The 115,343-nt window shown below is 39.0% G+C and carries 115 protein-coding genes; 68 read left to right on the forward strand and 47 right to left on the reverse strand.

The features are described from left to right. From IQ13_RS20415 to IQ13_RS20435, 5 genes are all read right to left on the reverse strand, one after another. Positions 1-197 (reverse strand): hypothetical protein (locus IQ13_RS20415; RefSeq protein ID WP_144888602.1); only part of this gene is annotated, 197 nt, incomplete at its 3' end. A 680-nt stretch (positions 198-877) separates the two neighbouring features. Next, a complete protein-coding gene (locus IQ13_RS20420) occupies positions 878-1,516 on the reverse strand; it encodes a hypothetical protein (RefSeq protein ID WP_144888603.1) in 639 nt (212 codons plus the stop codon). A 128-nt stretch (positions 1,517-1,644) separates the two neighbouring features. Continuing rightward, positions 1,645-2,097 (reverse strand): DUF6326 family protein, encoded by a 453-nt coding sequence (locus tag IQ13_RS20425; RefSeq protein WP_144888604.1) that lies wholly within the window; start codon positions 2,095-2,097, stop codon positions 1,645-1,647. Positions 2,098-2,130: 33 nt separating this feature from the next. Further along, on the reverse strand, positions 2,131-2,709 hold the full coding sequence (locus tag IQ13_RS20430; RefSeq protein ID WP_199758327.1) for a hypothetical protein: 579 nt from the start codon (positions 2,707-2,709) through the stop codon (positions 2,131-2,133). A 101-nt stretch (positions 2,710-2,810) separates the two neighbouring features. Then, positions 2,811-3,389, reverse strand: a complete 579-nt coding sequence (locus IQ13_RS20435; protein WP_144888605.1) for a Crp/Fnr family transcriptional regulator — start codon at positions 3,387-3,389, stop codon at positions 2,811-2,813. A gap of 718 nt (positions 3,390-4,107) precedes the next feature. On the opposite strand from IQ13_RS20435, the gene IQ13_RS20440 reads away from it, so the two are divergent. The 11 genes from IQ13_RS20440 to IQ13_RS20490 all read left to right on the forward strand — a co-directional run bounded on the left by IQ13_RS20440 (position 4,108) and on the right by IQ13_RS20490 (position 11,811). Next, positions 4,108-4,710, forward strand: a complete 603-nt coding sequence (locus tag IQ13_RS20440) for a TetR/AcrR family transcriptional regulator (RefSeq protein ID WP_144888606.1) — start codon at positions 4,108-4,110, stop codon at positions 4,708-4,710. 49 nt (positions 4,711-4,759) lie between these two features. After that, on the forward strand, positions 4,760-5,482 hold the full coding sequence (locus IQ13_RS20445; RefSeq protein ID WP_144888607.1) for a hypothetical protein: 723 nt from the start codon (positions 4,760-4,762) through the stop codon (positions 5,480-5,482). Between the two features lie 29 nt (positions 5,483-5,511). After that, a complete protein-coding gene (locus IQ13_RS20450; RefSeq protein ID WP_158637450.1) occupies positions 5,512-6,006 on the forward strand; it encodes an acyl-CoA thioesterase in 495 nt (164 codons plus the stop codon). Continuing rightward, positions 6,003-6,542, forward strand: a complete 540-nt coding sequence (locus IQ13_RS20455; RefSeq protein ID WP_144888609.1) for a YbhB/YbcL family Raf kinase inhibitor-like protein — start codon at positions 6,003-6,005, stop codon at positions 6,540-6,542. The genes IQ13_RS20450 and IQ13_RS20455 overlap by 4 nt, the downstream gene beginning before the upstream one ends. A 109-nt stretch (positions 6,543-6,651) precedes the next feature. Continuing rightward, positions 6,652-7,224, forward strand: a complete 573-nt coding sequence (locus tag IQ13_RS20460) for a DUF1572 family protein (protein WP_144888610.1) — start codon at positions 6,652-6,654, stop codon at positions 7,222-7,224. After that, positions 7,221-7,580: a nuclear transport factor 2 family protein gene (locus IQ13_RS20465; RefSeq protein WP_144888611.1), complete on the forward strand. Its 360-nt coding sequence runs from the start codon at positions 7,221-7,223 to the stop codon at positions 7,578-7,580. The genes IQ13_RS20460 and IQ13_RS20465 overlap by 4 nt, the downstream gene beginning before the upstream one ends. A gap of 135 nt (positions 7,581-7,715) precedes the next feature. Continuing rightward, the gene (locus IQ13_RS20470) at positions 7,716-8,414 is read left to right on the forward strand and encodes an aspartate/glutamate racemase family protein (RefSeq protein WP_144888612.1); all 699 of its coding nucleotides are present in this window, start codon (positions 7,716-7,718) and stop codon (positions 8,412-8,414) included. 11 nt (positions 8,415-8,425) lie between these two features. Further along, a complete protein-coding gene (locus tag IQ13_RS20475; RefSeq protein WP_144888613.1) occupies positions 8,426-9,895 on the forward strand; it encodes an APC family permease in 1,470 nt (489 codons plus the stop codon). Between the two features lie 5 nt (positions 9,896-9,900). Then, on the forward strand, positions 9,901-10,416 hold the full coding sequence (locus IQ13_RS20480; RefSeq protein WP_144888614.1) for a GNAT family N-acetyltransferase: 516 nt from the start codon (positions 9,901-9,903) through the stop codon (positions 10,414-10,416). Between the two features lie 26 nt (positions 10,417-10,442). Next, positions 10,443-10,868, forward strand: a complete 426-nt coding sequence (locus IQ13_RS20485) for a restriction endonuclease subunit S domain-containing protein (protein WP_144888615.1) — start codon at positions 10,443-10,445, stop codon at positions 10,866-10,868. Between the two features lie 7 nt (positions 10,869-10,875). Beyond that, on the forward strand, positions 10,876-11,811 hold the full coding sequence (locus tag IQ13_RS20490) for a ketopantoate reductase family protein (RefSeq protein ID WP_144888616.1): 936 nt from the start codon (positions 10,876-10,878) through the stop codon (positions 11,809-11,811). Between the two features lie 1,501 nt (positions 11,812-13,312). On the opposite strand, the gene IQ13_RS20495 is transcribed toward IQ13_RS20490, so the two are convergent. The 5 genes from IQ13_RS20495 to IQ13_RS20515 form a co-directional block, all read right to left on the reverse strand. Next, positions 13,313-13,756, reverse strand: coding sequence for a hypothetical protein (locus IQ13_RS20495; RefSeq protein ID WP_144888617.1), 444 nt, complete (start codon positions 13,754-13,756; stop codon positions 13,313-13,315). 84 nt (positions 13,757-13,840) lie between these two features. Further along, on the reverse strand, positions 13,841-14,641 hold the full coding sequence (locus IQ13_RS20500; protein ID WP_144888618.1) for a DUF4249 family protein: 801 nt from the start codon (positions 14,639-14,641) through the stop codon (positions 13,841-13,843). 22 nt (positions 14,642-14,663) lie between these two features. Then, entirely contained in the window at positions 14,664-16,994 is a 2,331-nt protein-coding gene (locus IQ13_RS20505) for a TonB-dependent receptor (RefSeq protein ID WP_144888619.1), read from the reverse strand. A gap of 1,141 nt (positions 16,995-18,135) precedes the next feature. Beyond that, positions 18,136-19,167, reverse strand: a complete 1,032-nt coding sequence (locus IQ13_RS20510; RefSeq protein WP_144888620.1) for a WD40 repeat domain-containing protein — start codon at positions 19,165-19,167, stop codon at positions 18,136-18,138. Beyond that, complete coding sequence (locus IQ13_RS20515) at positions 19,157-19,657, reverse strand: hypothetical protein (protein WP_144888621.1); 501 nt, start codon at positions 19,655-19,657, stop codon at positions 19,157-19,159. The genes IQ13_RS20510 and IQ13_RS20515 overlap by 11 nt, the downstream gene beginning before the upstream one ends. A gap of 815 nt (positions 19,658-20,472) precedes the next feature. On the opposite strand from IQ13_RS20515, the gene IQ13_RS20520 reads away from it, so the two are divergent. Beyond that, positions 20,473-20,775 (forward strand): hypothetical protein, encoded by a 303-nt coding sequence (locus IQ13_RS20520; protein WP_144888622.1) that lies wholly within the window; start codon positions 20,473-20,475, stop codon positions 20,773-20,775. Positions 20,776-20,964: 189 nt separating this feature from the next. Here the strand turns inward: IQ13_RS20520 and IQ13_RS20525 are convergent, their stop codons facing one another. The 5 genes from IQ13_RS20525 to IQ13_RS20545 all read right to left on the reverse strand — a co-directional run bounded on the left by IQ13_RS20525 (position 20,965) and on the right by IQ13_RS20545 (position 25,309). Then, positions 20,965-21,144 (reverse strand): hypothetical protein, encoded by a 180-nt coding sequence (locus IQ13_RS20525; protein ID WP_144888623.1) that lies wholly within the window; start codon positions 21,142-21,144, stop codon positions 20,965-20,967. Next, positions 21,144-21,788 (reverse strand): hypothetical protein, encoded by a 645-nt coding sequence (locus tag IQ13_RS20530; protein WP_144888624.1) that lies wholly within the window; start codon positions 21,786-21,788, stop codon positions 21,144-21,146. The genes IQ13_RS20525 and IQ13_RS20530 overlap by 1 nt, the downstream gene beginning before the upstream one ends. Before the next feature lie 435 nt (positions 21,789-22,223). Continuing rightward, entirely contained in the window at positions 22,224-22,835 is a 612-nt protein-coding gene (locus tag IQ13_RS20535) for a hypothetical protein (RefSeq protein ID WP_144888625.1), read from the reverse strand. A gap of 122 nt (positions 22,836-22,957) precedes the next feature. After that, positions 22,958-24,922 (reverse strand): AAA family ATPase, encoded by a 1,965-nt coding sequence (locus IQ13_RS20540; RefSeq protein WP_144888626.1) that lies wholly within the window; start codon positions 24,920-24,922, stop codon positions 22,958-22,960. Positions 24,923-24,946: 24 nt separating this feature from the next. Further along, the gene (locus IQ13_RS20545; protein WP_144888627.1) at positions 24,947-25,309 is read right to left on the reverse strand and encodes a DNA-binding protein; all 363 of its coding nucleotides are present in this window, start codon (positions 25,307-25,309) and stop codon (positions 24,947-24,949) included. A 766-nt stretch (positions 25,310-26,075) separates the two neighbouring features. Here IQ13_RS20545 and IQ13_RS20550 point away from each other — a divergent pair. The 3 genes from IQ13_RS20550 to IQ13_RS20560 all read left to right on the forward strand — a co-directional run bounded on the left by IQ13_RS20550 (position 26,076) and on the right by IQ13_RS20560 (position 27,936). Then, the gene (locus IQ13_RS20550; protein ID WP_144888628.1) at positions 26,076-27,047 is read left to right on the forward strand and encodes a helix-turn-helix transcriptional regulator; all 972 of its coding nucleotides are present in this window, start codon (positions 26,076-26,078) and stop codon (positions 27,045-27,047) included. Between the two features lie 97 nt (positions 27,048-27,144). Further along, the gene (locus tag IQ13_RS20555) at positions 27,145-27,606 is read left to right on the forward strand and encodes a MauE/DoxX family redox-associated membrane protein (RefSeq protein WP_144888629.1); all 462 of its coding nucleotides are present in this window, start codon (positions 27,145-27,147) and stop codon (positions 27,604-27,606) included. A gap of 39 nt (positions 27,607-27,645) precedes the next feature. Further along, positions 27,646-27,936, forward strand: a complete 291-nt coding sequence (locus tag IQ13_RS20560) for a hypothetical protein (RefSeq protein ID WP_144888630.1) — start codon at positions 27,646-27,648, stop codon at positions 27,934-27,936. A 43-nt stretch (positions 27,937-27,979) separates the two neighbouring features. Here IQ13_RS20560 and IQ13_RS20565 read toward each other — a convergent pair whose 3' ends face one another. The 4 genes from IQ13_RS20565 to IQ13_RS20580 all read right to left on the reverse strand — a co-directional run bounded on the left by IQ13_RS20565 (position 27,980) and on the right by IQ13_RS20580 (position 35,359). Continuing rightward, complete coding sequence (locus IQ13_RS20565; protein WP_144888631.1) at positions 27,980-29,221, reverse strand: TlpA family protein disulfide reductase; 1,242 nt, start codon at positions 29,219-29,221, stop codon at positions 27,980-27,982. 36 nt (positions 29,222-29,257) lie between these two features. Further along, positions 29,258-30,607, reverse strand: coding sequence for a RagB/SusD family nutrient uptake outer membrane protein (locus IQ13_RS20570; protein ID WP_158637451.1), 1,350 nt, complete (start codon positions 30,605-30,607; stop codon positions 29,258-29,260). A 61-nt stretch (positions 30,608-30,668) separates the two neighbouring features. After that, on the reverse strand, positions 30,669-33,980 hold the full coding sequence (locus IQ13_RS20575; protein WP_158637452.1) for a SusC/RagA family TonB-linked outer membrane protein: 3,312 nt from the start codon (positions 33,978-33,980) through the stop codon (positions 30,669-30,671). Positions 33,981-34,159: 179 nt separating this feature from the next. Beyond that, positions 34,160-35,359, reverse strand: a complete 1,200-nt coding sequence (locus tag IQ13_RS20580) for a FecR family protein (RefSeq protein ID WP_144888634.1) — start codon at positions 35,357-35,359, stop codon at positions 34,160-34,162. Between the two features lie 126 nt (positions 35,360-35,485). On the opposite strand from IQ13_RS20580, the gene IQ13_RS20585 reads away from it, so the two are divergent. Beyond that, entirely contained in the window at positions 35,486-36,571 is a 1,086-nt protein-coding gene (locus IQ13_RS20585; protein ID WP_144888635.1) for a PDDEXK nuclease domain-containing protein, read from the forward strand. Positions 36,572-36,574: 3 nt separating this feature from the next. On the opposite strand, the gene IQ13_RS20590 is transcribed toward IQ13_RS20585, so the two are convergent. Continuing rightward, complete coding sequence (locus IQ13_RS20590) at positions 36,575-37,171, reverse strand: RNA polymerase sigma factor (protein ID WP_144888636.1); 597 nt, start codon at positions 37,169-37,171, stop codon at positions 36,575-36,577. A 103-nt stretch (positions 37,172-37,274) separates the two neighbouring features. Between IQ13_RS20590 and IQ13_RS20595 the strand changes: the two genes are divergently transcribed. The 9 genes from IQ13_RS20595 (at position 37,275) to IQ13_RS20635 (ending at position 45,549) form a co-directional block, all read left to right on the forward strand. Next, positions 37,275-37,676 (forward strand): helix-turn-helix domain-containing protein, encoded by a 402-nt coding sequence (locus tag IQ13_RS20595; protein WP_144888637.1) that lies wholly within the window; start codon positions 37,275-37,277, stop codon positions 37,674-37,676. A gap of 23 nt (positions 37,677-37,699) precedes the next feature. Then, entirely contained in the window at positions 37,700-38,101 is a 402-nt protein-coding gene (locus IQ13_RS20600) for a helix-turn-helix domain-containing protein (protein WP_144888638.1), read from the forward strand. Between the two features lie 121 nt (positions 38,102-38,222). After that, entirely contained in the window at positions 38,223-39,104 is an 882-nt protein-coding gene (locus tag IQ13_RS20605; RefSeq protein WP_158637453.1) for an AAA family ATPase, read from the forward strand. After that, on the forward strand, positions 39,104-39,643 hold the full coding sequence (locus tag IQ13_RS20610) for a hypothetical protein (RefSeq protein WP_199758328.1): 540 nt from the start codon (positions 39,104-39,106) through the stop codon (positions 39,641-39,643). Before IQ13_RS20605 ends, IQ13_RS20610 begins: the two co-directional genes overlap by 1 nt. 693 nt (positions 39,644-40,336) lie before the next feature. Then, complete coding sequence (locus IQ13_RS20615) at positions 40,337-41,023, forward strand: hypothetical protein (RefSeq protein ID WP_144888641.1); 687 nt, start codon at positions 40,337-40,339, stop codon at positions 41,021-41,023. Positions 41,024-41,230: 207 nt separating this feature from the next. After that, the gene (locus tag IQ13_RS20620; protein ID WP_144888642.1) at positions 41,231-41,749 is read left to right on the forward strand and encodes a hypothetical protein; all 519 of its coding nucleotides are present in this window, start codon (positions 41,231-41,233) and stop codon (positions 41,747-41,749) included. A 68-nt stretch (positions 41,750-41,817) separates the two neighbouring features. Then, complete coding sequence (locus IQ13_RS20625) at positions 41,818-42,462, forward strand: hypothetical protein (RefSeq protein ID WP_144888643.1); 645 nt, start codon at positions 41,818-41,820, stop codon at positions 42,460-42,462. A gap of 33 nt (positions 42,463-42,495) precedes the next feature. Continuing rightward, entirely contained in the window at positions 42,496-43,842 is a 1,347-nt protein-coding gene (locus IQ13_RS20630) for a hypothetical protein (RefSeq protein WP_144888644.1), read from the forward strand. 150 nt (positions 43,843-43,992) lie between these two features. After that, on the forward strand, positions 43,993-45,549 hold the full coding sequence (locus tag IQ13_RS20635; RefSeq protein WP_144888645.1) for an RNA-directed DNA polymerase: 1,557 nt from the start codon (positions 43,993-43,995) through the stop codon (positions 45,547-45,549). Positions 45,550-45,622: 73 nt separating this feature from the next. Here the strand turns inward: IQ13_RS20635 and IQ13_RS20640 are convergent, their stop codons facing one another. After that, positions 45,623-47,458 carry a DUF2779 domain-containing protein gene (locus tag IQ13_RS20640; RefSeq protein WP_144888646.1) on the reverse strand — a complete coding sequence of 612 codons (1,836 nt, stop codon included), beginning with the start codon at positions 47,456-47,458 and terminating at the stop codon, positions 45,623-45,625. Between the two features lie 9 nt (positions 47,459-47,467). After that, on the reverse strand, positions 47,468-48,478 hold the full coding sequence (locus IQ13_RS20645; RefSeq protein ID WP_144888647.1) for a helix-turn-helix transcriptional regulator: 1,011 nt from the start codon (positions 48,476-48,478) through the stop codon (positions 47,468-47,470). Positions 48,479-48,580: 102 nt separating this feature from the next. Here IQ13_RS20645 and IQ13_RS20650 point away from each other — a divergent pair, with 102 nt between their 5' ends. From IQ13_RS20650 to IQ13_RS20675, 6 genes are all read left to right on the forward strand, one after another. Further along, positions 48,581-48,907, forward strand: coding sequence for a DUF2604 domain-containing protein (locus IQ13_RS20650; protein ID WP_144888648.1), 327 nt, complete (start codon positions 48,581-48,583; stop codon positions 48,905-48,907). A gap of 5 nt (positions 48,908-48,912) precedes the next feature. Then, positions 48,913-49,587 (forward strand): putative metal-binding protein, encoded by a 675-nt coding sequence (locus tag IQ13_RS20655; RefSeq protein WP_144888649.1) that lies wholly within the window; start codon positions 48,913-48,915, stop codon positions 49,585-49,587. Continuing rightward, positions 49,584-50,132: an MPN domain-containing protein gene (locus IQ13_RS20660; protein WP_144888650.1), complete on the forward strand. Its 549-nt coding sequence runs from the start codon at positions 49,584-49,586 to the stop codon at positions 50,130-50,132. The genes IQ13_RS20655 and IQ13_RS20660 overlap by 4 nt, the downstream gene beginning before the upstream one ends. Continuing rightward, positions 50,123-51,637: an E2 ligase fold family C protein gene (locus tag IQ13_RS20665; protein ID WP_144888651.1), complete on the forward strand. Its 1,515-nt coding sequence runs from the start codon at positions 50,123-50,125 to the stop codon at positions 51,635-51,637. Before IQ13_RS20660 ends, IQ13_RS20665 begins: the two co-directional genes overlap by 10 nt. 365 nt (positions 51,638-52,002) lie before the next feature. Next, the gene (locus IQ13_RS20670; RefSeq protein ID WP_144888652.1) at positions 52,003-53,139 is read left to right on the forward strand and encodes a hypothetical protein; all 1,137 of its coding nucleotides are present in this window, start codon (positions 52,003-52,005) and stop codon (positions 53,137-53,139) included. A gap of 33 nt (positions 53,140-53,172) precedes the next feature. Next, positions 53,173-54,285, forward strand: coding sequence for an HNH endonuclease (locus tag IQ13_RS20675; RefSeq protein WP_144888653.1), 1,113 nt, complete (start codon positions 53,173-53,175; stop codon positions 54,283-54,285). A gap of 492 nt (positions 54,286-54,777) precedes the next feature. Here the strand turns inward: IQ13_RS20675 and IQ13_RS20680 are convergent, their stop codons facing one another. Beyond that, positions 54,778-55,206: a hypothetical protein gene (locus IQ13_RS20680; RefSeq protein WP_144888654.1), complete on the reverse strand. Its 429-nt coding sequence runs from the start codon at positions 55,204-55,206 to the stop codon at positions 54,778-54,780. A gap of 26 nt (positions 55,207-55,232) precedes the next feature. Continuing rightward, on the reverse strand, positions 55,233-56,000 hold the full coding sequence (locus IQ13_RS20685) for a hypothetical protein (RefSeq protein ID WP_144888655.1): 768 nt from the start codon (positions 55,998-56,000) through the stop codon (positions 55,233-55,235). 317 nt (positions 56,001-56,317) lie between these two features. On the opposite strand from IQ13_RS20685, the gene IQ13_RS20690 reads away from it, so the two are divergent. The 6 genes from IQ13_RS20690 to IQ13_RS20715 all read left to right on the forward strand — a co-directional run bounded on the left by IQ13_RS20690 (position 56,318) and on the right by IQ13_RS20715 (position 63,819). After that, positions 56,318-56,704 carry a hypothetical protein gene (locus IQ13_RS20690; protein WP_144888656.1) on the forward strand — a complete coding sequence of 129 codons (387 nt, stop codon included), beginning with the start codon at positions 56,318-56,320 and terminating at the stop codon, positions 56,702-56,704. A 537-nt stretch (positions 56,705-57,241) separates the two neighbouring features. Next, positions 57,242-57,874, forward strand: coding sequence for a DUF6088 family protein (locus tag IQ13_RS20695; protein WP_199758329.1), 633 nt, complete (start codon positions 57,242-57,244; stop codon positions 57,872-57,874). Further along, the gene (locus IQ13_RS20700) at positions 57,846-59,078 is read left to right on the forward strand and encodes a nucleotidyl transferase AbiEii/AbiGii toxin family protein (protein ID WP_144888657.1); all 1,233 of its coding nucleotides are present in this window, start codon (positions 57,846-57,848) and stop codon (positions 59,076-59,078) included. Before IQ13_RS20695 ends, IQ13_RS20700 begins: the two co-directional genes overlap by 29 nt. 354 nt (positions 59,079-59,432) lie before the next feature. Further along, positions 59,433-59,687, forward strand: a complete 255-nt coding sequence (locus IQ13_RS20705) for a hypothetical protein (RefSeq protein ID WP_144888658.1) — start codon at positions 59,433-59,435, stop codon at positions 59,685-59,687. Positions 59,688-59,793: 106 nt separating this feature from the next. Further along, the gene (locus tag IQ13_RS20710) at positions 59,794-60,492 is read left to right on the forward strand and encodes a hypothetical protein (RefSeq protein ID WP_144888659.1); all 699 of its coding nucleotides are present in this window, start codon (positions 59,794-59,796) and stop codon (positions 60,490-60,492) included. Between the two features lie 36 nt (positions 60,493-60,528). Continuing rightward, a complete protein-coding gene (locus IQ13_RS20715) occupies positions 60,529-63,819 on the forward strand; it encodes a hypothetical protein (RefSeq protein ID WP_144888660.1) in 3,291 nt (1,096 codons plus the stop codon). Between the two features lie 71 nt (positions 63,820-63,890). Here IQ13_RS20715 and IQ13_RS20720 read toward each other — a convergent pair whose 3' ends face one another. After that, positions 63,891-64,775, reverse strand: a complete 885-nt coding sequence (locus tag IQ13_RS20720) for a hypothetical protein (protein ID WP_144888661.1) — start codon at positions 64,773-64,775, stop codon at positions 63,891-63,893. Positions 64,776-64,976: 201 nt separating this feature from the next. Here IQ13_RS20720 and IQ13_RS20725 point away from each other — a divergent pair, with 201 nt between their 5' ends. Next, entirely contained in the window at positions 64,977-65,849 is an 873-nt protein-coding gene (locus tag IQ13_RS20725; protein ID WP_158637454.1) for an RteC domain-containing protein, read from the forward strand. Between the two features lie 97 nt (positions 65,850-65,946). On the opposite strand, the gene IQ13_RS20730 is transcribed toward IQ13_RS20725, so the two are convergent. Continuing rightward, positions 65,947-67,389 (reverse strand): LGFP repeat-containing protein, encoded by a 1,443-nt coding sequence (locus tag IQ13_RS20730; RefSeq protein ID WP_144888663.1) that lies wholly within the window; start codon positions 67,387-67,389, stop codon positions 65,947-65,949. Positions 67,390-67,513: 124 nt separating this feature from the next. After that, positions 67,514-68,005 carry a hypothetical protein gene (locus IQ13_RS20735; RefSeq protein WP_144888664.1) on the reverse strand — a complete coding sequence of 164 codons (492 nt, stop codon included), beginning with the start codon at positions 68,003-68,005 and terminating at the stop codon, positions 67,514-67,516. A 324-nt stretch (positions 68,006-68,329) separates the two neighbouring features. Here IQ13_RS20735 and IQ13_RS20740 point away from each other — a divergent pair, with 324 nt between their 5' ends. The 7 genes from IQ13_RS20740 (at position 68,330) to IQ13_RS20770 (ending at position 78,047) form a co-directional block, all read left to right on the forward strand. Then, positions 68,330-69,007 (forward strand): hypothetical protein, encoded by a 678-nt coding sequence (locus IQ13_RS20740; RefSeq protein WP_144888665.1) that lies wholly within the window; start codon positions 68,330-68,332, stop codon positions 69,005-69,007. Positions 69,008-69,019: 12 nt separating this feature from the next. Continuing rightward, positions 69,020-69,670 (forward strand): hypothetical protein, encoded by a 651-nt coding sequence (locus tag IQ13_RS20745; RefSeq protein ID WP_144888666.1) that lies wholly within the window; start codon positions 69,020-69,022, stop codon positions 69,668-69,670. Positions 69,671-69,687: 17 nt separating this feature from the next. After that, entirely contained in the window at positions 69,688-70,422 is a 735-nt protein-coding gene (locus IQ13_RS20750; protein ID WP_158637455.1) for a sensor histidine kinase, read from the forward strand. Next, complete coding sequence (locus IQ13_RS20755) at positions 70,422-71,069, forward strand: response regulator (RefSeq protein WP_144888668.1); 648 nt, start codon at positions 70,422-70,424, stop codon at positions 71,067-71,069. The genes IQ13_RS20750 and IQ13_RS20755 overlap by 1 nt, the downstream gene beginning before the upstream one ends. Before the next feature lie 853 nt (positions 71,070-71,922). Next, complete coding sequence (locus IQ13_RS20760; protein WP_144888669.1) at positions 71,923-74,058, forward strand: hypothetical protein; 2,136 nt, start codon at positions 71,923-71,925, stop codon at positions 74,056-74,058. Next, positions 74,058-75,032 carry an MSCRAMM family protein gene (locus IQ13_RS20765; RefSeq protein ID WP_144888670.1) on the forward strand — a complete coding sequence of 325 codons (975 nt, stop codon included), beginning with the start codon at positions 74,058-74,060 and terminating at the stop codon, positions 75,030-75,032. Before IQ13_RS20760 ends, IQ13_RS20765 begins: the two co-directional genes overlap by 1 nt. 1,335 nt (positions 75,033-76,367) lie before the next feature. Next, positions 76,368-78,047, forward strand: a complete 1,680-nt coding sequence (locus tag IQ13_RS20770) for a CocE/NonD family hydrolase (protein ID WP_144888671.1) — start codon at positions 76,368-76,370, stop codon at positions 78,045-78,047. Positions 78,048-78,331: 284 nt separating this feature from the next. Here the strand turns inward: IQ13_RS20770 and IQ13_RS20775 are convergent, their stop codons facing one another. The 12 genes from IQ13_RS20775 to IQ13_RS20830 all read right to left on the reverse strand — a co-directional run bounded on the left by IQ13_RS20775 (position 78,332) and on the right by IQ13_RS20830 (position 85,919). Then, positions 78,332-78,724 (reverse strand): hypothetical protein, encoded by a 393-nt coding sequence (locus IQ13_RS20775; RefSeq protein ID WP_144888672.1) that lies wholly within the window; start codon positions 78,722-78,724, stop codon positions 78,332-78,334. A 221-nt stretch (positions 78,725-78,945) separates the two neighbouring features. Continuing rightward, the gene (locus tag IQ13_RS20780) at positions 78,946-79,416 is read right to left on the reverse strand and encodes a hypothetical protein (RefSeq protein ID WP_144888673.1); all 471 of its coding nucleotides are present in this window, start codon (positions 79,414-79,416) and stop codon (positions 78,946-78,948) included. Positions 79,417-79,575: 159 nt separating this feature from the next. Then, a complete protein-coding gene (locus tag IQ13_RS20785; RefSeq protein WP_144888674.1) occupies positions 79,576-79,881 on the reverse strand; it encodes a hypothetical protein in 306 nt (101 codons plus the stop codon). Between the two features lie 6 nt (positions 79,882-79,887). Then, complete coding sequence (locus IQ13_RS20790) at positions 79,888-80,184, reverse strand: hypothetical protein (protein WP_144888675.1); 297 nt, start codon at positions 80,182-80,184, stop codon at positions 79,888-79,890. A 217-nt stretch (positions 80,185-80,401) separates the two neighbouring features. Next, entirely contained in the window at positions 80,402-80,857 is a 456-nt protein-coding gene (locus tag IQ13_RS20795; protein ID WP_144888676.1) for a DinB family protein, read from the reverse strand. Positions 80,858-80,859: 2 nt separating this feature from the next. Further along, positions 80,860-81,657, reverse strand: a complete 798-nt coding sequence (locus tag IQ13_RS20800) for a PhzF family protein (protein ID WP_144888677.1) — start codon at positions 81,655-81,657, stop codon at positions 80,860-80,862. Between the two features lie 305 nt (positions 81,658-81,962). Continuing rightward, a complete protein-coding gene (locus IQ13_RS20805) occupies positions 81,963-82,487 on the reverse strand; it encodes a hypothetical protein (protein ID WP_144888678.1) in 525 nt (174 codons plus the stop codon). Positions 82,488-82,780: 293 nt separating this feature from the next. Continuing rightward, a complete protein-coding gene (locus IQ13_RS20810; protein WP_144888679.1) occupies positions 82,781-83,212 on the reverse strand; it encodes an SMI1/KNR4 family protein in 432 nt (143 codons plus the stop codon). Positions 83,213-83,454: 242 nt separating this feature from the next. After that, the gene (locus IQ13_RS20815) at positions 83,455-84,231 is read right to left on the reverse strand and encodes a class I SAM-dependent methyltransferase (RefSeq protein WP_144888680.1); all 777 of its coding nucleotides are present in this window, start codon (positions 84,229-84,231) and stop codon (positions 83,455-83,457) included. A 243-nt stretch (positions 84,232-84,474) separates the two neighbouring features. Further along, positions 84,475-85,014, reverse strand: a complete 540-nt coding sequence (locus IQ13_RS20820; protein WP_144888681.1) for a hypothetical protein — start codon at positions 85,012-85,014, stop codon at positions 84,475-84,477. 289 nt (positions 85,015-85,303) lie between these two features. After that, positions 85,304-85,624: a hypothetical protein gene (locus IQ13_RS20825; RefSeq protein ID WP_144888682.1), complete on the reverse strand. Its 321-nt coding sequence runs from the start codon at positions 85,622-85,624 to the stop codon at positions 85,304-85,306. A gap of 52 nt (positions 85,625-85,676) precedes the next feature. Continuing rightward, the gene (locus IQ13_RS20830) at positions 85,677-85,919 is read right to left on the reverse strand and encodes a hypothetical protein (protein ID WP_144888683.1); all 243 of its coding nucleotides are present in this window, start codon (positions 85,917-85,919) and stop codon (positions 85,677-85,679) included. Positions 85,920-86,244: 325 nt separating this feature from the next. Between IQ13_RS20830 and IQ13_RS20835 the strand changes: the two genes are divergently transcribed. From IQ13_RS20835 to IQ13_RS20910, 16 genes are all read left to right on the forward strand, one after another. Continuing rightward, positions 86,245-86,706, forward strand: coding sequence for a hypothetical protein (locus tag IQ13_RS20835; protein WP_144888684.1), 462 nt, complete (start codon positions 86,245-86,247; stop codon positions 86,704-86,706). 93 nt (positions 86,707-86,799) lie between these two features. Beyond that, on the forward strand, positions 86,800-87,129 hold the full coding sequence (locus tag IQ13_RS20840) for a DUF4134 domain-containing protein (RefSeq protein WP_144888685.1): 330 nt from the start codon (positions 86,800-86,802) through the stop codon (positions 87,127-87,129). Continuing rightward, a complete protein-coding gene (locus tag IQ13_RS20845; protein WP_144888686.1) occupies positions 87,126-87,452 on the forward strand; it encodes a DUF4133 domain-containing protein in 327 nt (108 codons plus the stop codon). Before IQ13_RS20840 ends, IQ13_RS20845 begins: the two co-directional genes overlap by 4 nt. Continuing rightward, positions 87,445-89,883: a TraG family conjugative transposon ATPase gene (locus tag IQ13_RS20850; protein WP_144888687.1), complete on the forward strand. Its 2,439-nt coding sequence runs from the start codon at positions 87,445-87,447 to the stop codon at positions 89,881-89,883. Before IQ13_RS20845 ends, IQ13_RS20850 begins: the two co-directional genes overlap by 8 nt. Positions 89,884-89,894: 11 nt before the next feature. Further along, positions 89,895-90,275 carry a hypothetical protein gene (locus tag IQ13_RS20855; protein WP_144888688.1) on the forward strand — a complete coding sequence of 127 codons (381 nt, stop codon included), beginning with the start codon at positions 89,895-89,897 and terminating at the stop codon, positions 90,273-90,275. Positions 90,276-90,281: 6 nt separating this feature from the next. Next, entirely contained in the window at positions 90,282-90,965 is a 684-nt protein-coding gene (locus tag IQ13_RS20860) for a conjugal transfer protein TraI (protein ID WP_144888689.1), read from the forward strand. 29 nt (positions 90,966-90,994) lie between these two features. Further along, on the forward strand, positions 90,995-91,615 hold the full coding sequence (locus tag IQ13_RS20865; RefSeq protein WP_144888690.1) for a hypothetical protein: 621 nt from the start codon (positions 90,995-90,997) through the stop codon (positions 91,613-91,615). After that, complete coding sequence (locus tag IQ13_RS20870) at positions 91,612-92,229, forward strand: TerB family tellurite resistance protein (RefSeq protein ID WP_144888691.1); 618 nt, start codon at positions 91,612-91,614, stop codon at positions 92,227-92,229. Before IQ13_RS20865 ends, IQ13_RS20870 begins: the two co-directional genes overlap by 4 nt. Before the next feature lie 39 nt (positions 92,230-92,268). Next, positions 92,269-93,462, forward strand: coding sequence for a conjugative transposon protein TraJ (gene traJ, locus IQ13_RS20875; RefSeq protein WP_144888692.1), 1,194 nt, complete (start codon positions 92,269-92,271; stop codon positions 93,460-93,462). Positions 93,463-93,528: 66 nt separating this feature from the next. Then, entirely contained in the window at positions 93,529-94,146 is a 618-nt protein-coding gene (gene traK, locus IQ13_RS20880) for a conjugative transposon protein TraK (protein ID WP_144888693.1), read from the forward strand. A 2-nt stretch (positions 94,147-94,148) separates the two neighbouring features. Next, complete coding sequence (locus IQ13_RS20885; RefSeq protein ID WP_144888694.1) at positions 94,149-94,655, forward strand: hypothetical protein; 507 nt, start codon at positions 94,149-94,151, stop codon at positions 94,653-94,655. Next, positions 94,636-95,982, forward strand: a complete 1,347-nt coding sequence (traM, locus tag IQ13_RS20890; protein WP_144888695.1) for a conjugative transposon protein TraM — start codon at positions 94,636-94,638, stop codon at positions 95,980-95,982. Before IQ13_RS20885 ends, traM begins: the two co-directional genes overlap by 20 nt. Position 95,983: 1 nt before the next feature. After that, entirely contained in the window at positions 95,984-96,769 is a 786-nt protein-coding gene (gene traN / locus IQ13_RS20895; RefSeq protein ID WP_144888696.1) for a conjugative transposon protein TraN, read from the forward strand. A gap of 64 nt (positions 96,770-96,833) precedes the next feature. Next, positions 96,834-98,048, forward strand: coding sequence for a hypothetical protein (locus tag IQ13_RS20900; RefSeq protein ID WP_144888697.1), 1,215 nt, complete (start codon positions 96,834-96,836; stop codon positions 98,046-98,048). Positions 98,049-98,086: 38 nt separating this feature from the next. Beyond that, entirely contained in the window at positions 98,087-98,830 is a 744-nt protein-coding gene (locus IQ13_RS20905) for a hypothetical protein (protein WP_144888698.1), read from the forward strand. A 3-nt stretch (positions 98,831-98,833) separates the two neighbouring features. Next, the gene (locus IQ13_RS20910) at positions 98,834-99,127 is read left to right on the forward strand and encodes a hypothetical protein (protein ID WP_144888699.1); all 294 of its coding nucleotides are present in this window, start codon (positions 98,834-98,836) and stop codon (positions 99,125-99,127) included. Between the two features lie 67 nt (positions 99,128-99,194). Here the strand turns inward: IQ13_RS20910 and IQ13_RS20915 are convergent, their stop codons facing one another. Then, positions 99,195-100,712, reverse strand: a complete 1,518-nt coding sequence (locus tag IQ13_RS20915; protein ID WP_144888700.1) for a DNA recombination protein RmuC — start codon at positions 100,710-100,712, stop codon at positions 99,195-99,197. Between the two features lie 148 nt (positions 100,713-100,860). On the opposite strand from IQ13_RS20915, the gene IQ13_RS21430 reads away from it, so the two are divergent. From IQ13_RS21430 to IQ13_RS20945, 6 genes are all read left to right on the forward strand, one after another. After that, positions 100,861-101,118, forward strand: a complete 258-nt coding sequence (locus IQ13_RS21430; protein WP_158637456.1) for a hypothetical protein — start codon at positions 100,861-100,863, stop codon at positions 101,116-101,118. Between the two features lie 450 nt (positions 101,119-101,568). After that, positions 101,569-102,063 (forward strand): hypothetical protein, encoded by a 495-nt coding sequence (locus IQ13_RS20925; protein WP_144888702.1) that lies wholly within the window; start codon positions 101,569-101,571, stop codon positions 102,061-102,063. Positions 102,064-102,073: 10 nt separating this feature from the next. Then, positions 102,074-103,333 (forward strand): DUF4407 domain-containing protein, encoded by a 1,260-nt coding sequence (locus IQ13_RS20930; protein ID WP_144888703.1) that lies wholly within the window; start codon positions 102,074-102,076, stop codon positions 103,331-103,333. After that, positions 103,330-104,292: a DUF4407 domain-containing protein gene (locus IQ13_RS20935; protein ID WP_144888704.1), complete on the forward strand. Its 963-nt coding sequence runs from the start codon at positions 103,330-103,332 to the stop codon at positions 104,290-104,292. The genes IQ13_RS20930 and IQ13_RS20935 overlap by 4 nt, the downstream gene beginning before the upstream one ends. Positions 104,293-104,294: 2 nt before the next feature. Further along, positions 104,295-106,244 (forward strand): J domain-containing protein, encoded by a 1,950-nt coding sequence (locus IQ13_RS20940; RefSeq protein ID WP_144888705.1) that lies wholly within the window; start codon positions 104,295-104,297, stop codon positions 106,242-106,244. Between the two features lie 53 nt (positions 106,245-106,297). Further along, positions 106,298-106,747: a hypothetical protein gene (locus IQ13_RS20945; RefSeq protein ID WP_144888706.1), complete on the forward strand. Its 450-nt coding sequence runs from the start codon at positions 106,298-106,300 to the stop codon at positions 106,745-106,747. Between the two features lie 533 nt (positions 106,748-107,280). Here the strand turns inward: IQ13_RS20945 and IQ13_RS20955 are convergent. The 4 genes from IQ13_RS20955 to IQ13_RS20970 all read right to left on the reverse strand — a co-directional run bounded on the left by IQ13_RS20955 (position 107,281) and on the right by IQ13_RS20970 (position 110,772). After that, a complete protein-coding gene (locus IQ13_RS20955; RefSeq protein ID WP_144888708.1) occupies positions 107,281-108,054 on the reverse strand; it encodes a type I restriction enzyme HsdR N-terminal domain-containing protein in 774 nt (257 codons plus the stop codon). Between the two features lie 150 nt (positions 108,055-108,204). Then, positions 108,205-108,870, reverse strand: a complete 666-nt coding sequence (locus IQ13_RS20960) for a helix-turn-helix domain-containing protein (RefSeq protein ID WP_144888709.1) — start codon at positions 108,868-108,870, stop codon at positions 108,205-108,207. Next, the gene (locus IQ13_RS20965) at positions 108,867-110,528 is read right to left on the reverse strand and encodes a tetratricopeptide repeat-containing sensor histidine kinase (RefSeq protein WP_144888710.1); all 1,662 of its coding nucleotides are present in this window, start codon (positions 110,526-110,528) and stop codon (positions 108,867-108,869) included. Before IQ13_RS20965 ends, IQ13_RS20960 begins: the two co-directional genes overlap by 4 nt. Positions 110,529-110,592: 64 nt before the next feature. Beyond that, entirely contained in the window at positions 110,593-110,772 is a 180-nt protein-coding gene (locus IQ13_RS20970; protein ID WP_144888711.1) for a hypothetical protein, read from the reverse strand. A 377-nt stretch (positions 110,773-111,149) separates the two neighbouring features. Here IQ13_RS20970 and IQ13_RS20975 point away from each other — a divergent pair, with 377 nt between their 5' ends. Next, positions 111,150-112,202: a hypothetical protein gene (locus IQ13_RS20975; RefSeq protein ID WP_144888712.1), complete on the forward strand. Its 1,053-nt coding sequence runs from the start codon at positions 111,150-111,152 to the stop codon at positions 112,200-112,202. 386 nt (positions 112,203-112,588) lie between these two features. Here the strand turns inward: IQ13_RS20975 and IQ13_RS20980 are convergent, their stop codons facing one another. Genes IQ13_RS20980 through IQ13_RS20990 form a run of 3 tightly spaced genes read right to left on the reverse strand, consistent with a single transcriptional unit; the run spans position 112,589 to position 114,735 of the window. Beyond that, entirely contained in the window at positions 112,589-113,272 is a 684-nt protein-coding gene (locus tag IQ13_RS20980) for a hypothetical protein (RefSeq protein WP_144888713.1), read from the reverse strand. Between the two features lie 8 nt (positions 113,273-113,280). After that, positions 113,281-114,315, reverse strand: a complete 1,035-nt coding sequence (locus IQ13_RS20985; protein ID WP_144888714.1) for an alpha/beta fold hydrolase — start codon at positions 114,313-114,315, stop codon at positions 113,281-113,283. 42 nt (positions 114,316-114,357) lie between these two features. Then, a complete protein-coding gene (locus tag IQ13_RS20990) occupies positions 114,358-114,735 on the reverse strand; it encodes a hypothetical protein (RefSeq protein WP_144888715.1) in 378 nt (125 codons plus the stop codon). Between the last annotated feature and the right edge of the window lie 608 nt (positions 114,736-115,343).

The following is a 115,343-nucleotide window of genomic DNA, read 5'->3' on the forward strand; positions in this document are numbered from 1 at the left end:
GATGCAGCAGCAATGATCGCTGCCTGCAAATCTTTTTTCGCCGTTGCCCAGCTAGTCCCCACACCACTATTATCAGGCCTGCCCGCATCTACATAGCGGATCGTTTGAGCAGAGGAAGTTGTTAAACAGACAAACAGCAGGAAAGCTGTCAATAAAACAAAAGGGTTACAACGCGGTGTTATGCTTATTTTTTTCATGCATTCAGGTTTGGTCAATGAATGCGGCAAGTATAGTTTATTGTCGTGCAGGAAAAATTAACTTAAGTTAATTTACATACACCCTGCAGCAAACAACATCGACTCTTTACACAGTTATTCCTACAAAAACGATGCAGTTGATCAGCACAGTAGTAAACTGGTCCTCACAAACAAAAAAATTGATCTCGGGAACATCTCCAATTAACAGCAAAGCAGCTGTTCATAAGTTGTTGTTAACGCAAGCAGAAGCAGGAAACAAAAGAACCTGCCTACAGGTTACCTAGTTTACCGTGAAGCACCGGGTCGATGCAACTGCAGACAATGAAGACCGGTTGGTACATGCAGTTAAAACAAAACTGGTTTTATTTTTTTTGTGAACCTACAATTGATTGGCCATACAAATGCTGCCCGAAAATAAAGGTGTATACAAAATGCTTATTGCATTGATCAACTTTGTGTCATTATCGATTTTTGATTGACGCCGCCAATCAAACGCAAGTCTCAATGCGGTACTTTACCCAGCAAAATTCAGACAGCTTGCACGATGAAGGCGACGCCCTACATACAGAAGAGGATTTTATTACCGGAGAGCAGCATTTAGTAGCAAGCTTAAAAACACGACCCGCTGCAGTAATGAAATTTACCGGTCTATCAATTCACTGATTGCAATTCCGCATGAATCATTTTTTACCAATTGGTTTCATTTTGTATTGTTTGAGTAAAACAGGAAGTGGTTCTACATTGTACTTCTTTCTTTCTTCGTCACTGGTCAGCGTTGTGTCAATCGGTGCTAAAAGTGTTTCTCCTGTTTGATCGTCAAATACAAATTGTGTTCCGAACTTCTGGTATCCAAAAGTGAATAGTAAATACCTGTCATAATTCAATGCAACGATTCTAGGAATATACTGCTTTCTGATTAGTGCTGTATCATTGTTCTTTTCGAGCGTAGCCAATGCGCTTGAAGAAAGCGAATATGCCAGCAGAAAATTCTCCGGACTCAGACTGGTCAATTCACCATCGCAGATTCTGGCAACTGTATGTTGCAAAATCCAGGCGGCTCTTAATTTATCTTTTGGCGTCACTACTTTATTTTCAGAAAGTAAACGAAATATTTGTTCCCGGTGTTTTTTATCGTATTCCTCCAGATTAACGGTGTCTGTTTTAGCATCTAGCTCTCTTATCTCAATATCTTTTTTATACATCTGCTCTATTAAAGCATTGTCTTCTATTTTAATTTCCGTGTTATTCATTTCAAATGAACAACCGCCTAAAAAAAGAAAAAAAAGCAATGAAAAGAATATAGCTGCAACATTTCTCATAACCTAACTTCAATAAATTGTTATGTAATTTTTCTTTATCTATTTATGTTTAGCAATTGACATAAAAGCTGAATTGAATTTTGAATCTTTATCCTTTTACAGTAACCCTATCCCTATCTACATCAAGACTACAAAGGCTTTTCATTTTTTTCCTGATCAACATAATGCCATTTCCATGCATAAAGGATAATCAGGCAAAGCAGCAGAACCTGTACAACCGTACCAAACAGCATGTGTGTCCAGGCCTCTCCGGCCAGGTTAAACAAGATAAAGGGAATGTTCAACGCAGCAACTATGATATTGACCAGGCGATTGGCTTTTGCCGGAAGGGCAACAGAAAGAAAAATCATCAGTGCCGGAATTCCCACCAAGGCAAGTGCGATCAACAGAAACCCTTGCGTAATAGCAAAAACAATCACCTTCCCTGTCTGAATCTCTGCTATCTTGCCCGGCATATACAGGTGGAAATAATCAAGATAGAGAATGATGAACAGCAAACTTGTCCACAGCAAAGCAAGCTTTACTTTCAAACTCACGTTACTCTGTTCGTGTGAATTCGTTGCTGCTTGATTTGTATGCATAAACATTCCATTAAAAATTAAAGTCAAAATGCATTACCTGTTTTCTAAAAACCACTTTGCCCGTTTGTCGTCTAACTGCTTAAATCCATCAGCCAGTTTTGTTGATAAATAAGCTGTAGTAGGCCCCGGGATGGTTGAAAAAAAACGATGCTTAAACAATTTCATGTCGTAGCCAACACGGCAGGTATTGAAGAGCTGAAAGTCATTATCAATATTTTTGCCTTCATCATGCACAAACTTTTGCAATGTGTGTATTGGATTCATTTCAGCACAATGGTCCTTATGCAAAAAACGTTGGTACGGAACGGATAAACCAACCGCAGGTACATATCCCGGAAATTGTTCTTCCAGGTTAATATATGCTTTCTTAAAAAAGGGATGAATACTGTTCGGCCAGTCGTACTTCCAGATTTTTGGTTCTACAGTCAGCGCAACTTTGCCTCTAATACGATAGCCGATATTGACTGGAACAAAGCCGGGATGGTTCACAGAAGACAGGTTGCCCAATAAAAACAACGTGCTGCCAACGAAGCACCACTTATAGCTGCTGTCTGTTTTTGCATATTGTGCAAGCACCTGTAAACTGCCTGTCATTACCAGGGTCTGTACCATCCACAACATTTTCATTTGCATATCTTCTCAACTGATGAACTGATGCTGCAAATGTGGATCGGAGGGATCGTATATTTCTTAACTTAAGTTAAGAAATACGATCAGCTCTTTTTTTCATACATTCTTGCCCTTAGCCTGCTTAATGATTGCGGTTTGATCCCTAAATAGCTTGCCAGCTGCTGTTGCGGCACCCTTTGAATAAGGTCTGGTCTGTTTTGCAGCAGGTTGCGGTAACGTTGTTCAGGTGAGGAAGTTTTAAATTCGTCAAAGTCGAAACGTTGTTTGGCCAGCAGTTCTTCTGACATTTTTCTGCACATGATTTCAAACTTTGGAAATTTACTGTTCATTTCTGCTTCCTTATCAGCATTTGAAATGGTAAGGACCGTATCTTCAATACAACTGATAAAATACTCAGAAGGCGTTTGATTGACAACACAATTAGGTGTCAGGGCTTCCATTTCTGTGTAGAACGCCGTTGTTTTTTCTTCTCCGTCCAATAAGTAATACGTGCGGATACAGCCTTTTAAAACAAAGTAGCTCTCTTTTGAATATTGTCCTTCCCTGAGTAAAATAGTACCCTTCGTTACTGTGTGAAAGATGTCCATTGGGAGAATCGCATCCTTTTCCTCTTCCGTGAGGGTAATGTACTTCGCTATAAAATCAAGTAGTATATCTTTCATAGTTGACTATTCATACGTGTCCGTTTGTTACTCTTGCCGGCAAACGCACTTGTTACAATAAAAATATTGTACAATATAAAAACGAAGTTTTCTGCTGACCAAAAAATCGGTGTTATACTTTTTATATACTTATCCCTATCCCGCTTTTTGAATTAACCCTGTGTAGCATCAGCATTGTCTAAAGTTTATACACCACTATCACCTGCAAACACTTTCAGCAGCATCGTTTTAAACTGCAGAAAGGGTAACTGGCCGTTTATTGGTCTATCACAAAAGGCCATTGTCTGCGGCCACTTACAGTTGACTATTAATCATCCTGCCTTTTCCATTTGTTGTAATGCTGCTGAAAAAAACATTGTGTTCATTGTACTGTTACAGGCTCCGGTTTACGCAAGGTCCCCATTCTCGTTGCACCAATGAGCAACCTGAACAATTAGATGAGGTTGCCGGAATGAAAATACGATTCTATGTGAAAAAGCGCCAGCTCGAAAAAATAAGCTGCCGCAGTCCGACTGTTTACCGATTAGCCGTGTATGCTGCGGAACTTTTCCATGCATTTCTGCACATTCCTTAAAACAGTCGCCCTGCATGCTATCCTGTCGGTAACTGTAGTCAGGTAATGAAATCATCCGCAACAGACGTTGCACAATTGTCAAGTGATACATGCTGTAAAATAAAATATACCAATTGGTATATTTTATCCTATATTTGTGTTATCATGAGCAGTGCATCTACAAAAGCGGAACGAACAAAACAATTTATCGTTGAAAAAACAGCACCTGTTTTCAACGAAAAGGGCTTTGCCGGTACTTCACTCAGCGATCTGACCATTGCAACCGGTCTTACAAAAGGCAGTATTTACGGCAACTTTGAAAACAAGGATGAAGTGGCCCTTGCAGCCTTTGACTATAATTTCGCCCGAATTACTAATTATATAAAAGACCGGATCTTACAAACGGACAGTGCAATTGAACGACTTTTAGTTTATCCCGAAGTATACCGGGAGTTTTTAAGTATCCCGTTTTTGAAACCCGGTTGCCCACTGTTAAATACCGCAACAGAAGCAGACGATACCCATCCTCTATTAAAAGAGCGAGTGGCCAAAGCACTTGCCTACTGGAAAACATCTTTAGAAAATCAAATCAAACGGGGAATACAACGAGGCGAAATAAAACCGGATACCAAACCAACGGAAATAGCTGTTATTTTAATATCGCTGATTGAAGGAGCGATCATGCAGGCAAAAGTTACCGGCAAACCCGGTGAATTACGGATTGCAATGAATTTTCTAACGCAACTTATCAACGGATTAAAAGTGTAATTTTTTTGCATAATAATATACCGATCGGTATATTTTATAAGAATACTTTATGAACAGACTTTTGGAACAAACCATCCATGCGCACGGCGGACTGGACAAATGGAATACGATTCAACAGGTCAAACTGCGGGCAACAATTGACGGTCTTCTTTGGAAGCTAAAAGGACAACCTACGCTTTTAAGGGATACCTATGTTGTTGTTGATACAAAACAACAAGCAGTCCGGTACAAACCTGTGAACGAAAAATGGTATACGTCATTTGAACCAAACCGGGTAGCTGCTTTTGCACAAAACAACTGTCTGGAAGAATTGCAGGATCCCCGTCAATCGTTTGCCAACCATTCCAAAGAAACAAAATGGACAAGACTACAAACCTTCTACTTTGCGAGCTATGCCATGTGGAATTACATCAACATTCCCTATGTGTTTGCCGACCCTGCCTATCAGATCAAAGCCATCGGAACATGGCAGGAAAATAACGAAGAATGGCAACGCTTACAGGTACAATTTCCCGGACATGTTGCGACACACGCACCGGTGCAAACTTTTTACATTGATCAAAGCGGGCTGATTCGAAGGCATGATTACGATGTAGCAATCATCGGCAATGGAAGAAGTGCCCACTATTTGTATGCTTACCAGGATATCAACGGGATAAAGATACCAACCCAACGTCGGGTGTTTACACGACTGGAAAATAATACAGCACGGCAACCTGAACCCCTGCTCGTTGCAATAGACCTGACTGAAATTGTCCTGACAGTTGAATGAATAACAAGAACGCAGATCAATCAAACAAAATGGATACACTTAAAAAAATACTGGAAAGTAAAACAAGGATACAATACCAGGATTGCGATCCCTTTAATCATTTGAACAACGCCAAATACATCGATTACATGATAGCTGCGAGAACAGAACAGTTACTCGACAACTATGCTTTCAATACAGCTGTCATTGCCAGAGACAAAGGCATTGGCTGGGTTGTCGTACAGACGCAGATTTCCTATTTCTATCCTGCTGTATGGCTTGAAAAAGTAACCACCGAAACCAAACTGATCGCCTATTCGGATGCCAGTTTATTGGTTGAAGCGATCATGTGGGATGAACACAAGACACAGCTTAAGGCAGTGATATGGTCAAAGCTGGTTCATTTCAATATCAACACGCAGCGGAGTTACAAACATAGCGAGGAACTGATGCAGTTCTTCAGCCAGATACATGTACCGATTGCCGACAATGCAAGCTTTGAGGAACGGGCAAAAACGTTGAAACAATTCAATCAAACCGTATGAGACAACTACTTTTCGTTATCGTTCTGTTTGCAGGTGCCTTTGTGAATGCCCAAACATTCACCTTAAAAAGCAATGAACTGGGCGGACAGGCGACCAACAAACAAGTCTTCAATGATTTTGGCTGTTCCGGTGAAAACAAGTCGCCGCAATTGTATTGGGAACATGCACCGGCCGGAACCAAAAGCTTTGCCGTTACAGTTTACGATGAAAATGCACCTACCGGAAGCGGATGGTGGCACTGGGTGATCTTTGATATTGCGCCAACGATCACGCAACTGCAATCCGATGCGGGAAATGTAACCGGCAGCAGGCAGCCTGCAAATGCGATACAGAGTAAAACAGATTTTGGCAAGCCGGGATACGGTGGCCCCTGCCCTGCACCGGGAAGCGGTTTTCATCAATACACAGTAACAGTCTATGCATTGGATACCGAAAAACTGGGCCTCGATGCCAACGCAAACCCGGCACTGGTTGGCTTTTACCTGACACAGCATTTGCTTCAAAAAGCATCCCTTGTTTTTTACTACAAGCAATAATACAGGAAGCGAAGCCTGTCCAACACGTTGTTGCTTTTTTGAACAGCAGTGTAAAAAAAAGAGGGCTGTTCAGCAGTGATCCAACTACAAAACTTCTAAATACGATCGTATGAGTTACCTCGAAAGCGTACGCAAACAATTCGCCTATTACAAGCTGTTAGGCGATCAAACTTTTGCACAGGTGGATGAAGAAAAACTGTTCCGGCAATACAACGAAGACAGTAACAGCATTGCTGTCATCGTCAACCATTTATCGGGTAATATGCGCAGCCGCTGGACTGATCTTTTTACGACTGACGGTGAAAAAGAATGGCGCAACCGTGATGAAGAATTTGAAAACAACATCACTACCAAAGAAGAACTACTGCAAAAATGGAATGATGGCTGGAACCTGTTTTTTGAAACATTGAACAGCTTACAGGAAGAAGACCTTGAAAGAATAATTTATATCCGTAACCAGGGACACACTGTAATGGAAGCCATCAACAGACAGCTGGCACACTATCCCTATCATATCGGTCAGATCGTTTTTATCGGGAAAATGTATGCAGACAAATGGACGTCGCTGTCTATTCCGAAAGGGCAATCCACAACATTCAATCACGATAAATTTTCACAACCAAGAAGCAAGGTTCATTTCACAGATGAATTGTTAAACCCATCTAACCAGCAACAAGCATGATAACAACAGCAACGGCAAAAGCATTTGCAACAGCATGGATCGATGCATGGAACAGTCATAGCATTGAAAACATACTGGCACATTATGAAAACAATGTGCTGTTTTATTCGCCGATGATTCCCTTATTGCAATTCAATGAACAGGGATTTATCACTAACAGAACTGAACTGAAAAAGTATTTTGAAACAGGACTGCGTACCTACCCCAACCTGCATTTTCAATTACAGCACTGTTTTGCAGGCATCGATTCTGTTGTGCTCTGTTACATTTCCGTAAACGGAACATTAGCAGCTGAAGTTTTTGAATTGAGTGAAAACAGAAAAGCCATAAGGGTGCTTTGTAACTACGCCACCTGAGCAACGCCTTTTTCCCGGAGACGAAAACTGCTGCAAGCAAAAGCGATGCAAGCAGTAAACTAAAAGCAACTGTACGCAACTGCGTTATAAAGCAAACCCATTTTTACAGATTTCATCGACCAATAAAAAAATCAAATGAAAAAAATCGGATTAGTCGGCGGAACAAGCTGGACATCGACAATAGACTACTACAGGTTGATCAATGAAGAGACCAATAAAAAATTAGGTCATTTGAACTTTGCAGAATGCATCCTCTACTCCTTAAACTTTGAACAATTCAAGAACTGCAATGCGCAGCATAACTGGGACGGAACGTTCGAATTACTGGCAAATGCAGCACAGAGTTTGAAAAACGCAGGTGCGGAAGTTCTTGTGCTTTGTGCCAACACAGCGCATATCGTAGCAGAGCGTGTAAGCGACCGGGTTGGTCTTCCCCTAATTGACATCCGGATTGTGACTGCGCAAGCTGTTAAACACAAAGGGCTCAGGAAAGTTGGCTTACTGGGCACCGTCTATACCATGGAGCTGGATTTTTATAAAAACAAACTCTCAGAAGAAGGCCTGGAAATTCTCATTCCTCCAACAAAAGAAGAAAGAAACTTTATCGAAAAAACATTGCTGGAGGAACTGGGCAAAGGCATTTTCCTGCCCGAAACAAAACAGCAATACCTTGCTATTATCAACCGGCTGATTGCACAGGGTGCAGAAGGTATCATTTTAGGTTGCACAGAAATACCTCTGATCATCAGCCAGCAAGACGTTTCCCTGCCTGTTTTTAATACCACCTTCCTCCATGCACAGGCTGCAGTTGCATTTGCTTTGTCCACTTCGTAAAACCATACTACATGAACCTACAACAACTGTTTAGAAAAAAACCACTTGCAGCTTACAACGATGACATTCAAACCAGCCAGCTGAAACGCACTCTGGGCAAATGGGAACTGACGGCCATCGGTGTCGGGGCTGTAATTGGCGGCGGCATCTTTGTGCTGACGGGTGTAGCCGCCAACCAATACGCCGGACCTGCCCTGGCACTATCGTTTATCCTGGCAGGAACTGGCTGTTTACTTGCGGCATTTTGTTATGCTGAATTTGCGAGTATATTGCCGGTCTCTGGTTCTGCCTATGCCTATTCTTATGGAACAATCGGAGAATTTTTTGCCTGGTTTATTGGTTGGAACCTGATCCTTGAATACATGATGGGCGCTACAACTGTAGCCGTCAGCTGGTCAAAATATTTTGTGAAGCTGCTGCACCTCTCGGGCATTCAGCATATACCGGCCTGGCTGATCAATGACCCGTTTACAGCAAAGGAAGAAGCTTTAAAACTGGGAATCCCTCCACCCTCCTTTTCCATCAATCTTCCCGCTGCAATCATTGTATGGGCAGTTACCTCTATTCTTGTCCGGGGCATCAAAGAATCTGCAAAAACCAACAATATCATTGTTGCGGTAAAAGTAGCTGCGGTGCTGTTTGTTATTGCAGCAGGTGTTGCCTATATCAACCCGCTTAACTGGCAGCCATTCATACCCGAGCGGGTTGTTGATCCTGCAGGCGTATCCCATTATGGTATTTCAGGAGTCGTGACGGCCGCAGGCCTGGTGTTCTTTGCGTTCATTGGTTTTGATGCCGTTTCCACCCAATCGCAGGAAGCGGTCAATCCCACCAAAGATATTCCGTTTGCCATCATCACTTCTCTGGTAATCTGTACAACGCTGTACATCCTTGTATCCCTTACATTAACAGGAATGACAAGGTATACAGATCTGGACCTCGGAGCGCCTGTAGCCTCTGCATTCAGTGGCTTAGGGCTTAACTGGGCCTCCCTGTTAATCACGATCGCTGCGGTAATTGGCCTCATATCGGTGATGCTTGTCATGCTGTTGTCGCAAACAAGGATATTCCTGAACATGGCCAAAGACGGGTTATTGCCTGCCAAACTTTTTGGAGCTATTCATCCGCACTTTAAAACTCCCTGGAAGAGTACCATCTTACTGGGATTTCTTTCCTCTGTGATCGCAGCTTTCACGCCCATTGAAAAAGCGACCAAGATGACAAGTATCGGGACCTTGTTTGCGTTTGCGATGATTTGTCTGGCTGTTCTCATTCTCCGCAAAACGCAGCCTGCTCTTCACCGGCCGTTCAGGGTAAAGTATCTACCAGTGATCGCATTGACAGGATTTGTATTCAATTTACTGCTGATGTTCAGCCTGGATCAATCCACCTGGTTACGGCTGCTGGTATGGAGTTTTTCCGGTGTCCTTATTTACTTTCTGTACAGTGCAAAACACAGTAAACTAAACAAAAAAGAATAAACACGATGCGCTCTACCATCATCCATGCAACTGCAGATGATCTGCCGGTGATCTACGGGCTTTTTGAAGAAGCTATCCGGTTTCAAAAGGCCAACAATTTCACCGGCTGGAAGCAGTATGACAAAGCATTTATCAAGGCAGATATTGCCAACGGGCTTTTGTACAAGATCGTCTCAGACAAGGATACAGCCTGTATTTTCAGTATTTGTTTCAGCGATGCGTTGATATGGCGTGAACGGGAAAAAGGCCATGCACTTTACCTGCACCGTGTGGTACTGAATAGGAAGTATGCAGGCACCCACATGTTCGGGCAGGTGCTTGCATGGGCACAGCAATTGGCAAAAGAACGCAAACTCCAGTTCTTACGGATGGACACCTGGGCAGACAACCGAAAGCTCATTGCTTACTATCAAAGCTTTGGTTTTGCAGTCATCGAAACATATACAACGCCGGGAACCATAGAGCTGCCGGTGCAGCACAGGAATCTCCATGTAGCATTACTGGAAAGACCCGTCAACTAAAGTATCCGAAAATATAAAACATGCCAATGAACAATCAGCTACTCATTCATGTGATCAAAACGATTGCATACCGGTTTGTCAAATCCACAACGGGTTCGACCGCTACTTTTGGAACATTGAAAATAAATGACCACACCCGTAGTCCAAATGAGATCATCTTTCATATGTATGATCTGGCGGTGAAAACAACAACGATGATCAAGGAAGGTCACTTCAATGTACCGATACCACAGCCTCTCAATTTTCACGATGAACAAAAACGGTTTCTAACAGCATTACAGGATCTACAAAGCGTGCTGGAGGAATCGCATCTTGAACAGGCGTTAAGTCAAAAACTATTGCAGGGTCCACTGCTGGATATGGTTACGCATGTCGGCCAGTTGGCGATGCTCAATGGTATCCATGGCAACAGGATCCCCAAAGAAAGTTATTTCAATGCCAAAATCAATTAAGGAATCTATGCAGAACAGCAAAAAAACAATTTATATCATTGGTGCAGGTGCCATCGGCAAAGCGTTGGCCGTCTTTCTTACGCAGGCGGGCAAAAAGGTTGTACTGCTTCGTGGACATGTTCATGGTATAACTGCACATGTTGAACACATTGAAGTAGAACTGCGTGATGGTCAGACGGCCGAGGCGGATATTGCTGTAAGCAGCATGGATCATTATCCGCATCTGGACGGGATCCTTGTTATCACAACCAAATCATACGGCAATCCGCAGATCGCTTCATTCCTGAAAGGGAAAACAGGTAACTCACCTGTTGTTCTCCTGCAAAACGGATTGAACGTGGAAGCCGCATTTACAAGCAATGCCTTCCCGGAAATTTATCGCTGTGTATTGTTTGCTTCTTCACAGTATACTGCTGAGCTAAGGCTGCGCTTTATGCCTGCATCCGTTTCACCGATCGGTGTAGTAAAAGGAAGTTTGGAAAACCTCGCTGCGATCATTGAAACCCTGGATAACCGGCAGCTTGTTTTTAAAGTTGAAGAAACGATTCAGCCCATCATCTGGACAAAAGCAATTATCAACAGTGTTTTTAATTCTATCTGTCCCTTACTTGAAACAGACAACGGTATCTTCTACCGCAATCAAGATGCACAAAGCATCGCCAGAACAATCATTGATGAATGCATTGGAGTTGCAGCAAACGAAGGTATCCTGTTGGATGCGGATCAAGTGGTAAAGCAATTGTTGTTGATCAGCAAAACTTCTGAGGGGCAGCTCATTTCTACCTACCAGGATCTGCTGCATAAGCGTAAAACAGAAATTGAAACACTGAACATCACAATTGCAGCAATAGCAGACCAACAGCACAAAAAAGAATTAACCAGAAACACGTTGCTATTGGGTAAATTAATCCAGTTAAAATCGGCAATCACCATGCCAGCATAAATAATCAGTGTAATGCAGCATTTAACAACAACTTTTTCGTACAAACGCCTGCTTTCTGTAAAAGCCAACATCCACAGTTCAATCCTCACCGACACGAAACAGTCTTTGTTATCTGCACTGATCGGCAGAATCGGTTCCAGTTGTATCAATATCTGCTACGAAAACAAATGTTTTCCGTCTGCACAAAAATTAACCTAATTGTTTTTTACTGTACCTAATCAATTTCACTGAATGCAATTTTTTGCAAAGTTGTCCCGCATCCCTTTTGACATGGATGTACTCAGCAATGGTCCTAGCGTTGAGCAATGAATTGTACCAGAAAATAAACAGGAATACGCATCAGCAGATCATGGTTTACGTTTTCGATTTTTAAAGTATCAATCCGCCCACACCTGTCAGCAAACAGAATCCGGTCTTTTCACGCTGCTGCAAATGCAGGATCAAAGCTGCTCTGCTTTTATTTTCACCGATAACTGACCTGGTTCTGATCTAATCATTTCGCTTACGGCAAATACGATTATCTTATGATGTTCTGTATGCGCCACGGTAACGATTTTCGCACGCTTTATTTCGTCGGTTCAATTTGCAGCAAAGTTATTGATGACATGGTAAGGGATTGTCAACACCAATCTGTTTCTACACTCAAAGCTTGTACAACTACCATCAAAAGGGTCTGTTTTTCGCCATACGCTCTTTCTGAAACCGCTTACCTGTTAAGCATGGCAGGTCCGGGGGGGTACGTCAATCAACCCGTCCGTTCGATATCCTCTTTTACATCTGAACATGCAAAAAAGAACAAATGAAAATCGGTGGAAACCGGTTATTCATTCTGCAGATAATAACAAAAAAGTCAACTGATCATTTTATCGTTATTCATTCCGCATTACCTCATCATTAATACCTGTCTTAAAAAAGTTTATATACCCTATCAGCTGCGTACAATTAATCTTTGCTGCCGTCCATGCACCCTTTTACATTTTCTCGCAGATCGTCTTGCACTGCAGACAAATAAGGACAGCAAAAAATATTGCTCCTTTCACAGAATATAGAGGAGCCAGCAGAAAAGGGTTCTACGCTGTTTCACCGTTGACAACATGTTTTATGCCGGAGCTTACCGGCTTTCCACATCTGTATCATTCATCGACAACATTCAATGCCCGGAAGGTTGTCACAATGTTTGTATCATCAAAACCCTGAATAATGAATCCTAAAATTAAACGGCACAGCCGGAACTACTCATTCACTTAAGTTAAGAAAATAAGCAGCGGGCAGAACGCACCGGAGACAGTACTGTATTTCTATCGTGAACAGATCAAGTACTGAATAACCAGAAGTGATTGCGCATAAATAAACAGTTGACTGCTCTATCCAATCCGTTGATAGCCGTGTAGTACAGTGTTAGCTTTCAACAATAACAAAAAGTCTGTAAGCAACCGTAAGCAGCTCTGCAGTTAATGCATGAATATGCTTTGTCCATTCAACACAAGTAAATCGTCGGGGCCTAATAAACCAATACCGGTTTGCCTTCTTCACAAACAACAGACTTGGGCGCTGGTTCTACCATACAATCTGAACCAATGGCATACTTCCGATTATATTCCTGTGCCTGCTTATTATAACAGTCGAGCACTTTCAGAAAACACTCTGCATTCTCTTTTTTGTAAGCGATATAACCCGCCGGCCCACCACAAGGTTTTGCACCGATACCGGCAATTCCCCATTGATCACCCCGTTGGCAGGATGAAGATTGAGAAGCAAGGTAAACCGCATCAGATAGTTTTTTGAGTACAGCCTGATCAAATACTTTTGAACTTTTTGTTGTAATAACATCCGAAGGCATGCTGCAAGCTGGGTCCCCGCAACCCATATCCATGTGTTCCATTTTACAGGCACTTAGTAAGGTCAAAAGAAAGAGCATTGCAAAAACCGAAATTATTTTTTTCATATCATTTTTTTTTATTCTGACAATCCATTACAAATCACCGTTGCACCCGAACCCGTATTTAACACTCACTAAACGAAGCATTATTTATTGTACTGTGACGGTTCGCTTTTGATAGGTATGCGCACTGAAAATACCGATTGCCTTTCCTTTAATATTACTCACCGGATTATCCGGAACAGCAAATGGTCTGCCGGTTGAAGATTGCGAAAAACTAAACCAATATTTATAATTAGCATTGTCAACACAATTCATTACAACATCAATCACATCTCCTTTCTTAAATTCATCCGCTTCTCTTGAATAAATCAACGGAAATGTACTTTTTCTTCCTTCAATAAAAACATCATCAAATGCAAAGGCATCCTTAATCAACCGGCCATTCTTATACATGAAAAACGTATAGTTATTTCCTGTTCCAACCGGATCGTTGAAATACGGAGTAACAACCTTGATCACTTTTCCAAAGGAGGGAAAATCTTCCACAACCAACGAATCAAAGTTGACCATTACCGGCATCTTAGAACTGGAAGTAATGGTAAGTCCATCTGTTGTTACAACCCGCAGATTGTACGTTTTGTTTGTACTACCAACAAGACCCTTGTTTTGATAAACACCGGTTGATACTTCCGGTAAAGAATAAACAGCTCCATTATCTTCCTGGATGGTAACATTTGCGCCGGTTAATGGCACGATGCTGTTATCGGATTTCACTTTATTGGTATAAGATAATTTCACCACACTTCCTGCTGTTAAATCATTGGTCACCTGTCCATCAACCACAATAACCGGAGCTGCATGCTTTAACTCCAGATCAATTACTTTTTCGCAACCTGTCATACTGAATAACAGTACGCTTACAGCGATGATTAAATATTTTTTTTCCATTTGCTTGGTATGTATAATTTGATTAAAATTTAAAATTGTATGATACAGATGGCACCCATCGGAATAAACTGGTTTGTGTTATTTCGATGACATTGGGGTTCTCTTTATTGTCCTTGAAATTGATCGTGTAAGCATTTTCCCGCCCGTAAACATTGTATAAGCTAAAAACCAATTCTTTCGTCCATTTTTTTGTTTTCTTTAATTGCATCGTGGCGCCAAGATCCAAACGATGATAGTTCGGCATCCGGTCAGCATTTCTGCTGTCGTAATAATAAGCCGTTTGCCCATTCACCTGGTATTTACCCGTCGGAAGAGTGACCGCATTGCCGGTATAAAAAACAAAGTTTCCACTAAGCGTCCATTTCTTACTCAACTGGTAAATTCCTACAATGGACAGGTCATGTGTACGATCCTGCGTTGCGTTGTACCATTTATTATTATTGATACCGTTGATTTTTCTTTCTGATTTGCTTAACGTGTAACTGATCCATCCTGTGATGATGCCTGTTTTTTTCTTTAGCATCAACTCTAAGCCATAGGCCCTGCCTGTTCCAAAAAGCAATTGCGCTTCTACTGTTTCATTTAAAAATAAGTCTGCACCATTTCGGTAATCCAGCACATTCTCCATTTCCTTGTAATAAGCCTCAGCCGTAAATTCATAATTATTCATCAAAACGTTTGCGTAATAACCTACACTAAACTGGTTACTGATCTGGGGTTTAATGATATTACTTGTACTCGCCCATTTATCCAACGGACTGGAACCATTTGAATTGGTTATCTGATGCATGTATTGGGCATTGCGTGTAAATGAAGCTTTGATGGACGAAGCCGCATTCAGCATAAAGCCAACAGCAATTCTTGGCTCCAGGTTATAGTACGATTTTACAACCTCACCTCTTTCATATTTGATTGTGTCTTTAATTGTACCGTTTTCGTCGATGTTAAAGAAACTTCCCCCACCCATGACATTGAACCCACTAAGCCTTGCACCAAGTGTAACAGTTAAATTTTTAGTGGGTTTAAACACATTGCTTGCATAAACGGCATTTTCATAGGAAAATCGCTTATCCTGCACTTTATTGCTGATACTGGAAGTAGCATTGGCAGTAATTTCTCCCGGACGAATAATGTGATAGATACCAGACCATCCGAATCGCAGGTTGTTTTTATTATTGATGCTATACTGGTAATCCTGTTTTAGATTCCAGTCTCTTATCTGTGAGAAGATCCTGATATCGTTGGTACCATTTCTAACCTTGAACTCATAGTTGTAATTACTGAATATTAAGGAGGTATTTAAAAACAAACGGCTATTAAAAATATGATTCCAACGCAGCGTTCCGGTTCCGTTTCCCCAGTTGGTTTTAAACTGATTATTGAACCCTAAAATATCCTTGCCAAAATATCCACTTAAATAAAGCTTATCTTTTTTACCCAGTTCATAGTTCAGCTTTGCATTGAGATCGTAGAAATACAATTGATTACCCTTGTATTTCTCGTCCATCTTCAGAAACACATCTGCATAAGTCCGTCTGCCGGTAATAAGAAAAGAAGATTTATTTTTTTGAATCGGCCCTTCAATGTTCAGCTTTGCACTAATAAGTCCCAAACTGCCACTAACAGCGGTATGCTGATTATTACCCTCATTCATTCGTATATCAAGTACACTGCTTAATCGTCCACCGTACTGCGCCGGCATTCCTCCCTTGTATACTGCTATATCTTTTACGGCATCACTGTTAAACGTAGAAAAGAATCCAAACAAATGTGCTGCATTATAAATATTGGCTTCGTCTAAAATGATCTGATTCTGATCGGTACTTCCGCCTCGTACAAAAATACCGCTGCTTCCATCGCCTGCAGTTTTTATACCCGGAAGTAATTGAATCGTTTTTAAAAGATCTTTTTCACCGAAAATCACCGGAATATTTTTTGTTTCCTGAACCGACAATCGTTCAATACCCATTTGCGAACCGGTAACGGACCGTCCGGAAGACCGGTTGCCGGTAATGGTGATCCCTGTCAACTCGTAATTAGCATCGGCAAGGCTTATATTCTTTTCGGTATTACTGACCAAATTGATACTGATCGTATCGGGTGATTTTCCAATTGCACTGTATACAATCCGGTAGGTTGCAGGCAGCAATGAAATGCTGTAAAAGCCATATTCATTTGATGTGGTGCCATAGTTGCTGTTTAACACTTTGATACTGGCTCCAATAATAGACTCGCCATTATTTTTACTCTTAATACTGCCACTGATAGTGTAGTTTTTCTGCGCAATTGCATTACCCGCTGAGCAGAAAAAGGAAAGCAAGAACAGGGCTTTCACTGTTTTTCGAATGTTCATAATAATACTTGTTTAGCTACTTTTAGAGGACTATGAGTAATGAAAATGAAAGCCAATAAGAGAATACGAGAAAATTTATTTACCGCTTTGGTGCTTCTTGTTTGAGTAGTCATTTATTACCAATAATCCTTTTGTAAAAAAGGAATGCGCAAAAGTGACGTTGTAAGATGAATGAATAATTAACTTAGGTTAAAAAGCGAGTAAAAGGGATGCTCTACTTCTGAACAAGCTATTTCCTTCCACCAGAAAACAGCAATGAATAAGATCAAATGCCGGCAGAAAGAAAAGAACATGCAACACGAAAATTCCTGATGCAGATTTAAACCATTAAATAAACGGCTTCATTTCCCGTAATCCGGCAGCCCATTGAAATTGCATGCAGCAGGAGTTCATGGTTGCTACGGCATGACTCCGGATCTTTCCAGCACTTGTCTATCAATGAGAAACCCCGGGGAGCCTCAAGGGTTTTCAGCATCCAGCAAATAGTAAAACAGCGTTGCGCATCAGCAATGATGCGCAATAGAAGAACTGCAGCCTTACAGATAGTTGCAAACCAGCACTAACGGTTACAGTTTGCTTCCAGTCAAGAGTTAAGTCTCAGCGCCGCATTCAGCCTGGTCTTCCCAGCTGCCTGTTGCGTTTTGATCATACGCACCAACAACATGTTTCTGCTTTTACTTTTTGTTACCTGCCCGTTATTTTTCTGTCTCGCATGCCAATGTATTTTTCCTTCAGTATCAGCTATCCGCTAACTCTTTGCACCAATATGGCTGTTCCAATTCTTTTCTCATCTCACCGGTCATTGACCTTTACCAAACAACGCTTTTAGTTTTTTTCCAGTAAAGCGCCGCTCAAATTTTTCGCAATAATTTTTCCGTCCGGGTCTATCAGAAAATTATCCGGTATACTATACACTCCGTACATTAGAGCCGGCAGGTTATCAGCAACTTTTAAATCACTAACATTTGCCCACGTCAAAGAATCCCTCTCAATCGCACTACGCCATTGCTGCTCATTCACATCAAGGGAAACTGCCAGAATTTAAAAACCCTGTTGCCGATACTGCCTGTATAGTTTGACCAGCGCCGGGTTCTCTTTCCTGAAAAATATCAGGCACCAAAAACATCCGCTCAATCTTCTCTTATACGTTCCAGAATTTTATTCCACCTTTTAAGTCGATTGACACCAGTTGTGTTTCAGCTGCATTAACTTTAATTTTATTAACCGTAGCCATATGCCCCGTTAACGAACGCATAAGGGTGCCGCTTTTTTTATCCCAAACCCTGATCGATCTGTCAATACTGGCTGTAAAAATTTTATCTCTTGCAAACCGTACCATCGTTAATTGCAGGTTGTAGTCTTTCATTATCAACAGGCCGTCTTTCGTAAAATCCTCCGGAGCGCTACGTACCATATCTTCATAGTCGGGGTAATCCTTTAAATCCCTCAGCCAATCGGGATGCATTAACGTAAACTCATTTTTGCCGGTTATACTGTTATACTTGGTGCATGTATTAAAGTCAACAGACAAAAAATTCCCTTCCTGATCCATATCACCAAAGCGGGATAGGACAACATCGGTTTCTTTGACAGTGCTGTCATTGCGGATATCCCAGATGATTATTTTTCTTGTACTCACAATGGTCAATAACCCGTCTTTATCCAGTTTAACCATTCTCCCCGGGGGCATCTTTGAAGAAACAGGCAGTTCCCGGTAATTCCTATGTACATCCCAGATATACCTGTTGCCTTTTTGATCCTGAGTAAATAAATACGCAAAATCATCGGCATACAATAAACTGACACTCCATGTAGTTTTAAGCCGTAATGCTTTCAGCCGTTTACCTGTTTTTTGATCAATCACTATGATCCCGCTCTCAAGCGTGCCTGCTGCAATTTCCTTCCGTACCGGATTGTAGGCGAGCGAATAAATTTCATCATTCAATACGGCTATTACTTTTTCGGAACCCAACCCGTTTACACGCATCGCAATCCTGCCGCTGAATGTAGAAACCAAAACAGTATCCTTTGCACCCATAAATACAACGTCGGTATAAGAAGCAGGGTTAATGGCCGTTAATTTACCAATGAACAGATCATTGGTTTGTGCCCGCACAACAAAAGATATATACAGGAGAAAAAAGCCTGTCAGTATCACGCTTTTACTTTTCATCTTGATACAGTTTTACAGTCTTGTTATTACGTTTTAAGACAATGTCTGCCTGGCCATCAGTCGTTTCAAGAGAAATCTTATTAATCCCCTTTCTGTCCCACAACTGCAGTGCCGTAGAACCGTTTGGTTCAGCAATCGCAAGAAAGCTCTGGCTCGTCTTTGAATCAAGTGTCAGAAAAACATTCCCGTAATCATCGTCTGTAACATAACCACCCCGCTCCTGGCCTTCGGCATCGTAGAGCATTACCCCCGATACAGCAGCGCCTTTTTCCCTGGGATAAATTCTGTTCCCAAAACTGCTTTGAGCTGTAGGAAGCGGCGATCCGATAATGACCCGTTCAATTCCCAAAGAATCAACAACCACCAAACCGCGGACTTTCAGAATCTTATCAACCAAATCATTGTCCTGCTTTTCTCTGAATGAAAGAAAGTAAAAACTGAACATGACCACGTTCATTATGCTTACTGCATAAAATAATTTTGATTTCATACGTTTATTTTAATTGGTATACTTCAGCCATGCAGGCAATTCCTGTTTGTTATTCGGTAACTGTTTCCGTTTCTTCTGCCGAATGTAACTTACTGACTAAGCGCTGCAGATTCTCTAATAAAGCGTTCATCACAAAACCGCATAACAAAAACCACCGCATAAAATTCAACTAATACGTTCAGTTTGTATGCGGCAAAATGATGAGTATGTGCAGATCCAAAGTTCTTCTGTATACCAGGAAACCGCTTTCGTGGACGTAAACAAATTCCCGGTCGCCATTATCAGTCAAATTGCAACCAGAAAACAAAGGTATAAATGGCAGTAATTTTGTTTTAATGGCTATCGCTAACGAAAAAGATTCATTTCACCTGCTATTTACACTTTCGTTGTTAACCATAAAACAAGTGCGTATGCGAAAACATTCTTTCCCAGCTTGTAAAAATTGAAACTAAAAAATTCAATCATCAGTCCTACCCGATACGAATGCCCCCATTCATGAAATTCGTTTTCTACGAACTATATCCAAAGACAGCAATGATCCATCAGTCAAAAACAGTTCCCTTATTGCTATTACCATGATCCTGTCAAAACAGATCTGCACTTCCACGTATGCAGACATGATGTAAACAGGTTTCAGTACGATGCATGTATACCCGAACAGCTGAAGAATCCTGGCGTCTTCTTCAAATATGGCAACAATATGTACAATGCCCGTTCCGAAAATATTTTCGATCCAAATCAACCTGGTTTAAAATCAAACAGAACCTTGGCCTCATTGTAACAGAAGACAATTATGAACACCGCAGGATCATCGGATGGAAAAACAAAGTCCTCTACTTTATCCGTTTGCGTTCAAAGACAACAATGCGCATTCCTGCAGTATAGAATTCCCTGGATGCAAATCCCGATACATTGCAGGCATCAAAGCATCCGGCGATAAAAAATTCCTCGAAGCCATCAATAAAAAGTTTTACCTCATTTATCTCCCTTCCGATCCTTCACAAAACAGCATCCTCCCTTATTGCATGGTATCTCCTGCCTATAGCCGCCAGAACAAATCCTGGCCCTCATTACCCGAAGGAAAAATCAATGACCATGTTGGTAAAGGCGACGAGTAAATCAGTTTTGATGCTTTTGCCTTTTTTAAGCCCTGTATCGGTAGCAAGCAACTACGTTCCTAAAATAAAAATTGCGAGATAATCGAATAATCCCGCAATTTCAAGAATTCATCCTGTGCAGTAAAACGTACTGGCACACAGTAAAGTGCTAACAAAAGGTTTCATCGCTAAAGTATATTGTAACACATTTTACACTACATCCGTAACGGGAGCGGCTTCAAATAAAAGGCTGTGGTTTATAATTAAACGTTTGGCGGCCCCGTTGAAAAACAACCACCAAACTTTTGCACCAATAACCAATAGAATTACAAATGTTGCGTTTACAACTATCAGTCCAACTGTTGTTAATACGATAGTGGTGCCTGCCATTAATTTCTGTTCAATATCTTTAAATTGGCAAAATCACCATTTGAGTTATTGCCTACCCAATACCCCAGTTTTCTCCCCTTTGGATTTGGATTAAGTGTCATAACGTTTAAGGCTGGTTCGCTATGTCCATTCACAAACACTCTAATCCTATTACCAATCACCTCTACTTTTACATGAAACCAATCTGTAGGGATCGTGTTCGCTGGTAAAATTGCTGATTCAAACTCGTCTTTTCGGGTTTTACGTAGTTTTTCAAAATTATAACCGGGTTCAAAAGCATATTGAACAGCATGAATATGCCTTATCGGGTCAGTCGATTGAAAATTAAACGGTCGAAAATAAACAGTTTCATACGTTGAGTCATTTATGCCATGAAAAGCAATTCCAACAAAACTCTTTTGTAAAACATCTCTTCCTTTTACATCAAACTCAATTGTCCCTTCTTCGAATTCAATAGTAGTAAACCAAACTATTCCTGCCCCTTCTTTTTCGCTAAGTCTGTATACGAATTTATCCTCTTCTTTCACTTGTTCTACATCTCTATTAAAAACGTTGATTGCTGTTTTTTTTGTGTTTTGCTTTGTCGTAGTACAGTGAGAAAGCAGTATTACCAGTAGTCCCAAAAGGGCAATTTTACTCGTCATTTCAGTTATAGATTTTAGTTATCATTAGCATTTGTATTAGCGCAACTTCTTTATAAAAAAAGGTCTTCCTTAAAAAAAGAAGACCGTTGCTAACCTATGAAAAACACCAGGTTTAAAACTAAACTAAAAAAAATCAAACTGCAAGCAGTTACAATAAAAAACAAAAAGATGTCAATAAACAGTTCATAAAAGTCAACCAACAATAAGCAGGAATCTGCGTGCAAAGCTCCTGCTATAAAAGCAGGTTCAGTCAGCAGCAACGAACACAGCAGCGCATTTGTGCAGCAAGCTTCTGCACAAATACAAAATAAAAATCAGCCAACTTCCGTTGTGCAAAAGGTATTCAAGATTGCATGGTTACAGTAAATCTTTGCAGCAACTTTATTTGTAAAACAGGCAAGCCCGTTTGTTACGATTGTAAAAGAGTCTCCCCCCTCACCTTCGCATAGAAATGTTTTGATGCACCCACATCGCTTCCTCTTCTGCTGTTATCTGGTCAGCCTTGCTGCTGATCCTGCTAAACGTGGCGTGCGGAAAGTCGTACGGTTTACTGTCATCAAAATAAGGTCCAACAACACCCAAAAACCAACCGTCCTTCGCTGCCCAATGGGGTTCATTTACCCGGCATCGAAATACTTCGTAATGCACAAAATTATGCTGCCCGTCAAAATCAATACTTACCCGTTGCACATGCTTCATTTCATCGGGGCAGGCATCCAGCTCTGTCGGAAACTCCAGCCAGTTGGCAAGGTTACTTTCCGCTGCTTGCACAATCGTATAATATTGTTCCGGAAAAAGATCAGTTCGCTTATAGTCGCTTAAAAGCTGGTAAGTCAGTTCCCTGGTTAACACATTCTCCGCAAAGGGCAACACATCCGGTCCGGTCAGCGGTTGTCCGCTTTCAAGTTTGTCGTAAAGCGCTTTTACCCGTTCAAAGCGCTCAGCATTCAGCTTCCTGCCTTGGCGCTTCACAGTTATCAGCCGGTAAACGGCAAAGAATATAACGGCTGCGACAAGTAATCCTGCTATTAATAAAAATGTATTCATTTCACAAATGCTCTCTATTTTTTGAATAATGTTAATTCTTCAACAGACTAGCAAATAACAAGGCTCATGCAAGATCTCATTTTATACTTTAGTAGATTTTCCCCTCGGCTAATATAATATCGTCAACTGGTAATATCTTCGATTAGCCGTATAGTTGTCTTGGGTACAAATGGAAAACACTTACCCATAATACGTATAAGATCAATCTGAAGTTGCCCCTCAGAAGAATACTTATTAAGAGCCGTAAATACAAGCTTTACTTTTCCCACAATCTCATGCCCATTCATCGATAAAAACCATTTTGGTAACATTATTTGTCTGCCATTCAGATATTCGACTACTTGCATATCACCATCATATTTACAAGTAGGAAATTTTTTCTCCAGTTCATGAAAAAATACGGCTACAATTTCCTGCAACCTTTTATCAGGTTCATTCCCTAAGAGATACTGATTGTCATTTTCAGAAATACCGATCAATTGACAAATTTTATGTGCATTGTTAAGTTCAACCAATAAACAAATAAGATAAACCGGGTCTAGAATAAAATTCTCCACACTGTATCTTTCCGCCCATCCGTGTACATGCACATACGCATTCGATAAGTTCTTTGTATCCCAATCAACTATTCCGTATGCTGTTGTATTGCCCGATTCCCGGATCTTTTCAACAATAGTATAAACCTGGTCGCAATTACCTTTGCCGTATCCATTTGAAATAAAATACAACTTACTATTCAACCTCTTTTCCTGCTGATATTTATCATGCAATAGCTGGTAATAAAATACATCTGTAGGGCTTTCAACAAAAACCTGGCGATGGTTCTTGTAATCGATACTTAGGGTTGGAATAAACCCTGTAAGTAACTGCAGCGCCTCATCCTTGGTGGTTTTTGTTAATGAAGATTTATCGCCATTATTTAAACGATATATACTTTCTTCCGGCGCAAGGGCCACGGTTGATGGAGAGTGTGTGGTAATGATAACTTTTACACCCAACTTTCCAACAAAAGTATTAGCCAAAACATCCAACAAAAGTTTCGACATTTCCGGATGTAAATGGGCGTCTGGTTCATCTAACAGAATCATTTCCGGAAACCTTAAACTTTCACCATAATGCGTACTTGTAAACAATTTCAAAACCAAACCAATAATCATTTTTTCTCCATCAGATAAATCAGCAAACAATATTGGCAAATCAGTCGATTTTTTGAAGAGATAAAATGGAATCGGCACATCTGTTGAAAAGTCTTCTTTACTTACTCCCTTGAAATAAAAATCAATATTGTGCTCTTCCATTGCCTCATTAAATACATCCCAGGGCGCTTTATTATTTTTTTCAAATTCGCTATCAGAAACAGCATTGTTCCTCTCTCCGTTTACCTGTTGAAAAAAGTATTTTTTTCGGTTCCGATCCCGCCTTAAAGCATAGTTATAAAATACAAGTTCAAATTGAGACGAAAAAAGATCACTTTCATCAACAAGCTGGTCAACAGCAGAACAATTATAGAAATCAACTTCCTTTAAGTCATCAATATTTTTTCCCGTGTCCCGGCAAATCAGTCTTGCCAGTTGCATGCTTTTAATATTCAGATTTGTTGCTACTCTTTGTTTAACAACATGCTCTAAACGCTGTAAGTTTTGCAATATGGGTGGAGCAATTCTCTGTCGTGCATTCTTTCCCCATGATACTAATAATTCATTATATCTCATAATACTCTCAGGCTCTTGGCTTCCGGGTTTATTCCAGAAATCTGTAGCTAAAACAAAATCCAGATAGTTTCGTTCTTCTAAAGTCAGTTGGTTAAAGGAATCGTAACATTGCCGTATAATGGTTCGCCAGTGTTCATAGCTAAATTGCCTTGAATTTTCTACTGCAAGGCCTTCAAATTGTATTCTTATTTTCGGAGGATCAAATTCAAACTCAATTTTCTTTTCAAGAGGTTTCCCATTTCGATAGCCTGAAAGAATATTCAACAATTGTGTTTTTCCACTTCCATTAATTCCTGTAACAATTACCAAATCACTCAAATCATCACTTTCAAATGGATTTAAGGACATATATGGTTCCTTAACAATAAGCTTCATTACTCTACTTTTATTGGTTCAAATTTATTTTACTTTTAGATCTTCCCTCCTTCTCAACACAATCTGCGGCTTGTCTTTATACAGCTCAATCCTGCCCGTCACACACACTTCCTTATCCTTAAATAACACTTCCGGCGCTGTTTCAAATTGCTTCCGTACATCACTCCAAATAACAATGGTTAAAGCATTGTTAGGAAATGCAGGGCCCAGGTTGAGAAACGTAGGTGTATTCTTAGCAGTTTCTAAAAAGCGTGCGCCGCTCACTTTACCACAAACGGTCACACTATCAGCAACATGCTTAACCGCTTCCTCCAACGGAATATTAGTTTGTGCATAGGAAGTAACAAAGGAGAAAAAAAGCATAAATGTGCAGATGGGTAATCTCATAAATTAGTTTTTTCTCAATATGCAAAATAGAATTGGCAATGCAAATACTTAACCCTCATTTTCTTTAATCACGTAATGACCGGTTTTTTCATGCAAAAAAAAGGTCTTTCTTAAGAAAAAGCAGACCGTTTCTAACCTATAAAAAACACCTGTCATAAAGCAATAATAAATTAATTCAAATTTCAAATTTTGAATTTCCCGTTAATAACCTATATAAAAACCATGGCAATATCCTTTCCTTTCTGCTATCAGCTTTGCTGCCTCGTAAAAAATATGGTATTTAAATTCAAAACTTAATTTAGAAACAATATGTTTTTTAAACTATACTGATTCCCTTTATGATCAAAAGTCCCATTTCAGTACAAATCGAATTTCCAATCAAAAGCATTGATGTGATAGATCATTGCAGGTATATATAATTTTGAGAATTAAAATTAAATATTCAAGAAATTTTTGTGGCTCTACACCATATTCGCAAAGTGATTTTTTTTGTTTTCACTAAAAAATCCATCTTAAGAATGTTTAACAATAGCTCCCTTTATTTATCATAAATATTACCGGTTCGTGCTTTACGAATTGATTCAATTTGAATTATCATGAAAAAGTATAAATCAATACTGCTCCAATTTGCTTTGCAGCGTAAGTGAAATATTTTGAATTCGGTAATTTCAAGGAAAGGAACAGGCTTAAAAACCACTTTTTTTCAATTACCTACTTTCAAAATCAGGTTAAGCGTTGTATTTTTAAAAGACAAGAAAACACTTTTGTGAAAAACAACCAAACTTTCGAGGATTTAGCTTCTTTGAACGGTATACCTGGAATTCCCAGAGGTTACTCCGGGCCAGTATTAACTGGTGCAGATCATTACCGGTTAAGCACAGGTCAGCTTGAAATTTTTGTTCAGGAACTAATCAGAGATTATTATTCTATCCGTCTTGTAATTGGGAATGTATTTGCGAAATTTAAAGCCAGCAATTGGTTACAAAAAGAAGGACTCTACGTTAATTTCATGCTGCAGAACGGTGTAAGGAAAAACATCGACAGTATCGGCAAACTACATATTCGTCCAGGATATCATTCAGCCTACTACACGAAACCAACAAACTGCAGCATAACATTCGACAGTACTGATGAATTGAAATTTCTGGGAATTTATTATTCGCCGGAACTTCTTGAAGAACTTGTTCCTTATTTCCCTGATTTTAAGAAAGTCATAAAAAATAACACTGCAACATTTCAGATTAATCCGTCAATCTGGACAATTCCTTCGCTTAAAAAAGCAACAAACGAGTTGATTGAATGCCCTTATAGCGAGCAATCAAAACATTACTATTTTGATTTAAAAGTCAGAGAAGTCCTTTATCAATTACTTGAACTAACTTATCGTAAAACAAACAAACAGTATAATTATACATCCTTCGAAGTTGGCAAAATTCATACAGTAAAATCTATTCTTGAAAACTCAATCGATCAAAAACCACCAACAATTAAATCGCTTGCGAAAAAAGTTGCAATAAATGAATTCAAGCTAAAAACAGGTTTTCGCCAGCTTTTCCACAGCAGTCTTTTTGAATTTATCACCGATCAAAAAATGCATTTTGCTCATCATCTTCTTTTAAACAGCGATAAACCAATTAAAGAAATTGCAGCACTTGTTGGCTACCCTTTAACAACAAACTTCATCACCGCCTTCCGAAAAAAATTTGGTTATACACCGGGATCATTGCGCAGATCTTAATCCTGTTCACAATACTTTTATACAACGCTGCAAATCTATTTGACCAAAAAATCAAAAATCAAATTTTGATCTTTACAGTACAGTGAAAAACAGCAGTATGAAAAAAAGCACCGGCAGAACACTATACGTTGAATTCGTTATCGCCCTGTTTATTTTTCTTTTTGTCTATACAGGAATCAATAAACTATATACAATTCAAGAATTCCGGGCAGTACTGTCAAAATCACCTCTTTTATCATTTACTGCGTCTTATCTATCCTTGATTTTACCGGTTTTTGAATTGCTTGTTTCGTTACTGTTATTGTTGCCACATACTAGGACTTTGGGCTTATTCCTGTCAACCATGTTAATGGCATTGTTTACAGCATATATTGGATATATGATTTTGTTTACGCCAAAACTTCCCTGTTCCTGTGGAGGAATACTCAAAGATTTGAATTGGTCACAACATCTGCTATTAAATTTTGCTTTGCTACTGATGAGTATACCTGCATGGTTGCTTTCAAAAAAGGATAAACGTTTTATTGCAATAAACAGGAACAGCCGAATACCTGTATAAAAAAGTAGGCAGCAATTTCTCAACAAAAACAGAAAACAAATGAAAAAGTATCTCTTAGGAATCATTGCTGTTATAGCAGCAATCACCTTCAGTTCATTTACAAAAGAAGAGAAAAAGCCGGCTGATGACATCTATTATTTTTATATGGTAGATGAAAACGGCGTTATTCCGGCAGGTGCATCTGTACAATTTGGTGGACAGGTAACACTTGGTTATGCCAATGCAAATGATGGCTGTACCGGATCTACCAATCATTGTTTACGTGGCTTTATTACACAGCCATCATTGCCAACTGCACAAAGTGGCGATGTTCAAACCCTTAAAAACTAATGTAAAGCAACAGGCAACCATTTCAGTATGGTTGCCTGTTTAATTATTTATCACTCACAATTAGTACAGGAATAATTCTTCTTTCTTTTGCTAAATAAAAACCTGCAGCATAAATATCCTGTTGCAGATTTGGAATATTTAATGGAAATAATGATTTGTAGCGAATGTTGCAGGATACACTTTCTAGTGGTACGGCTTCAACAAAAAACGGATAAGATTTTTCAATACGAACGCTAAGTTCACGGACAAATTGATCAAACGTTATTTGCCGAAAGCTTATAATTGAATCTGAAGCCATATTACTTATCTCCTGCCGTTTGAAATCAGATGGATTTCGTCTGCGTAAAACAAGGCTCTCAGTTAGTTTGAATTGTACTTCTGCCTTCAAATTAAAGTACCTGCCAAGATCCTCCTGCATTATTCGATAGGCATGTTCGCTTTTGGCAACAGGCAACATTAGTTCATAACTGTACGCATAACTTTGCAGCCACTGATCCAGTGAGTCTTTATTTGAAGGGTACTCATATTTAAACAGTTCACGTACGTTTAATAAAAAATTGTAGTGATAGTTAAACCTATATTTTCCATTTTCATTATATGCTTTTCGATATAAATTTGCAATCGAATAACAGTTACTTGCAATGGAAACAGCTTTGCCCATTTTTACTTTCACAGCCTCCGTACTTCCTATATTTATCGAATCTGAACAACGTGCAATCGACGAAAAATAATCATGCTTACTGTAATCAACCGAAGATGCAAACCGTATAAGCGTCGGATCACGAAAACCAAGTATACGACCTGCTATAAACTCCTGCACTGTTTCTTTCGTTACTGCATGTACGCCAGAATAACTTTTCACTATCCCATTTTGAACCCAAACTGTGTAAGGATATCCATCTACCGGAAACAAATCCGAAAGTTTCTTTGCATCGGTAATCATCGGAACTCCGGGCTTATAAAGTAATGGTCGTTTGTTAAAAAAGTCCTGTGTAAATACTTTGCTCTCATTATTCACAAGCAATATTTCAATTCGATCACCGAAATATTTTTTTAACGAGTCTAGTTTTGGAAATGCTTTAAAACAGGCTACGCATCTTGTATTCCAAAAATCGATGATCAAGAGCTTTTCTTTAAAATCAGTCAGTCTTAATGAATCAACCTGATAATTCAGTACATTCCTAAAAACAAGATCAGGCAATCGATCTCCGGGATGCAATTGTTGTGTATTTGCCCGGGTTATACCAATAGCAACCCAGAGCATTAGTATGACTAAACGCTTCATGTAATTTCAGCAGTTTTATGTAAGGATTATTTTAAACTAATACCCGGCATTTTGGGTTAAGGATGAATTCAGCATTATCTGGTCAAATGGAATTGGGAAAAGTGTATCTGTGGCTTGCCAGTTTGTTGTTTTGATACCTGATAATACATGATTTGCTCTGTCGGTTCTTTTTAGATCCAGCCAGCGGTGGCCCCATTCTGCAAACAGTTCCAACTGTCGCTCCTTTTCAACTGCAAGCAGCAATTCATTTTTACTGGTTGCCATTGTAACGGGCAAACCTGCTCGTTGTCGGATAACATTAATATCTGCCTGACAAGCTGCATTGTTTCCCAAGTTTACGTTTGCTTCTGCACGTATCAAATACTGTTCTGCGAGGCGAAAAACAACATAATACTCTGTTGGAGCCGGAGGTGTACTGGAAAAATCAGCACCTTTTTTATACTTCAATGGGTAGTAAACCGGCAACCCATTAATTGTTGTAGATGCCAGCCACTTGCTTTTTCGTAAATCATTCATTTCAAAGGAACGAAACAAGGTATCTGTTAGAATAAACGGGGGCTTCAGGAATGAAAATGCCGGAATAAACAACTGGCCCTCTGAGGTATTACTTCTGTCCTGTATTAACGACCAGATGGTTTCAGTTGAACCAGAAAGAAAACAATTGTTGAGTTCAGCAGGCAGTACATAAACTCCCGAATTGATGATTTCTGATGCCTGCTTTTCGGCGTTTATCCAGTCTTTCTGATACAGATATACTCTGGCCAATAATGCAGCGGCAGTAAATTTATTGGGTCTTACCCTTCCGGCACTGGGGTAAGTAGTTACCAATAAACTTTTTGCCCTCAGCAAATCTGTTGTTAGCTGCACATAGATATCTGAAATCCTGGTACGGGAGATTGATTGATTTAAGCGGTAATCAGTGGTAAGCACTAACGGAACATCGCCAAACAGTTGAATAAGATAAAAGTAATTAAGTGACCGGACTACCAATGCTTCCCCCTGTAATTGCTTTTTTAAAGATTGTGTGATACCTGCATTTTCCAACCCTTCAAGAACTGCATTTGCATGGTAGATGTTTTTGTAAGCCATTTGCCATAAGGAGCCGGAAACACTTCCATTTCGAACCTGAATGGCATTGTTACGAAATTCATCATCAGCATCGGGGCTTGTAGTATTCATTAACTCATCAGCCGATAAACCGCAAAAACGGGTAATACCGCCATTTGTAATGATTGAACCCGTCAATAACATTTGCCTGTACATGCCCGATACGGCAGCAACAGCAGACTGATCATTCTGAAAAATCTGTTTTGTCTCCAACTGTGTAACAGGTGGTTCTACTTCTATCAGCTTTTTACAGGAAAACAAACAAATAAGCTGCAGCATAATTATGAAGCGAACGGAAAATATATGTTTAGTGATTTGCTTTGTACACATCGGATAAAATTTAGAATGTGAAATGAATACCCGCAACAATTGTCTTCAACGGCGGAAGTACCGATATATCCTGCGTTTCAGGATCAGAGCCTTTATACTTTGTAATCAGAAACAAATTCTGGGCGTTTATGTAAATACGGCTGGTTTCAATGTGCAGCTTGCGCAGTAACACAACTGAAAACGAATAAGACAAGGCTACATTTTTCAGCCGAACAAAAGAGGCATCACTGAAAATCCCGTCAGAATTTGCTAAATAATTGGCACCCGTTGCTGTAGCACCAACGGAAAAACGGCTTGTAAATTTTTGCACCAATGCGTGATCACCTTGCTTCTGCCAACGGTCAAGAATGATTGCCGGTTGATTCAACGCAATGCCGGGTGGATTTCTGTCGATATAAGCAAGAAAGTTTCTTCCTGTTTGTTTACGGTATTCAAAAAAGAATGAAAAACTGAATTGTTTATAGTCAAAAGTATTTTGAAGGCCGCCATAAAATACAGGGTCAGTTGTACCCAAAAACTGATAGTCCGCAGGGAAACGAATCAACCCATCCCGGTTAAAGTCTTCAACCATGTAATTCCCTATTTGTGGGTCAATACCTAAAAATTTTGCTTTATAAATACTGTTCAGCGAAAGGCCTTCTTTAAACTGTGTTCGGTAACTGGAACTGCTCAAACCGGGAAAAGAAAGCAGTTCATTTTTGGGCAAGCTCATGTTAAAGGAGCTGGTCCAAGTAAAACTTTTTGCAGTAATGTTCCTGCTGGTAAGCACAAGCTCAATACCACTGTTCTGTACTAATGCAGGCAGGTTTCTGATAACAGCGGTAAATCCGGTCTGGTCGGGCAATTGGTAATTGATCAATTGGTTACTGGATCGGTTGCGATATGCAGCTATTGAAAACAGGATTCGTTCTTTCCACAAACCCAACTCGAGTGCAGCTTCCAGTTTGTTTGTTTTTTCCCATTCGTAATCAGGATTAAATAAACTTCCCGGTTGTAAGCCCGGAACACCCTGGTATGGAATGGTTGTTGAGTTCCACAAGTCAAGGTACTTGTAATTACCAATCTGATCATTACCTGTAATACCTGCGCTGGCTCTAAGTTTTCCGAAACTTATAAACTGAATTTTTTCCTTGAAAAACGATTCGTTTGAAAATATCCACGCTGCGCCAATTGCTCCAAAATTGGCAAACCTGTTGTCTGTTCCAAACCTGCTTGATCCATCCCTTCTTGCAGAAAAATTAACGATGTATCTGCTCAACAAATTGTAATTGAGCCTGCCAAAGAATGCAGTATATCTGTATTGTGAAAAATTATTGGTGCCTGTTAGTATGCCCGCTGCGCCCATCGAGTTCAATAATAAATCGCTGGTATAATTCTGCGCATTAACAAAAGAACTTTTTGTTGTACGATCCTGTAATGTTGCACCCAATAACAGATTGAGTTTTCCTTTACCCAATACACTTGCATACTCCAGTTGCGGATCAATATTCCAGCTTTGCGAATTACCGTAACCAAATTTTGATGAAGCAAGCTGGCTTGTGGATGGATCGAGGGAAGCCCTTGGCGTCGTTGCTACTTCATCTGTTGTAAACGTATTAAATCCTGCATTTAACCTGATCGTGAGTTGTTGCGATAAACGATAAATGAGTTGCAGGCTTGCGAGTGCATTGTCATTTTTTGTAAGATAGCTTTTTAACAACTCTGCTGAAGGAATACCCGGCAAACCAAGATTGATATAATTGAAAGGAATACCTTTTTGTAACCAAGCGGGCTTCCCCAACGAATCATACAAAGTAAAATTAGGTGGCAGGTTAATAAATTGTGTAAGGTCTTTTTGTATTAATTGATTTTTTTCGCCGGAGTAAAACCCTGAAAAATTAGTTTCAAATTTTTTATCTGCTGATTTATGATTGATGTTAAAATGCACCGAAGCACGTTGATCTGTTAATGCTTTGGAAAACACATTCGTCTCTTTATGATATGCACCTCCGATTGAGAAAAAGGTATTTCCCGAACCTCCCGAGAAACTCACTTCTGCATTGGTTGCTTGTGCGGTATTCCCAATCAGTAATTTTTTAAAATCCGTATAAATTGTTGTATCAAGTAGTAACAGGTCGGGGGCATACCCATTTGCAAACGGAACTGTTACCTGTGGCGTATACCCGTCATTTGCAAAAGCTTCCCTGCGCATTTGTAAATACTCGGTTGTGTTAAGCATACGCATCGTACGTGCAACTTTGCTCCAACCGGTATTAACATTTACACTCAATTGTGATTTACCCGATTTTCCTTTTTTTGTTGTAATCAATATCACACCATTCGCACCACGGCTTCCGTAAATGGCCGTTGCATCCGCATCCTTCAACACTTCTATACTTTCAATGTCCAGCGGATTGATAGTATTAAATGGGCTGATACCGCCAACATTGGTTGAAAACGGTTTATTCGCTGCTGATACAAGTTGATTCGAGGAAAGATTACCCGGCTCAAAGGGCACACCATCAATAATAAATAAGGGATCGTTTCTTGAAAGTGCTGCATCCAATGCACTTCTTCCTCTGATCTCCACATTAAATGCCGATCCCGGTACACCACTGGTTTGTGTTACAACCAAACCCGGCACACGGCCGGCCAGTGCAGCCAGCGGATTGGCTACAGGTTGTTTGGCAATCTCCTCCCCTTTAACTTTTGAAATACTGCCGGTATTGTAACGTTGCGTTGTAGAGCCATAGGCAATAACAATGGTTTCATCCAATACAGCTACAGCAACAGAAAGCTTTACCACATAGTATAATCCTTTACCTACAGGTACTTCTTTTTTAACATAGCCTATACTCGTAAAAACAAGCAGGTCATTTTCATATACACCGCTTAACGAAAACTCCCCTTTATCATTGGTTGAAGTAGCAACACCTGCTTTTTTTGCCAACACGGTTGCACCAGCTAAAGCTTCACCTGTTTCGCTCATTACTTTACCGCTAACTGTAAGCACGGTGTTGGTTGGCAATGGAGAAGATGTAACAACAGCAGGCTTGGTTTGTACAACAATATAATTATCGACTATGGTAAATGTAAGCGGTTGTTTTTCGAAGCATTTGCGCAGTACCTGCTCCAGTTGTTCGTTCTTAACCGCAAGTGTAACAGGGTTTGTAATTGTTAATTGACTACGCTGATAAATAAACGAGTAGCCTGTTTGGCGTGTAATTTCTTTAAACACCTTTTCAATAGGAGCATTGGTAAACGAAGCTGATACAGTTTGAGCAAAACTGCCGGCCGAGGCCTGTATGCAGGCCGCTATCGTCAGCACGCATAGGAGTTTCATGGTTAGAAATTTTTTACAGCAGTATCCTGCAATAGTTAATTGCATAGTTTTGTAATGTTTGGGTTTCTGAAATTCGGTTGACAGCCTCAATTGATAACAGGGTTAACCCAAACTTCCGCCGGAGGTGCTCGTAACACTTCCGGTTTTTTGTTTGCATTAACCGTTTGCTTTGTTAATCGTCAGGGTAATACATAAATGATTTTATTTTCAATTTTAAAATGAACGTATCCGTTTAACTCCAGCAGGCCAAGCAACTTTGGTAACGGCTCGCTGCGTAATATTTCTGCATTCAGTAATTGTTTTGTTTTTGCCCGGTACACCACTTTGGCACCATACCATCGTTCAACCTGCGTCATGATCGTTTCAATAGATGCATCATGAAATACAAACAAACCATTTTTCCATCCTGTTATTGCTTCAATATCTACACCTGTATATTTTACTAATCCGTTGGCAGAAACTGCAGTTTGTGTACCGGGCTCCATGTTTTGCGTTTGTCCTTTATGCGCAACTGCAACACGTCCTTCTACCAACGTCACTTCATTTTGAGTAGCGGTACTGTAACACATTACATTAAACTGTGTACCTGTAACCGTAACAACCGAACTATCGGGCAACACAACCCGAAACGGCTGCTGTTCATTTTTTGCAATTTCAAAATACGCTTCACCATTCACTTCTACCCTGCGCTCCTTACCGTTAAATGCAGCAGGATATTTCAGCGTAGTAGAAGCATTGAGCCAAACCTTACTGCCATCGGCCAGTACTACTTTGTATTGACCACCCACCGGTGTGGAGAGTGCATGAAGGGCTGAAACGGGGCCGTTGTTTTTAGCTTCATACACTAACTCTCCATCAGCCGGCTTGTTGGCATGAGAAACGAGGTTACTGTCAATAACACCATTCTTTGCTGTCGACAAATCCACAACCGAACCATCTGCAAGCGTTAACGTTGCTTTGTTACTACCCGGTACTAATTGCAGGGAGTCCGCATTCATCACAGTGGTTTGCTCCGGTTTACTTTTAACTAATAGTAAGAACAAGACTGCTCCACTGATGATGATTACAATGGCAGCTGCCATTGACCATACTGTTCGTTTTTGTTTTTTTCTGTATTCGTTTTCTGCCTGCGCAAGTTTGTTATTAACTTCCTGCCAGTGTTGATCTACCAACACCAGATCCATCTTGGCAAGATTTGCTTTGATGTTTTCTTCATCCGTCAGCTCTTCAAACAACTGCATGTTATGATCACTTTCATTTACCCAATCGTCCAGTTCCGTATGTTCCGTTTTGGTTAGCGTATTGCGTATATAACCGGCTATAAGGTATGCTATGCGATAGGCAGGTTGGTCCCTGTCGCTGTAAGAGGTTGCTTTCATGCTATTAAGTTACTCAGTCTTTTTCTAACAACGAAGAATGCGGGGTTTTGGACTACAACTTCAAAAAGAATAATACAGCAGCCTGAACATATTATGCATATTTTACTGAAACAGTATATTTGTTGAATGTCGAAACTCATACCGCATAACGCACTTATCAACAGTATCAAAAAACTGATTGATGAGGCAAGAAAACAGGTTGTACGAAATGTAAATACAACGATGCTGGTTACGAATTTCGAAATTGGCAGAATGATTGTTGAATACGAACAGAAAGGGCGGCAACGGGCTGAATACGCAAAAGAAACATTAAAAACAATCAGCCAGTACTTAACTGCCGAATTTGGAAAAGGGTATTCGGTAGACAATCTGGAGAACTGCAGGAAATTCTATCTCGCCTATAAGATTTCCGATACAGTGTCTCGGAAATCAACCCAACCAAAATCCGGTACGCCGTCTCGGATTTCTGAAAAAACTTCCGGCACCTCTCCTTACGAAACGCTGTCTCGTAACAGCAAACTGTCATTTGAATTAACCTGGTCGCATTATGTTCAGTTACTCAAAATCGCCGACGAACAAGAAAGGAGTTTTTACCAGATAGAGGCCATTGAAAACAATTGGTCGGTACGGGAATTTGCAAGACAATATAGCGCCGGCATTTACGAACGGCTGGCATTCAGCAGAGATAAAAAAGGCATTAAACAACTGGCAAAAAAAGGACAGGTTATTGAAAAGCCAATTGATGCATTAAAAAGCCATTATGTTCTGGAATTTTTAAACCTGAAAGAAGATAACCGCTATTCCGAAACAGAACTTGAAACAGCTATCATTGACAAGCTTGAACATTTCATGCTGGAACTGGGCAAAGGCTTTTTATTTGAAGGAAGACAACGACGGTTTACGTTCGAAGGTGACAGTTTTTTTGTTGACCTCGTATTCTATAACCGCCTGCTGAAATGCTTTGTTATTATCGATCTGAAGATTGGTAAACTCACGCACCAGGATATTGGCCAGATGCAGATGTATGTAAACTATTACGACAGGATGATGAAAACAGATGATGAAAACCCAACAATAGGCATCATCTTATGCAGAGAAGAAAATAAAACGGTTGTTGAATTTACCTTACCCAAAACAAACAACCAGATTTTTACAAAAGAATACAAACACTATTTGCCAAGTAAAGCTGAGTTGCAAAAGCAATTACAATAATGGCTAAAAATACGGGTAGCTATTCATCAACAAATAACCCGTAAGTATAATTGGCCGCAATATTTTTTTACGTAACAACTCCAACCCTCTTTGCTTCTGGGTTTTAACCGTACTTGGATGCAGGTTTAACTCTCTTGCAATATCACCGGTCGATTTACCTTCCAGATAATACATACTGATGATTTGCTGGCTGCCGGGGCTGAGTTCTTTTAAAGCAGCATGCACAAGCCGGTAGGTTTCGGTACGTATCAATTGATCGTAAGGACTGTTCAATGAAATATCCGGCAAGGCTGCATCAGCTTCCTTCCCATCACGCATTTTTTCGTTGCGCAGGTAATCGACGCTGTCGTGGTAAACAATTTTGTAGAGGTATGCACGAATGGCGTTATAGCTATCTAATTTCTCGTGCATCTTCCAGGCCTTTAAAAAAGCACCCGAAGCAACTTCTTCGGCAGCAGAAAAATCAGCAACCCATTTGTTAGCATATAACGAAAGTGCAGGTAAAAACTCTCTATAGAAATAAGATAAAGCAGCCTCATCTCCTTTCTGAAATGCCAAGGCATAAGTTTCCTTGTTAGTATCGTTAGCAGCTGTATCCATGAGGTACAGCAACCTAACTTTTTTGTTTATTGTGAAAAACTAAACAGAGTTGACTTTTACGTATCTTTAGTTGACCTTTACTATCTTTACAAAAACAGATTTTATGGCAGAAGTTATGGAAAAGACCTCAAAACGACACATTGGGCGAAACGTTCAGCGCATGCGTATTTACTTTGGTATAAAACAGGAAACCTTGGCCAATGAATTAGATATGAGTCAGCAAGCTGTTTCCAAACTAGAACAACAGGAAGAAATAGAACCTGCATTGTTGAAAAAAATCAGCGAAGTGATTGGTGTTTCGCCAGAGATGATAGAGAACTTTGATGCAGATAAAGCGATTTATAATATCAATAATTACAATTATCCTGATGCTACGATTTCGGAGGGAGCAACAGCGATTGTTCAGCAAATCAATCCAGTAGAGAAAATTGTTGAACTTTACGAACGACTCTTAAAAAGCGAACGAGAAAAAATTGAATTACTTAAAACAACCACTAAAGAATAACCTGAACTTAAAATCATTTGAATATGGAAACAGCTAACTATACCAATATGCTTCACATGGGTCGAAAGATTGAACGTGTTCGCAGGCTTAGAGGTATGACACAAACAGAATTAGGCGATGTCTTAGGTATTACCAAACAGGCTGTTTCTAAAATGGAACAAACCGAACAAATCGATGATGAAAGATTCAAGCACATAGCTGAAGCTTTAGGGGTTACTGAGGAAGGATTGAAAAACTTTCATGAAGAAAGAGTTATTTATAACACTAATAATTTTTATGAGAACTGCAGTGTCAACGCTGCATCTATTAGTGGTAATACTGAGGCCTTTAACAACTTTCCTATTGAAAAAACAATTGAGATGTTTGAGAAACTGTTACAGCGAGAAAGAGAGCGTTATGAGGAAGTAAAGAAAGGAAAGAAATAAAAAGTAACTTGCTGCAATGTTTAACTGGATCGAAAATATTACTATCGACAACTTTAAATCAATCTAGCATCTAGAGATTGATAACATAAATCGAATTAACCTGTTTATTGGAAGGCCAAATGTGGGCAAATCGAATCTTATTGAAGCTTTATCGCTTTATTCAATTCCATATCTTCGGGAAAACTCTTCAAAAAAGCTATCTAATTTAATTAGGTTGGAAACTGAGAGTGAATTATTCTACAATGGCAATACTGAACTTGATGCTAGTGTTACCACCAACCTAGGACGCTGCAGATTTGGCTACCATCCTAAGGAGGGCCTGAAAATTGAACTTGACTTTTGGGGAAACTCTTTCCTTTATAAAGTCGATGATAAACTGGTTGTAAAAGGAGGTTTCAAGAATGACTTTTTTGAGGCTCCAGTAAAAAAATATGTATTTAAAACGGACGTTAAATACAAGCGATCTCACGCTAAATACCTTGTTCCTCCCTTTGGCTTTAATCTACTCAGTATTATTGAGAATTACGATGAATTGAAGCAAGAAGTTTATAAACTATTTAAAGAATATAACTTGGAAGTTGCTTTTGACAAAGGAAGCCAGACAATTAAAATTATTCAGTCTGATAAAAACAAAGATATCTTCCTCATTCCATACAATTCCATTGCTGATACACTACAGCGAATTATTTTCTACAAAGCCGCTATTGTTTCAAACAATCATAGCGTTTTATTATTTGAAGAACCGGAAGCGCATTCATTTCCTCCATACATGTCCCATTTAACTCAGGAAATGATATTCAAAAAAGATAACCAGTATTTCGTAGCCACGCATAGTCCTTTTATTCTAAACGATCTGCTCGAAAACGGCCGTAAAGACCTGTCTGTATTTGTGGTTCACTATGAGAATCATGAAACCAAAGTAAGAAAACTATCAGGCGATGAACTTCATGAGATCTACCAAAACGGAATAGATTTATTTACGAATAATGAAAGCTTTGTTTGATGGACCATGCAATTATTCCTGAATGCTATGTTGACACCAATTTAGCTGAAACACTTACACCTCCACAAAAACAATACAACCATCAAAAAGGATGCGGCACCGTCACGAAAGTGATGAAAGAGAAATTCAAAGATAGTTTCGCTGTTGGCATTATTGACAAGGATAAAAAAGAAGTGGACTACTTAAAAGAGTTCTCAGAAATAGCAAAGTCAAAAGGATTAATACTGCATAAACACAACAATAAGGATAAACACCATTATATTATCCAAATATCTCCTGCTATGGAGCGCTTCCTTTTTGATTGTATGCAAGAAGCGGGGGTATCTCCTAGCAATTATGGGCTTCCTGACAATTTCGATGCTTTTAAAAAGCAAGCAAAGACTGTTACGAGCAAAGACGATGATAGATTTAAAAGATTATTCAAGGACTTAAGAAAAAAAGGCTCATCTGAAATAAGTTTGCTTGAAGCGCTTTTGAAATATCTGAAACAGAAGAATTATAAAGCCGACTACACAGAACTAAAAGCTTTCTTCGTTTAAATAACTAAAAAAATATTCTATAACTCTCAGGAAACAAAACCAAGGATAACCTTAACCTCGTTACGAGCTTAAGGAAGTTGGTGGCAGCATCTGAGATTGAATATTCAATAATTCAAAAAAAAACTTCCGGCAAAAAAGATCCTCAGCATACAACAGTTGCTGCAATTATTGAAGGTTTCAAAATATCCCCCACCGAGTTCTTTACAATTTATGACAGCGTTACTGACAGAGAATTAGCTGAGATGACAATTCAAAACAAAAGAAGCAAACCAAAAAATAAATCGAGGTCCACCAAGTAGCCTCTTACTTTTTATTTTTTCAGCACTGTGGGTAGGGAAAAGGAATATCGAGAATTCAAATTGGGGCTATCACTACTAAAGGCATGGGAAAAGAGGAAGAAGAATCTGATATCGATACATCTTCGGTTTACAAGAAAATCGTATACAAATAAGGAGGTCTCGGTAGTTTAAGTGCTTTGCTGGAAGGCTGCATTCTTACCCTACCGAGACCCCCGAATTTTTTTTGCAGTTCCCCACGGTACAAACCATGTTGCCCTGCCAGTATTTCGATGAAATTAACAGTAAACTCATCGACATCCTCATTTGAGCGCTCAAACAAGGAGACCCTCTAAAAAGATCTAAATGTAAGCTACTACTCTCTTTGGTAATCTGCAAACTGATTTATACACACGTTGTGGATTACGATCAATTCGGTAGAAACATGGCTTCTTGGTTGAAGATTTTTTTTATATTGGGTTTCGCAAATGAACCTGTTTGGGAGATCTTTATGAGTACACAACTGGAAAAAGAAAGAGAATTGCTTGCCAACATAAAGGACAAGAGTGACGATGACTATGAAAAAAACATAACCTACATCGCTGCAGGAACGTTAGTATTATCAATGACGTTCATTGAAAAGATAGTCACTCTGAATAAGTCCAATTCAATATGGATTCTTATTTTTTCTTGGTCAGTCCTTGTTTTGACGCTATTGACAAATTTGATTTCTCATCAATTATCAAGTTTATTTCACGAAAACACTATTAATGAGTACGATGAGAGTAATCCCAAAATGCTTACCAATATTAAATCACGAAATAGAATCATCAGAAGAATTAATTGGAGCACAACTTTCGGTCTCACACTAGGTTTGATTTTATTAGTTATATTTTGTTCAATAAACTCAATTAAAATGACAAACGACAAAGATTTCGGCACAAAGGATTCAGACTACATTGAAAAAGGCAGAACAATAACAATTCCTGCAACAGGCAACAGCGGCACGACGAGCAATTCGAACAACACTTCATCAGACTCTTCAGGCCAAAATACGGAAAGTACGCAAACATCAACGACAACATCAGATACAACAAAGAAGTAAATATGAGCAAAGAAAAAAGTAAGGTCACACCAAAGAAAAAGCCATTGACAGAAGGGCGAACTATTGTTGCGCCGAAACCAACAACAAAAAAGCCTTCAGAAAAAAAGAAATAAATTTCTGCAAATGCACATCCCAATCAAAGTAATACAAAATGGCTGCTAACAGTCGAGTAATTTCCCATTTTATAAACTTGCCAAACTAAAGTTTATGGGTACTAATACACAAGACGATTTAAAAGAAAATAATACTTCATTTGCGATCACCGCATTTGTGACAGGCATCGTTATAGTTGGCCTTTGGGCTGCAACAATCTTATTTCTAAAGGACTGGGACGATGCGAAAAAGAGCGCCTTTGGTGACATGTTCGGGTCTATCAACGCACTGTTTTCAGGCCTTGCTTTAGCTGGCATTATTTTGACTATTCTTCTTCAACGAAAAGAACTGTCATTGCAAAGAAAAGAATTAAGAGACACTAGAGAAGAACTAAAACGCACGGCCACGGCTCAAGAAAATTCTGAGAAAGCATTAAAGAAGCAAGCAGAAAATTTAAAAATCTCTGCACAATTATCGGCATTAAATACCCTTGTAAGTTTTTATACCGATCTAGAAATAAATGTTCGTAAAGGTTTCTCTTCTCCAATTGGGTTGAATGATATCACTTCAAAAAAAAATGCATATGTATCAAGGATCGAAGAAATCCTTGAACATAAAGAAGAACTAATTTAGAAACTAAGGCCAGATGGCAGACTTTCGCATATTTGTGCTTTTACTACAAACCTTGCCAAAACTCTACAATGATAGATATTAATACATTAGTCGGACTACTTAGTGGTTCTTTGGCGACGTTAATCATCAAAGAGGCAATTAACGTTTTTAATAAACAGCAAGATTTCAATCGGGAACTAAAAAAAATAACCTATTTAAAAAAGCTAGAGAAAGCCGAAAATGCAATTGCTTTTTACTGGACATATCTCAACAGAGTTACGGAGATGAAGAAGTCATTCGAAGTGCTGATAAAAGCAATTAACGAGCTTGATGAAAATGACTATGACGTGGAGATAATACTAGAAGTAATAAACAACACAAGCCAAAGATTGGCAGAACTATCAAGCGACAAATACTCGAGCATAAATGCTATCCACTTATACTTTGACCTGGACGACAATGATAAATGGAATGAAAATGACATAGAAAGCCTTCTCAAATCTTTAGCAGAAATTAAATCCATAGATAATGAAATAAATTTTTGGATGGATTTACACAACAACGCAAATAATGCGAACGACACTCCCAAGGCGGACATTTATTGGAACAATGCGATTGGATTGTTCCCTACTTATGTAAAATCCCTTCAGAGTTTCATTGATACTATTGAGAAAAACAAGAAGGCTTCCTATGCAGTTGTGCACTCAATAAAAAAACAATTAAAACGATACTAAAATTATTCCAAATACCACCCGCGATTCCCATTCATGCTAAAAAACTTACAATCAAGGATTGGTACTTTGTTGGGGTATCTTGCTGCCAAGGGATTGAATGAGCTGAGTTTTGATGATCCTCCTAACCAACCAATGCTTAATGCTGCACAGAATTATTATGATGACGTTTGGAGTTTCGACTTATTTAATGACTACTTTGAAAGAGGCCTGAAAGAACAAATTCGCAATCGAAAAGATGACATCTACATATCCAACTTAATAGGCGATATTAGTACCTATCTGCAATTAAATATTGAAACCGTTATTATTGTTGTACCCCTAAAAGGAGCCTACATTAAAAAAAGTGTAACTATAGAAAATATTAGCATAATTAAGACAATTACTGATGGGAATGCTGTCACCCCACCAACACTTCCAATTTCAGACTTTATTAAGGAAGTAAGCCAGCTTACTGCTATTCCCGATATTAGAATTAGAAAAGCAGTTGCCCAGATTACAGATCATCGTGCACCTGGTTTTCTATCTTGTCCGCTTTTAATCATACAAACAAAAGGACAGTTTATCGAATTAACTAGTCAGTTTTTATACCTCATAAAAAATTACAACATCTTCTTAAGACTATTAGCGGCATTTAATCAAGAAAAAGTTAACCGACATACAATCTGGCTTAAGGCTGAACATTTTTTTGCTATTGGCAGCTGGGCAAACTACCAACACGCACCACTTATGAATAGCATTAATGTCCCGTTTGATTTGAGTTTCTTATTGAAGCCCTCGAACCAGCTTATTTTGAAACAAATAATTTCCATATTTGAAAGTAAATCTTTAGACAACTTGCAATCCACTTACTTTAGGGCACTAAGGTTCTTCAACTTTTCAATCGATGGGCAAAGCCCTCCATTTAATGAAATTTCTTTTAAAATTCTGAACATATTGATTGCGGAAGAAACCTTAATGATGTTCTCAACCCGGGACGAAAAAAAGAAAAAGCTAGCAAACATAATGGTGGTGCTATCAAATATTCCTGTTGCAGATCGGCAAAAGTATCTAAATGCGGCTATTGAGGTTTACAACGATCGAAGTGGCTTGGTACACTCGGGTAAGCAGCAATTATCGAAGTATAAGCTTGATCAGGAGACTCAAAAACTAGAAAGTAAAAGTTTTGAACATTTAAATGAAATGATGTTAGCTATTCTAACCCATTTCCCTCAGTGGTATGCAGAAATTCAGGTTACGGCAAGTCCCATACAGTATTTAGAAGAATGGAAAAAGAAAGTGGCAAGCTACATCCCTGAAGAGAAATACTCTGCTTGGCAAAAGCTCGCTATTCGGGTAATCTACTTTTTGAAAAAAAATGCCAAAATTCATTCGGAGGTTTAATTCACTGACTGTCTTTAATAATAAATGGAACGGGATTTTGAAATACCTATTAAGTTACTTTTCATGGCGACTCACTTTTGATTTGATAAAAGGTTGTGTCTATCTGATCATTGTAAAACATTTTACGATACTAATAATTAAAAAAAAATAATGAAACTAGCTGAGTCATCATTGGAATGGGCAATAAAACACATTTTTAAAGAAAGTGATAATGATTTATTTCCACGTCCATACGAATTGTCTATTATCAAAGAACTTCAGAATGATACAATCGAACTATGCAAAAATGTTGATCTAGGCGGTTATAAATGGAAGGCAGCAAGAAGGTTTTTGATTCCGAAGGACAATTTATCATTTAGGAATGCCACTCAACTTGATTTGATAGACAGTATTTTTTTTGGAGCAATAATTTATGAATATGGAAACTTAATTGAAAACAAAAGAAGACCAATTGGAGAAGACACCGTATTTAGTTATCGTTTCAATCCATTGTCAGATGGCACTCTCTATGCAAACAAAAATGCATGGGAAAAATTTTGGCAATCGAATAAAACCAAGGCTGAAGCATTTTCGCATATCGTAATGTGTGATATTTCTGATTTCTATAATCAAATAAATTTGCACACGATCGAAAATCAATTGGGCGTTTGTGGATTCCCGAATCCAATAATTAAGAGTCTAAAAGAACTTATTATTTCTATAACTCAAAGGAGCTCAAAAGGAATACCAATTGGTCCGCATTGTTCACATTTATTGGCTGAAATGTCATTAATACCGTTTGATGACTACTTAAGTTTATTAGATATAACTTTTAAAAGATATGTTGACGATATTGTTATTTTTTGCCAAAGCGAAAAAGAGGCAAGAATTGCACTAAATCAGGCAGCAGAAATTTTAGATAAAGAACAAAGGCTAATTCTTCAAAAACAAAAAACCCGAATATTGTCATCAGAAGAATTTATTTCACTATGTAAGCAAAACCTTCTCGAAGAAACAACCAATTCAACAGAAGAGGAAATCTTAGAAGTTATTAAGACTTATTCAGACGGGGATGCATATACCAAAATAAAGTTATCCGATATCAGCGACGAGCATCTAGAGAAGATTTCGGAGACAAATATAATCCAGTTATTAGAATCATATCTAAATACCGACTCCCCAAATTTTGAAAAAATCAGATGGATTTATAGACGTCTCTCACAAATAGGAGTACCTCATGTAGTTGATTTTTCTATTGAAAACTTTGACAAGCTAATTCCAGCTCTAAATGACGTCTGTCTCTACATAAATTCCTGCGCAGAAAATTACTCTTCTGATTGGAAGGCGATCGGAGGGTACATTCTAGATTTACTAGAAGATGAAATTGTTGACTCGAATGAGTTCTATAAAATCGCACTTTACAATCTTTTTGTTTTCAACTCGAACTTGAATCATATTGCGGCACTTGTGGATTCATTTTCAAGTTCAACTGAAAATATTAAACGGAAAATCTTATTTGCAAGTATGAACTATCACTCTTCAAGTTGGATAAAGAGTCTAAAGGAAAACTACAATAGATTTGATACTTGGACAAAAAGAGCTTATCTGATAGCAGCTTCGAAATTGCCCAAAGAAGAAAGGGAGTACTTTTACAAAGGAATTCGGGTTCAATTTACTAATGCTGATATTCTGGAAGACATAATCATTAAGTGGGCGAAAACAAAATAGTACATTTGAATTACTTGAATCGCTGGCGAGAAAGTTTGAACACTAGCGAACTAGGACTTTTTAACATTGTTGTTTAGGCCGCACGTTGTTTCAAAAACGAAATCCAATGTTCCCACACAATTACCATTGCAAGAGTGTCCAGCTTACAATATTGCAGGAGCATATTTTCGTAAACCGATTTTATGCTTGTATTAGCTTTGCTTTTACCATACAACATTTCCTGGTATGCCATCATAGCATCGGTGCCATTGCTTACATCGAGCACTTCACCATCGAGTTCTAACTTTGGCAGCTGTTTATACGGGTCAATTATTTCGTTGTTTTCGGTCACTCTATACAACCCCATTTCAACTAGATACTTCTTTATCTTTTCCGACTTGCTTGCCGCCAGTACCGCAGGAAGGGTTACTTTAATAGACGTTCTCCCGCCCATTTTTGGATGAAAATAGTATCTTTTTGCAAGCTCATGCAGATCTATAATTCTGCTGTCCTCTTCTTTTGAATATCGGATAGTTCTTTGAAGCCAGGCCTTTAATTCTACATCACTAAAATCCATTGTTTCAAAGCTGCTACTTATATCCTTCAAAATTGTATTTTCATAAGGGCTCCATATCATTATCGTTCCCCTCTCCCCTAATAGGTTTCTAAGAGCCTTTGCAAATTCAAAGTTAGGATACTTATCAACCGTATTCAGCCATTCGTGGTGTTTCGGTTCCTGACCTTCTCTTTCAATTACATGGCAACTCCATTGAAAAACAACTTTACCGTAAGGCCGCATACCGGCATGGTAAGGTATTGCCATTTGTGATGTTTCAAAATCAATGAAGAATAACGGGTATCGAATTGATTTTATTTCTTCTGTAATCTCATTTAAAAGAAACTCATGTTTTTTTGTTATCTGGTAATACGGCCTGTTGCTATATTTATTTTCAATTGCCTCAAGCGGCATGTCGTTCAAATTTACTTTGCCTTGCTTTATCAGGGTGTCGATATATTTTTCTTTTGAACGATTAAAATTACCCAGCTGTGCAAGCTCAAAGAGATGAGGTTTCACATCCGCAAGCCTTCCCCAGCACTGCTGAAAGCCACTTGTAGCAAAGTCAGTATTTGTTTCGGTAAATTCACATTTGCTACAAGAAGTTTCAATTGGTACGTCAATTTTGGTATTCGTTTGCAGAGCTTTTAAATAAATCTGAGCATTTCCTGCTATCATAGTCATTATCTTATCGACATATACATCTACGTTCACCATTTCAAGTATATGCCCCTTTCTGAGTTCGTCAACGTTGCCACTAAATACAACCTCTGTTTTTCTGAATTTCGTTTTTCCAACTGTTTCTGTACTTTGTAGTTGAAACCAGTCTATCAAACCTTCAATAGGCGTGGTTTTTGCCTTGTCAGGCATCATTAAGTATGCCTCAATCTTGGCCCCGGGAAACTTTTTTTGGAGTACATGTTTTTGAAAAGCGATATCCTCAATATATTCCTTCCATTCCGCCAGTTCAAAATACTTTTTGTTATTTTGGGAAGCTGCCAGAAACTCTATGCTGTCAAAAGATTTTGACTTCACTTCAATCAATCTTATGACATTTTTTTCCTTCTGCAAAATATCCACCCTCACCAGCATATGATCTATTTCAATAGCAGGCTCAAACAACGTTACAGTTTCCTGTTCCAGGTATTGTTCAGTTTCCTTGATGGCAAACTCAGTACCGTTATCTGTTTTTATTTCAAATCCTCCCTCAAAAAGAAGTTGTGCCATTGTGCCAATCATATATCCACCATCGGCTAGCATTAATAGGTATTCATTATCTTCTTTGGATGTCGGAAATCCGTTTTTCTTAAAATACAGTTTTGCTGCACAGCTTTGGGCAATTTTGAAGTCTGACTTTGAAAGAAATGGAGACATTAGAAAAATTTAAGAGTTATAAAGCTTTAAGGTATCCTCAGCCATCTTTTTTATTTTATTTTTTATACTCGGAGGGCTCACAACTTTTACTTCAGCACCATAACTTAAAATAGTCGATATCAGCTCGTAATTAGGAACCACATTAATTTTAATCCTAAACTCTTTATTGCTATCCGTAAGTATTTCCTGCGTTTGATGTAAATGCTGCGTTTTAATATAATTTCCTTGCATTGGGGAAAATGACAATACAACATCAACCGGTTTAATATCATGGTATGTCACGCCTATTGTATTCTTAAAATACAATTCAGCCGAAAAGTCCTTGGCGTTTATAAAAGGTTCTTTTGAAACGGCCTGCACTTCCGAAATCCTGTCTAGTGCAAATGTTTTTATTTTATTTTCTTTTTTTACATGCCCGAGTAAGTACCAGCGGTTACGGTATTCTTTAAGAAGATATGGACAAACAAGATGCGCCTTATTGTCGGCGGCATCAAACCTTTTATAAATCAAATTGATTGTGCTATTGCTTTTAATTGCATTAACCAGCACATCCAGATGTTCTGAACCTTTCGAATATGGCGCTTTTTCGAAATCAACGAAGGCCGCTTGCGATTCGTAATCTGTTTGTTTAAGACTGTTAAGGAGATTTATCAGTTTATCAATCGTGCCGGCAAAATCGTTTAAAATTGTAATGCCCTTATACTGGGCCAAAACACTTGTTGCAAATGCTAACGACTGCAAATCGTGTTCTGTAAGTGGTAATTTGTCAATTGAATAATCCCGGTCTGTATAACAATATCCACCTTTTTCTTTCGAAAATTCAATAGGCGCATCATAATTAAAATAAGTGTTGTAACGCATATCATGAATATCTCCTTCAAATGTTCGAACACCTATGCGTTTTCCGGTTCTTTCATAAATGGTTTCAATCAATTCTTCTCTTGTCCAATACCTTTTTACCGAAGTGAGGCAACTATTGATTATTCTAACACGGGTATGGAAGGATTTATTGTCAGGCATTTTTGGGTTATTTCAAGTAAAGATTAAAAAAAAATATCAGCTCCGCAAATAGGTTGCGGTGTGCACTTTTAAGTTTGCCTGCAAAACAAACAAATCTTTACAATGCAAGAAAAAAATACAAACCCCTCGAATGAGAAAAACGGGCAAGGTAACGGCAATGACAGACCTGACAAAGGTGATAAGAAAATTAACCTGACCATTATCGTTAGTGGAACTCCCACTGTTGTGGAAGCAAATCCCAAACAAAAATTACAAGTGATAGCACAAAAAGCACTTGATAGTACTGGCAACAAGTCCCGGCCGTTGTCTGATTGGACTTTAAAAACACGGGATGGAGTTGTTTTAGATATGAACAACACGGTTGAAAGTTATGGATTGGTTGACGGTGACCAATTGTTTCTAACACTTGAAGCCGGAGCCGGAGGATAATAAATATGGAAAGGCAAACTAATACACAGAGTGCACCGATTAGAGTCGGAGCACAGGTTGTTGACCCCTCCGTCTCTCTTGCAAAATTTGAAAAGGAACTTAGTTTATTTCAGAGTGCTGAAAAACACCATCGCCAACGTGGAGTTTCATTGGTTTGGGCAGAATTCCCGTCAATGGTTCTAACTTTTAGCGCATACAGATTGCGCCCCTTATCAATTGTGTTTGCAGTAAAACTGGATTTTACTAACTACGATTTAGACCCTATTTCAGTAAAATTCATTGATCCAATTTCCGAGGCAGAATTAAGAAAGCAAGAACTGTATACACACATGCATAGGAAAATTCCGATTCCCGGAGCAAACACAGATGTAACGGTGGCACCCACTTTTACGAGACAGGAATTGATCCAGTCACACGAACCGGATCATATTCCTTTTTTGTGTTTGCCAGGAGTCAGAGAGTATCATGCTCATTCCGTTCACTCAAATGATCCTTGGTTAAATCGTCGGGGCAAAGGAGAAGGAACTCTGGGATTTATTATTGACCAATTGGTTACTTACGGCACTGAGCCAATAAGCGGAGTTACGCCAAAGACAGTAAATATCGCCATGCTGCCTCCTGGAACTATGCAGGTTCAGTACAATGGAATTATTTTCATGATTGATAAGACTCCACTATGAATAAAGGATACATTGAAATAAGAAAACTGTATCTGCCCAAAAGTTGTGCTGTTGCTGCATTAGATTGGATGTATCATCAAGGAAAAAAACATAAAGAAGGAGTAGCCTTGTTTGCCGGAATAAGGCAAGAGGGTTCTTTTTATATAAAAAGAACCATTATTCCGCAGCAATATGCTGGCAGTTTTAATGAGGGCTTGCTCTATGTTGTGGAGGGCGCAGAGTTGCATCGTATTAATGTAGAATTATTTGATACAGGCATGCATCTGATTGCGCAAATTCATAGCCATCCAACCGAAGCTTATCATTCAGATACCGATGATGACTACCCTATTGTAACAGTTTTAGGTGGAGTATCGATTGTGGTTCCCAATTTTGGAAATGGAGGTTTAAATGTTTCTGAATGGGCGCTTTATCGCTTTTATGCTGAAACTGGCTGGACTTTACTGACACAAAAAGAAAAAATAAAATTTCTCATTTTGGTTGATGATGAGTCGCCGCAACTTCAAACGAGTAAAAAACCATCTAAATTTTGGCCATGGGGTTAGCAATGTACTTTGATAAGGCAGCATTGGGTGCATCTCAAATTTTACAAGGATACAATCGAGAAGATTTTGAAACAAGGGTAATGTCTGTGACAATTGAGATTGCTTTTGATACGAAAGCGGTAACCTCCCCAGAAGGTATGGCAACACTTGATCTGTTGATTAGATTACTGGCTCGTTTCTATCCAAAACTAAAAATAAGCCCGCTTGACTCCGCTTCCTGCGCTTATGCTGAAGAGCTAAAACAACTTGCGATCAGGATCAATCGGTTCATTGAGTTTTCGGAAGACGAATCTTTGGCTGTAATCGTTGTCGGCAAAACACCTATTACGAAAGAAAAGAATTGTTTCTATGTAGGCTCCGAGGAATGGACAGTTCATTTCTCGCCAATAAATACTGTTCCAATAGGTAACTCGAATAACCCTTTTGGTGCCGGTGCCGCAGCTTGCTTTGCTGTATCGAATGTATTCAGAGCTGTATTTGGAGATCAATTGAGTAATGGGCATTTAGATACCGATTTTTCACTTTCATTGTTAAACTTTGAACTTACAACTTCAGCGGAAAAAATCCCGATCGATGGCTTAAAATTATCTTTTAACGAAACATTCATAGTTGGCGTTGGAGCGATTGGAAATGGTGCAGTGTGGGCACTTTCAAGGTTGCAAAAATTGGAAGGCTCTATTTATCTGGTGGATCATGAAAAAGTTGAGAGATCTAACTTGCAGCGATACGTGTTAACAACAGAAAATGACGAAGGCCATCAAAAAACTTCATTGTATCAAAGGTTTACAAATTCCAAAGTATTTATTCCTTATCAAGGGACATGGTCAGATTTTTTAAGCGTTAGACAAAACTGGAATTTGCCATTGGTCGCATTAGCGCTTGACACTTCAGCTGACCGAATCGCCGCTCAAGCCTCTTTACCTAAACAAATTATTAACGCCTGGACACAGCCCGATGATCTTGGTATTTCCCGACATAACGACTTTTTAAAGGACGCCTGCATATCATGCTTATATCCTGCAAAAAGTGGCGGGTTGACCCGAGCTCAACTTATTGCCGGTTCACTTGGTTTGTTACATCGAGAATTAGAAATTAGAACATTGATACATAATGATAGTTCGTTGGATGAAAGTTGGATAAAGACCATTGCTGTCGCCAAGGAAATAGATTTTGAAACATTAAAACCATTTATAGGATTGCCAATTTCGCAGTTCTATAGTAAGGTCTTGTGCGGTGGACTCATTACAACAAATGCAAAAAATCAGCTAACAGAAACACCGATGGCATTTCAATCTGCATTGGCGGGAATACTGCTCGCTTCGGAACTAGTATTAAAAATTACAGGAATAAGGACCTCTGAAATCAGTGCATTAACAAGAATTAATCTCCTTAAACCAATCACTAGGTATATGAATGAACCATTGTTAAAAGTTACTCATCGGGATTGTATTTGTCAGGATGATGATTTTAAAAAACAATATCGTGCAAAATACTGTTCCGTATAGTTTGACAAAGCATTCTATCCATAGTGCTTGTTCAGTATACACCTATACTTCGCTAACATAAATAATTAAATGTGATCTCAACGACTAAGATACTTGAGTCGAATTATTTTTGAATAGCTTCAACTGCACTGACAGTAAGCTAATTAAAGAAAGTAAAGCGATATTATTGAATGAAAAGCATCATTGAATCAATCAGTAACAGAGAACTAGCCTTTTTAATATGGGCGTTCGTGCTCATTATATATCTCCTATTTAAAAACATAGGATTGAGATCAATCGGCGGCTTATTGAGAATGATCTTTTGGAGCAAGTTGACTACACTCTTCCTTGCTATCCTGATTTATACTATTGTTATAACATATTTTTTGTCCGAAATCCGATTGTGGAATTTAAGCCAGTTAAAAAATACTGTACTTTGGTTTCTAACTGTCGGGGCAGTTTCTTTATTCCATACTACCGATAAAAATAAAAGCAATTATTTAAAGGAAACACTAAAAGATGTTTTAAGCATAACTGCTGGTTTACAATTCTTGCTTGGCATTTACAGTTTCAGCTTAGCTGTCGAGCTTATATTACTTCCGGTTGCAGTTTTGATAGGCGGAATGAACGTTGTTGCAAAACAAAAAAACGAATTTCATCAAATTGCAAAGGTTCTACAAAAGCTGATAATGTTGGCAGGCCTTTTACTGATTTGCCATACGCTGTTCAAAATAACTACAGATTTTAAGAGTTTCGCTAATAAAGGGACGCTTACTGATTTTCTGATGCCGGCCTTATTATCAATTTTGTTTTTGCCAATGCTATATGTACTTTCCATACATGTTACTCATAACGATCTATTCGCAGGACTGGAAAAAAAAATAAAGAGCCGGAATTTACTTCGCTATGCAAGATGTAAAGCGCTGATCCACTTTCATGTAAACAAAACAGACCTTTATCGTTGGCAAAAAATTCTTTTTCTCCGACGAATAAGTTCTAAAAACGATATCAATGAAAGTATTGAACTAGTGAAAGCTATGAAACGCAGGGAAAAGCACCCGCCTCTTATCGAAATCAATAAAGGATGGTCACCTTATGCAGCTTTGAAGTTTTTAGAGACTAAAAATCTTCCTACAGGCTTCTATCATCCAACTTATGTAGAAACAGAATGGATGGCCTGTTCAAATTATACAAATGTGGATGATAATATACCTCCCAGCAATATTGCCTATTACGTGGAAGGGAATGAGGATGTTGCTAACAAACTCACTTTAAATCTAAAAGTTCATAACGTAAAACTTGATGGATTGGCAATAGCGGAGTTTATAGATTCTGTTAACATATTATGCAAGAATGCATTGAACTTGGATATCGCAAACATTGTTCTTGAAGAAATAGTTGCGCAGAGAAATTGGGAAATACAATTAGAAAACAAAAAGTTGTATTTGAAAAAAGAGCATTTTGTTAATAAGGATCAGGGGTACAACATGACATTTACTATTAAAAGAATTCCTTCTGTCTAAACTCATTGTTTAACATAGAATTTATAAATTGATATGGAAGAGAATCCAGGTTGGTTTGTTCACAAAGAATTTAGTTCATGGGCTGAATTATTTGAAGAAAAATATCAAATGATTGATTTTGTTTTTCTTAGCGATTCTCTTTTCGCAAGAGCTAAAACAAGGAAGCAGGATGGCAGGCATTGCATTTTCTGTAATAAAAGTTATCCAGAAGTTTCTTTCGCAAATGCAGCGCATTTAATTTCAAAAATGATTGGCAACACCGATCTGTATTCAACCTTTGAATGTGATTCATGTAATAATAAATTCAGCCTGCTTGAAACTGATCTGGCTTATTTTTTAGGTGTTGGAAGATCACTTGTAGGTATGCAGGAAAATAAGAAGCCTCCCGGTTTTGCTGGTATCAATTTAGAAACAAGATCGATCATTTTCAAAAACAAAAACATACTGATAATTAAACCAGACAAAGCAAATCGTTTAGAAATAGAAGATTTAACACAGTTCGCTTATCAAAAACCTACCTATACACCTGCAAATGTTTATAAACTATTTTTAAAATGTGCTCTATCAGTTCTTCCTAACGATGTGGTAGTATCCGAATATCAAGCCGCCCTCTCCTTCCTTCGTGGAGAAAAGGTCCTTAGTGGAGCTCATATAAATGTGTTTCGCTTCCCTTTAAGTGTTAAGATGCCGCTTCATGTTTATATTTTTAGAAAAAAGGAGCAGTCGGATATTCTACCTACATACATGGCATCATTTTACTTTCATAATTTAGTTATTAGTTTTCCTGTTCTCCTCCACCGGGATGATTTTAAATTTATAAATCAACCGATTCTTCTCCCTATAGCCCCTCCCTATTTTTTGTATGGTACTGATTTAAATGAAATTAGTCCGTCTTGTTATTCTTATGATTTAAGTTCTCCGTTAAAAACAAGAAATCAAACAGAGGAATTGAATTTTCAATTCGATAAATCGCAATTAGAAAAAGCTGTAATGTTTGATCCGCTTACGGGTGTTGAAAGTGTTGAAACTTACAATCCGTCAGATTCGAAATATCTTATTGCGACCCAAGATCAAGTATCATTTACAAAAGAGGAGCTTTCAGAACTGATTAAACTTATCGAAGCTGAGTTTGGAAAAAACAAGTAACAATTCTACTACATCAAACATTATTGTATGAAGAAGTCTGAAATAACACCTGGTTCCAAATTTATAATATCCTCACTGTATTTAAAATGGTTCTCCTCCCTGTATTGCTTTTGTAAGATTACTCGTTCAGCGTGTATAGCCAATTCGGGATTTATTTAATTAACTGTATAGCTATTTTAAAAATAGACACATGCCTGGTTACCGCCACTATAAAGTATAGACAAAGCGTATCTGGCCTTCAAATCCTAATCACACAATCTGATTCAACCTTCCCTGTAAGATTTGCTTTATTATTGAGTCCTCTTAACAGGCAGAACCAGTAAATCTATCTATTTTATCCATTTTATCCAAAACATCCCAACCATTGTAATCATAATTAACCGGTTTGTACGTTGAAGAATCCGTATAAACAAAAAACTACCAGGCAACAAAAAACCCCGAATAAATTCGGGGCTCACAAACTAATAACTCCTTCCTTAATTACTGCTACTCTTACACCTGAACCCAATCACCTTCAAACGTGTCTGCATCAACTCCGGTTTCCGAAGCCCAAACGGTTGCCTCGGGAAAGGCGGTCTTTACCGAATTTGCAAAGTTTCCATAGGCAAACAAGGATCCCTCGGCTGCCGTGTCACACGAAACAACATAAATTGATGAAGGGTTTGCGGGGCTACTGTGTAAACGCGCAGCATATAACAAATATGTTTTTTGCCCGCTTACCCCGTTGGGCGAACCATGTCCGAGTATCACAGCAATATTTTTCGTTGGATTACCATCACCAAAAACCTGGCTACTGTTTCCGGTAACAAGCACATAGTTACCATTTGTTGGTGGCAATACTACCTGGGTATCGTTTTGTAAAGCTGCGTATGCAGTTTCAACAACAGGGTCAGCAAGTTCAATACAATAGATCGTATACATACATGATGATTTTAGGAATGAATAAATTATTGTTCCTGTTTGGGTGCTTCAGCTGCAGCAACGGCATCCTGCTTTTTGAAGGTTGCCGCACTGTGCATACGCTGTGCCCATGTAGGATGCTCATCAAGAAGCTTCTGCTGCATAATATCGGTATCCATACTCTGTAATATTTTATACAGCTCTGTAAGTTTTTCTACAAGTATCTTCAGGTTGTCTATTAACTTAAGCGCTTCGTCGAAATTGCCTCCGGAAATACGGGAGATAAAGTAAATAAGCTCATCTGGCGAAAGTTTTTTATGGTCAATTATTGACTTTGTAAAAATGTAGCAGAAAGCATTTTCAACTGTATCAATGATATCAGTTGAGGTAAAGTTATATCTCCAGACCCGCACATCTACCCTTATCAAATTAAGCTTGTCGGGAATAATAAAAAACATCGACTGTTCCACTTCGCCGGCAATCCGGTTACCGAGCACGGTGTTGAGTCCTATTTCTACAAGACCAAGTATTCCGCTCTTAACCCCTTCTTCAGTTCCCTGAAAAAATTTATCCAGCACTTCTCTAATAGCGCCGGCGGGTGTTTGCGAAATATTGACGCTGTAAATTTTGTATTGCTCAAAGGCACGGTTCCCGATAATCTGAACATTTTCCTGTGCCGCAGGATTCCTGAACATCTCTTGTAGTTCGAGTTCAAATTCTCCAAGCTTTCCCCTGGCAGTGGCCAGTAAAAGCTGAAGCCGCTCCTGCACTTTTTCGTCGGAAGCATTTACAATTTTGTCTATTAAACTTGCCATAATTAAATTTTTAAGTGTAAAAAAGATACCACATGAAGCAGGCATGCATGTTTACTTGCTTAATAGCAAAAGCATGCAGAGCTACCAGATTATGGTTAGCGGTGTGTAAATAGCTTTCTTAAGGTGAAAGGGTAGAATGATAAACAGGCCTGCTGAAATACATATTAAATATCTTTTAAGAATGTTCTTTTTCTTAGGGTGAAAACACCCTTTTCCTAATTCCATTCTATTGCGTACTTACTTCTTTCTCTGAAAAAGAAAATAGTAAATTTAAAACAGGCAGCAGCTACCATTACCTAACCAAACTGCAGGCATATATGAAACACTGTTTTTTTCCGCTTCTACTTATAGTTACACTAATCAGTTGTAAACAATTAACACCCGGTTTGCATGATGGGAAGTATATTTTTACAGATAGTGCCCATACCCCACTATTGGAGGAGTCAATTATTATTCATGGTCACTCAGCAAGCTTACATTTCCGTGCCCTGTTTAATAAATCCAAACTTAGTAAAACAAAATACCTCTGCTTCCAGGATTCAAGTAAAATAGTGCTGTACATGGGTAGGCGGCAACGGCCACTCAGCATACAGGTCAATCAACAAGGCAACCTTCTGTTAGATGGCCATGTGTTTACCAAACAACAGGTGCCGGTTATCAGCAATACCCCTGTTTCTGCATTTTTTCTGCAAGACAGAAAATAAAAAAGGGTGCGGTTTTATCAGCAACATTTAACACAAGAGCCTGAGGTGTTTTTGCTAAAGCTTTTCAGCTTATCGGTATCTCAGCCGCTTCATTTTATATGTTTTAGAATTGTATTGTATTCAAAACCTTTGAGACCAAACCATAAAAACGGCACTACTAATGAAAGTGGGAATTAAACCCATTCCAAAAAAATTACAAACCAGAACGTTAACAAACAGCATCAACAGAACTATAGCTCTGGCAACGACTTGAATTGTACTTGCACTTGTTAGAGAGAAAAACAAAACTCACGCTGCGGGGCTTTGGAAGAATGAAGGAATAGTTTACTAGAGCCGGAATCTTATTACTTGTATCGAAGCTGCGAGAATCCGCGACACTTAAATATCAACTCAGAAAAATAGACTTTTTTGAAGCTGCTGTTTGTGTGTACATATACTCACAACCAGCACCTTGGATCGTATAGATGTTACACTTTTTTCCAAAAATGTAACAAAAAACAATTTAAAATGTTACAAATATTTATAAATTTGTAACAAATGAGCAATACACACACATCCATAAACAACTATTTATCAAAGGTTAAGAAGGGCTCCATCCTCTTCCCGACTGATTTCCGGGGTCTGGGAACAGAGGGAGCCATAAAAATGGCCTTATCCCGTTTAGTTAAGGAAGGGAAACTTAAGAGGGTCGCCCACGGCATATACTATGTTCCTAAAACCGACCCATTATTAGGCGAATTACATCCGGGAGCAGAAAAAATAGCTGAAGCCATTGCCCAAAAGGAAAAAATATTAATAAAACCTTCGGGAGCTTCCGCACTGAATAAACTGGGGCTAAGCACACAAGTGCCAATGAGGTTAGTATATATCACTAATGGTTCACCCAGGAAATTAAAAATCGGAAAAATGACCGTTGTATTTAAAGCCACCACCAGTAAAAAACTGGCTATGGAGGGCCGGATAAGCGGATTGGTATTACAGGCACTTGAAGAACTTGATTTAGAAAATGTACAACCGCAAACTGTCGCAAAAATTAAGAGCCTGTTGATGAAAGAAAATCCCAGTAAGTTAAAACACGATCTTGCATTGGCGCCTGCTCGGTTGAACGATTATATTGTGAAACTATTAAACGAGAAAGACTATGACAGGATGGTTGAAGCTAACAGATGATCAACGAAGGGAAACATTGGATCAGGTACAGCGAGTGACCGGTATAAATGTTAAGGCAATTGAAAAAGACTGGTGGGTAACATTGGTATTAAAAGCTCTTTTTCAAACAGCAATGGCCGGGCATTTTATGTTCAAAGGAGGTACCTCATTAAGCAAAGGCTGGAAATTAATACCACGTTTTTCCGAAGATATTGATATTGCGCTTCATCCAAATGCTTTTGGCAGAGACTATGTAAACAATCCCACCCATTCTTACGTAAAGCAATTGAAGCGGGAAGGCTGTGCATATACCAGCACAGCTATTAAAGACGCATTACAACAATCCTTCCTTTCTTTAGGAGTACCTGCTGGTATTTTAGAAATAATAGTTGAAGAAGTAAAGCAGAATATACCAGATAAAGACCCGCAAACGCTTTATGTTCATTATCCGTCACTCTACCAACCCAACCCCTACCTGGCTGATGCAGTAAAAATTGAATTCAGTGTACGGTCGCTTGCCGAACCATTTGAAATAATTCAGATACAATCTCTGCTCAATGAATATTTTCCAAATCGAGCGTATGCAGAAACTCCTTTTTTGGTGAGAACTGTTGTACCACGGAAAACGTTCATTGAGAAAGTGCTTTTACTGCATGAAAAATTTGCAAATCCTGCATTGTCAAAACTCCAGGGAGATCGTATGTCAAGGCATTTGTACGACCTGATTGTAATGATGAAAACAGCAGTATTGCAGGATGCATTAAACGACAGGGAACTTTTCAAAAATCTGTTACAACACCGGGCTGGTTATATACGAGTAATTGATTATAAAGGACTGACTGTTGAAGGTTTAACATTCATACCTTCTCCAGATTTAATAGAATTATACAGACGGGACTATGAATTTATGCAGGCCAATATGATCTATAGTGAGTCTCCTGACTTTTCTGACCTCATAAAAGAATTAAAATGGCTCAATGGTAAATTCAGGGTAGCTAATGAACATTTAAGCCTGGAACAGTTAGCTGAGCAGGGTTCACATCAACTAAAGGACGGCTGGGAGCATCATCCCAATGATACCGTTTTACAAACCAGAATAGTAAAAGTGGTAGATCCATATTTACCTTCCAGTCCTGCAAATAAAGCAGTTAATTACATTGTAAGCTTTGTAAAAACAAACGGACAATTGGTATTTGAAGATATAGTTATTGAAAACAAAACTTAATAACAAGAAGAGAAAGGCAAAATGGTGGTAACCCGGTAGCCAAATTTATTTTTTTCACACAGTCCCAAGAACATTACGACCTCCTAAGGAGGTAGCGTTGCAGGTTACATTATCTACAAGACTTGAAAAGGATGATCTTTAAATGTCGCATATTTTCAAAATTCTGAGACATTCTATAGGCGTTACAACGATACGAACGGATAAATGAATGTAATGAGATTATATCTTTAAACAGATACTGCACCTTCTTTGGCACAAATCAAAAGCGTATATTATCGTATCAAATCGAATATACTTTGTTGCCCCTTTTTATATTCCTTTTTCAATTTGTAATTTTCTGAAAATTGCTAATCTATGACTCCTGCTAAATTTCATAAACTCGAATATGAAGAGCAAATGCTCGAAATCTTCAACAATGCTGTAGAGCTTGCAGTAAGGGAAGATAAAGAACACCGGTATCACTTATACAAACTGCACGATTTTTATGTTGATGAAATTATTCATAAGGAAGAATATGCAAGGCTGGCTATAAAAACATTTACTTCCGTGGAATCTGTCATGTTGCGGCCTTACCTTAATCAGATTGATATTACTAAATTAAACAGTTAATTTTCTCTTCTTTTTAAAACCGCAAAGAAGATGGAATAAAAAATCTGTTGCAGAATCTAAATAGCCAAAAGCAAATGTTCTAAATATCAAATATTCCCCAAAACGCATGAATACTAATTTATCAGATTCAATAAACGAGCTTAAAACTTTTTTACTCCAAATAACAGAGAAACAAATAAAGAGAAATAAGGAAATAGCGGCCAATGAAGCAGATTTATCTTGGGAAGCTGCAAGATTTTTTGCTGAAATTATTGATAAGTCGACAGCTCCTGTTAATTTAAAAACCTATGATCAATTTGCAACGATAAAGAAAGATTTTGAAGCAATCAATAACCTTAACATTAATGAGTCGGAACTATTCAATAAGTTTTGGCTTAGAAATGTTTTAGGCTACGTGAAAATATCGGAGGGTATTCGCTCTCTCCTTTTCAATTTCAATAATATTAAAGCCTATAAAAACGAGCTAGATTTTTGGCTTCAATTTCAAAAGAAAAAAAAAGGGGACAGAAGAAAACAGGAAAAGAATATCATAGACCAAGCGGCTCGAAAATTTGAGTCGGAAAGGAAAATAAAATTAAACCCTGAAGGAATTTATTTAAACCGATGGACTAAAATTGAAGACGATATAATTGAATACTCCGATTTCGAAATTTACTTTAAACAGTATATAGATAACTGGAACGATTTCCTTTTTCTTTCTGAATTTGACACCCACACAACGGAAGAAAATTTACTCAAAATACAAAAGGAAGAAGTGCGGAAATCTCATACATCATTTCGTAATTTTTACAGGCTAACCCCTTAGATAGATAGATTAAAAGAAGAGAATGTATTAAAAGACATGGGTAATTTTTGGGGTATTAATTTCAGGAATACCGAGCCGAACTATTGGGCGGCATTAATGGATAAAACAAGCGGACTACTTTGGGAAGTACTTCTCAGCAAAAATCATGGCGTTGATGACAAACAACTATTAAGTATCTGGCTCTCAAAAATACTGGTTTCACCTGGCTGGCCCCAACCTTTGTTATTTACCACCCGACAATCAACTATTCGATTTCTTAATGCGGCTTTTGAACTTGTTATTAATGAACCGGACATTGATGGTATTGAAAACGAGTTTGCTAAAGTTTGTATGGATGAATGGGCTGGCCATAGTACGTTGCAAAGTATTGAAACAACTATCAAATCCGGCGAATTTACACTCAATGGCAGCGATATCTTTGAGTTGCTGACAAGTTTTAATACGTGGGAAGAAAAAGCTAACAGAACTTATTTATATAACCAAGGGTCCCGGAAAACATTGGCCTTCCTTGTTTACACTCTTGTTAACTACGATAGTGAATCCAATAATGAAGTAACAACAGATTCAGCCATTAGAACTGTAACGCATTTTCATCGATTGATTTCATTGTTGCATGCAAGCAACTCAAAACCATATTTAGTTTGGGAAATTACCCGATTCATTATCCTTTACAGGCCAGAAGTAATACCATACTTAATTATTGAACCTGGATTAAAAACACTTTCCTTTATTTTTCTAGACGATATTAATTTGTTCCGGGAACAGAAATCTGTTTTGAATTTAGAGCTTTGGAATAAATCGACATCACTGTTGCTACACAGTCTTTCCGTGGAAGAATCACAAGCTGCAGCAAAAATGATTTTTCAATTATACCGAAGCCTCAATAAGAATAAATATGAAATCCCTTACAATCGAAGCAATAAGAAATTAGAAATTGAAACAAAAGAAAATCATGACAAAAAAGAGTCAGTTGTTCTTGGATTAATAGAAAATTACAAGCTCTATCCGAATCAACATATGCACACTCAGGATGAGTTTTTATTACCAACATTATATGAAGATCTTTCAGCTGCTATTATTAATTATTCATCCAAGCCACTCTATTTTAACGGCACTGTACAATTTCCTATTATACAATGGGATGCAATGAGCTGGCTTCTTCGGGCATCAACTTATTGGAAGTACAATAGCCAGAAGTTTCTTATAAAAGATTCAGCTGATCGGTTGACTAGCGAATTTTTAAACCGCTACTTAGAGAGTATAGAAGTAACCGAGATTAATAAGTTCAATCAATTCGAAGGAAAGGAGGAAATAGGAATACCACTTTGGAGCGAAAAAATTGAACGACTTCAGTTTATAGATTGGATATATCCTATCTATTTAATCAATACTCAGGGAAACTTAAACATGTTCTTATCACCACGAATTGCCATTGAAAGAACACCCGACAAATATCATAAAAAAAACAGCTTTAGTGCTGACAAACTAAGAACACATATTGGTGTTTTATTGCAAGTTCTTCGAAAACTACTTCTCCCTGTTATACCTTATAGTTTTCAAAAAGATCAATTAAAAAGCATTAAGAATAAAATAGAAAAGCAGCTAATTGATTTACTCAGAATGCATATAAAGGATCTGCCGAAACAAGGCAGAATTGATTTATTTAGCTATAATAAAGAATGGCAATATCAAACAACCGACATTGAGGCCCTTTTTCCACAAATTGCCAGAGCTATTAACTGGTTTTCTGAAAAGGATGCTGTTATTAATGTCATAAGCGAGTCCGGAGATATTAATAAACTGCTTACATTATTGGAACATGTAAAATCTGAAGGTGTAAAACAAAACCTTCTGGATAAGATAAAAGAACTAGATGTCCAGTCCTTTCTTGAAACTTACAATTGGATTCCAGAAGTCCAGAATACAGTTTCAAATCTTAGCAAATATCCAGAATTAATTACACAAATTGAACAGGCAATTGTGTTCTGGAAACAACGTATAATGACATCAAGAGAAGACCCGACCTATAATTTGGTTCTTTATAAAGCAGAGCTACTTGTGGCATATTTTAAAAAATCGGAACAGCTTATCGATGCAGTAATAGAACCGAAAGTGAGTTTCCATGGACAAAAGGAATTACAGATTAAAGACTACAAGAAATTTTATAAAGGTCTGCTATATATTCTTTCCAAGCCTGCTGATTCTCACAGTATTTTCAATTCTCTTTTAAATCAATACCCTAGCTATCCTTCTTTTGCGCTGAATAGAATGGTTGCCAAAATAAACCTTGCAATTTCTGCAAAAGACAACAATCTCTACCAAGAGGCATTGGAAGAATGGAAAGAAGCTGCAAAAGAATTTGAAACGGATGCAATGGGTTCGTTAAATCCAAAAATATCTGAAAGCATAATGACCATCTTGTGTAAAACCGGTGAACATGAAGCTTTGCATGAAACGTATAGAAATTTGGATCTGCCAGATCGAATGAGGCCAACAATTCTTGAAATACTTGTGGACAGTTTATTAACTCAAAACAAGGTATCCGAAGCGTTACAAATAATCAGTGCTGCGAAAACATATCATCAGTTTAGCGATATTCTGGATTTACAATTTGTAATTGACCTGGAAAAGAGTATTACGACTATTGACAATGTTGAAGAACTGAAGCATTACTACAACAGGATTTTCATGAGCGAACCAGGAAAACTGATTAGAATATTTCCTGAAAATTTGAATGGCCGTGTAGATCTTAGCGAGTTTATGGTAAAAGAAATAATTTTGGCAGCCGACAAATTACTTGATAAGATAATGTCAATTTCAGAAATTGCCAGTGAAGATAAATACAACGATCTAATCGAGCTTGCATTAGATGCCAGGATTAATCCGTGGGGCTGGCAGGTAGGCCCACAGTCAAGAGCGGCATTTTCTGGTACTGGTGGAAAACAGCCTGGAGAAAGAGATCTTCCAATAATGAATCAGTTCAAACGCACATTTATGGTATGTGAAGCATTTATATATCGAGATTCTAAAACCGCAAAAGATCATCTAAAAAAAGTTTTTAATTATCATCATAATCGTAATTCATTTTGTATGTTGATTTACGACCTGAGCAAAAATGTGAAAGGATTTCAAAAACATTGGCAACATTACGTAGAAAAAATACTACCAAGCACCTCCTTCCCTCTTGGACACGAAATTAAAGGTAGTGCTAAAGATGTTTGCAAAGACTTTGGCTTTGAAAACTCTGCTATAAAAATATGTTCGTCGGAACATCAGAGCGGCACACTACTTTATCATGTATTTATCAATTTAAATTACAAGCTCTAAAATTTAATAAATAGAAACCCTTTAAAAGATAGCACCAAATCTATAATCAAAAATCGGATGGCATACTTAGCTTAGCACTTTAGATATTTCTCATGATAAAAGCTATCCAAAAATTCATACTCATATTCATATGCAACACCAAACTGCCCTGCCAGATAAATCTGATGTTCAAATAACAGTTGATTACAATCGTAATAGTACTTATGGCGATAACTTTCCTTTGACTTTTCATTCGCCAGCCTGTCTAAATCTACCGCAGGCAGCAGGTTATAAATATCTTTAGCAATATCGACATCGTCAATAAGGTTGTTGTAGATATCATATGATAATTTTCGGTCAGTTGTAACTATTCCATTCTTTCCTCGGTATGTATAGCGTATCATGTTCCCCCTTTCATCGTATTCGAAGGTCCTCTTTGTTGTTTGATTTCCTTTGGTGTCAAACTTTTGTATTGTAGCGACCCTTCCTTCTTCGTCAAACACGCTATCTGCCACAACTTTCTGGCTTTTATATTCTTTTTCTTCAATAAGTAAACCATTTTCGTTTTTCACTTTCCGTGTTTTCAACCCTCCGTTTCCGTAAAAAGTTGATTCGACTATATTTCCATCTTTGTCCTTTTCTGAAATAATCTTATCGATCACTATAGTATTATTTCCACATTTCCATTCATCTACTCTTCTTACACGATCTTTGAAATACTCTTTTATCAAATTCAAATCTCCATTTTCTCTGTATTCATACTGCTCCCACTTCCTTATTTTTTGATCTCGAAGTGTTTTGTAATCACAAATCCTTCCTTCCCGATCAATTAAAAATTCCCGGGCTAAGTAGCGAACAAAAAACATCCCTTTTCTTGTTTCGGGGATACAGAATTCGCTTATTTTAAATACACCATTCAATTTAAGAATAACACTGTTGAATGTTTTCAGTATTTCTCTAGTCTCGTCTAGGTACATATTCCATTCATTAAAATGAGCCTTCAATTTACTTTAATAATACCGATTGCAAAATCCTAAATACCGATTGCAAAACAACTTTTCTAAAAAAGGTATTATCCTTGTTCTTCTTATTGGCTATTTATAAGTAACCAGAATCAGTTAGTAAAGCCCCCTATGCCGCTGTTCTTTTCAAACTGTCAATCAATAAAACCTTGCAGTATGACAACCAGCAGAAAAAAAGTGACTATGCCGCCATTTTTAAACAAGCTCTTCAGTACAATGCAAGAGCAAGTGGAATTAATTGAGCAGGAAGAGGAAAATATTCTTTACCGGGCAGAAAAATGTATTCACACCACCAAAGCCGCTATGGAGCAGCTACGCACCTATATCAGCAGCTATACATTTGAATCCGCAGCGGAAGAAATTCATTTCTTCAAAGAAATAAAACCCCGCTTCTATAGTAAGCTCATTTACTATCTGAAGGTGTTCAACATTGAAACAAGGCGGCCCAATGGCGGGCAAAAGGCAGAGGAAAAATTTCTGCGCAAAGAAATGCAGCGATTGACACATTTCTTTGATAACAATCTTGAGTTTTACCAATACTACCGTACAGGTGCAACACACTTAGATGAAAAGTATTTCCTGCGGGGTACACAGGATCTTTATCTCACGCTTGACCCGCAATATTTTAATACCGATCCTTCCTTCAGTACAAGCCATGATTACAAAGTGGCAAAACTAATAGCCAACGAATTATTACGCATTTATCTGAATAAAGCAATTGAAGATGTTACCCGGCAAAACGAAACAACCAATCCCTTTACTGCAAAACCGGTCTTAACCTGGACAGGTTCGAAAACAGCACTCATTGAGATGCTCTACGCCTTACAGAGTACAGGAGTATTTAATAATGGTGCGGCCGATGTAAAACTGATTGCTACCTATCTGCAGGAAGTCTTTAATGTAGAGTTGGGAAATTACTACCGCACCTTCCAGGAAATCCGCATCCGCAAAGGCAGCCGCACACAGTTCCTCGAACAGTTAACCAAACAGGTCATCAAACGGATGGATGAAACCGATGAACGATTTTAATTTCCATATAACAGCCAATTAAAAACGGCCGACAGCAACGCTACCGGCCGTTTTCATTTCAATGCATCCGGCGCATATTTTTGTTTTTCTTTCCGCATCAGGATGCCATGTTATTCAACATCGCCTGCACTACCGCAGCAGCAAATCCACCAGCGAAATCAGGACGGAAATAAAAACTGAATCCACCGTCTGCCATCACTTTAAAACTCAGCAAACCTGCATTTTCCGGAATGTTTTGACCGGCTGTAAGATCAATAGGCGCTCTGAAAACTTCTTCCAGCTTTGCGTGCAACCCCTGTGCCAACTCGCTTGTGCCTAGTCCTGCGAAATTATACGTGGATATGCTATGACTGATCTTACGCACATAGATCTTCGAAACGGTTCTTCCGTTTGGTAGCGGGTCGGCAAAAAATTCCAGGTGTAACGTTATCGTATAATCCGGATCCGGAATCCAGTCAACGGCATATTCACCGGTAATTTGAAAAGTGATGATGCGGTTTTTACTTCTCCAGAAATCATAGCGTGTAGGGCCTACGCCAACAATGTTTACACTGTCAATTTTTAATTTGGGGTCTGCCGCATGCTCACGGAAAAAATTTTCAAATGCTTTACGAACCTGGCTGCCGTTAATGGATGCCATACGTGGCTGCACTTCGGCATTATCCTGCCAGAAAATAACACCATTCTGAAAATCACTGTACCACTGAGCCGGTTGATCATTGATTTTCATTTCATCACTGGTCGGGTAACCATACACACTTCTCTCCCAGCCCTGTCTTGCCCAGCTGCTTCTGATGCCTCCCCTTACTTCCATTGGTCCTGTGTGGGGATGCCAGTAAATACTTCCATTACCGGAAAAATGATTATACCTGCCTATTGTATCCGGAGTCGCAGTTTCATCCGTAACAGGTAACAACAAATCACTGTCCGGACCACGCTTGGCATCATATTTTGCTCTAATGTCTCCATGTACTTCATGTGTACCGGTTGAAGGAGAACAATAGATATCACAATTCTGGAAATCAACCTTTACGCCGTTTCGAACAGGAAGCGGGCTGTTGATATTCGATAATGCATTACCTGTAAACCCACTTCCCAATACCATTGCTTTCGCTTTGATATTGGCTGTACAATCCTGGTCATTCAGTTTGGTATTACTGAATTCCATAAAAATATCAGTGTAATCATCACCTTCATCTGTATTTCTAACACGGAAAGAAATCCGATCAGTTGTATTCGCACGGATGTCTTTCGTAAAAGAAGATTGTCCATCAAGATCGCCTGTGTTCTCAGAAGTTCCTTCGAAGAGCAAGGCTTTACCCGATACATGAATATCACCATTTGCAAGTTGTTTTATCAATACAGATAATTCTACACGGATCTCACCTCCGCATTTACCCACAAAAAATAAAGAGTGAGACGTTCTTGCGTTATCCAGGGAAAAGAGTCCCCTGTTTTCAATGGTCTTTGTTTCGTTGGCAACGATGTATTCATGATCCAATATGAAGATTCTTACATAGTAGCTGATTTTATTTTGCATACCATAAATATTTAAGGATAAAAAATAGTTGCACCGCTGGTCTTACAAACCGTCATTACAAGCAAAATCCAACCATCGTATTGTTGTTGTAAAAAATAAGGCCGGCCAGCAAATAAATAAGAAGCTACTGACGCACTTTTTCGTGAACAATAATGATAACGTCAGGACATCTGACTTCCACAAGTTCACCATTCACCCAAATGAAACAGCGTTTGGTTTCTTTTCCAATGGAAACAACTTTTGAAGGGATGAGGGTACCTGCTTTATTTCTAACAACATAATCAACAATGCGGCCTCCGTCAACAACGGCGAAATAACGAAGCCCTTTTTTGCTGTCACTTGAAAATTCATTTTCACCTTCCCTCCATTTACGGTTCGATAAACTGGTTACAAAACTGGCGGCCCTTTCCAGCGTTCGGATATTCACGGTTGTAACAGCATTTCCCAGGTTGGCACATCCACGCATACAAATTTCTCTTTCCGCAGAATTGGTCAGGGATTTACAGTATTCCATACATTTTTTATAGTACTCCAGTGTAACACTGGTTTTCATTTGTGCAATGGTACCCAGGCATGATAACAAGCCGGCAATAAGTATAAGCATGTTCTTTTTCATAACGATGTTTTTAATTTGTAGACCTACTCTGTTACAGGTTTTCGGCTTACCCTGTGTCATTGCAATAACAACACAAAACTATCCAAGGCGGCAGGTGGTATCAATCTTGCTTCAACCGAAAAACCAGCCATATTCAACGACACGCCGGTACCGTTAAAAAACGGAATACATATGTTTCAATAGCGGAATATCAACTTTGCGCACATTGATAGTCAAAACTTTGTTTCATCCAACACATCGTAATCGTTTTTACGTATTGCATTTCTTTAAGTGGCACTCTACCTTTAATCGATCATTTTATTTTTCTATATCAAAATAAACATCATGAAAAAGTTATTGATGATTTCCAACGGCGTCTTACTGCTGATTATCCTCTTTCTTGCCTGCGACAGAAAATCGGGTCGTCCTGTAGTTCTGCAGGGCGATTCCTGTCTGTTAAAAAACTGCAACGAACTGCTTACCTATACTTCTTTTGGGGAGGAAGAAAAAATAACCTGGGATCTGGCACGAGAAATGTCCAGAGCCTATGCTGCTGATGCCGGTAAAAATTTTATCAATGAAGGAGAAAGAGTAACCAAAATGCAGGATGCCTTATCTGTAACCTTTTCGCTTCAGAAATTGAAACAACTCATCTGGCTCATCGAAAAGAAAACCTGCAGAAGCGGCTGCGATACATCTTACAGAATCGGTATCCGTTTTTATTTCGCCAAATACCCGGCTGTTGTAGGTCCTGCATCGGCTTACAGCGATCTGCGGACACTCCCGTTATCATATGCCAATAAGCACACCTTGTTTATGACACCCGCTTATCTAAAAAACGACCAGTGGTATGATTTCGATCCTTTCGGCAGAAGAGGATGCCCGGGTCAGGGATCATTCGACAGTTCAAGAACAATGCTGTTCATGTCAGCACCCGGAGCCGGTACCACAACCGACCAGGATAATCACGGAGGCATTGCTCCCCCGCCCGATGGTGGCACTTTCCCAACAACAGAATACTAGTAATTATTTGAAATGAGCTGGACCATTCTTGTACTGAATTTTGTTGAACTGCTGGCAGCTGTTATCGGGTTTGCAGTATACACAAAACTTGCCAACCGGTATTACCGTTTTTTCCCCTGGTACCTGTTGGCCGTGTTTCTGACGGAAGTTGTTGCAGAGTTTATTGCGTGGAAGCTGCATCTGCCTGCAGTCAACAATGCCATTTACCGTTACTGGGGCATACCGCTGCAGTTCTTTTTTTTCTATTGGTTTTTTTATCAAACATTCAAACACAGTAATCTGAAACCTTGGCCGGTGCTGGCTGCCATACTGTATCTGCTTATCCTACTAACAGATCTTTTTCAACTTGCTGATAAGCCTTTGCGGTTTACCATTTTCTCCTATTGCAGTGGTGGTATTCTTTTACTGATATTGATCATGCTGTACTTTATTTCCCTGATGAAAAGCGATCAGATACTAAAGTACAGCCGTTCTTTTATGTTCTGGATCAGCCTTGGTCTACTCCTGTTTTATTTGCTCACGCTTCCATTTTATGGCCTGCGCAATTTTCTTTACAAGAACTATACAGATCTATTTACAGTCTACAATTATTTTACGCTTGTTCTTAATTATCTCATGTATACCTGTTTCATCATTGCTTTGCTATGCCAGAAAAAGAACTGATCATATTCATCGTCCTGATGACACTGTTACTGCTGGTGCTCCTAAGCGGTATGGTTTTATTTTTGTTTCAGTACCGCAAACGAAAACTGCTGTTCGAAAAAGAAAAAGCCATGACCGAAAAACAACACCAACTCGATCTCTTAAACACGCAGATTACAATTCAACAGGAAACCATGCATGCAATCGGCAGGGAAATTCATGACAATGTAGGCCAGAAACTAACCCTTGCATCCTTGTATTGCCGCCAAACAACAGGGCTGAAAAACGGAGAAACCATCAACCTGCTGATCGATGATTCACTACAGGAATTACGCCGGTTATCGAAAACACTTTCAGATCCCGCTCAATCAACAAGTACATTGGCACAATTACTTAAGCAGGAAGCATCACTTGTTAACCGCAGCGGTATCTGCACCATGCAGATCAATGCAGCCGATAATTTTCCACTGCTTGCTGCAACGGTCAAACAGGCGCTGTTCCGCATTTTACAGGAATTCATTCAAAACAGCCTCAAGCATGCGGCCTGCAGTGAAATACGGTTTGAGTTATTGTCAACACTAGAACAGATCCATATAATTGCAACAGATAACGGAAAAGGATTTAATCCGCATCTTCACTCATCCGGTATAGGGCTTGAAAGTATGCACAGAAGAGCAAAACAAATCGAAGCAAGCCTGCAACTCAACAGCCACCCGGGAGAAGGTACGTCCTTAACAATCATCCTTGATTTGTCAACATCAACACACAGCTAATGAAACAAAGTATTGTTATTGCCGATGATCATTTGCTCATTGCCAAAGCCATCAGTGCCATGATAGATGGTTTTCGGGATTTTCATGTGCTGTACGAAGTAGAGAACGGCCTCAAACTACAGGAGAAATTCAAGCAACCGCAAAATATTCCGGACATCGTTTTACTCGATGTGTCCATGCCACACATGGACGGATTTGAAACTGCCTTCTGGTTAAAAACACATCATCCGGAAGTTGCCATTATGGCGCTGAGTGTACAGGACGATGAACAATCATTACTGAAGATGATCCGCAACGGAGCCAAAGGATACCTGCTCAAAAATGTACATCCAGCAGAACTCGAAAATGCTTTACACACGCTTCGTACCAAAGGCATGTATTTTCCCGAGTGGGCTGCTAGCCGTATTGTTTTGACGCTGTCTGCAGGTGAGCATAAAGCAGAACAGGATATAACAATCAGCGCAAGAGAACAGGAATTTCTCACCCATGCCTGTACCGAACTTACCTATAAAGAAATTGCTGAAAAAATGTTCTGCAGTCCCAGAACAGTCGAAAGTTACCGGGATGCACTTTTTGAAAAATTAAAAATGAAAACAAGAACAGCGCTTGCGCTTTATGCAGTTAAAACGGGCTTGGTAAAGCTGTAAAATTCAAAAAAAATCTCATTCATTTCCGGCTTACGAACCAATCACCTGTACAATAGCAAACAGCTTTTCAATAGCTTTTGTACAATTAAAACTACATGTTGTGAAATAAACTTTTGAATAAATTCCGCAGTTTATAAAGCCGGCCAATAGTCTTCGCCACTCACAGGCACAGCATCAAAAGTATTAATGGCTCGCCTGTTATAGGAAAAAGCGCATGGATTACTTCTGATGAAAACGGAAAGCTTCCTGCTTCGAATTACTTGTTCTTCTGCAGTTTACTATCAATTCAAGTCAATACATTTTTAGGAATGAATCAGTAGCCAAATCGAAAATGTTATCATACAGCTTTACTTATCAATTAACTACGTAATTCGCAAATCGCAAATTGCGAATTATAAATATGGTTGTCGTAACTGGCTTACAAAGAGCGATTCTAGTTATTTCGAAGATTCACCTGCTGCCCCGATCTCTTTATGCTTATATTCAGAAGCCAGCTGCACCAGATAAAATCAAGACCAAAACAACTCCCAAAGAGACATTTCTGAGAAAAAGGATAGTAATACAATTAAAAATAATTTCAACAAAGGGGGATTTTACGGGGGTATTTTTCATTTTCAATTTCTATTTTGTTGCGGTATAGAACTATTGCTATCAACCAAATTCACAAACCAACTGCATGAAACGCTTTCCCCTCCTCACGTTTTTATGTTTTCTTTTCACGCATATAACCGCACAGACAAACAGCGGGTTTATCCATTCATTTGATTCGAAAGGACGAATTACAAAACTACATTACAAAAAATGCTGTGACTACGAATTCATTGCTAGCTCCGATACTGCAATAACTGCCCTGATGGAAACAGACCGCAAACTAAAAAAACAAGCTCGTGAACTATTACTGCCAAAAGTGCAGGAAGCCATCAGGATCGTAAAAAGTAACCAGTACAAAAAAGCCCTGCATACCTTTTACTTACATGTATGGCAGCAGGACAGCAGTTCCTTACTCAACTACCTTACTTATATTGAAACAAGTTTGAAAACCGGCGTAGCCCTCCCAAACACTAATTCTCTTTATAAGACGTTTATTCAGGCATTTGACAAAAATCTGAAATCGGATACGCTTACTTCCTTTGTTACAAAATTATCCGACAACAACACGACCCTCGAACTTTGGAAAATTAATCCGTTCAACAGTTTTGTAATGGATCTGTACAATTATTCATTGCCTGAAATAACCAGCGATACTGCAGTAAAACTGGCGAAAGAAAACATCATTGAAAATACGTACGCTTTAATGGAGCAGAAACTGGAAATCGAAGGATTGTTAAAGAAATACCGTACAATGGAATCATTCAGAAAGGAATTTTATGACTCATTAATCACTGTACATGCAAACATAACCGCAGCAAGTTCTGCATTTCAGCAAAACATTACCATGTTCCAAAAAAACTGGTTCAAGCAATGGTTCTGGTTCAGAGGTGGTGAAATCCGGTTAAATCCAATAGATGTTACCACAAACGATTCGGCCAAAATAAGCTACCGCAATCTGTTAGACACAAACACAATCAAAAAACTAAACAACACGCAGCTGTCATTTGTGCTGGAAGAACGGCTCGACACACTGGTAGCCATCAATAACCGCAAAGATTCGCTGTTACAGGTTGCCACACGGTTAATGAACAAAGTAACGATCCCTGCATCAGGGGCATTTTATAATTACTCCGCTTACAAGGATATTAAATTTGAAAGCAGTAAAAAATATATTCTTTCTGCAATTGAAACCGAACAGCATAAAACTATTGCCGTACACAATGTTTCACTGGGTGAAAAAGCCGGTTTGCTTGAAAAGAATAATCCGTTTGATGACAGATCTCCTTTTCAGGAAGGACTGGACACTGTAGTGGGAACCTTGGGGCAGCTGGCCAAAATTTATGCAAGCCTTAGCCCTTATGCAGGCATTCTTGATTTGTTTTCAGGAACAAAGAAATTAAGTAATTCAGCAATTAACTATGACCCCTCCATTAAATACGACAAGAATAATATTGACGATGAAACCGGCAAGGCTATTGTTTATGTAAAGCGATTTACCATTGCGCCTTTTCAATTTGAGTATAATAACTTCAATGAAGGCAAACCATTCAAGAATAAATTAAAAATTGAGTTGTATAATTACAGTCTGTTGAATGAAACAGTTTTTAACCAGTTATTTTATTCAAATGAATCCATAAAGGTTGCCGCAGGCAAAATCAAAGAATATGAAAATCTGCTTACACGCTATTTCAATGAAATTACAAGTATCGCTATTCAGGATTTAAAAAAAGACAGTTTTCTTCTTGCTTCTGTCATAAATATTTACAGCAATTCCACTTATCCCCGCATGGAGAAATTGGAAACAATAAAAGACGAGAGTGCGGTTTATTTTTCAAAAATACTGGAGACTACTCCGGTACAAAAGCCCACAGAGAAAGACGTTACAGTTTTTACTTTCAACAGCAAGGATACCACCATTATCGGTAAGTTTTCTTACAAAGTAGGTCTGCGATACCGCTTTAAACTCAGTGCGGGTATTGCTTACACTTTATCTGGTTACAACCAGTCAAAAGCCGTGCAGGATGCAAACGGAATTACCATAACAAACAATGTAAGGCAGTACCGTTTTATTGCTGGCATGCATGTATATCTTGGCAAGGGGCTGTACAATCAAAGCACCAGCCTGTTGGACAAAGATTTGGGTAGAAATTATTTGTTTGTTGGTATTGGCATTCCCGATCCCCTTGGTAATGTATACATCGGGGCAGGCAGAGACCTGGTGCCCGGTCTCAAACTCACCGCCGGCATTCACATTGTAAAAAATAATACATACTTAATTCAGAACAACATGATACAGGAGGAAAGGGTAAAATACCAGTATGGCGGACCTTTCGTTGCCCTGCAAATTGATCCAACAAGCTTTATCAGCTTTTTAGATAACCTCACAAAACTTAAATAATGAAGCAAGCTATAATTATTATCACTTTGTTACTACATGTCCTCTGGAGTTGCAACAAAGGCATCGAAGCAGATAACCAATACCTGCGGGGTCGGCTTTTTCTGCTCGACACAATTACACAATCAAGCAATGGCATACCAATAGCTAACAGAAAAGTGCTGCTCACAATTCCTGGCGATAGCCTCAACTATTTATACAGTACAAAAACCGATGCAGACGGCTATTTCAGTTTTACATTGCTGGCCGATGGTCAAAATGAGTTCATTCTGCGAACATTCGACTCCACAAAAGGGTATATCTATCAATCAAGGAAAGAAGTAAAAAGAGGGCAAACCAATGTTGTATTGGTTGAACAACTGGACGAAACATTACAAAATGGATTTGTGCTCAAAACAACGGATGAAAGTGGAAATAGCCTGCAGGGTACAAAAGTATATTTCTATAAAAGTCTTTCATTAGCTGTCCAGAATAGCCCGGCCGGGGCCGTAGATTCATTTATGAGCATCAAGGATGGCAAACTGTATAAATTGCGTGTAACACCGGGTCTTTACTACGTAAATGCTTTGAAAACGATTGATACAGCCACGTTTCAACGTTCATTGAAACAAATTATCATACCATCAACTGGCTTCTTGTACGATAGCATTCAGTTAAACAGAAAAATAACAAATTACCGGAATGGCTTTACATTGGTCGTTATGGATTCTTTAGGAGGTTTCGTACCAAATGCCAGCGTATATCTCTACAACAGCCAGGTATTGGCAGCCAGCAACAGCCCGTTAGGTGTATTTGAGTCCTTCCCTACCGATAATCTTGGTAAAAAAACCAGGTATGATCTACCGGCCGGAGATTATTACATCAATGTAAGCAAAGTGCTTTCTGACACTATCGTTTACCATAGCCTTGTCAATAAACTGGTACTTCCGTCATCCGGTTTTATAAACGACACAATTATTGTAAAAAGGAAAAGATAAAAGCAGGCTATTGCAATCAGAGCAAATTCAATCAGTATCAAATGAACCGATGAGTTGGAAGACTGCTACTTCGTAAAATAATGTAACATGATGGTTTCTGTCCTCCCGGGGTCCACGCTGTGGACCCTGAATTTGTATATACCAACCACATCGGTCGGTCACAACATGTTCCTGAGCTTACGAACAGAATCCTTAACAGATGCAAGGCTATTCATCAAATTCCAGTTTTGTCAGTTTGCTGTTTCGAAAACAATAAAACTCATAGCCGGGTTTTGATACAACTTTAAACACTTTTTCCAGCAATATTTTATCGTAGGCAGGTTTTAGTTTAGCGTATTCTATTTTAAGTTTTTCGGGAAGCTCGTCAAACTCAATTGGCCGTTCGATTTCCAGTCCTTCGTTCGCAGAAACGTCTTCTGAAAAGTACGTTGCGTGCTATTATCCTGTTACACTATCCTATACACTTCTTCCCAGCAACTTCACCTGAAAGGGACATTGCGTTCCATTACCCTGTTACAATGATTTACACACAACGTCCCCCCATCATCTTCGTACAAACAAGCAGATTTATCTATTGGGGAGACGTTGCTGCGAAGAAATAAAAAAGTTATTCGAATTGCGTTAGGTCGGCTTTCACTCAAAATGCATTAACCAAGGTAAAAAAGTATGTCTGTTCATGAATAGAATTTGACAAAAAACAATAAGAAATTATCAATCCGCTTTCGATAGGCATTAAACAATTGATATAACAAACTCATGCTTTCTTAGTTACAGATACTCAGTTTGCTGCAGAACGACCCTATTGAACTAAAAATACAGCTCTAAAACCAGCGGCTTAGTACGTAATTTCTTAACTTAAGTTAAGAAGCAGGTTTGCTGAGGAAGAGAAATTTGCAGAAAGGTTATAAAAAAATGGCTATCAATTAACCAATATAATGATTATCAGATGTTCCATACTAAAGTTCGCAGTAAATCTCAGTTAAACCATATTGAAAAAGAAGGCAACTTCCTTGTAATGCATAGAAAACAGGGAAAGACAAATAGCAATCAAATTAGAGTAATTGTATTTTCAACAACGATGAATTGTTTTGCTCAACAACAAAGTTTTTAAGGCTGTTGAAAAGCTTAATCGATATTATATCAACTGCTGGGAAATAAACTTCCTTTTTGCAAGAAAGTAACTTCTACTTTTCATCCTGAAATGAATTATATAATTCAAGGAATAGAAAATACCATATTGAAAATATTTTATTTGCACTGAAAAGCACAAAACAGGTTGTACCAAATCAAACTAATCAACCCCCGGATTAAATTAAAAAAGAATTACATCATAAAATGAAACTACTATTTTCATTACTCGTACTACTCTTAAGCCTAAGCACAACTGGCTTTGCCCAACAACTAAATACAGCCGACAGCTTATATAATATCGAAGACAGCATACTCATTCCTACCAGATCCGGCATCAATATCTCAGCAATAATTGTTCGCAAAAAAACGAATACCAATCCGCTGCCGGCAATTCTTTTTTATACAACCTATTATCAGGGAGTCGGCGATGCCAATTTCGGAAAACGGTCAGCCGATCGGGATTATGCAGGTGTCGTTGCATATGTGCGTGGCATAAGAACAGATAATAACAACTATGCCCCGTACGAAAATGAAGGAACAGATGTGTATGATATTATTGATTGGATCAGCAAGCAACCCTGGTGCAATGGAACAGTGGGCATGCTTGGCGGCAGCTACACAGGGTATGCACAATGGGCAACTGTAAAAAACATACATCCTGCGCTCAAAACAATTGTTCCGCAGGTAGCCGTCATGCCGGGCTTTGACATGCCGATGGAAAACAATGTTCAAAATAATATTGCTTTGTATTGGCCTTATCAAAATATCTATACGAAGCAACCAATCCGTAGAAGTTTACCGTTTGAATGGTTTGAAGCAGGTACTTCTTTCAGGAGTCTCGATAGTTTGGCAGGAGTACCCAATCCGATATTTCAAAAATGGATGCAACATCCAACCTATGATGCATATTGGAAAAAAATGGTGCCTACAGCAAAGGAATATGCGCAACTAAATATACCGGTGCTGTCTACTACTGGTTACTACGACGGTGCGCAGATTGCAGCTTTACAATATTACAAATTACATACACGGTATAACAAAAATGCCAATCATTACTTCGTCATTGGTCCGTACGATCATTGGGGAGGCCAGAGCAGGGCTGCAAAGAATCTGATGGGATATGAAATTGACAGCGCTGCGTTAGTAAACATGAGAGACCTGGCATACGATTGGCTTGACTGGGTCCTCAAAGGAAAACAAAAACCATCTTTACTGAAGGATAAAATAAATATACAGATCATGGGAGCAAACAGATGGATGCACACCTCTGCGCTTACAACCACAAGCAACGACACACTAATCTTCTATTTAAATAACCAAACGTTGGTGTCTGAAAAACCTAAAATCAAAGCATATAGCAGCCAAACGATTGATTTCAGGAATCGACAAAATGAAAACAACTTTTATTTCCCGCAAATTATAGTTGACACGTTAAACAGCAGCAATGGCTTGGTTTTTAAAACAGCGCCTTTTCAAAAGGAATTTATAATCAATGGTTCTTTTTTAGGCAACCTGTTTTTAACCGTCAATAAAAGAGATATAGATATTTCGCTGGCATTGTTTGAGCAAATGCCCAATGGTCAATATTTTTACCTTACCAGGTATTTGGGCAGGGCCAGCTATTCAAAAGATAATTCCAGGCGGCAACTTCTTCAACCAGGCAAAACTGAAAGTATCCCATTCGAAATAACCCGGTTTATCAGTAAACGTATCAGCAAGGGCAGTCGTCTCGTAATCTTACTCAATACCAATAAACAACCTTTCGAAATAATCAACTATGGTTCCGGAAAAGAAGTTATTGATGAAACAATAAATGATGCCGGGATGCCGCTGCAAATTAAATGGCACAATCACAGCTATCTAAAAATACCTATCTGGAAGTAATAGTCTGAATACGAATGCTGACAAATCCTACAATCACTGGTTCAAATACTGGTTCAACAAACCAAGACGAAAACAATAACCCTTTTTTCTCAGCATTCTATGACAACACCAAATTAAGATTAAGCAGCAAATTTCATTGTAAAAACTTGCTCATCCGGGGTCTCACCTAGTGGACCCCGAATTTGTATAAATTATCTCTCTGGCTGTTTATATTAGCCCAAGCCTAACGGAAATGAATATTTGTGTACATACTAATCAGCTGGGCACCAAACAACAGGGTACACTTAATAAATCGGAATCACCAAACGGTCCTCTTCTTTTCCCCATTGTACCTGCCATGCTCTGCCATCTATTTGGTCAAGCAATACAAAAGTATAAATGTTGGTTGTGGGGTAAAGAAAGAAGCGGCCATTCTTCTCTTGCTCTTTTTTTACCCGGGGCATATCCGATAATGTATTCTCAAAGCGGTATTTGCTTTCTGTACCCCATTGCACTTGCCACATTTGTCCATTGCGTGTATTCAGTTTAATAAACGTATACATGTTTTTGGTAGTAAAGAGCCTGTATACAACCGAACTATCTGTAGAAATGGTTTGAACAGGAACCTCGGATGTACTTTGCGCAACCGCAAAAATTGTCGCTAGTATAAATGTAGTGGTAAAAATAAATTTTCGCATAGCAGTATAAGTGTTTAATGGTTTCGTTTGTTCAGAGTCTCACATAGTAAACTCCTCATTGCAACTGTTCTAACTCTCATATGTTTTACCGGTTGGAGTCTTCTCCAACCGGTTTCTTTTTATGACATTGTTTCGGTTGCAGTAGTCATCAACCGATAAGAAGAGATCCGTGTTAATTCTTCAGCCAGCATAGCAGCAACCCCCATGCAAGCCGCAGCTTATTACAGACTAACTTTTGTTGTCTTGTCTAGTAGTATAAACTTCATAGTTTGGTTTACTATAGTTACTGTCATTTCTGATGGTTTGTCAATAAGGTGCCGGCTTACTAATTGCTTAAAGTCAGTTATTTCCGAAGTCGTCAAACGAATAGTCTTTCGTATTAATAATTCAGAAAAGTATTCAATTGTTACAGCTCCTGATTCCTTTACAACAGTCGAAAAATATTTCCGCTGCGAAAATGGCAAGCGTAATAAAGTACCAGCAACAAACAAAGCTGCCGTCTCCGCAATTTCCTTATTAAAAATCGGGCAGGCAAACCATATAATAATTGCTGTTAATAAAGGGTGTCCAAAAGTCATGATTGAAATTTTCACTTTTGTCGAGGTTCGCAAATTCTCAACATATGCGAATAGAAGTGTCCCAACTGTCGGATGAACAATCAATATTATTAATAAGGCATACAAAATATTCATAGCTTGTCAGGTTATAACGTAGTCGGCATAATTGCGGCTAACGTTTACAGCTTTTTGTTCGTTCAGCCGTACACGCAGCTGATAGTAGCACTACTAGGAGGCTTTATTCGTCGCCCTCTCCTCTCCAAACTCAAAACTGCATGTAAACGCTAGTGCCTCTCATTTTCCTAATAGATTCTTTTTAAAGCTGTCAGAGTTCAAAAGCCCTAATTTTTGTCCACCATACAAATCATAAACGTCACAACCAAACTCCGATTTTAATGTTTTTAATATTGGTTTAAGTTGTGTCCAGGTAGTTTCGTTAGCATTGTTTAGAGGAATGCAGATACCTATTGCATCACCATCGTAAAGTCCAAGTCCTGGCATTGGTACAAACGCAAAATTCAAATTGTCAGAATAAACAACGCTATGAATTTTGTCATAGTCTAACTTTTTAGTTGCCTCAGCAATAATGTTAAATGCCATAATAAGTTATTTAATAATTTCTATTGTCAGAAAATCAGGTCTGAGGTATTTATTCAAAAGAGTGTTTTTAATATAGTCGCAAATCTGGTTACTTAGCTGTTGCCCTCTTGCATCTATTTTAATTAGGTGAATCGGGTCTTTAGGCAATTGTGTATCGTAGTAATTAAGTCTGCCAACTATAAATCGTATTGTCCTGTCAATTTTCTCAGGAGAAGACAGGTCATGATTATAAATGTAAACAAATTCGTTTCTGTCAATATTAGCTGCCTCCGGTGTTACTTGTCCCCAGTTTAATGTGTCCATAAAAATTTAGAGTGTTTACAATTGTATTACCGCTTACGGGCAGGGTATTGTTGATTGTCCGGCCCGGAACCGCAGCCTAATAAAGAAATAAAAGTAGAAGTTAACAACTAAAAGCCCAACAGCACTCCGTCTAGGCCAAACCAAAGTTCAATGTTGCAAGCAGCCGAAGTTTCAACATCCAGCCCTGCTTACACAAAACCTCATGTGCTGTGCTGCTTTACGTTCTGTTACTTTCAATCAGTCGCCTATGATAATTTATTTGTCCCAAATGATAAGTTAAATGAGTTGTCAAGTGAACTAATAAATATGCTGTTGATGTTTTTTCTTCAAATACTAAATCCGGATATTCAGTATTCAAAATATTTTCATCAAGACTATCCAATGTTTGATTAATCATTTCGATTGTATGTTCAACCTGTCGAATTAGTTCTTGTCTTGGAACATCTTTTGAAGAAAACTCCAACGGTCGATTTCTTACATAACCTGTCTTGCCTAATTCTCTTCCAATGTATGTGTTTAAATTTCCAACCAGATGCAAACAAAGATTACCAGCTGAATTACTAATTTGTCCTGTAACTTTCCAGATGTCAGCTTCATTTTTATATTGCTCAATTTCAGTTTTTAATCGATTTAAATCTCTGTTGAATAATTTTTTTAAAGTGTCAATAATCATAGTTATAAAATTAATTGTCCTTCTAAAACGGTTACAGCCTCACCTAAAATGAAAACTTTGTCTTCCAAAAGTTCAGTACCCATTATTCCTGTTCTTAATGAAGATTGATAGGCATTCAATTTTGTTTTGTTCAATTTTGTCACCCAATATTTTGTCAAAAAAGTTTGAACACCACCTGTTACTGGGTCTTCATTCGTTCCTGCCCAGGGCCAAAAATATCTGTAATGAAAATCAAATTCTTCGCTGTCTGAAATAGCTGTAACTAATACACCGTTTATTCCTGTATATGAATTGATCAATGCGGTAAAATCAGGTCTCAAATTTGCCAACGCAATCGCACTTTCTATTTCAAGTAAAATAATTTTATATACTGGGTTGTATCGTTTATTGATCATTTCAGAAATTCCAAGTGCATCTAACATACTTTTTGGAACGTCAATTTCTTCCGTGTCATAAACAGGAAATTGCATTCTGATTTTATTTTCTATTTTCTCAATAAAAAGTTCAATATTGTTACAGTTAATAAATTTTATATTGTCAAACGAGGTTGTATCGAAAACAATTTTTGACGAAGCTAATGTGGCGTGTCCACACAAAGGAATTTCAACTTTTGGCGTAAAAAATCGTATGCTATACTTGTTGTCTGCTATCTGTCGTATAAATGCAGTTTCAGAAAAGCCAATTTCAGTTGCAATTTTTTGCATTAAGTCAGCGTCTAATTCTGTGTCAGGAAGGCAAACTGCTGCCGGGTTTCCTTTAAATTTTTCATTTGTAAAAGAGTCTACGAAATATGTTTTCATGTTTAAATGTTCTAAGGCGTTTTGGAGTTCTTAAAAAATAACACACAACAAAATTACGCAACGCAAACAAATTTCTAATCAGTTAATTTTCAATACTTGCCATCTGCGTTTTTTACATTGTTGGGTTGCACAATTGCACGCATTCTAAAGCCCATGCTCAACTAAATCTGCAAGCGGGCTTGTACTATTTACTTGATGGTTGGAGTCTTCTTCAACCGGTTTCTTTTTTAGGGTATTGTTGCGGTTGGCGGGTTCACCAACCTATACGAAAAAGCAGCAAACCTCATATTGCCTGCTGGCTTTCGTCACTTGTGTGATGAAAGCCAAATACTATCATTAGCCTTTGTCGTATAATTCCATAATAGTTCATCATCAATTTTTCCTTCATAAAATATCTGTCCTCTGATGTCTGTCCAATTGTGATTATAATATGTCAGTACTTGCTTTATTGCTTCGCAATGTTTTTTGTCTAAAGGGTTTCCGTCTTTAAAGAATTTACCTTCTTTCGCATAAGTTGGGTAGTACTCAAAATATTTATCGGTCAAACCTGCTTGTTTAACCCAAATGTTTTTAAAATAGTCTTTGCTGCCAACAGAGTAAGCCCAATCACTTCGTTGTTTAATTAAGTCGCTGCTTGTCCTGTAAGAAAGTGTACTGTCACCTTTGAAATGAATGGTCAAAAAGTATTCTGGTAAATATTTATTCGGTCCTTTTGTACTGGAACTGTTCCAATTGTCTATTAAGTCAACAACTTGGTCAGTGGTCAAGCGTAAGGAAACTGTGTCAAACTGCTTGCGAATTTCAACATAGCTAACATAGTCTTTGTCCACCTTTTGTTTGTCATTAAAAGAACTATAACAAGATGCAAGGAAAAGTGATATGATTATTAGAGAATGCCTCATAAGATTGCAGGCAACGAGCAGGGCTTTATGTAGGTTAGAAAATAGTATTCTGTCTGCCCATAACCGCTACTGATTGAAAACATGTTGATGAAGTTAAGTACATAAGTTAATAGGTATTCGTCTGACCGAACTGAACCAAGGAATTGCAAATAGCTGATTATGTTATGATGTGCCCAACTTGCATAAAACCAAATGTTGTACGCCGCCTTTGGATAGTCCAACTATATTTTGTCAAACGCTGTGTAATTATAAAGCCCTTCAACAAACTTCTCAAAAGTGTCACCGAGCGGAAGAAAATCCTTCTCGTCAGCAATCTTGGGCAAAAGTCCAAACTGGTAAGGGGTTTGTCGTTTGTCAATAACAAACATTTCTCCGCCACCATTTGTACCGATGCAAATTGCCCAGGGGAAAAATTCTGCGCAAGTGCCCTGCGTGCTTTTATAGATTGTGTCAACTGGGTCGAAGTCAACAACAAATTCGTTTACGAGTCCGGCAAAACCGTTTGTAAACTTTAAAAAGTCTTTATAATCGGTCGGCAACTCTATACTCAATTGATTTTCTAACTCTGATATCTTTTTATCTGTTGCAGGCGGGTTAAATTCGTTTGCGTTGTCAGCAGTGTTAAGAAAATATCTTTTTATCAAGTCAGACATATAAAGATGAAAATTTTAGACTGTCAACCGGTTGCACACAACGTACGAGGCTTGCCGCAAGGCTGGAATTGCTGCTGTGTCTGCCCGGCAACCGAAGCCGATTAAAAAACTAATGTTGAAGTTAACAACTAAAAGCCAAATAGAATTCGGTCAAGCCCGATATTAGTTGATAGTAGTACAACAGCCGATTGTTATTCCGTCCGCCAGCCTTTCGGCAAACCTTTTGTTAGCGGTTCGTTGTTCTATTTGTTGGTCGCTGGCCTTGAAATTATTAATCTCAAAGCACAAGTAAAAGTTGGTTGAGTTCTGAAATGTCCATACTTTTTATCCCATTCTCCTGATTGTAAATCGTCTTGCAGCGATTGAACTAATTTTTCTTCAACGCCTTTTGGCAAAAATCCCCAAGCAGATTGTGATAAACGGACTTCCTTTTCTAAAAAAGCTTCTGGTCTGCCATAAAATGCTTCTTGAAATCCGTCTACGCAGTCTAAAGGAATTGGAATTGCAACAACTTCGCAATTTCCACCAAGAGAGTTTTTTATAAAATCAATGGTCGGATAACGAGCTTTTTCAACTTCAATTAGTTCTGGAAAATAATGCACATTCCAAAAGTTATCTAACTCCGCAGGGTCAAAAGTCATTATAATAACTTGTCCTTTTGTAACCCTTCGCAATTCCTTTAAACCTTTGTTTATATCTGGCCAATGATGTACAGTTATCATAGCCATTGAAGCGTCAAAGGAATTATCATCAAAAGGTAAATTATCAGCTTTGGCATTAATGGCAGGAATTTTTCCATTCTCAAGTCTTTGAGAACGCATTACAATTGATGGTTCAACAGCAACAACATATCTGTCGATTGGTTCGTATGAGCCTGTACCTGCTCCAACATTTAAAATTGTTATTGCATCGGCTAATGCATCGGATACATACTTTGCAATTCTCGTGTCTGTCTGCCGATAACCTGAATATTTTTGTCCAAGTTTATCGTAATCAAATGCTGGATTTTCTATTTTCATTTTCTATTTTAATGGTGTCACTCTACAATGACCGCTAACGTTCACAGCTTTGCGGTCGGCGGGGCAATTCTTTTACGTCGCCCCAGGCGACGGGTGCTGAACGGTGTTACTAAAGATAAAATTTTATTCAAAAGTCAAATAGATAAAAGTCAGCCGGTACAAAAGCTAAATAGTATTACAGGTGATGACCGACGCTTTGCGTCGCCCCCTGCTGCCGCAAAACTGCATGTTGGCTGCTGCTTTCTATGCTTCTCCATTAACCATAAAATAGGAAAATGTATTCGTCGACAAATTTATTGTTAGACTAAAATAACAGTTGCCGCCGTCTTTAACCGTCAATATTTCTTTTCTCCAATTTGCAAAGTCAGAACAAAAGCAATTAACCCAAACTTCCTTTTGTCCTGCTGAGTTGAGGAAGGGTAAATACTGTCTTTTGTATCTTGATAAGTCAATTACAAAGTCGTCAACCTTTAAATTGTATTCTGGATGTTCTTTTGATAATGTGTCAAACTTTAGTTTTTGCTCTGGATTGTAATTGTCAACACATTGTTTAAGGATGATGTCAATTTCTTCAATTTCAGCTCTTGTTAAAAGAGTAGGGTTGGTGTTGTTCGAAAGCGAAGTGTTAGTTGTGTCAAAATTTAGGATTACATAATTAGATGTGTCATTACTATGAATGTTTACTTCTGCTGTTTTAGTCTGATTATTTGTTGTTTGTCCGCATGATAATAAGAAAAGAAGTAAAAAGGCGGGAAGCTTCAGGAGTGTCAAATTTGTATTCATTTTATTTAGTAAGATGCAAAGATGTACGGACTCCATAAAGTAGCAGCCAACACGTATATTGATGTTATTATACGCAGTGCTAATTTAAAAAACGTTTTTTGATAATCAATAAGTTAATGTTCAACATTATGTATTGTTGTTAGTACAATACATTTTACCATTCAATTCCTTCTTTCTGCCTAAGATCATCAAATGGGCTAACAATATTAACCAGCTTTCTTCCCGGCAACGTCTCCCTGTAATGAGTTGCAAGTTTGCTTAACAGCCCGGGGAGGACGTTGCGTATAATTTATATCTTCTTCTCTTCAGTCAAATCAATATCCAGCAATAATGCATAACCTGTTATATCATAAATGCCTTGCTCATGGGTTGCATAGTACATAGCAGAACTATGTACATAATCTGCTGGACTTTTGCACAAATCCCATTTCCCCCTGCAAGGATTCATATGAAAATAATCCAGTTTTTGCTGAATAAACGCTTCCGAATCGCATTTTTTCCAATCGAATGACAATTCCCATACGTTATGCTTTTTATTATTTGCTTTTCGCTCCGCCTCCACATGCATACGCAATGTATTTAACATCGCTGTTTCTCCTTTGGCTTGCATGCGTTCTATTATTTCATAGGCTATAAATCGTTTGCCATTTCCAATGATTGTATTAATGGATTGATGGGTTTTTCGAAAACCAATTAAAACATGCAGGTCCTGCCCGTCCGGTCAGGCGGGGATTAGGCATAATAACATAACCAGTAATATAATGTCCGTTTGATTTCAGATGATCGAACCAATTATAAACGATGTCATACCCGTTTACAATTTCAATTAACGGCAGCCAATTTGTACAGGTAAACGTAATAGAGAAAATACCATCGGTAAATGGAATAGATGTTTTAACTGGCATAGCATAAATATAAAAATCTTCTTCGTTGTACGCAACGTTCCCATTAAGCTTGGTACATATTTTTAGCTTTACTTTGTGGGAGACTTTACGGAGAAGAAACCTCGTTAAATAAAAAGGAAAATGACATTGAATAATTGATTCGGAAATGTATAGATCATTTTTCAAATGCCAACCGGCAATAAGTAAATGAACACTTAGATCTTTACCCTAACTGCTGCAAAAAATAATTTCAAATAAATCTTTCCGACTTGTGATTATAGTGTGAGAAGCAATGATTTTTCAACAGGATCTTTGTTGAGCTAATCATTCTTAAAAACATAATGCTATGTTCACCTCAATCACCTGGAACGATTACCTGGTCTTTATCTTGACCGTTCTGTTTCTTTACTACACATTCATTGCTGTGCGTTACTACAAATGGGAACTCTTAGCACTTTCAGGTATTCAAAAGGAATTACCTAATTCGAAGCAACTACAGTATGTCGACATCAAACAGCAGTTTATTACTAACAGCAGTTACACAGATCAGCAAACTATCTCAGCTGTTGCAGACAATGAAGAAATCAGTGAAATAGTAAAAGCAGAAATCACCGCACTGTTTGCCAACAGCCCTGAAACAATTTCTTCAAACATACTAAGCGACTCATTGAATGCCATCCTCAGCAAGTATTCCTCCCGTCTACTCCAGCAAAGGCTGGATTTGAGTCGCTTTATACTGGAAGAATCCGGCAACTATTTTCCCGGTCTCCTCTCACAAAACGATGTTGAGCAGTTGTGGTTTGGATAGTCCTGTAATGCTTCGCTGCACTGTGCAGGAGAACCAAGTGCGTATAGACAAGTAGCAGCGAAGCATTCCTTTAACCTTAAAAAAATTGCTACTATGAAGAATAATCATTTCATCAACAATCATTTCCTCAAACAGTTATTATTTACTGTCGCTACTGTTCTGTTATGTATTGTCGTTGCTTTTGCGCAGGATGGTAACGCCGGCATCAATGAAGCCAATACGAAAGTGCGGAGTTATTTCGCTTCCGGGGTCAACCTGATGTATGCAGTTGGTGCCATTGTCGGGCTTATCGGCGCCATTAAAGTGTACCAGAAATGGAATAGCGGCGATCACGATACCGGAAAAGTTGCTTCTGCCTGGTTTGGCAGCTGTGTGTTCCTGGTAATTGTGGCTACTGTGCTTCGCTCATTCTTTGCTGTATGATAAATAGTGTTTACTCGATCAATAAAAACATCAATAAGTCCATTGAGTTTAAGGGACTGAAGGCACAGTATATCTGGTATCTCGGTGGAGGACTGGTTTGTCTGTTGATCTTATTTGCCATGCTGTATCTCTGTGGATTTGGTTTACTGGTTTGCTTACCGGTTACTTTCATACTTGGTTCTGTACTGTTCATGCACATTTATAAACTCAGCAGAACCTATGGAGAATATGGCATGATGAAAAAAATCGCCAAGCGATCCATCCCACCTGTTATTAAAAACGATTCATTGGTTCAACTCAAACAGCAATTAATCCATGCGTAAACTATCTGACATATTACCGGTGTATGCTATCGAGCACGATGCGATCCTTTCCAAGTATGGAGATGTTACCATTGCGTTTCAAATCGCACTTCCTGAACTATTCACGTTGAGTAATGATGAATACGAAGCGTTTCATCATGCCTGGATCAAGGCCATCAAGGTGATGCCAGTCAACAGTATTCTTTGCAAACAGGATTGGTTTACAGAAGCAGGTTTTCAACCTGATTACAAAACAGATCAGGAAAGTTTTCTTTCCCGCAGCAGCAACCGCTTTTTTGATGAGCGACCTTATCTCGACCACAAAGCCTATATACTCTTGACGAGAAAAGCCAGAAAACGAAAGCCCGCTTCTTCCCTTTTTTCTACCTTACTGCGTAAACATATCGTGCCGGAGGAAACACTGGATGCAAAATTCCTGCATGAATTCCTCAACCTAACCGGTCAGTTTCAAAAAATATTGACTGACAGCGGCTTTGTACAACTCGAACGCTTACGTAATGAAGAACTTGCTGATCTTGTCATGCAGTATCTGAACCTGGGACAGCATGATGGCGTTATCCGTGATATTGAATTTAAACCGGAATGGAAAATCGGTGAATTTCATTGCCAGCTGTTTACCATGGCTGATGCTGAATTTGTGCCGGCCATGTGTGGTTCACGCATCAACTATGATAAATACTCTACCGATAAAACAAAATTCAGTGTGGGTTTTGCTTCTCCGGTTGGACAACTGCTCTCCTGTAATCATCTCTACAGTCAGTATGTATTTATCAACGATACACAAAAGCTTTTTCAGCAACTGGAAAGTAAAAAACTGCGGCTGCAATCACTCGCTGCGTACAGCCGTGAAAATGCCATAGCCAAAGAAGCGACCGATGCTTTTCTGAATGAAGCCATCAGTGAACAACGGTTGCCTGTAAAAGCGCATTTTAATCTGCTTAGCTGGACAACAGAAGCTTCGCAGATCAAACACCTGCGAAATCTATGCTCATCGGCACTTACACAAATGGATGCCAAACCAAAACTGGAAACAGAAGGTGCTGCACAGATATTTTGGGCCGGTATTCCGGGCAATGCAGCAGATTTCCCGATGAATGAAACCTTTGACACCTTCTCACCACAGGCCTGTTGCTTTTTAAACCTGGAAACCAATTACCGTTCTTCGCTCAGCCCCATTGGTATCCGTTTAGGAGACCGTTTAACGGGTAAACCGATTCATGTGGATCTTTCGGATGAACCATTGAATAAAGGCATCTGTACCAACCGGAATAAATTTATTCTCGGCCCATCGGGAAGTGGTAAATCATTTTTCACCAATCATATGCTGCGCTCTTATTACGAACAGGGCACGCATATTGTGCTCGTTGATGTTGGTCATTCCTATAAAGGATTATGCGATCTGGTAAAGGGCTACTACTTCACTTATTCCGAAAAAGAACCAATCCGCTTCAACCCGTTTTACATTACCGATGAGGATGTACTGGATACCGAGAAAAAAGAAAGTATTAAAACGCTATTGCTGGCACTATGGAAAAAAGACACCGAAAGCTTCAAGCGGAGTGAATATGTAGCCCTTTCCAACGCATTGCAGTTATACTTTGACAGGTTAAAAGCAGACTCAAGCATCTTTCCCTGCTTCAACAGTTTTTATGAATTCTTAAAAGATGAGTTTGTTGCTGTTTTAAAAAACGACAACGTACAGGATAAAGATTTCGACGTTTCCAATTTTCTCTATGTACTTCGTCCCTACTATGCCGGTGGCGAATTTGACTACCTGTTGAATGCTACTGAAAACCTGGATCTGTTACAGCAGCGGTTTATTGTTTTTGAGCTGGATAACATCAAAGATCATCCAATCCTGTTTCCGGTTGTAACTATTATCATCATGGAAGTATTTATTTCGAAAATGCGCAAGCTCAAAGGCATCCGTAAAATCATTCTGATTGAAGAAGCCTGGAAAGCCATTGCAAAGGAAGGAATGGCCGAGTATATTAAGTACCTGTTTAAAACCGTGCGGAAGTTTTATGGCGAAGCGATTGTAGTCACACAGGAAGTAGAAGACATCATCTCCTCCCCTGTGGTGAAACAAGCCATCATCAATAACAGCGATTGTAAAATTTTACTGGATCAAAGTAAGTACCAGAACAAGTTCGACCAGATACAGGAGTTATTGGGTCTGACAGAAAAAGAAAAAGCATTGATTCTTTCGATCAACAAAGCCAATGATCCAAACAGAAAATACAAAGAAGTATTTATATCACTCGGCGGCGTGGTGAGTAAAGTCTATCGTACAGAGGTTTCACCCGAAGAATACCTCGCTTACACCACCGAAGAAAAAGAGAAAATAAAGGTGCAGGCTTATGCTTGCAAACACGGAGGTAATCTTGAACGGGCCATCCAGGAATTAGCCGCAGAATTTACGCACAACTAAACGGGTTAAACATGAAACAACTTTTTCCTTTGCTCATCGTATCGATGTTAGTGATCAGCTGCTCCAATCAAAGCAGTGATCAAACACTTGCTTTCATACCCGGTACGTATGTACGGAGTGAACAAAATGAATATGGACAAATTGAAGACACCATCAACATAAGCATCCAACATCAGGAAGTTAACAGCTTTATAATCGAACAAAGATGGCAATATGAAAGAATTCTAGATGGAATACACCAACAGCCAGAATACAAAATGATCATCGATCTGGGGTTCTACTACCCTGAAAAAAAACTTATGAAAAATCAACGAACTCTTGTAACCTACTCATTTGATCTAGAAAAAAATGTTTTGTATTTCGGAAGCCTCCGTTTTCAAAAAATAAAATAATTCAGTATGAAAAATATATTCCTTACCGTTTCACTTCTGTTTTGTTGTTTATTGGTCCCTGTAAAACAAACAAAAGCTGCTGATCCTATCTTGCAGATCATCAAAGAAGCTGTGATCAAAGTCATTAAAGAAATCGATCTGCAGATCCAGCGCTTACAAAACAAAACCATCTGGTTACAAAATGCACAGAAGACTGTCGAAAATAAAATGTCCGAACTCAAATTAAATGAAATAAAAGATTGGGTTGAAAAGCAGCGTAAACAATACGAAGAATATTTTGATGAGTTGTGGAAAGTAAAAACAGCTATTACCTATCTCAAAACCGTGAAAGATATCATCGAACGGCAATCCTCACTGGTAAAGGAGTACAAGCAGGCCTGGGCAGTGTTTCAAAAAGACAAACACTTCTCTAAAGAAGAACTGCAATACATGTATGCCGTATATAACGGAATTCTTGAACAGAGCATCAAAAATATCGACCAATTAACCCTGGTAATTACTTCGTTTGAAACGCAGATGACCGATGGCAAACGCCTGGAGATTATCCAGACCATTGCCGGTACGTTGGATGAACAATATGCAGACCTGAGAAACTTCAATGAACAAAATAAACTCATTGCTATTCAGCGTGGACTGGAAAAAGGCGAAATTGATCATATACGCAAGTTGTATGCTTTGCCATTGAACTAGCTATCGATTTATCTTCAAACTATACAACCATGAAACAACTCCTGATACTACTTCTTACATTAACGCTGTTGTCTCAAAACGCAACAGCGCAGACGAGCAAGCCACCCAAAGAAATGATTCAACAGATCGCTGCGCTGAAAATATTTCTGAAATATGCACGTCAAGGTTACTCGATTGTCAGCGGTGGATTACGCACCGTCAACAACATTAAAAACGGCGATTTTAATCTGCATGATCTGCAGTTTGATCATTTAAAACAGGTATCTCCTTCCGTCACCCGCTATACTGCACTGTCAGGACTTACTCTGTCGCATATAAGACTGCTACTTACCTGCAACAAATTACTTCGGCAGATCGGTCAACAAAACATTCTAACTAAGGAAGAACAGGTTTTCTGTAAAGGTTCAGTCACAATGATGATGAATGTGTGCAAGCAGTATGTGGATGAATTGACGCTCCTAGTTACAGCCAATGACCTCGAATTAAAAGACGATGAACGGATCAACCGAATCAGTCAACTGAAGCAAATGACCATCCGGCTGGAATCTTCGGTTCGCTCGCTGAGTGAAGAGCTGCAACTGCTGACACAGAACCGTATAAACGAGCAACATGCAATACAACATTCCAAACAGTTAAATAACCTGAAATGAAAAAGATCGTCCTGTTCATTTTTTTGTGCAGCCTGAGTTTTCAAAGTAAAGCACAGGCAGAAGAAGCTCAACAGTTATTATTAAACGTAGAAAAACTGTTGCAATTCAAAAAAATACTGCAGAACATGTATGACGGTTTCAAACTGATCAGCAACGGGTATAATGCAGTAAAAGATATCTCCGAAGGTAATTTCAAATTACACAAAGTATTTCTTGACGGACTTTCCGAAGTCAGTCCCGCCGTTAAAAAATACAAACGGATTGCCGACATTATCGATTATCAATTGCGTATCGTTAACGATAGTAAAAAAGTACTTCAGCAATTCAAATCCGACAAACAGTTCAGTACTGTCGAAATCAATTACCTGGCAACAGTGTACGATAACCTGATCCGTCAAACAATGAAACATGCAGAAGAATTGCTGCTTGTTATAACAGCAGGTAAACTTCGCATGAGTGATGATGAACGCCTAGCAGCCATTGACCGCATATTTGTTTCTGTTGAATCACAATACAGCTTTGTACGTGAATTCAGTAACAGCACAAGACTGCTTTCTTTACAGCGAAGGTCAGAACAGGATCAAATTGACCGTATGCGGCTGCTCCATCGTTGACAATGACATAGACTACTTCATTCTTTAAAAACTGTGTGTATGTATTTGTGTGTAAGGTTCATGATCATAACACTGGCAATTATTCTTCCTATGACCGGCATGGCACAAAACTCGATGGCAGGGAGTATACGCAGCCTCCAATCGGTACTTGACCAGCTGTATGAAGAGATGATCCCACTTTGCAGCCAACTGATTGGAGTTGGCCGGGGAATTGCCGGTTTTGCTGCTACCTGGTACATTGCTGCAAGAGTATGGGGCCATATTGCCAGAGCTGAACCGGTGGACTTCTATCCCCTGTTCCGGCCGTTTGTGCTTGGGTTTGCCATCCTTATTTTCCCTTCTGTAATTGCAATGATCAATGGTGTCATGAAACCCACCGTTACGGCCTCAGCTGCGATGGTAAAAAACTCTGATAAAGCGATTGCCCAACTGCTGATCATGAAGGAACAGGCCATCAAACAAACAGCCTACTGGCAGATGTATGTTGGCCCTTCGGGTATTGGAGATCGTGATCGCTGGTACAAATATTATTACAAAAATCAACCGGAAGGGGTTCTTGAAAGTATCGGCAATGATGTCAAATTTGCTGCTGCGAAATTCTCTTATCAATTCCGCAATTCTGTTAAGCAATGGATGGCGGAGGTATTACAGATCCTGTTTGAAGCAGCTGCACTCTGCATCAACACCATCCGTACATTTTACCTGATTGTGCTGTCTATACTCGGACCATTGGTATTCGGCATTGCTGTATTTGATGGCTTTCAGCACACGTTAACGGTGTGGATTGCCCGCTATCTGAATATTTTCCTGTGGTTGCCGGTTGCCAATGTGTTTGGGGGGATCATTGGGAAGATACAGGAGAATATGCTCAAAGTTGATCTGCAACAGATCAGCAATTCGGGTGATACATTCTTCAGTTCCACCGATACTGCTTACCTGATCTTTTTGATCATCGGGATCGTCGGCTATTTCACAGTGCCATCTGTTGCCAACTATATCATCAATGCAGGTGGAGGTAACACACTGATGCAAAAAGTTACTTCGATGATGAGCAGCTCCACAATGGCCGTTGCAAGCGGTGGTGCTTCCATGGCAAAGGATGCGATCAGCGGCGGCTATAATAAACTGACCAGTTCCATGGCCGATGCTGGGCTTTCCGGTGGCTACTTTAAGGACACCGCAGGTGGAGGCGGTAATGGTTACCAGCACGATAAATTAAGCGGCAAGACTTAACCGTCATTGATTGACGTCAAACATGTGATATGTGAAACAATTAGTGAGAAAGAAAACGAGTGTAAGATGTTTCAGAAAATGAAAAATATTGATACAGCATTCCGTTATATACGGCTTGTATCAGTGCTGTTTATTACAGGCACTCTTCTGCTTTGTGTTTTTATTGTTACCAAAAGCTACCAGGCAAGTCAGCAATCACAACAACGGGTGTTTATTCTAGCCAATGGCAAAGCCATTGAAGCCTTTGCGGCAGAACGAAAAGAAAATATTCCTGTTGAAGCAATGGACCATGTCAAAATGTTTCATCATTATTTTTTTTCGCTTGATCCTGACGACAAAGTAATCCAGGAACATATTTCCAAAGCACTTTACCTCGCCGACAGGTCAGCAAAAGAACAATATGACAACCTGAAAGAAAACGGCTATTTCGCCAGTGTCATCTCCGGTAATATCAGTCAGGAAATCGAAGCAGACAGTATTGCTGTCAATATCGATCAGTATCCCTTTTATTTCCGATACACAGGCAAACAACGGATCATCCGTCCGGCCAGTATTGTAACAAGGTTATTAATCACGGAAGGTTACCTGCGAAGCGTAGCACGTTCCGATCATAACCCGCATGGATTTCTGATTGAAAAATGGCGAACAGTTTCCAACCAGGATATACAATCGCAAAACCGCTGATCATGTTCAGAAAAAAACAAACAATACAAACAATCAAAAATGACAGCATGCCAACTGACCGTATGGCTGCAATCATTGTTCGGATTATTCAGCAGTTGCAGGAACGCTTTGTACGACTTATGAAAGCGATCATTAACAAGCTGGGTGTATCACAATCTAAGATTATGTTTGGCGTAGTATTAAGTACTGCAGGATTCTACAGTCTGTACATCATTGGTACAGCATTACTGCAACCATCAAAAGGATTACAGTTCTTCAAGCCATCAGCTATACAACAACCGGAAATAATTTATCAGAACGACCGGAACGATCCTATGCGATTACCAGTCAAAGACTCAATCACTGCTGCAAAAATCAAGAACTTGAAAATGTATTTCGACAGCCTTCAAAAAAAGTATTCAAAACAATATGACAGCATCCTGCAATCCCGGCCGGGTTTGATTGATAGCATCAGGATGCTCGCACAATTTTATTCTTCACAACAAAAACATGAAGCGTATGAAAAGTGATGCAACGAATGCAGTGTCACAGGTACCTGCAGCAAAAAAAGAAACCGTTCAGCATTCAGCAGCATTTAAACGTAAACGCAAAATGCTGGTCATGCTCCCCCTCATTTGTCTGCCTTTTATCAGTCTGGCTTTCTGGGCCTTGGGAGGAGGAAAAAAAGCTGATGATAACCCGCATACAAATACAGCCGGGCTATTACTCAATCTTCCTGATTCAAAACTGAATGAAGCGGACCCTGCTGACAAGCTACGTTTTTATGAGCAGGCAGAAAAAGATTCGCTGAAACTGGAAGAATGGATGCGCACAGATCCTTATTACCGGCAACGACTTGACAGTAATCACAGCTCAGCAAATGAGCTGCAACTGCTGACCCAACAGACAGCATCCAAGTACAACTATGGACTGAACAGTTCGCCGTATAGTAACAAAGAAACGAGTAGCGAAGATGAGTTGATGCGAAAGCTTGCCTTGTTGCAGGAACAATTAGGAAACAATCCTTCCCTTAAAAAAAACAGATCTTCCTTTGTCAGCAATGAAACGGAACCATCATTTAATGCAGAAGTTGACCGCCTAAATCAGCTCATGCTACAAATGCAAAACAACGGCCAGGATAATCCTGAACTAAAAGCAATACAGGGGACACTGGAAAAAATCATTGACATCCAACACCCCGAACGGGTCAAAGAAAAACTCAAAGAACAATCCGCAAAACAACGAAATATTGTTTTTCCTGTAACGGCGAATAAAAAAACAACTGTTACAAGTTTGCTGGACAGCAATACAAATGAACAGCAGTTCAACGTAGGTTTCTTTGGCATCGATGAAACAAATAAAGAAGAAGAATCAACTTCCATTGAAGCGGTTGTGCATGCAACACAAACGCTGGTGCATGGTTCAATTATACAAATGCGGGTTGCGACCGATCTTTTCATCAATGGTATCCAGATACCAAAAGGAACAAAGCTAAATGGCAAAGTCTCTCTCAATGATGAACGTCTGGAAATTAACATCAGCAGTCTTCGTTATGGCAAACATATTTTTCCTGTTGAGTTAGAGGTCTTCGATATGGATGGAATGTCCGGCATCTATATCCCCGGTGCAATCAGCCGTGATGTGGTAAAAGAATCTGCGCAAAGCAGTCTGCAACAAATGGATATTCTGACGCTCGATCCTTCTTTTCGTGCACAGGCAGCAACAGCTGGTGTAAACACCTTGAAACAACTGCTTGGCAAAAAAGTAAAACAGGTGAAAGTAGTAGTAAAAGAAGGCCACCGGCTTTTACTAAGGGATAAAAAAAGAGAACAACAATTATCACCAAATAACAATTGATATGAAACAGCTCATCTTCTTTTTACTTCTGTGCGTTACCTTGTTTCGGGTACAAGCACAAACGACAATCAGTATAACCACTGATAAAACAAGCAGTCTTGTTTTTTCGAATCCCATCCTTCATGTGGATCGTGGCGCAAAGGCTATTCTGGTACAAGGTATCAAAGACGCCCCGCATATACTCCTGGTAAAAGCAGCAACAAAGAATTTTTCAGAGACCAACTTGAGTGTTGTGACCGTTGATGGCAGTTTATATTCATTTGCTGTTCGTTACCATTCGCAACCGGAAGAACAGGTTTATCATGTAGCTGCCAAAAAAAGTTCACCGCTACAAAATTATGCAACAGGCATACTGGATAACCCCCGAACGATCAACGGAATCCGTGATAGCAAATGGGATATGGCGGCAGAAATTACCGGCATTTATGTACAGAGTGATATACTTTATTTTCAGTTGCACTTAACCAATAACAGCCCTATTGATTTTGAGCCGGAACTGATGCGACTCTTTATTCGTGACAGAAAAAAAGCCAAACGCACCGCTCTACAGGAACAGGAACTACCTCCCCTGCTGGTTACGGCAAATCCCGGAGTCATCAAAGCAATGACATCATATACAATGGTTATTGCTGTTCAAAAGGTGACTATACCGGACGCCAAACAAATGCTGTTTCAGCTGATGGAAAAAAACGGCGGTCGCCATCTGCAATTAAAGATCTCCAATAAAAAGCTGATGCAATCAATCCTGCTGCCGGATTACGCAGCCAAATCAAACAGTATTCCATAATCAATTTGGATGAATACAATCCTATCTACCGCAATCGCAGATCCAAAAGAACAAATGTATAAACATGCAGAACGAACATCCTCTTTCTGATGAAATACTGGAACTGGCTGAACAGGCACTGCGTGACGGTAAGCCATTTATGGTCTACAACAACAGTGTTTATTTTCTGGATAAAACAGATGTTTATTTCTTTTCCACTCTTGTAGAAGCAAAAAGCTTTGCTGCCGACAACATCAGTGATCATGATCGTTTTCATGTACTTCCATTTAATTCTATTCCAGATCTGCTTGCTAAGATTCCCTATGGAGAACAATTACATCAACCGCCAATCATTGACCCGGATCAAAACGGATTACACAACCGGGATGGCAATGCATTCACGGATGCACTGATAGAGCATTTCGAATCAAAAACTATTTCAGAACAATTAAATTCAAAAAACATGAACCAGGAAAATCTTCAGTACCTGAGTGACAATCTCAAGTACATGGGCTTCGGCGAAAACCTCAAAGCCGAACTTGAAAAAAATATGCAGGAAGGAAAACCGGAATTCAAGCTGGAATTCTTCAATGAAATCGGCAACAAAGGTTTTGAAGCTATGCTGAACTTCCGCAAGTCTGATTCAACAGACATGTATTTTTTCAACAATTACCAGGCAACACTGCACCGCAGTAATGGCGACACGGTTGAACAAACGTTTTACTTAAACAAAGGCAAAGGCGTTACGGCCAAAGAAGCTTTTAACCTGCTTGATGGCAGAGCCGTGCATAAAGAATTGCTGACAAAAGAAGGCCAGCCTTACAAAGCCTGGTTACAACTGGATTTTGACAACAAAACCGACAAAGGGTTTGAAGTAAAGCAATACCATGAAAACTACGGTTACGACCTGAAAGTAGCCGTAGGAAAATTTGCCGTTGCTGAACTCAACGATCCAGATAAAGAGAAGGCACTTATAGCATCGCTGCAGAAAGGAAATGTTCAGTCAATTACTATTGAAAAAGATGGAGAAAGTCACAAGATGTTCGTGGAAGCAAACCCGCAATTTAAAAACGTAACGCTTTATGATGGCAACATGAAAATGGTTACTAAAGAAGCAATGGTCCAATACCAGGTAAATGGAACAGGAACTGCAAAAGCACAGAAAGAGGATATTGCCGATGATAAAAAAAAAGACCTGAAACCTGAACTAAAAACAAAGCCTGAAAAAGAAAAAAAAGCAGAGAAAACACTACTTCCCAAAAAAAGGGAAAGCAAAGGAAAAGGATTGGGGGTATCGTAAGATACTCTCTATCCCTTTTCCCTTTTAATTGAATGTATATGCATCTTGAAAATCTCACCTCGCTTTCATCTCAACTGGATCTAATCGGTTTTAAAAACATGACGGCATGCCTGGCAAAACGGATCTGCCTGCTGCCGGCATGTTTTACGATTACAAAATCGGTTAGCATCAATAACGATGAACTGTTCTTTCACTTCCACTTCAAATCCGAACCGGAAGTTCCTGTTTATTGTTTAGACTACTTTGACGCTGGTTTTAAAAAGTATGTTCCGCTTGACGGTCTAACGATCAATGACATCAAGCTGGATGAGCTGGACAGGTTGATGAAAACCATTGACTGGAAAATAGTCTTTGATTTTAGCGAAGCTTCTCCTACCGAGCAAGACAGGATTCTTTCTGTATCGGCACAAGTTGAAAAGATCATGCAACAGTTCGTCCAGCTCAATCAAACAGAAGAAGGACAACAACAGGTTATCCTGTTAAAACAAAAATACTGGTCAGTTATTCCCTATCACGCTTTGATGGGTACTGTTACTTCACCAAAAGCAACGAATGAGATCATACAACGGTTTTACTGTACCGATCAGCAGGCATCAGTAACCATACAGGATGTTTACAGGTTTTTACAATTCAAACGGATTGAAAAAGAAATGCGTGTGAAAGGAAAACCACAAATCGTTTCACGGCTGCATACATCACATGGCAGTGAAAAAATAAACCGAAAAAAATCGAATACAGTAAAATCTGAAAGCAAAACAAATGAAACTAGAAAAACAAACTAGTCTATGGAACTGCAACTCATTTGGAAAACATTCTATCAGAAAATTGCGGAAGATCCCCGTATCGGCACAACACATATCAGCTTATACATGGCATTGCTGCATATTTCATTTTCTAAAGGAGAAAACCCTGTTCAGTTTAAACGACAGGAGGTGATGCGCAATGCAAAAATTAATGCCAGGCATACCTTCAACCGTTGTATCAACGATCTTTCATTATATGGCTATATCTCCTACCGGCCTTCCAAAAACGGTTATTGTAAAAGCAATGCATTCATGATCATACCTGCAGAACAATAGTTCTGCATTTTAAATTTGTAAAAAGCACACCTGCAGCAAAAGTAGAAGCGCTGCGCTCTTCAACCCTTTACTCACCTTGCCTGTTCAACAAATTCTCCGGCAAACTCTTCTTGGTCTTTAAACCAAGGTCTTTCAGTTTCGTTGCCTGTGTTACAAGGTTATCATTACCAGTAGCCAGCTGTTTATAAGCCTCTCCGTATTTGTTTTGGGCTTTTTGTAAATGGTCCCCTACATCCTCGAGGTTGCTGATAAAACCTACAAACTTATCATACAATTTGGCTCCCCGTTCAGCAATCTCGTTGGCATTCTGGTTTTGGTATTCCCGCTTCCACAGGTCAACAATCAGTTTTAAAGAAGTAATTAAGTTCGTGGGGCTCAGTAAAAGTATTCGTCTGTCATACGCATAGTTCCACAGTTCGGCATCAGCCTGCAATGCAGCAATATAAGCAGGCTCACTGGGCACAAACATCATCACAAAATCCAGCGTCTTATTGTAATCATCATATCCTTTTGCACTCAGTGTCTGGATATGCCGTTTAATCGCTGCCACATGTTCGTTCAGTGCATGCAATCTTGTTGCTTCATCAGTTGCATCCACCGCTCTCGTAAATGCATTGAGCGATACTTTCGAATCAATGATCACATGTCGGTTATCCGGGTACTTGATCACCGCATCCGGCCGCATCTTTTTATCTTCTGCATCCGAACGCAAAGCGTTCCCCTGTTCATCATACAACTGGTGTTCCATAAAATATTCACGGTCCCTTACCAAGCCCGAACGTTGCAGAATATTTTCCAGTATCATTTCACCCCAACCACCCTGGGTTTTCGATTCCGATTTCAGTGCACGGGTCAGGTTGTTTGCCTCTTCGCTGATTTTACGATTCAGCTCTGCCAGTTCTTTCACACGTTCTCCTAAGGAGAAGCGCTGCTGCGATTCTTTCTGGTACACTTCTTCCACTTTCGTTTTAAACTCAGAAATATTCTTACCCAGTGGCTCTAAAATACTATTCAGGTTTGTTTTATTCAGTTCGGTAAATTTTTCTGTCTTTGTTTCCAGGATACGATTTGCAATATTCTCAAATTCTGTCGTAAACTTTTTATTCAGGACTGCCATCTCTTCTTTCTGCGTATGCAGCTTCTCCTGCAACGCTTCATTGTTTGCCACCTGGCCGGCAAGCCGGTTAACAGATCCGGCAAGTTCCAGCCTTGTTACCCGTACTTCTTCTTTCAACAATTCTGCTTCCTGTTGTTTTTCCTGCAACAGTTGATGAGCCGCCCGCAGTTCTGCTTTTACACCCGTCAGTTGAGAAGCAGTATCCAGTATCTGTAACTGGCTATCTTTAACAGCCTGCTGCGAATGCAGTAGTTCTTCAGCCTTCGCCTGCACTTGTTCCCGGAGATTATCCACCTGCATGGTTTGTGCAGCACGGTAGCCTGCAAACGCTTTGTCCAGATCAGCATATTGTTGCTGCATACCAGCAAGCTTCTTTTCCCATTCAAAACGGCCGGTCGCTTTTCCAGCTAACCAACCGATAAGTGTGCCAATTGCAAGTCCAGTGATGAGGTATATAATTATTTCCATAAAATGTAATATAGTAAACGAGCGCAGGAAAAAGATAAAAGGTCAATTTTCTAATTTGACCTTTTATCTATAGATGAAGAAAGATTCTTTTCTTCATTAAGCTAATTGGATAAGTATCCATATAACAGCTTTACCGTCATAAGGCGGCATGGTGTTACCTTTAGCTATAGGAGCAGTCGTACTTGGAGTACCTTGTACTTTCCAAATTCCACTTTCAGGACATTTTTCACCAGTTCTGGCTGTTGTTCCTATTGGCATTTCAATATTTTTAAGTTGTTCTCAAAAAATGAGAGTGAGAACTTTCCCTCTTAATCAACTAATTAAAAATACCAGCCCTGCAACAATAATATTTACGGAAAACAGTATTTCCCTTAACTGCGCAAAAGATACATTGCAAAGCATTTAAACACCTCATCATGAAATTCGGATTCAGAAAGCCATCACTAAAAAAAAGAATCGCTGCAAGAACCTCATTGAAAAGAGTGGTGAGGCACAACCTTGGCCTTAAAGCCCCAAGGGGATTGGGCTGGTTAACCAATCCCAAAAAAGCCGCTTATAACCGAGTTTATAATCGAACATCTAGGGGGTGCATGATCGTGCTGGTTGTTTTATCAGGATTTTTGTTTTCACTTATAATGCTCATTTTTTTCTGATCAGTTGACATCTTGTTAAGGAACACTTCTACAAATAATATTTCCTGCGTCGCTTCCGCCAATGACTGTGTTAGTGCATTTCTTTTACCTCTTACGGCAAACCGTAAAAATCCATTTGCAGCAAAGGATATATTGCAAACCATGTGTTATCCACTATTTATAATTGACATACTGCTGTAATCTCTCATTAACCAGAATTGTTTATGATGAAAACCAGCCTGTTTACACGTTTGTTTTGTTTTAAAAAGCCCCGGGTTATTCAACTCAGCTACCTCCCAATGCTTGTAAAAAACAAGCCATTTTTATTTGTGGCCTGGGAACTAAAGCATGCATATACAGTAAAATTTATTCCCCTCAGAAACAGATATCATGCAGCACACAATGCTGCAGTTGTAACCATCCCTGCTCATTTCAGCCAGATTACATTTAAGGCTGCCAACTACTGGAGAAAAACAACGATAATTCTTCAACTGCAAATGGTACAGCTCGATGAAGCCGCAACGGCTCAACTCATTGACGGCTTTCAACCTCTCAACAAAACGGTACTACATACGCCGCAAATAGCCCATTTGAGAAACAACATTTCCTGTAAACGTCTCAAAACTCAACAGCGATTTTGCACAATTAAACAGATCAATCAGTTTAAGGTAACTACACAACCGCTTGCAACCATTATTCAACCCATCCTTTACCAATAAACAATCAGTTATGCATCAGCGTGATTTTTATCAAACACCAAAAGCAGGTCTGTTCATGCGGCTCTTATGGAAAGCTGCAGGTGCAGATCGTTATATCCTTGAAAGAAGTACCTATGGTGACCAGATGAAATACCTCTGTCTCGGTGGTATTATCGTTGCAACAGGCTTCATGGCCGGCATTGCTGGCGGATTTGCATTTTATACCATTTTTGAACCTCGTGGAAATGCCATCGACTCATTTAAAACAGCAGCTGATATCACAAGCAGCTATGATGCGGTGCACACAGGCACCCTGATCAAATCGATCATCTTTGGAACAATCTGGGGTCTTATCATTTTCAATATCGACCGCTTCATTGTAACCAGCACTGGTAAAGGCGATGGTACTGAAGACATTACCGGCAAAGAATTTAAAAGCGCCCTCCCCCGTATTATCATGGGCTCCATTATCGCTTTAACTATTTCAAAACCGGTGGAGATAAGAATGTTTAAAACAGAAATTGATGTAAAGCTTCATGAAAAACAAATGGAGCAGCAGCAGATCTATAAAGCCAAAACAGACAGTCTCTTTAATTCTGAGCTGGCGAAAAAGGACAAAGAAATCGCAAAATTCGAAGCTGAGTTACAGGGGAAGATAAAAAGACATACCGATCTGGAACAACAGTATATCGAAGAAGCCAGAACAATTACCGTTGGGCCAAGAGCTCTTGCGGTAAAGGCTCAAATGATACAGGTTGCAGCAGAAATCGAACAGGATAAAAAAAATCCTGACTATGTAAGAATAAAAAAAGAAAAAGAGGAAATCGAAAAAAGAAGAGAAAAAGCACTAAATGCGAGCGAAAAAGTAGCTGCAGGTCTGGATGGCCTATTGGAAAGGATAAAACTGGCGCATGAAATAGCCGGCTGGGTAATATCGCTGTTCATCACGTTGTTATTTCTGGCTCTTGAATTAACACCAATTTTTTTTAAGTTAATGTTAATCAAAGGACCTTATGATTACATGGAGGAAAACATAAAAGAACTCATAAAAGCTGAAAGAGGCATCGAAGTTCAGTACAACTTTTACCAAGGTGAAAAGGAAGGACACGAAAGAGACAAAGTAGTCCAGCATGAAGCATTAAGACTACTGAAAGAAAAAATACAGATACTCCAATCACAGAGCGATATCAGCGAGCAGGCCATTAAAAGCTGGAGGGATATAAAAATGCAGGAAGTAACAGCTAACCCCGGCAGCTATATTACTGATTCTGATACAAAAACTGAGGCATGAACCGGCAACGTCAATTCTCGTGGATGGTAAAACCGAAAGGATTTATCAAACTGCTTGGTGGGGAATATGAACTGATGCAAATGGCCGGCGGAACTGTCCTGTTTAAATTCTATTTGTCTTCCATTATCATTTTACTGATTGCCATAATTTCGTTTGCCTCAATTGTATACGCTATCGAACTGCTGTTCCATGCATTACTTGTGGAAATACTATTGTCTACTTTTTTATCATTGTTGTTTGTATTGCTGTTTATTTTCATTGTAAACACTTTCACCAAGGATGCACGACATCGAAGACTGCTTAATTTTTCCAATGTCACCAGGCTGGGATTTGTAATGTTTATAGGTTTCATCATCTCTAAACCTATTGAAGTATTTTTCTACCGGCATGCAATTGAAACAGAAATCAAAACTCACAAAGCAGAATTGGCAAAAAAACATACACTTAAAATTGAGCACCTGTTTGCAAATGATCTGGTCAAACTTCAGGCAGAAAGAAATAATTATATCAGTTTAGGATCACCGGCAGATGTCCAGCGTACCGACAGCAAGATCGCTTACATTAATCAAAAAAAAAGAGAGTTGGCAGCCGTTTCCACATTCCGCATTGAGCAGGGGGCATATTTCATCTACCGCATAAAAGTAATTTCCAATGAGCATCCCGGAAGTTGGCTGATAAGTTTTGCTGTTGTTACTCTTTTCTTCTTACCCATTTACCTTATTTATTCAATCTCATCCGATGAAGAATATTTTAAACGAAAAAATGCACAGGAGAAAAGAATGATTGAAAGAGCCTACAATGCTTTCACAAAAAAATATGAACAGATATTCCTGCAACAATATGGTTTGCAACTGCAGTTTTATTCAAAATATGAAGATCCGCCATTTAATTCGATACTGAAAAAACCACCTGTTTGCAGATCAGCGAATGATTTTCATGAACGCTTTGCCCAGTCCTGACCATGGATTACAGAAAAGATTATTATCAGCTACTAGAAGTCTCAGCTTCTGCTTCGAAAGAAGAAATCCGTGCGGCATACCGCAGGCTTGCCAAGTTGTATCATCCCGATAAAAATACAGCAGATGCAAGTGCGGAAGAAAAATTCAAACAGATAAACGAGGCCAATGAAATATTGAGTAATGATTTCCTAAGACAGGAGTATGATGCTTACAGAAAAGAACAAGAAAAATGGGCAGAGATCAAGGCTAAAAAGGAAACTGTCAATGAAGAAATTAAACAGGCAAATAAAAACAGTTATACCCGAACCCAAATCGTAACCACCGAAACAAGAACGTATATCAAAGGGATAATTACTGTAAAATACTGGGCAGCGACTGAGCAACGTTTAGCAACAGGTATTGACAAGGAATTAGATTATAAAATAACCCCGACAGAAGCCAGCATTGTCATACAAAAACAGGATATTCATTCTGCACAGAAAATTCCGTTGGATTATCTCAGAGCTTTAAAAGAGTCGGATATATTTTCCGTACCTATTTCGCAGCCAATCCGATGCGAAGTTGCAACAGAACTCGGAAAGGAATACTATGAGTTAACATTAAATGACATCCGGATAAAAAATATAAGGCTGGATGGCATTACAAAACATGAGAACTACAGCTATGGTACTTTAACCGGAAATATTTATGGTTATAGTCCAAAGTTTACCTACGAGGAGAAGGAAGAAACAGTAACAGAATGCTTTGGAGAAACAGGCAGGACGGAACATAAAGAAGAAAACGGCATTGGCTACGTCCGTAAAGAGTATTATCATCCCGATTGCAGTACCTATTGGGGAAACTGGATACCTGTCCCTCAAACACGTGCATACACCAGTGCTAACAGATCTGCAAAGCAGACACCCCATATTGTAACCCAGCCCGCAACTACCGGCTGTGGAATTTATGTTTGGCTCTTTGCCTTATTGAGTTTGCTCTATCTCGCACCGCAGTTTTTTATTGTCTGTTTGGTATTGGCCGGGTTGGGAATTTTAGTCTATTACGGAGGAGCCATTTTTTCCTCTGTCAGTAGAATCTTATCTGCTGTGGGCTTGGGCCTATTGTTACTATTTTTGATTGCTGCGGTTCGGTCGATCACTGGCTCGCAGAAAACATATGTCAAGAAAAAAACAAACCACGCTTCGGTAAAAACAACCAGATCTGCCAGACAGCAAACAACTTCAGCTGATTCTGCAGGATCCTCCCCAGACACACTCATCACCCATCATTTGAAATGGCAGGATTACTCCGGCAAATCTTACGAAGGAAGCATCAGCGTATCTGTACTTGCATTGCGCAATGCAAGCAACTTACACAGTCGAATGAGCGGAAACTTCTATACTGAAATGAGTGACATTTATAAAACGATGCTCATTAATGATTCTTCACAATTGTTTTACCTCTACAAAACCTTCGATTCCATAAAAATGAGTAACAGGCTAGACGAAATAGCTTTCAGCCAGGTATTGATATCGGCCATTCAATCGTTGCCTTACTTTCTTGTTCTTGACAGGGGCTGTAATGAAAACTATCAAGATGATTTCACTCGCAACTACCTGGCAACTTGCAAAACTGACTGCTGTATTGGCAATGAACTTTTTGGCGTGCGAACACCAATCGAGTTCCTTTCAGATCTTAAAGGCGACTGCGACACGAGATCACTGCTGCTATACCTGGTATTGAAGCGTTATAACTATAATGTCGCACTGCTGACCAGTAATTATTACAAACATGCATTGATCGCTGTGAATTTCACAAACGAAGTCAGTCGGCAGGGTTTGAATATCACAATTGACGATAAAATATATTACCTGTGGGAAACAACCAGTTCAGACCTCAATTATGGCGAAGTGTCTTCCAGCTTCAACAACCTGTCATATTGGAATATAAGTTTATTAAATAAAAAAATATAGCAATGAAATCAATCTTAAGCATGTACGATCTTATACCGGTAATACTACTTGTATTGCAAACATTTATCCTTTTACTCAGCATTGTTAGCGTTTTAAGAAAAATCAAGCTGTTACAACTTCCATTTGCAGGCATAGCTTATCCCAAACTCCTGATCACTGCCGCCATCCTTCTTTCAACGATGATGATCAGCTTTGCAGATATTGACGGGCTGATGCAATCCGTGAGGGTCTTTCACAATTACGGGGATGGATTTTATCGCAACCTGTTTTTCAAATTCAGTCAGTTTATCCTCCTGATTATGCTATCTGAATTTCTATTTGCACTCCTCTTTTTTGTAAGTATCAGAATAATTCCGGGTTTCCGTCAATCATTTGCAGATCAAGATGATTTGCCGGGAGCTATCCTGCTGTCGATTGTTATGCTGCTCTTGGCGTTCCTGTTATATTGCTGCACAACCGAAGTAATGGAAAAGTTAACTCCTAAGTATATTAATTTCAGTTAGCAAATTAATTAACACAACACTGTTTAAAGATTTACTGCAGTAATTTTTTTGCTAAAACATAGAAATGTGTAAGAATTAAAAAGGTCGTAGTTATACTCTACGACCTTTAATCCTCTATACATATTTTGAACACTCAATAGCCTGTTATCGTCTCATAGGTTTAATAATATTCTTTCCTGCTGATTCCCCGCCGCATGCCATCTTCGGCATCCCATGAACCATCGCTTCTTTTGCAATGATATAACTGCTTATTGTACGAAAACATTTTGCATTCACACATCAGCAATATGATTACTTAAATCGAAAAGTCTAGTAATGATAACAATACCCGCATGCCTTTCTGTATTTGCCTTTTGCAGCATTTAAATCTGTCGCTTCTATTTCAGTACTGCAATTAATCAACCCCTGGCAGTGATTTGTTTTATGGTAAACCTTGGACTGCGGGCCGTTGCAGAGATACACCTGGTTATCTCTTTTACAACCCAGCAGAGTGATAAAAATAAGGAGAATCAGTTTTTGCATTTATAATTACGTTACTCAGAAACAACTGAATTACTAGCAGAAAACTGATCATCTACCTTTATACTTACTTTCTCTTTCTTAACTCTGGCCTTAACCGTTTTAAACGGTTTAATCAACGCAGGATCCATTTTATCTGCTATAATCTTGTGTACGGCGGCAAGAATGATTTCGTCATCACATTTTTCATCGTACCTGTTTTTGATCATTTTCCTGATACAGCTGAGTACAGCATCAGAACAGAGGATACCAGCTATATTGTAAGGATCGGTGGCTTCACATTTATTCCAGAGAGGTTTAAAAGAATTCTTTACGACGCTTTCTTTATGAAGGTGTTGCAGGTTACCAACGGCCGTTTTAATACTTGCAGCGTCACTAAGATCTAATGCAAATATTAAATGAGATGAAATGGGTTGTGCGAAGATGATCTTATAGAATTCAAAATTCCGTCCGTTCGTCAGCAGCGCATATTCAATGCCTTCGTTGGCACCATAGTTTACCGTCTGACGCAGATGCTTTTCGGACAATTGAAACGAAAGGGCTTTTACCTCTACCAGGAAATGTCTTGTCTTATTTACCTGGATCACATAATCAGCATAAGTGCCTTTGATCATGTATTCTGTTTTTATCTCCTCCAGTTGTTTATAACCCAACACATCGGAGAGAAAACGGTTGATCATGATTCTGGTGCCGGATTCATCCAGTTCCTTCCGCCCTCCTTCTAAATAATCTTTACGATAAGCTTTAATAGCAGCCGCTAATTTTTGTTGTTTTGATGCAGAGAGCATAATGGTTCGTTTTGAATGATTCGGGATGTTTCATTTCAAAACTAACTGACCGCATGATCTTTTTTTTACGGTAAACCGTATGCTGGTAAAAGGTGCACCGGTGGTTATGTACTAAAATTTCGCTGGAGAAATGATGCGCCTGATACGGGTTTAGAGCAATCCCCTTTCTTTACAAAACAACACAAGTTGTTCGTTCTTTTTAAATCCAAGTTCATCCCGTAACTCCTTCAGTCTTTTTTCCACTTTGCTAAGGCTGTTGGGTTCGATGTGATGCGCTTTCAAATACGATTCAATTTCCTTTTGCCGATACCCTTCGGCAAGCAAACGGATCACAGTAACATCAAAATCTTCAAACTCAAAACTATTTCCCTGCCGCAGAATTTGCAACACTGCATGCGAATAGTAAGTTTCCCTTTTTGACAAAGCTTCAAAGGCTTGCTTTAATTCCTTGATATCGTTCCTGGCTTTCCGCACATACGCATCTATCTTATACTGTTTGTACAGTTTATTGATATTAACAGCACGGTCTTCGCCTGTAAAAACAAGCACCATAATTGCCGGCTGAATGCTGCGCACGGCTTTGATCAGTGCATACCCATCTGTAATTTTCTGATCCCTGCCATCTGCATCAAAACCGAGGTCTGTAATCAACAAATCGTAAGGAGCCCCTTTTTGAAGAGCCAGTTGTATCCTGTTAAAAGCCTCATCACAGTAATAAACATAATCCCTGTTATTGACATTAAATTCAGCTACCGTTTTTTCAATGGAAAAATTGGCACTTTCATGGTCTTCTGCTATAATTACTTTATCAATCATTTGTTTGTGGGCGACAGCGGAAAGCTTATTGAAATGGTGACACCGCCTCTGTCGGTTTTTCCAAAAATAATATCCCCTTTCAGTGATTTAATACGGCTAACCGTATTTTTCAAGCCATTGCCGTGGGTATGATCATCGCTGAATCCAAGACCATCGTCTTTATAATTGATCAACCCATTACCATCCTCCTGTCGAAACTGGATCACCACGTTTTTCGCATGGCTGTGCTTTTTCATATTGATCATGATCTCGTTGAGGATTAACCGGATTTCCTGTTTTTGATGTAGCGAAAGGTCATTCAAAAAGGAATGGCCACCAACAAGGAAAACCTTTGTTTGATCATTGGCAAAAGATTTCAATAGCCGGAAAAGCGCTTTATCGTAGTCCCCGGTATCAGCAACCAACACCTCTTCGTATGAAATATTGCGGGATTTTTCATACAACCCTTCAATCTTATCGAGTAAGGGCTCTTTTGCTACTGCGTCCCCGTGTTCCAGTTCATTCATAATATTGTACAGTCCTGCAGCAACTACATCATGTACCTTTTGCGAGGTTTTCAATTGAGCATTCCTTATTGCATTTTCCGACTCCTGCTTGATCCTTTTTCTGCGTTTGTTGTACCAAAGAGATAAACCGGTTATAACAAGCATGGCAACAGCAATCAATCCAATTATCCAAAATCGTTGTCTTGTCACATGTCCTTTTAATTCAAGATTGTCTGCCTTACTTTTTTGGGAGTCATAACGTATTAAAGCATACCTGTTACGTGTGGTATCCCTTGAAAGCCGGGTGCTGTCACTGAGTTGTTTAAATTCTGTATACCAGTATTGCAGCGAAGAAGAATTATCCAGCCTGATCAGTTTATCAATCGCTTCAAGTCTGTCGTCGGGGCTTTGAATAAGTTGTGCCTGTTGGAACATTTTTTTCGCATACCATAAAGCAGAATCTCGGTTCGGACCCGTATAATAATCTGCAAGGTGAGCGTAGCTTGCATTCAGGCCTCTGTTATATTGGCTGTCGGTCCGGATTTTTAATGCCTGCCAGAATTCAGGTAAAGCGGGATACCGGTGATCCTGTAACCATTTTGTTTTCGCCCTGTTATCAATCATCCTGGCAAAAAGAGATTGGTCAGCAGGTTTCCGCAGAAGCATGGAATCATATAAAGCAACGGCCGCTTTGTATTTCCCTTTTTTTTGAAGTGCAACCGCTTCTCCATTCACCAGGTCAGCGAGGAAGCCTGAGTCATCGGTAAATTCTCTGGCTTTTTTAAACATAGTTATCGCTTCATCATACTGCTGCATGTCTACATGCACATTCCCTAATAAGTTATATGCATAGCTCAATTCAGCATGATGTGCTGTATTTAACGGATCGAGTGCACGAATGGTTGCTGTTGCATTTTCTTCTGCTGCATGAAGATCCCCTACCTCCCATAACATATCTCCCATGCACCGGTATGCTGTTCCTTTTTTAAGACTGTCACCTGCATTACCAACATACAGGGTAAACATCAGAAACGCTGAATCCAATTTTTCCAGACTATAGTAGTACGTAGCCTTATCGTAGTAGATCTTACTGTCATAATTTTTGTCATTTTTAACAACACATCCCCAAATAACAAGGCTCAATATGAGCAATAATGCATGAACAGGTTTCAAGAAAATTCCATTTTTTTTAAATATAAAAAAAAGGCAGAATAACTTCTGCCTTTCAGTTACATTCTCAACCTCCTGGTGGCGTTGGAGGTGGTGGCGGTTTGGGATTACCTCCTGTTTCACCTCCGGTATCGTCGGTGGTCGATAAACTTCCGATATGAATCAGGTTACAGTTACCGTGATCCTCGGCTGTATGAAAGGGATTAGGGCACAACAATAACCCTAACCAAATGATCAGTTCTATCATTTTTAAGTGATTTAAATGTTTGGAAAATGTTTGCAGGGGTCGCCAGTTCGAACTGGCAGCCTGTTTTGTAAGAAGCGCTTCTTACGATTGGGAAGGAAGAGCGTTGACCGCAGCAGATTAACAACTTCCCTTGCTGGTTAACCTTACTGCGATCCCCGCACTCAGCAGATCAACAGGCTTATCGTTAGATTTACCCGCTGGTCACATTGCAAACATATAACCGGCTAAAAGCCTTCAATGCATCCGGTTCCTGAGATTCCGATCATTCCAATAATTCCGGAAAACCGTAAGAAACCATACTCTGCAGGAGCTTACTTTTAACCTGTAATTCCAAGAATTCCGGTTATTATGTACATTTAATCAGGAAGAGAAATCATATGCGGCTCAGTCATCCGGAATATATCAAACTGGTCTTTCGTACCTACCAAATGTTACGCAGCCAACCCGAATGTTCACCTGCACTCAAGCAACCAACGCCCGCGGGTATCCGCAACGAATGCCTGACGGTGTATAAAGAACGACCAGAAAAAAAAGACGAACCTGTGCTTCGTTCCTTTTTTGGACCGGCAGAAAATAATTCCTTCTTAGCACCCATCGAAAAAATGTCCACTGTAAGATTTAAGTCATTCGCTAACTACCTTACCGGAAAGGCTATCAATACCGATAATAAAAATGTAGAACTACTGGCATGGCTGATCGATTTTCAACATAGACCTTTCCGGCTTGGGATGGATGTCCTATTAAACGAGACAGAAAAAACAATTATCAACAGTGATGACAAGACAGTTCCTTCACAGCATACCGAACTCCATACCGGGAGCAACAGCTACGAAGAAGATGTGCAGTATTCATCAGAAACTTTACAGCAGCATCCCGACAACTTAACAGCGGCCAATACAGCACCAGAAGTCTACGAACGAGAGCCCCGTCTTACAACCGGTATTCATAACGATCAAAGCCTTTCCGATGGTCAGCGTTTATCGGCATGGATGAGTCCGGAGAAAAAAGAATCCAACAACAAGAAGAAATGGGTTATCCTGGTGATCGCCTTATCATGCAGCTTTCTGTCTCTGACCGCCTACCTGCTTTTGGATAACAGCAACAAGTGCATGTATTGGGCAGGAGATCACTACGAGAGGATCGACTGTGATGAGGATGTACATAACAAGGTTGTATTTAATGAAGAGCGATGGAAAAATTTCAAAAAAATCACCGATTTAAGCTCCATCACAGAAAGTTCAATTGGAGTGGTGCATTATTATGGAAATAAGAACCGGGAATTTTTCACCACAGGAGGTAAACATCCTGTTGAAAGCAACCGTTATCTAAAAGTGATGACTCGATATATCTGGGAGAAAGACTTTGGCTCGAAGGATAGTACAGTAAAGGATACGTCAACGAATGAACGCATAAAAGCAATAGTTCATTAATTTCAGGATATAAGAATATTACAATTGAATCTTCTTATCTCTTTTTAAACTCGCAATCCCCATACAAAGACAACAGAACTGAAACAGTTCGATGAACGTATCTCCCTTCTCGAGCAAATGATAGATGCGTTGACCAATAATTCAGTAGCTAGGTCTGGAGGTGCTTACAGTAAGGGTGGCAGTTCGCAAAACAATTTTTGCGTTTCCTGCAAACAAAAAGGAACGCCCAGTAGAAGTAAAGCAATAGACTGTCTTGGTTTGGCCAGCTCAAAAATTTCTTAGTGATATTCTTTTTCAGTTGATAATTCAATTCGTCTATCTGTAGTCAATTCTAAGCTTAAAGAAAATATTGAAGTCTCTTTTCTAAATCCTGTTTAACCTGTATTTCAGAACCTAAAATTCACACCAAGTTGCCCATAAAAAGGCAGCAATGGCTGTGATATAAAATCCTGTTGTAAAATCCTTCCGGCTTTGAGAGAAATATCTATTTTTTTCATAGAATACCCTCCCTGCAGTCCATAATAAAAATTTCCCCCTGTTGCTGGCTCATACCAGCCGTCCTGTACATTGTCATAAATATTTCTTCTATACCACTCGCTATGCTTAAAGTTTGTAACAATCGCTTTATCAAAGCCTGCTTCAACTCCACAAAACCACTGTTTACGATAATAGCCCAGTACACCGGCAAAATCACTTCCGAAATTGAAAAGAGTAATTGACTGATTGTGATAGCGTCTTGCTACCCCCTGAAGCCTTCCTGAAAATTGAAAATGATTGAATGCAACCAACTTAATTTGTGCACCTAACCTAACTTTAAAATCATCTGCTAACTCCTTTCCTGCCGGCATAGAGAATTCACCGCCAATCCATAAAGGAAATCTTTTTATAGGTACTAAGTGATGATAACCCACCCCGGCAATTGCGCCATATTCTGCTCCTACATTAACATGTAACAACTGTTTATTTTGTTTAGATATATTTTTCCAGTTTATAACCTGTGCATCTATCTTATTTTGAATAAAAGAGAACGCACTAACTAATACTATTGACTTAAGCGTAATCGTCTTCATGCGTGTTGCTATAATGATTGTATGTATGAAATGATTTTAGGCTCCATGGTTGTTGTCCAAAAACTTATTTGGTCAAACATTCCCGAATGACCTACTCCCTGCGCTTTAAATATTTCTTTTTTTGGATAAGCAGATGAGATTTTTTCCGCCCAACTGTCTGGATATGCTTTATTATTACTACTGTAGATGAATAACACTTTTTTCAAAAACTGATTGATACCAGCCGAAAAATCCGGGTTAATCTCTTGTCCTAATTCATACGAAGCAGCATTAACAACTGCACCACTTCGGGACGCAACATAAGATGGTGCATTATTTCCCAAATCAGAACCAAGATCGCCCACTATTGCATTTGTAGAACCCATCAAGCCGGCTTTGTAATCTAAGATTTCGTGCTGGTCTTCTTTACCAGTCATAAACTGGTCAATATATGTGGCATCATTTAAGGTTTCGCTCCATAACTTGAAAGACCTGGATACTGAAATATAATTCACCACATCATCCCATTCCAAACCTCCGGGCTCGGCTACAATAAGTCCGTTTATTTCTGTGGGGTATTTTCCTGTATACGCTGTTGCCAACATAGCTCCCCAGGATTGTCCCAACAGAATTACTTTTTGTGCAGAAGATGTTTTATAATGCGCTATAACGCCTTTTAATTCATCATAGAATATTTTATCAAGGGCGTCGTTGGCTTGAGATTTATACCAACTTTTGGGAAATCGTTGAGAAAGTCCTGCGCCCCGCTGGTCGTAAAAAACAACCCGATAGCCCTTTGTTGCAAGGGTTTTGCAATTGAGCAGATAACGGTAGTCTCCTCCCGGGCCACCATGAATACATATAATCAATGTGCTGTCTTCCGGACCAAAAGCCTCTGAATGCAGCAATGCGCCGTTCACTAAAATTGAAGGTAACAACGCATCCTGGTCAACTGTTTTGTGCACCAAGCTTCCCGGTTCATTGACGTACCTTTCTTCCGTGCAGGAAAAAGAGACACTTGAAAAAAACAGTAAGGTCAAATAAATTCTGAACGATTTTTTCATGCCATGTATTTTTTATTCTTAGCGCTAATCGGGGTTTGGTTTTTATTGAAAAGTATATGACGTTGCAGAATTGGGGCTAGTATACACCTGTGACTTTACCACCTGGTTATTAACTAATATTTCCAACTTTACGGTTTGGGCAGGATTGACAAAATATCCGAGAGTTATAATACTGTTTTTGTTTACAGTTTTTGTAATGGTTTTCGTGAATGGCAGTGTAGGATTATCAACAGTAGTCAGTCCACCGGTTTCACTATAATAGGTAATTGATACCAGACCATTCGTTGTCGTACTGCTAACCTTATAAGTAATACTGACTTGTTTTGGATATGTATTTTCAACCCCTGAGTTTGGCTTTTTACAGGAGTCAGCAAACAAAATAATTAATCCGATAAAAAAAGAGTTTTTAAGAAGTTGCATTTTTTTAATTTTTAGATATTTATTTAGTTAGGATCATTAATGCTGACCTTATTGCACTTCAGCGTATTGGGTTGTATATTTTATCTGCGAGACATGAGGATGGCGTAAAGCCGATTAAGTGCACTCCAATGCGTTGACTTAAGAGAATTATCTTGTGATGAAGGTTTGTTTTAACGATATGTTTGATTACAACATCCAAATCGCTATCCTCCCAATTTGCAAGGCTACAGTACTCTATTTTAATAGTTCCATGTAAAGGTTTACCAATGCCTGTATTATCAAATATGATTCCTGTCATTCTACTTTTCAGAATAGGATCAGTCATTCTCATGTAAGATGAGTGCAATACTCCGACCGTGGATACAATGATTACTATTTTATCGGAGTTCATAGGATGATACAAACTATAATTAAGAGTGTGGTGTTTGTCAAAATTGATTTGAATAATTGCATGATGAATAGGAATTCAGAAGCAAATTTGAATAAATAGTTATCCGAAAAGGTGGAGAGGTCAATGAAAAACGGGTCCTCGTATACAGAAGGCAACATTTACGCAATGAAGTAACCAAAGGAGATTATTTCGACTTCGAAAAGCTAGTTTTCCATAA

Source organism: Lacibacter cauensis (assembly GCF_007830055.1).
Taxonomy (GTDB): domain Bacteria; phylum Bacteroidota; class Bacteroidia; order Chitinophagales; family Chitinophagaceae; genus Lacibacter; species Lacibacter cauensis.

Excerpts from the sequence above, each read along its gene's own strand:
- IQ13_RS20940 (WP_144888705.1), top strand. The coding sequence starts at position 104,295 with ATGGATTACAGAAAAGATTATTATCAGCTACTAGAAGTCTCAGCTTCT.
- IQ13_RS20595 (WP_144888637.1), top strand. The coding sequence starts at position 37,275 with ATGGCAGAAGTTATGGAAAAGACCTCAAAACGACACATTGGGCGAAAC.
- IQ13_RS20915 (WP_144888700.1), bottom strand. The coding sequence starts at position 100,712 with ATGGAAATAATTATATACCTCATCACTGGACTTGCAATTGGCACACTT.
- IQ13_RS20640 (WP_144888646.1), bottom strand. The coding sequence starts at position 47,458 with ATGTCTCCATTTCTTTCAAAGTCAGACTTCAAAATTGCCCAAAGCTGT.
- IQ13_RS20985 (WP_144888714.1), bottom strand. The coding sequence starts at position 114,315 with ATGAAAAAATCGTTCAGAATTTATTTGACCTTACTGTTTTTTTCAAGT.
- IQ13_RS20975 (WP_144888712.1), top strand. The coding sequence starts at position 111,150 with ATGCGGCTCAGTCATCCGGAATATATCAAACTGGTCTTTCGTACCTAC.
- IQ13_RS20590 (WP_144888636.1), bottom strand. The coding sequence starts at position 37,171 with ATGGATACAGCTGCTAACGATACTAACAAGGAAACTTATGCCTTGGCA.
- IQ13_RS20765 (WP_144888670.1), top strand. The coding sequence starts at position 74,058 with ATGAAGCAAGCTATAATTATTATCACTTTGTTACTACATGTCCTCTGG.
- IQ13_RS21430 (WP_158637456.1), top strand. The coding sequence starts at position 100,861 with ATGGTGTTACCTTTAGCTATAGGAGCAGTCGTACTTGGAGTACCTTGT.
- traM (WP_144888695.1), top strand. The coding sequence starts at position 94,636 with ATGAAGCGTATGAAAAGTGATGCAACGAATGCAGTGTCACAGGTACCT.
- IQ13_RS20900 (WP_144888697.1), top strand. The coding sequence starts at position 96,834 with ATGCAGAACGAACATCCTCTTTCTGATGAAATACTGGAACTGGCTGAA.
- IQ13_RS20665 (WP_144888651.1), top strand. The coding sequence starts at position 50,123 with ATGGGGTTAGCAATGTACTTTGATAAGGCAGCATTGGGTGCATCTCAA.
- IQ13_RS20690 (WP_144888656.1), top strand. The coding sequence starts at position 56,318 with ATGAAACACTGTTTTTTTCCGCTTCTACTTATAGTTACACTAATCAGT.
- IQ13_RS20685 (WP_144888655.1), bottom strand. The coding sequence starts at position 56,000 with ATGGCAAGTTTAATAGACAAAATTGTAAATGCTTCCGACGAAAAAGTG.
- IQ13_RS20620 (WP_144888642.1), top strand. The coding sequence starts at position 41,231 with ATGGGTACTAATACACAAGACGATTTAAAAGAAAATAATACTTCATTT.
- IQ13_RS20555 (WP_144888629.1), top strand. The coding sequence starts at position 27,145 with ATGAAAAAAAGCACCGGCAGAACACTATACGTTGAATTCGTTATCGCC.
- IQ13_RS20440 (WP_144888606.1), top strand. The coding sequence starts at position 4,108 with ATGAGCAGTGCATCTACAAAAGCGGAACGAACAAAACAATTTATCGTT.
- IQ13_RS20425 (WP_144888604.1), bottom strand. The coding sequence starts at position 2,097 with ATGCATACAAATCAAGCAGCAACGAATTCACACGAACAGAGTAACGTG.
- IQ13_RS20520 (WP_144888622.1), top strand. The coding sequence starts at position 20,473 with ATGGAAAAACAAAGTCCTCTACTTTATCCGTTTGCGTTCAAAGACAAC.
- IQ13_RS20785 (WP_144888674.1), bottom strand. The coding sequence starts at position 79,881 with ATGGCATTTAACATTATTGCTGAGGCAACTAAAAAGTTAGACTATGAC.
- IQ13_RS20535 (WP_144888625.1), bottom strand. The coding sequence starts at position 22,835 with ATGAATACATTTTTATTAATAGCAGGATTACTTGTCGCAGCCGTTATA.
- IQ13_RS20735 (WP_144888664.1), bottom strand. The coding sequence starts at position 68,005 with ATGAAAAAGAACATGCTTATACTTATTGCCGGCTTGTTATCATGCCTG.
- IQ13_RS20750 (WP_158637455.1), top strand. The coding sequence starts at position 69,688 with ATGACACTGTTACTGCTGGTGCTCCTAAGCGGTATGGTTTTATTTTTG.
- IQ13_RS20455 (WP_144888609.1), top strand. The coding sequence starts at position 6,003 with ATGAGACAACTACTTTTCGTTATCGTTCTGTTTGCAGGTGCCTTTGTG.
- IQ13_RS20810 (WP_144888679.1), bottom strand. The coding sequence starts at position 83,212 with ATGTCTGACTTGATAAAAAGATATTTTCTTAACACTGCTGACAACGCA.
- IQ13_RS20775 (WP_144888672.1), bottom strand. The coding sequence starts at position 78,724 with ATGCGAAAATTTATTTTTACCACTACATTTATACTAGCGACAATTTTT.
- IQ13_RS20625 (WP_144888643.1), top strand. The coding sequence starts at position 41,818 with ATGATAGATATTAATACATTAGTCGGACTACTTAGTGGTTCTTTGGCG.
- IQ13_RS20720 (WP_144888661.1), bottom strand. The coding sequence starts at position 64,775 with ATGTACCTAGACGAGACTAGAGAAATACTGAAAACATTCAACAGTGTT.
- IQ13_RS20460 (WP_144888610.1), top strand. The coding sequence starts at position 6,652 with ATGAGTTACCTCGAAAGCGTACGCAAACAATTCGCCTATTACAAGCTG.
- IQ13_RS20795 (WP_144888676.1), bottom strand. The coding sequence starts at position 80,857 with ATGATTATTGACACTTTAAAAAAATTATTCAACAGAGATTTAAATCGA.
- IQ13_RS20710 (WP_144888659.1), top strand. The coding sequence starts at position 59,794 with ATGAATACTAATTTATCAGATTCAATAAACGAGCTTAAAACTTTTTTA.
- IQ13_RS20800 (WP_144888677.1), bottom strand. The coding sequence starts at position 81,657 with ATGAAAACATATTTCGTAGACTCTTTTACAAATGAAAAATTTAAAGGA.
- traK (WP_144888693.1), top strand. The coding sequence starts at position 93,529 with ATGTTTCAGAAAATGAAAAATATTGATACAGCATTCCGTTATATACGG.
- IQ13_RS20600 (WP_144888638.1), top strand. The coding sequence starts at position 37,700 with ATGGAAACAGCTAACTATACCAATATGCTTCACATGGGTCGAAAGATT.
- IQ13_RS20545 (WP_144888627.1), bottom strand. The coding sequence starts at position 25,309 with ATGAGATTACCCATCTGCACATTTATGCTTTTTTTCTCCTTTGTTACT.
- IQ13_RS20955 (WP_144888708.1), bottom strand. The coding sequence starts at position 108,054 with ATGCTCTCTGCATCAAAACAACAAAAATTAGCGGCTGCTATTAAAGCT.
- IQ13_RS20655 (WP_144888649.1), top strand. The coding sequence starts at position 48,913 with ATGGAAAGGCAAACTAATACACAGAGTGCACCGATTAGAGTCGGAGCA.
- IQ13_RS20645 (WP_144888647.1), bottom strand. The coding sequence starts at position 48,478 with ATGCCTGACAATAAATCCTTCCATACCCGTGTTAGAATAATCAATAGT.
- IQ13_RS20485 (WP_144888615.1), top strand. The coding sequence starts at position 10,443 with ATGAACAATCAGCTACTCATTCATGTGATCAAAACGATTGCATACCGG.
- IQ13_RS20730 (WP_144888663.1), bottom strand. The coding sequence starts at position 67,389 with ATGCAAAATAAAATCAGCTACTATGTAAGAATCTTCATATTGGATCAT.
- IQ13_RS20815 (WP_144888680.1), bottom strand. The coding sequence starts at position 84,231 with ATGAAAATAGAAAATCCAGCATTTGATTACGATAAACTTGGACAAAAA.
- IQ13_RS20570 (WP_158637451.1), bottom strand. The coding sequence starts at position 30,607 with ATGCTGCAGCTTATTTGTTTGTTTTCCTGTAAAAAGCTGATAGAAGTA.
- IQ13_RS20905 (WP_144888698.1), top strand. The coding sequence starts at position 98,087 with ATGCATCTTGAAAATCTCACCTCGCTTTCATCTCAACTGGATCTAATC.
- IQ13_RS20740 (WP_144888665.1), top strand. The coding sequence starts at position 68,330 with ATGAAAAAGTTATTGATGATTTCCAACGGCGTCTTACTGCTGATTATC.
- IQ13_RS20830 (WP_144888683.1), bottom strand. The coding sequence starts at position 85,919 with ATGCCAGTTAAAACATCTATTCCATTTACCGATGGTATTTTCTCTATT.
- IQ13_RS20675 (WP_144888653.1), top strand. The coding sequence starts at position 53,173 with ATGGAAGAGAATCCAGGTTGGTTTGTTCACAAAGAATTTAGTTCATGG.
- IQ13_RS20885 (WP_144888694.1), top strand. The coding sequence starts at position 94,149 with ATGTTCAGAAAAAAACAAACAATACAAACAATCAAAAATGACAGCATG.
- IQ13_RS20610 (WP_199758328.1), top strand. The coding sequence starts at position 39,104 with ATGGACCATGCAATTATTCCTGAATGCTATGTTGACACCAATTTAGCT.
- IQ13_RS20510 (WP_144888620.1), bottom strand. The coding sequence starts at position 19,167 with ATGAAAAGTAAAAGCGTGATACTGACAGGCTTTTTTCTCCTGTATATA.
- IQ13_RS20700 (WP_144888657.1), top strand. The coding sequence starts at position 57,846 with ATGACAGGATGGTTGAAGCTAACAGATGATCAACGAAGGGAAACATTG.
- IQ13_RS20715 (WP_144888660.1), top strand. The coding sequence starts at position 60,529 with ATGGGTAATTTTTGGGGTATTAATTTCAGGAATACCGAGCCGAACTAT.
- IQ13_RS20530 (WP_144888624.1), bottom strand. The coding sequence starts at position 21,788 with ATGACGAGTAAAATTGCCCTTTTGGGACTACTGGTAATACTGCTTTCT.
- IQ13_RS20870 (WP_144888691.1), top strand. The coding sequence starts at position 91,612 with ATGAAAAAGATCGTCCTGTTCATTTTTTTGTGCAGCCTGAGTTTTCAA.
- IQ13_RS20475 (WP_144888613.1), top strand. The coding sequence starts at position 8,426 with ATGAACCTACAACAACTGTTTAGAAAAAAACCACTTGCAGCTTACAAC.
- IQ13_RS20820 (WP_144888681.1), bottom strand. The coding sequence starts at position 85,014 with ATGAATACAAATTTGACACTCCTGAAGCTTCCCGCCTTTTTACTTCTT.
- IQ13_RS20835 (WP_144888684.1), top strand. The coding sequence starts at position 86,245 with ATGTTCACCTCAATCACCTGGAACGATTACCTGGTCTTTATCTTGACC.
- IQ13_RS20465 (WP_144888611.1), top strand. The coding sequence starts at position 7,221 with ATGATAACAACAGCAACGGCAAAAGCATTTGCAACAGCATGGATCGAT.
- IQ13_RS20430 (WP_199758327.1), bottom strand. The coding sequence starts at position 2,709 with ATGGTACAGACCCTGGTAATGACAGGCAGTTTACAGGTGCTTGCACAA.
- IQ13_RS20490 (WP_144888616.1), top strand. The coding sequence starts at position 10,876 with ATGCAGAACAGCAAAAAAACAATTTATATCATTGGTGCAGGTGCCATC.
- IQ13_RS20575 (WP_158637452.1), bottom strand. The coding sequence starts at position 33,980 with ATGAAACTCCTATGCGTGCTGACGATAGCGGCCTGCATACAGGCCTCG.
- IQ13_RS20780 (WP_144888673.1), bottom strand. The coding sequence starts at position 79,416 with ATGAATATTTTGTATGCCTTATTAATAATATTGATTGTTCATCCGACA.
- IQ13_RS20705 (WP_144888658.1), top strand. The coding sequence starts at position 59,433 with ATGACTCCTGCTAAATTTCATAAACTCGAATATGAAGAGCAAATGCTC.
- IQ13_RS20930 (WP_144888703.1), top strand. The coding sequence starts at position 102,074 with ATGCATCAGCGTGATTTTTATCAAACACCAAAAGCAGGTCTGTTCATG.
- IQ13_RS20910 (WP_144888699.1), top strand. The coding sequence starts at position 98,834 with ATGGAACTGCAACTCATTTGGAAAACATTCTATCAGAAAATTGCGGAA.
- IQ13_RS20480 (WP_144888614.1), top strand. The coding sequence starts at position 9,901 with ATGCGCTCTACCATCATCCATGCAACTGCAGATGATCTGCCGGTGATC.
- IQ13_RS20755 (WP_144888668.1), top strand. The coding sequence starts at position 70,422 with ATGAAACAAAGTATTGTTATTGCCGATGATCATTTGCTCATTGCCAAA.
- traJ (WP_144888692.1), top strand. The coding sequence starts at position 92,269 with ATGTATTTGTGTGTAAGGTTCATGATCATAACACTGGCAATTATTCTT.
- IQ13_RS20420 (WP_144888603.1), bottom strand. The coding sequence starts at position 1,516 with ATGAGAAATGTTGCAGCTATATTCTTTTCATTGCTTTTTTTTCTTTTT.
- IQ13_RS20725 (WP_158637454.1), top strand. The coding sequence starts at position 64,977 with ATGACAACCAGCAGAAAAAAAGTGACTATGCCGCCATTTTTAAACAAG.
- IQ13_RS20435 (WP_144888605.1), bottom strand. The coding sequence starts at position 3,389 with ATGAAAGATATACTACTTGATTTTATAGCGAAGTACATTACCCTCACG.
- IQ13_RS20495 (WP_144888617.1), bottom strand. The coding sequence starts at position 13,756 with ATGAAAAAAATAATTTCGGTTTTTGCAATGCTCTTTCTTTTGACCTTA.
- traN (WP_144888696.1), top strand. The coding sequence starts at position 95,984 with ATGAAACAGCTCATCTTCTTTTTACTTCTGTGCGTTACCTTGTTTCGG.
- IQ13_RS20650 (WP_144888648.1), top strand. The coding sequence starts at position 48,581 with ATGCAAGAAAAAAATACAAACCCCTCGAATGAGAAAAACGGGCAAGGT.
- IQ13_RS20990 (WP_144888715.1), bottom strand. The coding sequence starts at position 114,735 with ATGCAACTTCTTAAAAACTCTTTTTTTATCGGATTAATTATTTTGTTT.
- IQ13_RS20680 (WP_144888654.1), bottom strand. The coding sequence starts at position 55,206 with ATGTATACGATCTATTGTATTGAACTTGCTGACCCTGTTGTTGAAACT.
- IQ13_RS20790 (WP_144888675.1), bottom strand. The coding sequence starts at position 80,184 with ATGGACACATTAAACTGGGGACAAGTAACACCGGAGGCAGCTAATATT.
- IQ13_RS20855 (WP_144888688.1), top strand. The coding sequence starts at position 89,895 with ATGAAACAACTTTTTCCTTTGCTCATCGTATCGATGTTAGTGATCAGC.
- IQ13_RS20565 (WP_144888631.1), bottom strand. The coding sequence starts at position 29,221 with ATGAAGCGTTTAGTCATACTAATGCTCTGGGTTGCTATTGGTATAACC.
- IQ13_RS20515 (WP_144888621.1), bottom strand. The coding sequence starts at position 19,657 with ATGAAATCAAAATTATTTTATGCAGTAAGCATAATGAACGTGGTCATG.
- IQ13_RS20505 (WP_144888619.1), bottom strand. The coding sequence starts at position 16,994 with ATGAACATTCGAAAAACAGTGAAAGCCCTGTTCTTGCTTTCCTTTTTC.
- IQ13_RS20660 (WP_144888650.1), top strand. The coding sequence starts at position 49,584 with ATGAATAAAGGATACATTGAAATAAGAAAACTGTATCTGCCCAAAAGT.
- IQ13_RS20865 (WP_144888690.1), top strand. The coding sequence starts at position 90,995 with ATGAAACAACTCCTGATACTACTTCTTACATTAACGCTGTTGTCTCAA.
- IQ13_RS20500 (WP_144888618.1), bottom strand. The coding sequence starts at position 14,641 with ATGGAAAAAAAATATTTAATCATCGCTGTAAGCGTACTGTTATTCAGT.
- IQ13_RS20925 (WP_144888702.1), top strand. The coding sequence starts at position 101,569 with ATGATGAAAACCAGCCTGTTTACACGTTTGTTTTGTTTTAAAAAGCCC.
- IQ13_RS20760 (WP_144888669.1), top strand. The coding sequence starts at position 71,923 with ATGGAAACAGACCGCAAACTAAAAAAACAAGCTCGTGAACTATTACTG.
- IQ13_RS20770 (WP_144888671.1), top strand. The coding sequence starts at position 76,368 with ATGAAACTACTATTTTCATTACTCGTACTACTCTTAAGCCTAAGCACA.
- IQ13_RS20585 (WP_144888635.1), top strand. The coding sequence starts at position 35,486 with ATGTCGAAACTCATACCGCATAACGCACTTATCAACAGTATCAAAAAA.
- IQ13_RS20560 (WP_144888630.1), top strand. The coding sequence starts at position 27,646 with ATGAAAAAGTATCTCTTAGGAATCATTGCTGTTATAGCAGCAATCACC.
- IQ13_RS20580 (WP_144888634.1), bottom strand. The coding sequence starts at position 35,359 with ATGAAAGCAACCTCTTACAGCGACAGGGACCAACCTGCCTATCGCATA.
- IQ13_RS20825 (WP_144888682.1), bottom strand. The coding sequence starts at position 85,624 with ATGCAAGCCAAAGGAGAAACAGCGATGTTAAATACATTGCGTATGCAT.
- IQ13_RS20980 (WP_144888713.1), bottom strand. The coding sequence starts at position 113,272 with ATGAAGACGATTACGCTTAAGTCAATAGTATTAGTTAGTGCGTTCTCT.
- IQ13_RS20450 (WP_158637450.1), top strand. The coding sequence starts at position 5,512 with ATGGATACACTTAAAAAAATACTGGAAAGTAAAACAAGGATACAATAC.
- IQ13_RS20960 (WP_144888709.1), bottom strand. The coding sequence starts at position 108,870 with ATGATTGATAAAGTAATTATAGCAGAAGACCATGAAAGTGCCAATTTT.
- IQ13_RS20635 (WP_144888645.1), top strand. The coding sequence starts at position 43,993 with ATGAAACTAGCTGAGTCATCATTGGAATGGGCAATAAAACACATTTTT.
- IQ13_RS20845 (WP_144888686.1), top strand. The coding sequence starts at position 87,126 with ATGATAAATAGTGTTTACTCGATCAATAAAAACATCAATAAGTCCATT.
- IQ13_RS20840 (WP_144888685.1), top strand. The coding sequence starts at position 86,800 with ATGAAGAATAATCATTTCATCAACAATCATTTCCTCAAACAGTTATTA.
- IQ13_RS20525 (WP_144888623.1), bottom strand. The coding sequence starts at position 21,144 with ATGGCAGGCACCACTATCGTATTAACAACAGTTGGACTGATAGTTGTA.
- IQ13_RS20445 (WP_144888607.1), top strand. The coding sequence starts at position 4,760 with ATGAACAGACTTTTGGAACAAACCATCCATGCGCACGGCGGACTGGAC.
- IQ13_RS20470 (WP_144888612.1), top strand. The coding sequence starts at position 7,716 with ATGAAAAAAATCGGATTAGTCGGCGGAACAAGCTGGACATCGACAATA.
- IQ13_RS20935 (WP_144888704.1), top strand. The coding sequence starts at position 103,330 with ATGAACCGGCAACGTCAATTCTCGTGGATGGTAAAACCGAAAGGATTT.
- IQ13_RS20695 (WP_199758329.1), top strand. The coding sequence starts at position 57,242 with ATGAGCAATACACACACATCCATAAACAACTATTTATCAAAGGTTAAG.
- IQ13_RS20970 (WP_144888711.1), bottom strand. The coding sequence starts at position 110,772 with ATGATAGAACTGATCATTTGGTTAGGGTTATTGTTGTGCCCTAATCCC.
- IQ13_RS20745 (WP_144888666.1), top strand. The coding sequence starts at position 69,020 with ATGAGCTGGACCATTCTTGTACTGAATTTTGTTGAACTGCTGGCAGCT.
- IQ13_RS20860 (WP_144888689.1), top strand. The coding sequence starts at position 90,282 with ATGAAAAATATATTCCTTACCGTTTCACTTCTGTTTTGTTGTTTATTG.
- IQ13_RS20630 (WP_144888644.1), top strand. The coding sequence starts at position 42,496 with ATGCTAAAAAACTTACAATCAAGGATTGGTACTTTGTTGGGGTATCTT.
- IQ13_RS20540 (WP_144888626.1), bottom strand. The coding sequence starts at position 24,922 with ATGAAGCTTATTGTTAAGGAACCATATATGTCCTTAAATCCATTTGAA.
- IQ13_RS20850 (WP_144888687.1), top strand. The coding sequence starts at position 87,445 with ATGCGTAAACTATCTGACATATTACCGGTGTATGCTATCGAGCACGAT.